At 44.2% G+C, this 115,343-nt stretch carries 110 protein-coding genes, 3 tRNA genes and 1 other annotated feature (2 of these 114 cut by a window edge); of the genes, 54 read left to right on the forward strand and 59 right to left on the reverse strand.

All coding sequences use genetic code 11. The features are described 5' to 3' along the window. Positions 1-426: the start of a malate:quinone oxidoreductase gene (locus B9Y67_RS10215; RefSeq protein ID WP_085506591.1), read on the reverse strand. Its footprint begins 1,083 nt before the window's first position; only the first 426 of its 1,509 coding nucleotides appear in the window; the start codon lies at positions 424-426; its stop codon lies beyond the left edge, outside the window. Positions 427-762: 336 nt separating this feature from the next. On the opposite strand from B9Y67_RS10215, the gene modA reads away from it, so the two are divergent. Genes modA through B9Y67_RS10235 form a run of 4 tightly spaced genes read left to right on the forward strand, consistent with a single transcriptional unit; the run spans position 763 to position 4,223 of the window. After that, positions 763-1,518 carry a molybdate ABC transporter substrate-binding protein gene (modA, locus tag B9Y67_RS10220; RefSeq protein ID WP_217807568.1) on the forward strand — a complete coding sequence of 252 codons (756 nt, stop codon included), beginning with the start codon at positions 763-765 and terminating at the stop codon, positions 1,516-1,518. Then, a complete protein-coding gene (gene modB / locus B9Y67_RS10225) occupies positions 1,519-2,202 on the forward strand; it encodes a molybdate ABC transporter permease subunit (protein ID WP_085506593.1) in 684 nt (227 codons plus the stop codon). It abuts the gene before it with no gap. Beyond that, positions 2,199-3,269, forward strand: coding sequence for a sulfate/molybdate ABC transporter ATP-binding protein (locus B9Y67_RS10230; RefSeq protein ID WP_085506594.1), 1,071 nt, complete (start codon positions 2,199-2,201; stop codon positions 3,267-3,269). The genes modB and B9Y67_RS10230 overlap by 4 nt, the downstream gene beginning before the upstream one ends. A 45-nt stretch (positions 3,270-3,314) precedes the next feature. Next, on the forward strand, positions 3,315-4,223 hold the full coding sequence (locus tag B9Y67_RS10235; RefSeq protein ID WP_085506595.1) for a nuclease-related domain-containing protein: 909 nt from the start codon (positions 3,315-3,317) through the stop codon (positions 4,221-4,223). Positions 4,224-4,497: 274 nt separating this feature from the next. Here the strand turns inward: B9Y67_RS10235 and rlmH are convergent, their stop codons facing one another. The 4 genes from rlmH to ltaE form a co-directional block, all read right to left on the reverse strand. Next, positions 4,498-4,977 (reverse strand): 23S rRNA (pseudouridine(1915)-N(3))-methyltransferase RlmH, encoded by a 480-nt coding sequence (rlmH, locus tag B9Y67_RS10240; protein ID WP_085506596.1) that lies wholly within the window; start codon positions 4,975-4,977, stop codon positions 4,498-4,500. Positions 4,978-5,137: 160 nt separating this feature from the next. After that, the gene (locus tag B9Y67_RS10245; protein WP_441007554.1) at positions 5,138-6,391 is read right to left on the reverse strand and encodes a S8 family serine peptidase; all 1,254 of its coding nucleotides are present in this window, start codon (positions 6,389-6,391) and stop codon (positions 5,138-5,140) included. Between the two features lie 143 nt (positions 6,392-6,534). Further along, on the reverse strand, positions 6,535-7,785 hold the full coding sequence (locus B9Y67_RS10250) for a S8 family peptidase (RefSeq protein WP_085506598.1): 1,251 nt from the start codon (positions 7,783-7,785) through the stop codon (positions 6,535-6,537). A 241-nt stretch (positions 7,786-8,026) separates the two neighbouring features. Further along, positions 8,027-9,049: a low-specificity L-threonine aldolase gene (ltaE, locus tag B9Y67_RS10255; RefSeq protein WP_085506599.1), complete on the reverse strand. Its 1,023-nt coding sequence runs from the start codon at positions 9,047-9,049 to the stop codon at positions 8,027-8,029. Between the two features lie 182 nt (positions 9,050-9,231). On the opposite strand from ltaE, the gene B9Y67_RS10260 reads away from it, so the two are divergent. Beyond that, positions 9,232-10,107 (forward strand): DMT family transporter, encoded by an 876-nt coding sequence (locus B9Y67_RS10260; protein WP_085506600.1) that lies wholly within the window; start codon positions 9,232-9,234, stop codon positions 10,105-10,107. 65 nt (positions 10,108-10,172) lie between these two features. On the opposite strand, the gene B9Y67_RS10265 is transcribed toward B9Y67_RS10260, so the two are convergent. Further along, a complete protein-coding gene (locus B9Y67_RS10265) occupies positions 10,173-11,933 on the reverse strand; it encodes a glycoside hydrolase family 3 protein (RefSeq protein ID WP_176223955.1) in 1,761 nt (586 codons plus the stop codon). Between the two features lie 418 nt (positions 11,934-12,351). Here B9Y67_RS10265 and B9Y67_RS10270 point away from each other — a divergent pair, with 418 nt between their 5' ends. Next, positions 12,352-12,549 carry a cold-shock protein gene (locus B9Y67_RS10270; protein ID WP_062443511.1) on the forward strand — a complete coding sequence of 66 codons (198 nt, stop codon included), beginning with the start codon at positions 12,352-12,354 and terminating at the stop codon, positions 12,547-12,549. A gap of 186 nt (positions 12,550-12,735) precedes the next feature. Further along, positions 12,736-14,154: an alanine/glycine:cation symporter family protein gene (locus B9Y67_RS10275; protein ID WP_254901773.1), complete on the forward strand. Its 1,419-nt coding sequence runs from the start codon at positions 12,736-12,738 to the stop codon at positions 14,152-14,154. Between the two features lie 77 nt (positions 14,155-14,231). Here the strand turns inward: B9Y67_RS10275 and B9Y67_RS10280 are convergent, their stop codons facing one another. The 15 genes from B9Y67_RS10280 to B9Y67_RS10350 all read right to left on the reverse strand — a co-directional run bounded on the left by B9Y67_RS10280 (position 14,232) and on the right by B9Y67_RS10350 (position 31,417). Continuing rightward, positions 14,232-15,068 (reverse strand): MBL fold metallo-hydrolase, encoded by an 837-nt coding sequence (locus B9Y67_RS10280; protein ID WP_085506602.1) that lies wholly within the window; start codon positions 15,066-15,068, stop codon positions 14,232-14,234. A gap of 55 nt (positions 15,069-15,123) precedes the next feature. Further along, positions 15,124-15,435: an MGMT family protein gene (locus B9Y67_RS10285; protein WP_085506603.1), complete on the reverse strand. Its 312-nt coding sequence runs from the start codon at positions 15,433-15,435 to the stop codon at positions 15,124-15,126. 354 nt (positions 15,436-15,789) lie between these two features. Continuing rightward, entirely contained in the window at positions 15,790-17,016 is a 1,227-nt protein-coding gene (locus tag B9Y67_RS10290; protein WP_085506604.1) for a S1C family serine protease, read from the reverse strand. Positions 17,017-17,084: 68 nt separating this feature from the next. After that, on the reverse strand, positions 17,085-17,885 hold the full coding sequence (locus B9Y67_RS10295) for an MBL fold metallo-hydrolase (RefSeq protein ID WP_085506605.1): 801 nt from the start codon (positions 17,883-17,885) through the stop codon (positions 17,085-17,087). 20 nt (positions 17,886-17,905) lie between these two features. Continuing rightward, complete coding sequence (locus B9Y67_RS10300) at positions 17,906-18,811, reverse strand: two-component system regulatory protein YycI (RefSeq protein WP_085506606.1); 906 nt, start codon at positions 18,809-18,811, stop codon at positions 17,906-17,908. A 1-nt stretch (position 18,812) separates the two neighbouring features. Further along, positions 18,813-20,135: a YycH family regulatory protein gene (locus B9Y67_RS10305; protein ID WP_085506607.1), complete on the reverse strand. Its 1,323-nt coding sequence runs from the start codon at positions 20,133-20,135 to the stop codon at positions 18,813-18,815. After that, positions 20,132-21,952, reverse strand: coding sequence for a cell wall metabolism sensor histidine kinase WalK (walK, locus tag B9Y67_RS10310; RefSeq protein WP_085506608.1), 1,821 nt, complete (start codon positions 21,950-21,952; stop codon positions 20,132-20,134). The genes B9Y67_RS10305 and walK overlap by 4 nt, the downstream gene beginning before the upstream one ends. 6 nt (positions 21,953-21,958) lie before the next feature. Continuing rightward, positions 21,959-22,663 carry a response regulator YycF gene (gene yycF, locus B9Y67_RS10315; RefSeq protein WP_062443543.1) on the reverse strand — a complete coding sequence of 235 codons (705 nt, stop codon included), beginning with the start codon at positions 22,661-22,663 and terminating at the stop codon, positions 21,959-21,961. Positions 22,664-22,817: 154 nt separating this feature from the next. Then, entirely contained in the window at positions 22,818-24,263 is a 1,446-nt protein-coding gene (locus B9Y67_RS10320; RefSeq protein ID WP_085506609.1) for a M23 family metallopeptidase, read from the reverse strand. 391 nt (positions 24,264-24,654) lie between these two features. Beyond that, positions 24,655-24,727: transfer RNA gene (locus B9Y67_RS10325), tRNA-Phe, on the reverse strand. Between the two features lie 318 nt (positions 24,728-25,045). Then, the gene (locus B9Y67_RS10330) at positions 25,046-26,338 is read right to left on the reverse strand and encodes an adenylosuccinate synthase (protein WP_085506610.1); all 1,293 of its coding nucleotides are present in this window, start codon (positions 26,336-26,338) and stop codon (positions 25,046-25,048) included. Positions 26,339-26,617: 279 nt separating this feature from the next. Continuing rightward, positions 26,618-27,976, reverse strand: coding sequence for a replicative DNA helicase (gene dnaB / locus B9Y67_RS10335; protein WP_062443552.1), 1,359 nt, complete (start codon positions 27,974-27,976; stop codon positions 26,618-26,620). Between the two features lie 37 nt (positions 27,977-28,013). Further along, positions 28,014-28,460 (reverse strand): 50S ribosomal protein L9, encoded by a 447-nt coding sequence (rplI, locus tag B9Y67_RS10340; RefSeq protein ID WP_085506611.1) that lies wholly within the window; start codon positions 28,458-28,460, stop codon positions 28,014-28,016. After that, positions 28,457-30,433 (reverse strand): DHH family phosphoesterase, encoded by a 1,977-nt coding sequence (locus B9Y67_RS10345; protein ID WP_085506612.1) that lies wholly within the window; start codon positions 30,431-30,433, stop codon positions 28,457-28,459. Before B9Y67_RS10345 ends, rplI begins: the two co-directional genes overlap by 4 nt. A gap of 33 nt (positions 30,434-30,466) precedes the next feature. Further along, the gene (locus tag B9Y67_RS10350; protein WP_085506613.1) at positions 30,467-31,417 is read right to left on the reverse strand and encodes a YybS family protein; all 951 of its coding nucleotides are present in this window, start codon (positions 31,415-31,417) and stop codon (positions 30,467-30,469) included. 199 nt (positions 31,418-31,616) lie between these two features. On the opposite strand from B9Y67_RS10350, the gene B9Y67_RS10355 reads away from it, so the two are divergent. Continuing rightward, positions 31,617-32,432, forward strand: coding sequence for a histidinol-phosphatase HisJ family protein (locus tag B9Y67_RS10355; protein ID WP_085506614.1), 816 nt, complete (start codon positions 31,617-31,619; stop codon positions 32,430-32,432). Between the two features lie 48 nt (positions 32,433-32,480). On the opposite strand, the gene serA is transcribed toward B9Y67_RS10355, so the two are convergent. The 8 genes from serA to B9Y67_RS10395 all read right to left on the reverse strand — a co-directional run bounded on the left by serA (position 32,481) and on the right by B9Y67_RS10395 (position 39,194). Next, on the reverse strand, positions 32,481-34,067 hold the full coding sequence (gene serA / locus B9Y67_RS10360; protein WP_085506615.1) for a phosphoglycerate dehydrogenase: 1,587 nt from the start codon (positions 34,065-34,067) through the stop codon (positions 32,481-32,483). A 477-nt stretch (positions 34,068-34,544) separates the two neighbouring features. Then, positions 34,545-34,772: a 30S ribosomal protein S18 gene (gene rpsR, locus B9Y67_RS10365; protein ID WP_062443568.1), complete on the reverse strand. Its 228-nt coding sequence runs from the start codon at positions 34,770-34,772 to the stop codon at positions 34,545-34,547. Positions 34,773-34,796: 24 nt separating this feature from the next. Then, the gene (ssb, locus tag B9Y67_RS10370) at positions 34,797-35,285 is read right to left on the reverse strand and encodes a single-stranded DNA-binding protein (RefSeq protein WP_062443571.1); all 489 of its coding nucleotides are present in this window, start codon (positions 35,283-35,285) and stop codon (positions 34,797-34,799) included. Between the two features lie 12 nt (positions 35,286-35,297). Further along, a complete protein-coding gene (gene rpsF / locus B9Y67_RS10375) occupies positions 35,298-35,588 on the reverse strand; it encodes a 30S ribosomal protein S6 (RefSeq protein ID WP_085506616.1) in 291 nt (96 codons plus the stop codon). Between the two features lie 147 nt (positions 35,589-35,735). Next, positions 35,736-36,836, reverse strand: a complete 1,101-nt coding sequence (gene ychF / locus B9Y67_RS10380) for a redox-regulated ATPase YchF (protein ID WP_085506617.1) — start codon at positions 36,834-36,836, stop codon at positions 35,736-35,738. A 189-nt stretch (positions 36,837-37,025) separates the two neighbouring features. After that, the gene (locus B9Y67_RS10385; RefSeq protein ID WP_085506618.1) at positions 37,026-37,226 is read right to left on the reverse strand and encodes a DUF951 domain-containing protein; all 201 of its coding nucleotides are present in this window, start codon (positions 37,224-37,226) and stop codon (positions 37,026-37,028) included. Between the two features lie 21 nt (positions 37,227-37,247). Next, entirely contained in the window at positions 37,248-38,084 is an 837-nt protein-coding gene (locus B9Y67_RS10390; RefSeq protein WP_085506760.1) for a mechanosensitive ion channel family protein, read from the reverse strand. Between the two features lie 87 nt (positions 38,085-38,171). Beyond that, complete coding sequence (locus B9Y67_RS10395; RefSeq protein ID WP_062443583.1) at positions 38,172-39,194, reverse strand: YkvI family membrane protein; 1,023 nt, start codon at positions 39,192-39,194, stop codon at positions 38,172-38,174. A gap of 93 nt (positions 39,195-39,287) precedes the next feature. Here B9Y67_RS10395 and yyaC point away from each other — a divergent pair, with 93 nt between their 5' ends. Further along, positions 39,288-39,887 carry a spore protease YyaC gene (gene yyaC / locus B9Y67_RS10400; RefSeq protein WP_085506619.1) on the forward strand — a complete coding sequence of 200 codons (600 nt, stop codon included), beginning with the start codon at positions 39,288-39,290 and terminating at the stop codon, positions 39,885-39,887. 90 nt (positions 39,888-39,977) lie between these two features. Here the strand turns inward: yyaC and B9Y67_RS10405 are convergent, their stop codons facing one another. The 14 genes from B9Y67_RS10405 to rpmH all read right to left on the reverse strand — a co-directional run bounded on the left by B9Y67_RS10405 (position 39,978) and on the right by rpmH (position 52,634). Further along, entirely contained in the window at positions 39,978-40,682 is a 705-nt protein-coding gene (locus B9Y67_RS10405; RefSeq protein WP_085506620.1) for a DUF554 domain-containing protein, read from the reverse strand. A 4-nt stretch (positions 40,683-40,686) separates the two neighbouring features. Beyond that, on the reverse strand, positions 40,687-41,829 hold the full coding sequence (locus tag B9Y67_RS10410) for an aminotransferase class V-fold PLP-dependent enzyme (RefSeq protein WP_085506621.1): 1,143 nt from the start codon (positions 41,827-41,829) through the stop codon (positions 40,687-40,689). Between the two features lie 103 nt (positions 41,830-41,932). After that, positions 41,933-42,784, reverse strand: coding sequence for a ParB/RepB/Spo0J family partition protein (locus B9Y67_RS10415; protein WP_085506622.1), 852 nt, complete (start codon positions 42,782-42,784; stop codon positions 41,933-41,935). Then, positions 42,765-43,538 (reverse strand): ParA family protein, encoded by a 774-nt coding sequence (locus B9Y67_RS10420; protein WP_085506623.1) that lies wholly within the window; start codon positions 43,536-43,538, stop codon positions 42,765-42,767. Before B9Y67_RS10420 ends, B9Y67_RS10415 begins: the two co-directional genes overlap by 20 nt. 233 nt (positions 43,539-43,771) lie before the next feature. Continuing rightward, positions 43,772-44,650 (reverse strand): nucleoid occlusion protein, encoded by an 879-nt coding sequence (gene noc / locus B9Y67_RS10425; RefSeq protein ID WP_085506624.1) that lies wholly within the window; start codon positions 44,648-44,650, stop codon positions 43,772-43,774. Between the two features lie 270 nt (positions 44,651-44,920). After that, positions 44,921-45,610 (reverse strand): LrgB family protein, encoded by a 690-nt coding sequence (locus B9Y67_RS10430; protein WP_085506625.1) that lies wholly within the window; start codon positions 45,608-45,610, stop codon positions 44,921-44,923. After that, complete coding sequence (locus B9Y67_RS10435; protein ID WP_085506626.1) at positions 45,603-45,974, reverse strand: CidA/LrgA family protein; 372 nt, start codon at positions 45,972-45,974, stop codon at positions 45,603-45,605. Before B9Y67_RS10435 ends, B9Y67_RS10430 begins: the two co-directional genes overlap by 8 nt. A 208-nt stretch (positions 45,975-46,182) precedes the next feature. Next, positions 46,183-46,899 carry a 16S rRNA (guanine(527)-N(7))-methyltransferase RsmG gene (gene rsmG, locus B9Y67_RS10440; protein ID WP_085506627.1) on the reverse strand — a complete coding sequence of 239 codons (717 nt, stop codon included), beginning with the start codon at positions 46,897-46,899 and terminating at the stop codon, positions 46,183-46,185. Between the two features lie 19 nt (positions 46,900-46,918). Then, the gene (mnmG, locus tag B9Y67_RS10445) at positions 46,919-48,808 is read right to left on the reverse strand and encodes a tRNA uridine-5-carboxymethylaminomethyl(34) synthesis enzyme MnmG (protein ID WP_085506628.1); all 1,890 of its coding nucleotides are present in this window, start codon (positions 48,806-48,808) and stop codon (positions 46,919-46,921) included. Positions 48,809-48,833: 25 nt separating this feature from the next. Beyond that, the gene (gene mnmE, locus B9Y67_RS10450) at positions 48,834-50,210 is read right to left on the reverse strand and encodes a tRNA uridine-5-carboxymethylaminomethyl(34) synthesis GTPase MnmE (protein ID WP_085506629.1); all 1,377 of its coding nucleotides are present in this window, start codon (positions 50,208-50,210) and stop codon (positions 48,834-48,836) included. A 295-nt stretch (positions 50,211-50,505) separates the two neighbouring features. Further along, positions 50,506-51,246, reverse strand: coding sequence for an RNA-binding cell elongation regulator Jag/EloR (gene jag / locus B9Y67_RS10455; protein WP_085506630.1), 741 nt, complete (start codon positions 51,244-51,246; stop codon positions 50,506-50,508). After that, complete coding sequence (gene spoIIIJ, locus B9Y67_RS10460; RefSeq protein WP_085506631.1) at positions 51,243-52,007, reverse strand: YidC family membrane integrase SpoIIIJ; 765 nt, start codon at positions 52,005-52,007, stop codon at positions 51,243-51,245. Before spoIIIJ ends, jag begins: the two co-directional genes overlap by 4 nt. A 78-nt stretch (positions 52,008-52,085) precedes the next feature. Further along, on the reverse strand, positions 52,086-52,445 hold the full coding sequence (rnpA, locus tag B9Y67_RS10465) for a ribonuclease P protein component (protein WP_085506632.1): 360 nt from the start codon (positions 52,443-52,445) through the stop codon (positions 52,086-52,088). Positions 52,446-52,499: 54 nt separating this feature from the next. Next, on the reverse strand, positions 52,500-52,634 hold the full coding sequence (gene rpmH / locus B9Y67_RS10470; protein ID WP_019377820.1) for a 50S ribosomal protein L34: 135 nt from the start codon (positions 52,632-52,634) through the stop codon (positions 52,500-52,502). Positions 52,635-53,466: 832 nt separating this feature from the next. Here rpmH and dnaA point away from each other — a divergent pair. The 8 genes from dnaA to B9Y67_RS10510 all read left to right on the forward strand — a co-directional run bounded on the left by dnaA (position 53,467) and on the right by B9Y67_RS10510 (position 63,849). Further along, complete coding sequence (dnaA, locus tag B9Y67_RS10475; RefSeq protein WP_085506633.1) at positions 53,467-54,819, forward strand: chromosomal replication initiator protein DnaA; 1,353 nt, start codon at positions 53,467-53,469, stop codon at positions 54,817-54,819. Positions 54,820-54,993: 174 nt separating this feature from the next. Then, positions 54,994-56,136 (forward strand): DNA polymerase III subunit beta, encoded by a 1,143-nt coding sequence (gene dnaN / locus B9Y67_RS10480; protein WP_085506634.1) that lies wholly within the window; start codon positions 54,994-54,996, stop codon positions 56,134-56,136. Between the two features lie 164 nt (positions 56,137-56,300). Then, entirely contained in the window at positions 56,301-56,522 is a 222-nt protein-coding gene (gene yaaA / locus B9Y67_RS10485; protein ID WP_085506635.1) for a S4 domain-containing protein YaaA, read from the forward strand. Positions 56,523-56,548: 26 nt separating this feature from the next. Next, on the forward strand, positions 56,549-57,667 hold the full coding sequence (gene recF / locus B9Y67_RS10490; protein WP_085506636.1) for a DNA replication/repair protein RecF: 1,119 nt from the start codon (positions 56,549-56,551) through the stop codon (positions 57,665-57,667). A gap of 9 nt (positions 57,668-57,676) precedes the next feature. Then, the gene (gene remB / locus B9Y67_RS10495) at positions 57,677-57,967 is read left to right on the forward strand and encodes an extracellular matrix regulator RemB (protein WP_085506637.1); all 291 of its coding nucleotides are present in this window, start codon (positions 57,677-57,679) and stop codon (positions 57,965-57,967) included. Between the two features lie 100 nt (positions 57,968-58,067). Beyond that, complete coding sequence (gene gyrB, locus B9Y67_RS10500; protein ID WP_085506761.1) at positions 58,068-59,978, forward strand: DNA topoisomerase (ATP-hydrolyzing) subunit B; 1,911 nt, start codon at positions 58,068-58,070, stop codon at positions 59,976-59,978. Positions 59,979-60,130: 152 nt separating this feature from the next. After that, positions 60,131-62,662 (forward strand): DNA gyrase subunit A, encoded by a 2,532-nt coding sequence (gene gyrA, locus B9Y67_RS10505; RefSeq protein ID WP_085506638.1) that lies wholly within the window; start codon positions 60,131-60,133, stop codon positions 62,660-62,662. Between the two features lie 95 nt (positions 62,663-62,757). Further along, a complete protein-coding gene (locus tag B9Y67_RS10510) occupies positions 62,758-63,849 on the forward strand; it encodes an HD-GYP domain-containing protein (protein WP_085506639.1) in 1,092 nt (363 codons plus the stop codon). A 46-nt stretch (positions 63,850-63,895) separates the two neighbouring features. Here B9Y67_RS10510 and B9Y67_RS10515 read toward each other — a convergent pair whose 3' ends face one another. Continuing rightward, positions 63,896-64,840, reverse strand: a complete 945-nt coding sequence (locus B9Y67_RS10515) for a YaaC family protein (RefSeq protein WP_085506640.1) — start codon at positions 64,838-64,840, stop codon at positions 63,896-63,898. 151 nt (positions 64,841-64,991) lie between these two features. Between B9Y67_RS10515 and guaB the strand changes: the two genes are divergently transcribed. From guaB to B9Y67_RS10545, 6 genes are all read left to right on the forward strand, one after another. Continuing rightward, a complete protein-coding gene (gene guaB, locus B9Y67_RS10520; RefSeq protein ID WP_085506641.1) occupies positions 64,992-66,461 on the forward strand; it encodes an IMP dehydrogenase in 1,470 nt (489 codons plus the stop codon). A 106-nt stretch (positions 66,462-66,567) separates the two neighbouring features. Beyond that, positions 66,568-67,899, forward strand: coding sequence for a serine hydrolase (locus B9Y67_RS10525; RefSeq protein ID WP_254901774.1), 1,332 nt, complete (start codon positions 66,568-66,570; stop codon positions 67,897-67,899). A gap of 113 nt (positions 67,900-68,012) precedes the next feature. Continuing rightward, the gene (pdxS, locus tag B9Y67_RS10530; RefSeq protein WP_062443660.1) at positions 68,013-68,897 is read left to right on the forward strand and encodes a pyridoxal 5'-phosphate synthase lyase subunit PdxS; all 885 of its coding nucleotides are present in this window, start codon (positions 68,013-68,015) and stop codon (positions 68,895-68,897) included. A 16-nt stretch (positions 68,898-68,913) separates the two neighbouring features. Then, entirely contained in the window at positions 68,914-69,504 is a 591-nt protein-coding gene (gene pdxT, locus B9Y67_RS10535; protein WP_085506642.1) for a pyridoxal 5'-phosphate synthase glutaminase subunit PdxT, read from the forward strand. A gap of 38 nt (positions 69,505-69,542) precedes the next feature. Further along, positions 69,543-69,761 (forward strand) — a binding site (T-box leader). Positions 69,762-69,817: 56 nt separating this feature from the next. After that, complete coding sequence (serS, locus tag B9Y67_RS10540; RefSeq protein ID WP_085506643.1) at positions 69,818-71,092, forward strand: serine--tRNA ligase; 1,275 nt, start codon at positions 69,818-69,820, stop codon at positions 71,090-71,092. A 176-nt stretch (positions 71,093-71,268) separates the two neighbouring features. After that, positions 71,269-71,361: transfer RNA gene (locus B9Y67_RS10545), tRNA-Ser, on the forward strand. Positions 71,362-71,474: 113 nt separating this feature from the next. On the opposite strand, the gene B9Y67_RS10550 is transcribed toward B9Y67_RS10545, so the two are convergent. Together B9Y67_RS10550 and B9Y67_RS10555 are read right to left on the reverse strand one after the other, a co-directional pair. Further along, on the reverse strand, positions 71,475-72,161 hold the full coding sequence (locus tag B9Y67_RS10550; RefSeq protein WP_085506644.1) for a deoxynucleoside kinase: 687 nt from the start codon (positions 72,159-72,161) through the stop codon (positions 71,475-71,477). Continuing rightward, the gene (locus B9Y67_RS10555; RefSeq protein ID WP_085506645.1) at positions 72,158-72,799 is read right to left on the reverse strand and encodes a deoxynucleoside kinase; all 642 of its coding nucleotides are present in this window, start codon (positions 72,797-72,799) and stop codon (positions 72,158-72,160) included. Before B9Y67_RS10555 ends, B9Y67_RS10550 begins: the two co-directional genes overlap by 4 nt. A gap of 176 nt (positions 72,800-72,975) precedes the next feature. On the opposite strand from B9Y67_RS10555, the gene B9Y67_RS10560 reads away from it, so the two are divergent. Then, a tRNA-Arg gene (locus B9Y67_RS10560) sits at positions 72,976-73,048 on the forward strand. Positions 73,049-73,085: 37 nt separating this feature from the next. Here the strand turns inward: B9Y67_RS10560 and B9Y67_RS10565 are convergent. The 3 genes from B9Y67_RS10565 to B9Y67_RS10570 all read right to left on the reverse strand — a co-directional run bounded on the left by B9Y67_RS10565 (position 73,086) and on the right by B9Y67_RS10570 (position 76,238). Further along, a complete protein-coding gene (locus B9Y67_RS10565; RefSeq protein WP_254901763.1) occupies positions 73,086-74,753 on the reverse strand; it encodes an IS1182 family transposase in 1,668 nt (555 codons plus the stop codon). A gap of 310 nt (positions 74,754-75,063) precedes the next feature. Continuing rightward, positions 75,064-75,210, reverse strand: a complete 147-nt coding sequence (locus B9Y67_RS20685) for a hypothetical protein (RefSeq protein ID WP_176223956.1) — start codon at positions 75,208-75,210, stop codon at positions 75,064-75,066. Between the two features lie 59 nt (positions 75,211-75,269). Continuing rightward, the gene (locus tag B9Y67_RS10570) at positions 75,270-76,238 is read right to left on the reverse strand and encodes a bile acid:sodium symporter family protein (protein WP_139823772.1); all 969 of its coding nucleotides are present in this window, start codon (positions 76,236-76,238) and stop codon (positions 75,270-75,272) included. Between the two features lie 241 nt (positions 76,239-76,479). Between B9Y67_RS10570 and B9Y67_RS10575 the strand changes: the two genes are divergently transcribed. Genes B9Y67_RS10575 through B9Y67_RS10585 form a run of 3 tightly spaced genes read left to right on the forward strand, consistent with a single transcriptional unit; the run spans position 76,480 to position 80,323 of the window. Next, on the forward strand, positions 76,480-77,628 hold the full coding sequence (locus B9Y67_RS10575) for a CaiB/BaiF CoA transferase family protein (protein WP_085506646.1): 1,149 nt from the start codon (positions 76,480-76,482) through the stop codon (positions 77,626-77,628). 24 nt (positions 77,629-77,652) lie between these two features. After that, positions 77,653-78,855 (forward strand): acyl-CoA dehydrogenase family protein, encoded by a 1,203-nt coding sequence (locus tag B9Y67_RS10580; RefSeq protein ID WP_085506647.1) that lies wholly within the window; start codon positions 77,653-77,655, stop codon positions 78,853-78,855. 13 nt (positions 78,856-78,868) lie between these two features. Beyond that, the gene (locus tag B9Y67_RS10585) at positions 78,869-80,323 is read left to right on the forward strand and encodes an NAD-dependent succinate-semialdehyde dehydrogenase (protein ID WP_085506648.1); all 1,455 of its coding nucleotides are present in this window, start codon (positions 78,869-78,871) and stop codon (positions 80,321-80,323) included. Between the two features lie 197 nt (positions 80,324-80,520). On the opposite strand, the gene B9Y67_RS10590 is transcribed toward B9Y67_RS10585, so the two are convergent. The 4 genes from B9Y67_RS10590 to B9Y67_RS10605 are packed head-to-tail and all read right to left on the reverse strand — an operon-like array spanning position 80,521 to position 86,103. After that, positions 80,521-81,675, reverse strand: a complete 1,155-nt coding sequence (locus tag B9Y67_RS10590) for a saccharopine dehydrogenase family protein (protein ID WP_085506649.1) — start codon at positions 81,673-81,675, stop codon at positions 80,521-80,523. Between the two features lie 33 nt (positions 81,676-81,708). Beyond that, on the reverse strand, positions 81,709-83,205 hold the full coding sequence (locus tag B9Y67_RS10595; protein ID WP_085506650.1) for an aldehyde dehydrogenase family protein: 1,497 nt from the start codon (positions 83,203-83,205) through the stop codon (positions 81,709-81,711). Positions 83,206-83,238: 33 nt separating this feature from the next. After that, on the reverse strand, positions 83,239-84,903 hold the full coding sequence (locus tag B9Y67_RS10600; protein WP_085506651.1) for a thiamine pyrophosphate-dependent enzyme: 1,665 nt from the start codon (positions 84,901-84,903) through the stop codon (positions 83,239-83,241). Between the two features lie 3 nt (positions 84,904-84,906). Next, positions 84,907-86,103 carry an LL-diaminopimelate aminotransferase gene (locus B9Y67_RS10605; RefSeq protein WP_441007555.1) on the reverse strand — a complete coding sequence of 399 codons (1,197 nt, stop codon included), beginning with the start codon at positions 86,101-86,103 and terminating at the stop codon, positions 84,907-84,909. A gap of 153 nt (positions 86,104-86,256) precedes the next feature. Between B9Y67_RS10605 and B9Y67_RS10610 the strand changes: the two genes are divergently transcribed. After that, a complete protein-coding gene (locus B9Y67_RS10610; RefSeq protein WP_176223957.1) occupies positions 86,257-86,838 on the forward strand; it encodes a cell wall hydrolase in 582 nt (193 codons plus the stop codon). A gap of 114 nt (positions 86,839-86,952) precedes the next feature. Here B9Y67_RS10610 and B9Y67_RS10615 read toward each other — a convergent pair whose 3' ends face one another. After that, positions 86,953-87,213, reverse strand: coding sequence for a 2Fe-2S iron-sulfur cluster-binding protein (locus B9Y67_RS10615; protein ID WP_085506653.1), 261 nt, complete (start codon positions 87,211-87,213; stop codon positions 86,953-86,955). A 183-nt stretch (positions 87,214-87,396) separates the two neighbouring features. Here B9Y67_RS10615 and B9Y67_RS10620 point away from each other — a divergent pair, with 183 nt between their 5' ends. The 10 genes from B9Y67_RS10620 (at position 87,397) to B9Y67_RS10665 (ending at position 93,492) form a co-directional block, all read left to right on the forward strand. Beyond that, the gene (locus B9Y67_RS10620) at positions 87,397-87,603 is read left to right on the forward strand and encodes a DUF1657 domain-containing protein (RefSeq protein WP_085506654.1); all 207 of its coding nucleotides are present in this window, start codon (positions 87,397-87,399) and stop codon (positions 87,601-87,603) included. Positions 87,604-87,675: 72 nt separating this feature from the next. Continuing rightward, positions 87,676-88,122: a YhcN/YlaJ family sporulation lipoprotein gene (locus B9Y67_RS10625; protein WP_085506655.1), complete on the forward strand. Its 447-nt coding sequence runs from the start codon at positions 87,676-87,678 to the stop codon at positions 88,120-88,122. Between the two features lie 13 nt (positions 88,123-88,135). Then, the gene (gene spoVAC, locus B9Y67_RS10630; protein WP_085506656.1) at positions 88,136-88,615 is read left to right on the forward strand and encodes a stage V sporulation protein AC; all 480 of its coding nucleotides are present in this window, start codon (positions 88,136-88,138) and stop codon (positions 88,613-88,615) included. Beyond that, positions 88,615-89,619 carry a stage V sporulation protein AD gene (gene spoVAD, locus B9Y67_RS10635; protein WP_085506657.1) on the forward strand — a complete coding sequence of 335 codons (1,005 nt, stop codon included), beginning with the start codon at positions 88,615-88,617 and terminating at the stop codon, positions 89,617-89,619. Before spoVAC ends, spoVAD begins: the two co-directional genes overlap by 1 nt. Beyond that, positions 89,616-89,966 (forward strand): stage V sporulation protein AE, encoded by a 351-nt coding sequence (gene spoVAE, locus B9Y67_RS10640; RefSeq protein ID WP_085505145.1) that lies wholly within the window; start codon positions 89,616-89,618, stop codon positions 89,964-89,966. Before spoVAD ends, spoVAE begins: the two co-directional genes overlap by 4 nt. Positions 89,967-89,978: 12 nt before the next feature. Beyond that, entirely contained in the window at positions 89,979-90,185 is a 207-nt protein-coding gene (locus tag B9Y67_RS10645) for a DUF1657 domain-containing protein (RefSeq protein WP_085506658.1), read from the forward strand. Positions 90,186-90,203: 18 nt separating this feature from the next. Further along, entirely contained in the window at positions 90,204-91,064 is an 861-nt protein-coding gene (locus B9Y67_RS10650; protein WP_085506659.1) for a DUF421 domain-containing protein, read from the forward strand. 69 nt (positions 91,065-91,133) lie between these two features. Then, on the forward strand, positions 91,134-92,132 hold the full coding sequence (locus B9Y67_RS10655) for a DUF3231 family protein (protein WP_176223958.1): 999 nt from the start codon (positions 91,134-91,136) through the stop codon (positions 92,130-92,132). A gap of 11 nt (positions 92,133-92,143) precedes the next feature. Further along, positions 92,144-92,614: a hypothetical protein gene (locus tag B9Y67_RS10660; protein WP_085506661.1), complete on the forward strand. Its 471-nt coding sequence runs from the start codon at positions 92,144-92,146 to the stop codon at positions 92,612-92,614. A gap of 74 nt (positions 92,615-92,688) precedes the next feature. After that, positions 92,689-93,492 carry a metallophosphoesterase gene (locus tag B9Y67_RS10665; protein WP_085506662.1) on the forward strand — a complete coding sequence of 268 codons (804 nt, stop codon included), beginning with the start codon at positions 92,689-92,691 and terminating at the stop codon, positions 93,490-93,492. A 131-nt stretch (positions 93,493-93,623) separates the two neighbouring features. On the opposite strand, the gene B9Y67_RS10670 is transcribed toward B9Y67_RS10665, so the two are convergent. Beyond that, positions 93,624-94,199: a YkoP family protein gene (locus tag B9Y67_RS10670; RefSeq protein WP_085506663.1), complete on the reverse strand. Its 576-nt coding sequence runs from the start codon at positions 94,197-94,199 to the stop codon at positions 93,624-93,626. A 220-nt stretch (positions 94,200-94,419) separates the two neighbouring features. Between B9Y67_RS10670 and B9Y67_RS10675 the strand changes: the two genes are divergently transcribed. The 8 genes from B9Y67_RS10675 (at position 94,420) to B9Y67_RS10710 (ending at position 100,320) form a co-directional block, all read left to right on the forward strand. Continuing rightward, a complete protein-coding gene (locus tag B9Y67_RS10675) occupies positions 94,420-95,088 on the forward strand; it encodes a hypothetical protein (RefSeq protein WP_085506664.1) in 669 nt (222 codons plus the stop codon). Continuing rightward, positions 95,085-95,822: a cytochrome c biogenesis CcdA family protein gene (locus B9Y67_RS10680; protein WP_085506665.1), complete on the forward strand. Its 738-nt coding sequence runs from the start codon at positions 95,085-95,087 to the stop codon at positions 95,820-95,822. Before B9Y67_RS10675 ends, B9Y67_RS10680 begins: the two co-directional genes overlap by 4 nt. A 27-nt stretch (positions 95,823-95,849) precedes the next feature. After that, entirely contained in the window at positions 95,850-96,458 is a 609-nt protein-coding gene (locus B9Y67_RS10685) for a peroxiredoxin family protein (protein ID WP_085506765.1), read from the forward strand. 28 nt (positions 96,459-96,486) lie between these two features. Further along, positions 96,487-97,173: a response regulator transcription factor gene (locus tag B9Y67_RS10690; RefSeq protein WP_085506666.1), complete on the forward strand. Its 687-nt coding sequence runs from the start codon at positions 96,487-96,489 to the stop codon at positions 97,171-97,173. Beyond that, positions 97,157-98,245: a HAMP domain-containing sensor histidine kinase gene (locus B9Y67_RS10695; protein ID WP_085506667.1), complete on the forward strand. Its 1,089-nt coding sequence runs from the start codon at positions 97,157-97,159 to the stop codon at positions 98,243-98,245. Before B9Y67_RS10690 ends, B9Y67_RS10695 begins: the two co-directional genes overlap by 17 nt. A gap of 111 nt (positions 98,246-98,356) precedes the next feature. Further along, the gene (locus B9Y67_RS10700) at positions 98,357-98,698 is read left to right on the forward strand and encodes a YolD-like family protein (RefSeq protein ID WP_085506668.1); all 342 of its coding nucleotides are present in this window, start codon (positions 98,357-98,359) and stop codon (positions 98,696-98,698) included. Between the two features lie 83 nt (positions 98,699-98,781). Then, complete coding sequence (locus tag B9Y67_RS10705; protein WP_085506669.1) at positions 98,782-99,324, forward strand: hypothetical protein; 543 nt, start codon at positions 98,782-98,784, stop codon at positions 99,322-99,324. A 90-nt stretch (positions 99,325-99,414) separates the two neighbouring features. Beyond that, complete coding sequence (locus tag B9Y67_RS10710) at positions 99,415-100,320, forward strand: DMT family transporter (RefSeq protein WP_176223959.1); 906 nt, start codon at positions 99,415-99,417, stop codon at positions 100,318-100,320. Here B9Y67_RS10710 and B9Y67_RS10715 read toward each other — a convergent pair. Then, the gene (locus B9Y67_RS10715) at positions 100,310-100,501 is read right to left on the reverse strand and encodes a hypothetical protein (RefSeq protein WP_085506671.1); all 192 of its coding nucleotides are present in this window, start codon (positions 100,499-100,501) and stop codon (positions 100,310-100,312) included. The genes B9Y67_RS10710 and B9Y67_RS10715 overlap by 11 nt on opposite strands. Before the next feature lie 143 nt (positions 100,502-100,644). Between B9Y67_RS10715 and aldA the strand changes: the two genes are divergently transcribed. Then, positions 100,645-102,099 carry an aldehyde dehydrogenase gene (aldA, locus tag B9Y67_RS10720; RefSeq protein ID WP_085506672.1) on the forward strand — a complete coding sequence of 485 codons (1,455 nt, stop codon included), beginning with the start codon at positions 100,645-100,647 and terminating at the stop codon, positions 102,097-102,099. A gap of 155 nt (positions 102,100-102,254) precedes the next feature. On the opposite strand, the gene B9Y67_RS10725 is transcribed toward aldA, so the two are convergent. Both B9Y67_RS10725 and queF read right to left on the reverse strand, forming a co-directional pair. After that, entirely contained in the window at positions 102,255-102,887 is a 633-nt protein-coding gene (locus B9Y67_RS10725) for a queuosine precursor transporter (RefSeq protein ID WP_085506673.1), read from the reverse strand. 50 nt (positions 102,888-102,937) lie between these two features. Next, complete coding sequence (gene queF / locus B9Y67_RS10730) at positions 102,938-103,435, reverse strand: preQ(1) synthase (RefSeq protein ID WP_085506674.1); 498 nt, start codon at positions 103,433-103,435, stop codon at positions 102,938-102,940. A 414-nt stretch (positions 103,436-103,849) separates the two neighbouring features. On the opposite strand from queF, the gene acsA reads away from it, so the two are divergent. Next, positions 103,850-105,562: an acetate--CoA ligase gene (gene acsA / locus B9Y67_RS10735; protein WP_085506675.1), complete on the forward strand. Its 1,713-nt coding sequence runs from the start codon at positions 103,850-103,852 to the stop codon at positions 105,560-105,562. Positions 105,563-105,611: 49 nt separating this feature from the next. Here the strand turns inward: acsA and hmpA are convergent, their stop codons facing one another. Continuing rightward, positions 105,612-106,850 (reverse strand): NO-inducible flavohemoprotein, encoded by a 1,239-nt coding sequence (hmpA, locus tag B9Y67_RS10740; RefSeq protein ID WP_085506676.1) that lies wholly within the window; start codon positions 106,848-106,850, stop codon positions 105,612-105,614. 222 nt (positions 106,851-107,072) lie between these two features. Between hmpA and B9Y67_RS10745 the strand changes: the two genes are divergently transcribed. From B9Y67_RS10745 to B9Y67_RS10775, 6 genes are all read left to right on the forward strand, one after another. Next, positions 107,073-107,513 carry an Rrf2 family transcriptional regulator gene (locus B9Y67_RS10745; protein ID WP_085506677.1) on the forward strand — a complete coding sequence of 147 codons (441 nt, stop codon included), beginning with the start codon at positions 107,073-107,075 and terminating at the stop codon, positions 107,511-107,513. A gap of 106 nt (positions 107,514-107,619) precedes the next feature. Then, positions 107,620-108,936 carry a lysine N(6)-hydroxylase/L-ornithine N(5)-oxygenase family protein gene (locus B9Y67_RS10750; protein ID WP_085506678.1) on the forward strand — a complete coding sequence of 439 codons (1,317 nt, stop codon included), beginning with the start codon at positions 107,620-107,622 and terminating at the stop codon, positions 108,934-108,936. A gap of 82 nt (positions 108,937-109,018) precedes the next feature. Further along, positions 109,019-109,537, forward strand: a complete 519-nt coding sequence (locus B9Y67_RS10755) for a type 1 glutamine amidotransferase domain-containing protein (protein ID WP_085506679.1) — start codon at positions 109,019-109,021, stop codon at positions 109,535-109,537. Between the two features lie 748 nt (positions 109,538-110,285). Further along, positions 110,286-111,992 carry a serine hydrolase domain-containing protein gene (locus B9Y67_RS10765; protein ID WP_085506681.1) on the forward strand — a complete coding sequence of 569 codons (1,707 nt, stop codon included), beginning with the start codon at positions 110,286-110,288 and terminating at the stop codon, positions 111,990-111,992. Positions 111,993-112,057: 65 nt separating this feature from the next. Further along, positions 112,058-114,178: a glycoside hydrolase family 3 protein gene (locus tag B9Y67_RS10770; RefSeq protein ID WP_085506682.1), complete on the forward strand. Its 2,121-nt coding sequence runs from the start codon at positions 112,058-112,060 to the stop codon at positions 114,176-114,178. Between the two features lie 27 nt (positions 114,179-114,205). Further along, on the forward strand, positions 114,206-115,343 hold the 5' portion of the coding sequence (locus B9Y67_RS10775; protein ID WP_085506683.1) for an exo-beta-N-acetylmuramidase NamZ family protein. Its footprint extends 140 nt past the window's final position; 1,138 of the gene's 1,278 nt are visible here — the first part of the coding sequence; the start codon lies at positions 114,206-114,208; its stop codon lies off the right edge, out of view.

Consider the following 115,343-nt stretch of genomic DNA (forward strand, 5'->3'; position numbering starts at 1 on the left):
GAACAATGGATTATTGGACATCGTCTGGAAACGCTTTTTCAGAAATTCCACATTTTCTTTCCCTCTGACCAGACTCATGTGCGGCAGCGGTACAATGAAATCGCGTGGATTACGAATCAGATTACTGTTTACCAGGTGAGACCAAAATTGCTTGGAAACCTGGAATTGTTCATTAACTTTGATTGCTTTCTGAATATCAATGGAGCCGTCCGGCTTTTCATGCGTATAATTCAGCTCGCACAGCGCTGCATGCCCGGTACCCGCATTATTCCATACGTTCGAGCTTTCCTCTCCTGCACTTTCGAGCTTTTCAAACACGCGAACCTTCCAATCCGGCACCAATTCATTCAATAGTGACCCTAATGTTGCACTCATGATTCCAGCACCAATTAAGATAACATTTGTTTCCGTATGTTTTTCGCTCATTGTCTTTCAAACTCCCTAAGTTTGCAGAAAAGATGCAGCCAATCCGGCTGATTCCTTCCAGCTGGACAAAGTTTGAGCTGATTCTACATCTTTTCCAAATATTTTTAATCCATTAATAGTGTATCATTATTATCTCACAATTTAAATATTTACCGCTTACATATAGTTATAACTGGAAATAACTTTCCCCTCTTCCATTACATTCATTCTTCCCTATAAAAAAGGGTTATAACATATATCATTGTATATCTTATTACATCGGCTTTATAATGATAATCAGTTATGAAATTTGCTTTGAAATGGGAGTAGACCATGATAAAACGCATCGCTTTTTTTATGATTCCTTTTATATTAATAGTCGCCGGGTGCAGTAATAGTGCTACGGAAGAAAATAAGGACCAGACTGAAATCAAGATTGCTGCCGCATCCGATTTAGTACTGGCATTCAAAGAAGCAGGCGAGCTGTTTGAGGAAGAAAACGGCACCAACGTTACGTTCTCTTTTGGCTCGACGGGGCAGCTGGCAGAGCAGATCAGAAATGGGGCACCTTTTGACGTGTTTGCTGCAGCAGACGTGAAATTTGTGGACGACTTAAATGAAAACGGCCTGATTATTCCTGAGACACAAACAACCTACGCATTCGGAAGGATTGGGATTACTACTTTAACGGATCAGTCTGTATCGGTTCAGACCTTGGATGACCTATTGAAACCAGAAATAAAGAAAGTGGCAATCGCCAATCCCGAGCATGCACCCTATGGCCTTGCAGCCAAGCAGGCTCTTGAAAATACCGGGGTTTGGGAACAAATTGAGGACAAGCTCGTATACGGACGAAACATTTCCGACACGCTTGCTTATGTCGAATCAGGAAATGCAGAAGCAGGAATCAGCGCTCTGTCTCTATACCAGGAAGATAATATGGAATTTAAGATAATCGATGATGAACTGCATGCGCCGCTTGAGCAGTCGGTTGCTGTGCTGGAACAAACGGAAGAAGAAAAAGCGGCAAAACAATTCCTCGATTTTATCAAAGGGCCTAAAGGACAACCAATTATGGAGCGTTACGGTTTTATCGTTCCGGAGGGAAAATAAATGGCAGAAGGCATTAATTTATTTCCATTATTTTTATCATTTCGAGTAGCTCTCACTGCGACACTGCTCGCCTTTATCATCGGTATTCCAATCGCCTATTACCTGAACCGGTCCAACGGCAGAATAGCCGATATCATTGATACTTTCCTTACTTTACCGATTGTCCTGCCACCAACCGTACTCGGTTATTACCTGCTTGTATTATTTGGACGGCAAAGCTCAATCGGGAGAATACTGGAAGAGAAATTCGATATTACCATTGTATTCACGCCAACCGGTGCGGTCATAGCTGCATTGGTTGTTTCGATTCCTTTTTTAATTAAATCAGCGAGATCCGCATTCGCAGGGATCGATCCGGCTCTATTGAACGCGGCAAGAGTTTTAGGAAGAACAGAATTCAATATATTTTTGACCATCATTCTTCCGCTCGCCTGGCGAGGGATTGCTGCCGGCATCACGCTCTCATTCGCACGGGCGCTCGGCGATTTTGGGGCGACGTTGATGGTGGCTGGAAGTATTCCCAACGAAACGATGACCATGCCGATCGCCATCTACGACGCATTACTGGCAGGTAACCGGGATTTGGTGAATATTCTCGTCCTGATTATGACGGTCGTATCGATCGCCGTTCTCTATATTATTAACCGGCTGGAAAAGAAACTGAACAAGGGGCAACCACTATGACTGATTCCACCCTGAAAGTTGCGATTACGAAAAAACTGAACCATTTTCAATTGGATGTAGATTTTGAAGTAAAAAGCGGCGTCACCGGCATTATCGGACCGTCCGGGTGCGGAAAAAGTATGACCTTGCAATGCCTCGCCGGCCTGCAAACGCCAGATAGCGGGGAAATCTGGTTAGATGATCAAGTCCTTTATCATTCCGGTGACCGGATCAATGTGAAACCAAAAGACCGCAAAATCGGTTATGTATTTCAGAATTACGCATTGTTTCCTCATATGACGGTGGAGGAAAATATCACCTATGGGCTGAAGGGAAAATCCCACGAGGAGAAAAAACAAAGAGCGGACGATATGATTGAGAAAGTCCAGCTTGCTGGCCTGGAAGACCACTATCCAGAGCAACTCTCCGGTGGGCAGCAGCAGCGGGTCGCCCTCGCTCGGACGTTGGTGACCGAACCGGAACTTCTTTTATTAGACGAGCCATTTTCTGCTCTGGATTATCATGTCAAGCATATCCTCGAACAGGAACTCATCAGGATTCTGGAGGAATATTACACTGGCACGGTGCTGCTTGTCACCCACAATATGGAAGAAGCCTATCGTCTGTGTGACCACTTGATCCTGTACGATCAAGGTCAAATCGTCCAATCCGGGAAAAAAGAAGACGTATTCCAGCGGCCTGCTACTGTTCGTGCGGCACGAGTCATCGGCTGTCAAAACATTTTTCCCGTCCAATCGGTTACCGAACCGGGCGACCACCTGGTCTGCAAGATAGGTGATCTGAATCTGCAAATCCCGAGCCAGCCAGTGCCGGAAGCTGTCGACCATATGGGCATTTACGCCGAGAATATTCATTTTAAAAAAGCTGGCGACGATACCGCTAACCTGTTTGATTTTACGATTGCCGAAAGTCTAAAAGGCATCCATCGCACAAGAGTCACGATTCACGTGGAAAACGCAGTCTCCCTGACCGCTTCTGTTCCCAATGAAGAAGTAGACAGCTTGTCACAGGAGGGTGTGAAAGTCGAACTTCCGCCCAGTCACTTGTTTCTGTTAGCAAATAGATAGCTTATTTTATAGAATGAAAGTAACGTATAAGAAAGGAAGTGGGATATGTTTTTGAAGAGGCGAGTAGAATCCGATGCATTATTGGCCATGCGTTATTTACACACCCGCATGAAGTTAACAGAAAAAGAGCTGTATTATTATCATAGACTAGAAAAAGGTTATCGAGGAGAGTTGGCGTTTGACTGCCTGACCGAAAACCTTCAAGAAGAAAGGTATATAATTAATGATCTGCTACTGGAAATAAATCAATCTTATTTTCAAATAGATACTATCATCATTTCGCAGGCGACTATCCTTCTTCTCGATATAAAGAATTTCGAAGGCGATTATTACATAGAGTCCGATAAATTCTTTAGCGTGACATCCGGTCGCGAATTGAAAAACCCCGTAGACCAGTTAAAAAGAAGTACCATCCTGTTTCGTCAACTCCTGCAAGACCTCAACCTCGACTACCCTGTTGAAGCTTTTGTAATTTTCCTCAACCCGGAATTCACTCTGTATCAAGCCCCATTAGACCAGCCCATCATTCTTCCCACCCAAGTAAACCGCTTTTTTAAAGAATTAAATCAAATATCATCGCACTTAAATGCCAAGCATGGAAAGCTTGCTCAGAAATTAATTTCATTACACCATACCCAAAACCCATTCACTGTCTTGCCTGACTATAATTATCATACGGTGCAAAAGGGGATATATTGTAGTTCCTGCCACTCATTTGAGGTTTCTACCAGGAATTATGACTTAGTGTGTGAAAAGTGCAGACAGGCTGAACCCCTGGAAGAAGCGGTAATAAGAAGTGTGAAAGAGTTTAAGCTGTTATTTCCTGAACAGAAAATAACCACCCCAAGAGTTTATGAGTGGTGTAAAGTTGATGTATCGCAAAAAACGATCTATCGAATCTTAAAGAAAAACTTCACCATAACTGGAAGTGGAAGAGGCGCGTATTATAAATAACAGATGCGGACAGCTTTGCGGGTTTCCTGGCTCATCCTGTCTACTTCTACCTGCTTTGAGGACAGCTTTTCCCTGTTCTTGCCTCATCCTGTCCGCTTCTACCTGCTTTGAGGACAGCTTTTCCCTGTTCTTGCCTCATCCTGTCCGCTTCTACCTGCTTTGAGGACAACTTTCTCTGTTTCTTGCCTCATCCTGTCCGCATCACCCGGCTTTGAGGACAGCTTTCTCTGTTTCTTGCCTCATCCTGTCCACTTCAACCTTACTTAGGTAACCTTTACTTATGATACGGTTCATTCCGATTGATTTTAAAAGCCCGATAGATCTGCTCGACCAAAATCAAGCGCATCAATTGATGAGGAAACGTCATTTTTGAAAACGACAATCCCAGGTCGCTCCTCCGTAAAACCTCGTCACTCAACCCAAGCGATCCGCCAATCACGAAAGCGACCTTGCTTTTTCCGTAGGTGGCGAGGTCGTCCAATTTCTTAGCAAGTTTCTCCGACGTCAGCATCTGGCCCTCAATCTCCAGGGTAATGACATAACTGTCCGGATTGATCTTAGCCAAAATGCGCTCGCCCTCTTTTTTCTTCACTTCTTTCATATCGGCTTCGCTCAAGTTTTCCGGTGCTTTTTCATCAGCAACCTCAACTATATCAACCGAAGCATAGGGCCCGAGGCGTTTAACGTATTCCTGGATGCCCTGCTTCAAGTATTTTTCTTTTAATTTTCCAACGGTGACAATGGTGATTTTCATAACAATAAATTCCTCCGGACAAAGTTGTTTCTTCTATACTACCATACTCGCCCAAAACAAAAACGGACGCACCAAAGGCGTCCGTTTTTGCTCTCATGTATTGTAGGGGGTCACACAAGAATATCTACAAAGATGCTAGGAGAGCACCTTGTATACAAAATTAGTTGACTGTCGGGAAGCCGAAACCAGACGCGTAATCGTCGCCTGAAGCTGCTCCGATTCCTCCAAGAATGTCATTAGCTGTTGCACGGCTTTGCAGCTCAGCACGCAGGTCAGCATTGCTTAGTCCAGGATTTTCTGCCCAGACTTTTGCTGCCAGACCGGAAACGTGCGGTGTAGCCATGGATGTGCCACTGATCGTGTTGTAGCCGCCATCATACCAGGTGGACTCGATTGCTGCACCTGGTGCGGATACTTCTACATCCAGACGCTGGATTTCATAGTCGCCGTCTGTATCCGGGTTACCGCGGGAAGAGAAATCAGCTACACGGTAAGTGCCGTTCTCTTGTGTATTTTCAAGCGCTGCTACTGCAACTGCTCCTTGCAATCCGCCTGGGAAGCCGATCGTGTTAGCATCTGGACCGGAGTTTCCGGCAGCTGCTACGACCAGTGCACCTTGACTGTTTGCATAGTTGACAGCATCTGTAACCAGGCTGCTTTCAGAACTTGCACCAAGAGACATGGAAATGACAACATTTACACCTTGTGCCTTACCTTCATCTGCCGCATGTTCGATTGCATTTGCGATATCGTCCATGTAGCCAGATCCACGGTCATTCAACACTTTGTAAGCCCAAAGGTCAGCATCTGGAGCTACACCGTAAATTCCTAGGGCATCAGTACCGCCATCCGCAAGAACCGTACCCGCTACGTGTGTACCGTGACCGTTTTTGTCGTTACAAGTCCCGTCGATTAGAGGGGAACGCATTTGGCTGAAATCTTTACATTGTTCAAAGCTGTTAGCCAGGTCTGCGTGCTCAGCCACACCTGTATCAAGGACAGCTACGCGGATATTGTCCCCGCCATCTGTCGTTGCGATGGAATCATCGTTATAGATAGCTTCCATGCCCCAAGGAGTCTGATCGGATGGAAGACCATCACGCTCGCCAGTATCTTTCGGCTTAGCATCCAGGGTAGCCTTTTCTACTTCAGATACTTCATAATTTTTATTGTTCTGTAACGCCTCGAACTGTTTACGATTTACATTGGTTGTGAATCCTTTTTCACCAAAAGCATGACGTACGCCATAATTTTCTTTCGCTTTTTCTTCCGCATTGTCATTGACTGCATTGATCAGAACACGGATCTGTTCCTGTGTCTTCGCTTTATCGTCAGCTGGCTGTGCAAAAGCACTGATTGCGAATAGAGACATCAGCAATAGTGCAGTTGTCACAGAAAAGAATAGTTTCTTCATCATCATCCGCCTTATCTAAGTATTTTGTTAGATTAATAGTTTTACTTTCGGAATATTTTGATAGTTATAATTCTAGCATAGCCGCTTCCTGATTTTATTGAGCAGGAAGGTGCAATTAGCTAGGTAAAATCGTCTATTTTCCATTACTGAGCTAGTGGAAACCCGAATCCGGACGCATAGTCGTCGCCTTCTGCGGCACCTGTACCGCCAAGGATATCATTCGCTGTTGCACGGTTTTGCAATTCTGCACGAAGTTCCGTATTGCTTAAGCCAGAGTTTTCTGCCCAGATTTTTGCAGCTAAACCGGATACGTGCGGAGTCGCCATGGATGTACCGCTGATCGTGTTATAAGCCCCGTCATTCCAGGTGGACGCAATCGCTGCGCCTGGAGCAGAAAGTTCTACATCGCGCTCCTGGATGACATAGTCACCAGCAGTGGCCGGGTTTCCGCGAGAGGAAAAGTCAGCAACACGATAGGTTCCGTTTTCCTGAACATCCTCTAATGCTGCAACTGCAATCGCATTTTCAACAGCTCCCGGGTAGCCGATAGTGTCTTCGCCATCGCCATCGTTGCCGGCAGCCGCTACAACAAGTGCTCCGTTATCATAGGCATAATCGACAGCTTCTGTAATTAGGCCATCTTCACCGCTTGACCCAAGTGACATAGAAATCACTACTTTCACACCTTGTTCCTGGCCCTGGTCAGCTGCATGACGGATCGCATTTGCGATATCATCGGAAAAGCCCATTCCTAAATCACCTAAAACTTTGTAAGCCCACAATTTCGCGTCAGGAGCGACACCATAGATGCCTTCTCCGTCAGCTCCACCATCCGCTAGAACAGTACCAGCGACATGAGTCCCATGCCCATTGATATCATTACAGGAACCATCTACACGGGAAAAGAAGAGCCGGCTGAAATCTTTACATTGTTCCACGTTCCCTTCGAGGTCGACGTGGTCGGTTTTGGACCCAGTATCAAGGACAGCTACTCGAATATCGTCCCCGCCGTCCGTGGCAGTAATAGAATCATCATTGTAAATGGCTTCCATGCCCCAAGGGGTTTGATCAGAAGGGGTAGAGCTACGATCACCCGTAGCTTGCGGCTGGTTCACTAAAGAGACTTTGTCCACTTTAGTAACGTTGAGGTTCTTATTCTTTTGTAATGCTTCATATTGTTGCTCCGTCACATTGGTCGAAAAACCTTGCTTGCCGAAGTCGTGTCTAACATCATACTTTTCCTTATCTTGACTTTTGGCATTCTCATTTGTTGATTCAATCAATACACGCACCCAGTCATTTCCATTTTCTTTTTCCGGAGATGCGAATGCACTGACGGTAAACAGTGTCAACATTAAGATGGTAGTCGTTAATGTAAAAAGTGCCCTTTTCATTAACGCATGCCTCCCTTTCATTTTTTTGCAATAGATCGCTCGTTTTTTTCGACAAACCTCCCCTTATTCAGAAAATTTGGTCTATTGCGTTGAATTTGATTGTAGCACAGGTTTTCAGGCGATTGATTGAGCAAGATGAAGCAAATAACTAGTATTATATAACTATTTTGTGAAAATTTTTCGACATTTTGTGCAAAAAAACTGGCTTCTCCATAGGGAGAAAGCAGCTTCCTGTTACGAATTAATTCACCAGTTGATTAATCTTCGTCAGTACCGTTTCGATATCTTCTTTTGTAATATGATAGTTGGTAACAAAACGGACAGTATGCGGGCCAAATGGTACCGCTAAAATCCCTTCTGTTTTCAATGCATCCAAAAACTGTTCTGCCGTATAGCCCGCCTGCTTTGTATTGACCAGGATGATATTGGTCTCCACTTCATTTTCCACGGTCAAACCATCCATCTCAGCGAGACCAGCAGCAAGCTTCTCCGCATGTTGATGATCTTCAACAAGCCGCTCCGTCATTTCATTCAAAGCGACTAAGCCCGGCGCTGCCACAATTCCGGATTGCCGAAGCCCGCCTCCGAGACGCTTCCGCCACTTTCTCGCCTGCTTAATAAAATCAGCAGAACCAGCAATAATCGAGCCGACAGGCGCTCTAAGCCCTTTCGACAAACAGAACTGCACGGTGTCGGTCAATGCTGCATAGCGGTCAACCGAGATGCCGGTCGCTGCTGCTGCGTTGAACAGCCGCGCCCCATCGAGATGAATCGGAACGTGGTGCTCCCTGGCTATTTGGGCGATTGTTTTCATATTTTCTAAAGGCAGAACTGCACCGCCCGCTTTGTTATGGGTGTTTTCCAGACAAATCAATCCAGTTTCCGGAAAATGAATGTCCTCACCGCGGATCGCGTCAGCCACATCTGCCGGGGACATCGCTCCCCGTTCTCCCTTGATCGTCCGCGGCTGCACTCCTGCCAGGGCAGACATCGCCGCTCCTTCATAAACAAACAGATGGGCATCCTGTTCGAGAATCACTTCATCGCCTGGCTTGCAGTGCGTCAGGATGGCAATCTGATTGCCCTGCGTGCCGCTTGTTACGAACAATGCCGCTTCTTTGCCCAGCATTTCCGCTGCCCGCTCCTCGAGCTTATTTACCGTCGGATCTTCTTCATATACATCATCGCCGACTTCCGCTTCATAAGCCGCCTGCCTCATCGCTTCTGTCGGTTTCGTTACTGTATCACTCCGCAAATCGATCATCGCCATTCCTCCAACTCATTTCTTTTAGTAAAAGTGTACTAGATTACCAGATTCTTTACCAAAACGAAGCACTTTTCTGAATCATTCCTCTGGTAAGCAAGTAACTTTTCCAATGGTTAATTTTGTATTAGGATGGTTAGAGTGTGTAACAACCTTAACTAATTATCGATGGAGGAAACTTTATGAAAGATCGAAATAAAGGAATCCTGTTGCTGCTTATATCTGCGTTCGGATTTTCGGTTATGGCGGCGTTCGTCAAGCTGTCAGGCGATTTGCCGACTGTGCAGAAGACGTGGTTCAGAAACGTCATTTCTGTTATGATTTCATTCGCTTTTGTCATGTATTATAGAGAAAGCTTGTTTGGGAAAAAGGAAAACCAGAAGTACCTGCTCCTGCGGTCTGCGATGGGTACACTCGGCATGGTACTGTTTTTCTATTCCATTGATGAACTCGTGCTATCCGATGCGGACATGCTGAATAAATTAAGTCCGTTCCTCACGATCATTTTCTCTGCCATTTTCCTGAAAGAGCGGGTCCAACTGTTCCAGATGGTGGCAATCATTATTGCATTCGTCGGAACGCTATTTATCATCAAGCCGCAATTTTCAGTTGATATCGTGCCTTATTTAGGCGGGATACTTGGGGCCGTGTTCGCCGCCGGAGCGTATACGATGCTGAGACTTCTCGGTAATAGAGAAAAATTCTATACGGTTGTCTTCTATTTTTCCTTTTTCACCACAATGTCGCTGCTGCCCTTTGTGATCATTTTCTGGGAGCCAATGACGATGCAGCAGTTGATCTACCTGCTGTTAGCAGGCGTTTTTGCGACGATGGGCCAATTCGGTATTACAGTTGCTTATAAGTTCGCACCAGCCAAGGAAATTTCGATATTCTTCTATTCGACCGTAGTCTTTTCCACGCTGATCAGTATCGTCGTCATCAAACAGGTGCCCGACTTCATGAGTATCATAGGATACATCGTTATCTTCGGGGCATTGTTCTATATGTTCATCAAAAACAATCAGCTCGACAAGAAATATCAGGAGAAACAAAGCTAAAACGGCAGTCCTCAGGGAGGACACGCCGTTTTTTGTATTAGATGTACTAAATTCCACTTGTTGAATTATTCATAAGATAAGCCCGATCCCATCGGGTATAAACCTTCTATATTCACCGGCAGCTTACCGCCAGGATTTTCGCCAAAGATAACATCTACAGCACCTGTCCAGGCTGTAGGGTTCGCTGTACCCCAGCGATCCAGTACATAAGAAGCCAGATAGGCATCTACTTCCGGAAATTCTTTTATATCATAAGGGAGACCAAGTGAAACGACGGCCACTGGCTTACCAGTCTCACGCAGCTCTTTTACCAAATTCACTTGCCCTTCTGGCAGGACGCTTGCAGAATAAGTAGGAACGATGATCCGGTCGGCATCCTCTGCCAACTCTACAGCCTGTCCAATTTCTGTCTCACTTGGATCAGCACTGGAGGCACTCCAAGTAGTAACGTCTCCTTCAGACTTCTCCCTGACCTTATCTCCTATTTGATTAATATAGGTAGTTCCGGCAACCAATGTTGTCTCTTGGGATTGATTATCAAAAGGGAGCACGCCGTCATTTTTTAATAACGTCATCGAGTTTATTGCTATGTCAGATGCTGCTTCTTTATGAGCAGGTGTCTGGGTTATTTCCAAAGCTTCTTCAGGATCTACCGTACGTTCTTCAAACAAGTTGTATTTAAACTTCTTAGCCAAAATCCTCTCCAGCGATTCATGCACCCGCTTCTTTGTGATTTCGCCTGTCTGATAAGCTCCATAAAGGGCTTCGAAGGTTTCCAGCTGGTCCTCCTGGTTTCCAGTCGCCATGATGATATCGGCACCGGCATTGATTGCAAGAACAGCAGCGTTTCCTGCTCCCCAATTATCATCAATAGCTTTCATGCTCATCGCGTCTGTTACAATCAACCCGTCAAAGCCCATCTCATCCCTTAAAAGACCTGTTAGGACTTTTTTGGATAGCGTAGCAGGAAGCTCTGGATCGATAGCATCAATAATGACATGGGCGGTCATAATGGAATCCGTCCCAGCATCTATCGCTGCCTGAAAAGGAGGCAAATGGACTTGATCCAAGGTATCACGATCATATGTGACTTGTGCTATCCCATAATGGGAATCGACACTGGTGTCCCCATGTCCCGGGAAATGCTTGGCAGAAGCCATGACCCCTTCTTTCTGATTTCCAATGACTTGCGCAGCGGTCATATCCGCCACCAGGTCTGTGTCTTCTCCAAAGGAACGCACGCCAATTACCGGGTTTTCCGGATTGGTATTTACATCAGCAACGGGGGAATAGTTCCAATTGAACCCCATCGCTCTTGCTTCCTTTCCCGTGATACTGGACACCAGCTCGGCATATTCCAGGCTGTCCGTCGCTCCAATTCCCATTTGTCTTGGAAATGTAGTGGCATCTTGAGGGACGCGTTGAGACGCACCATATTCCAGGTCAGCAGAAATGATCAAAGGAATCGCCTTTTCTGTTTCCGCAGCCCATTCCTGCAACTGATTGTTGTAGGCGGCCTGGTGTTCCGCTGTTCGTTTTCCATACACGATGACGGAACCCGCTTTATACTCCTGAATTGCCTGTTTGGTAAACTCATTTGGCATACCTGATCCGTTGTCGAAGGTAGAAGGCATTACCAGCTGGCCGATTTTCTCCCGATCCGTCATTTGAGCGATCATCCGCTTAATCATTCCTTTTTGTGCCTTTTCTGATTGTGGATCTGGATGTTGGAATTGCTCTTTCTGACTTGTCTTAGCAGTAGCGGCAGGAATCAAAAGTGAAAAAACAAGCATAAAACAACTGAGTGAAGCTAGTATTTTTTTCAATTTGAAGACCTCCATTCTATTAGTAAAGACAATTTTCCAGCGGTAATGCTTTCCTCCTTTATGACTTATTAAGGCTAAGAATACCAACCCCGCAGCATAGACGTCTATACCAGCATGCAAAAAATGTAAATTCATACAATTATCTCATTGCAAATTCCCTAATTATCTTTGGAAAACTATGACTAATGGATGAATCGGGCTTTTTAAAAAACAGCTAAACACCTCGAAAAATGTCGGAATCGCACTAATATAAAAGTTTTTTGGCAGATTGCTTGCTTTTCCTAAGCCCAGGTGCTATGCTTAGAACACTTATTATTGTTCGGATATGAGTGAAAGAAGAAAAATGTTTTCGTCTTGAATGAATATGAAGAGCAAGAAGAGTAATACAAGGTGGCACAGCCACGCAGGAGGAATTACCATGGTAGAAGGTACAGTAAAATGGTTTAACGCAGAAAAAGGTTTCGGTTTCATCGAAGTAGAAGGACAAGACGATGTATTCGTTCACTTCTCTGCTATTCAAGGCGAAGGCTTCAAAACTCTAGAAGAAGGCCAAGCAGTAACTTTCGATATCGAAGAAGGTCAACGTGGACCTCAAGCTGCTAACGTTCAAAAATAATTGACGTTACAAAAAGGACTCCTATATGGGGTCCTTTTTTTGTGCCTTAATCCCTCTCCGTCCCGACCTTCATCCTCTTCCTTCCAGGTCCACACACCTATATTCCTGGTAAATTTGTTACGCTTTACCAATCAAGAAATCGGGTAAGCAAGTATTAATTACCGACAACCTGGAAGGAGTTTACCTATGGAAAGCCTGATGACCTTGATTGAAACAGGGGTAGCCAATATATCCGACTTCCTCTGGACCTACGTATTAGCTATCATTCTCATTATCGGCGGAATATTTTTAACCGTTCAACTCAAGTTTTTTCAATTCCGTTTTTTCGGCCATGTACTCCAGCGTACGGTTGGTCAGATTTTTAAGAAAAATAAACACGAAGGCACCATTACGCCGTTTCAGGCATTTACCTCAGCCCTCGCTTCCACTGCAGGAGCGACCAATATCGTCGGGGTGCCTCTTGCCATTGCCATGGGCGGACCGGGTGCACTATTCTGGATGTGGATGGTCGCTTTGATCGGCATGGCTACCCGCTATTCTGAAATTCTCCTCGGCCTGAAATATCGGGAATTGAATAAAGAAGGCGTCTGGGTCGGCGGACCACAATATTACATCAAGAAGGGACTCGGCTGGAACAAAATCGCGGCCTTATTCGCCTTTTTCCTCATGATCGAAATTATTCCAAGTGTCATGGTCCAATCTAATTCCATCACAACCCAGGTCGAAGGAGCTTTTGGCTGGCCCGCCTGGATCACTGGAATAGCCATCACCATCCTGATTGGTATCATTGTTTTTGGCGGAATCAAACGAATCGGTAAAGTGACCGATAAACTCGTCCCGTTTATGGTGATTTCCTATTTACTTATCTGCTTTATCGTTATTTTTGCAAATATCGAAACGATCCCAAGTGTTTTCGGATTGATTTTCGCCCACGCCTTCACTCCTATTTCCGCCGCCGGTGGTTTTGCCGGGGCTGGAATTGCTCAGGCGCTTCGCTGGGGGATTGCCCGTGGGCTTTACTCCAATGAAGCTGGTCTCGGAACGGGACCCGTGGCCCACGCTGCTGCCCAGACCGACCACCCAAGTAAACAGGCATTGTGGGGCATCTTCAGTGTCTTTGTCGATACCATCGTCATTTGTACCATAACCGGCCTGACCGTACTTACCTCAGGTGCCTGGAAAGAGATTGGTGCTGATAATTCCGCCAACATGGTCAACGTAGCTTTCGCTGATGTATTCGGTGAGCAGTTTGGCGGAACATTTGTCGCTCTTTTCCTATTGTTCTTTGTATTCACGACGGTAAGTGTCGTCATTTTCTTCGGAGAAAAACAGGCGGAGTACTTGTTTGGGCTGAAGTTTTCAAAAGGCATGCGGATCGTTTATGTGATTTCTATCTACCTCGGGGCAATCGGAGGCCTGCAGTTCGTATGGCAGTTCCTTGATTTACTGCTGGCTGCTGTCGTCGTTTTCAACATTATCCCTGTGTTGTTTATGTATAAAGATATCAAGGCGATCACGGAGGATTATATCGAGCGAATCTACCGTGGCAAAGGCGGTAAGCCAACCATAAAATTATTCAGTGATGAAGCCAAGGAGTCAGAATAACTTAAACTACGAATTTAATTTGCGACTTTTTTAAAAATCATTCCAATTATAAAAAAGCCGGGGCGCTATGTCCCGGCTTATTTGTCGTCATTATCCACAAACCTTCCATGGTCAGGGATGGCAATCGTATCAAATTCGCGATTCAGTTTTGCTAAATTCTCGGTCAATTCTTCCCCGGCCATCGGATAACCATGACCAGTGACTGCCAAATTCGGCTTCAAAGCTTCAAGTTTCCGAACCGACTCCCAGGCATTATCCCAGTCTGTTGTCAGGTAACGCGGCGGCCCGCTGATTTCCTGTTCCTGGGTCAGCACTTTAAATAAATATTCCTGTTTCACGGTAATAAAAGCATCTCCGACAATCAACGAACGGTCCGACTCCCGGAAGAAAGAGACATGCCCCTGTGTGTGGCCCGGGGTATGGACCCATTGCCAGCCCGGCATATGCGGCACACCGCCATCGGCAGGAAGTGGATGCACATGTGAGCCAAGGTCGATTCCTTCATTCGGAAACATGCGGGACATTTTAGCTACCATTCCGCCCTCGACACTTGTATCAGGCTCCGGGTAATCCATTTCACCGGTGAGATAAGGCATCTCCAGCTCATGAGCATATACTGGTACATCCCAATGCTCCACCAGCTCTTCTACCGCCCCCACGTGATCAAAGTGACCGTGCGTAAGAATAATTGCTTTCGGCTTGTTGTTTTCCCCATATAATTCCTGGGCCGTCGCTAGTATATCATCTGCCGATTTCGGCATGCCGGCATCGACAAGCACCCAATCGTACGGATGCACGGGGCTTCCCACAAAGCAAACGTTGACCACTTGGATGGGAAGACAATGTATATCCGGCGTTAAAGGCTGTTCAATCCCACTGGAAACCGATGTGACAGGTATCAATCGATCCTTCATTAAAATTACCTCCTTCACTCCTTATTAATTATTGTCTTCCTAAAAATCATTTTTATTAAACTTCTGGATGGTATTGATACCGTTCTAAATCCACCCGGCCCGCTTCTGTTACTGGCACATCTTCACTTTCCAGAGAAAGGCGCTGGACTTCACTCCCGGCTTCATCACTTATGACGATTTTCCCTTGTGCGTTGACAACACGATGCCAGGGCAGTTTGTATTTTTGACTCATGGAGTGAAGAATACGCGCCACTTGTCTCGCTCCGCGCGGGCTCCCTGCCAGCCTCGCGATTTGCCCATAAGTCATAACTTTCCCTGGAGGAATCGTCGAAATAATTTTCACGACATCTTGCGTAAAGGATTCCATGAAATTCTCCTTTTAATAAGTGGATATAGGCAAATGTTTAATACTATCCTACACAAATTCACATAAAAACTCATCCACAAGTGGAAAAAGTTTAATTTTTCTGAGAGTTACTAACAATTATCCACAAACTTATTAACAATCCCTGTGAATTTTAACTTATTCACACAAAACCCCCAATACAAAACAGGTTATGCACAGAACTTATTCACATATTCACAGGTCATACCAGTTATTTAGTATAGGAATTCATGTTCGCTACTATATATATATCATTTATCCTCATGTTACTAACAAGGTGTGGATAATATCATAGAAAAAACTGCCTCTTTGTTAAAAGAGACAGTTTAACTTACTTTAAAAATCTTCTTGTGAGACGAGTGTGACTGTTGTTTCCTGTTGCTCCCCATTCCGGTAGAACGTAACCGTCATTTCATCGCCTACTTTTTTGTCATGGTACAGGTGCTGACGCAACTCGATGATATTCTGGATCGGTTCTCCATCCAGCTCCGTGATAACATCTAATTGCTCCAATCCCGCTTTAGAAGCTGGGGACATTGGTTCTACGGTACGGATATAAACGCCGCTGTCTACATCTTCCGGAAGGTTCAAGGTATCCGAGCGTTCTCCTCTAGGTACATCGGAAATTGAATATGCCTCTACTCCAAGGAATGGACGAGTCACTTGCCCTTCGTTTTCTAATTCATCAATGATCGGTTTCGCTTCATCAATCGGAATGGCAAAACCGATGCCTTCCACAGCAGAACGGGCAATTTTCATGGAATTGATACCAATCAATTGGCCTTCAATATTGATCAGGGCTCCTCCACTATTACCAGGATTGATCGCTGCATCTGTCTGAATGACATCCGCCTGCCAATCCGCTTCCCCGTCGCCATTAAAATCCTGCGGAATCGCGCGCTGCTTGCCACTGATGATCCCCTTTGTGACAGAACCGGAGAATTGCAAACCTAATGGACTTCCAATCGCGATTGCCGGCTCGCCAACCTTGATATTTTCCGACTTGCCGATTGGAATCGCTTTTTCCACTTCCTCAGAAGGCATCTTTAGTACAGCTAAGTCTGTAAATAAATCACTGCCGACGATTTCGGCTGTAATTCTGCTCTCATTAGCAAGGGCGACTTCGACTTTATCGGCTCCCTGGATTACATGGTGGTTTGTGACAACATAGGCTGTGTCACCATCCACTTTATAGATGACTCCGGAACCAGTGCCTGCTTCCCCTTCTTCCTGCTCCTGCCAAAAATTAGATCGTGATTGCAAATTGACTACCCCGACGACAGCTGGCGCGACGTCTTCTACAATCTCTGTGACTTGGGTAGTGACATCTACTTCAACACTCTGCGTGTTGCCTGAAATGTTCTGATCTTCATCGACAATTCGGTTTTCATCTTCTGTGCCTGACAAATCATAAGGAAGCAAATCTGACTGGATCAATGCCGGCATCGCTAATATCATTAAGACAGCGCCCAAGATGATTCCCACGACAGCTGGCATCGCCCAGCTTTTTTTCTTCTTTGGCTGATGACGCGTCTGTGAAGAGTGGTCGTCATAATAACCCATGGCTCACCCATTCCTTTCTATTTGTATTGGAATTCCTTAGTAAAACCTGGCTTGTTTACAGGAACTGCTTATGATCCCACTACATATAAAGGTGACGGCTGATTTGGATCCGTGTCATGAAGTTCGATACGAGAATCCAGTTCAAATCCTCTTTCTGTCAGCAAATTGCTGACAGACATGCGAGCAAGATCTTTCATATTGTTATCTTGACTTAAATGGGCTAAATAAATACGCTTTGTTCGATCCGTTATGATATCGGTCAGTGCAAGTGCACAATCTTCATTGGATACATGACCAGAGTCGCCAAGGATTCTCCGTTTGATATTCCATGGATATCTTCCAATCCGCAGCATATCTACATCATGATTCGCCTCAAAAATATAGGCATCAGAACCTTCAACGATTTTTTTGATACGTTCTGACACATATCCTAAATCGGTCACAAGTGAAACTTTTTTTCCGTTGTGCCGGAACGTATAAAACATCGGATCTGCAGCATCATGGGAAACACCAAACGATTCGACGTCCAGATCCCCAAAGGACTTTACTTCTTCCATTCCAAAATGAAATTTTTGATCAAGCGTCAATTTACCAAGGGATCCTTCCATTGCATGCCACGTTTTTTCATTGGCGTAAATCGGCAAATTATACTTGCGTGCAATGATTCCTAACCCCTTGATATGATCACTATGTTCATGAGTAACCAGAATTTTGGTCAATTCTTTGGGATTGATGCCGACATCCGCCATCGCCTGGTCGATCTTTTTTCCACTCAGACCGGCATCGACTAAAATTTTCTCCTGTTCTGTTTCTATATAAAAAGCGTTTCCTGTACTGCCAGAAGCAAGTACACTAAACTTCAAGGTCATAAATCGACCCTCCAACTATATTATTCATTCGTATCATCACTTTCTATACTTTCACCCGGAGCTGGGTTTTCTTCTTCCTCTTCCGGAGGAATGGAGGCTTCAACCGTTTCCATTGTATCTAAGATAAACTCGTCCTCTTCGATATCCAATACTTTTCCCTCGGTTGCATTGACGAAATATATTTCTTCATTGTTAACAGTGATTTTCCATGTCGGTGCAAACACTTGAATACCGGTCGGATCTTCCTTATTCGTCTTCGTCTTGGAATGATAACCGACAACCATATCCGTAATTTTGTCACCAGATGCTATATCCCCATTATCATACAACTGATAGACAGCTGAAATCGGCTGAACAAGTTCCGTTTTTTCATTTTCCGATTCAATATTACCAAGTCTAGTTTGATAATAACCAGTAATGTTTCCACCTTCAACCAAAAACATTAATAAACCACTTTCGTTGAAATAAATCGTCCTGTTATTATTTTTCTGAAAAAATAGCAGAACATTATGTTCATCATTTTTTCCCCAGTAAGCATATTGGTCGCTATAGATAAGGTAGTCATCCACTTTATCCATGATCTCTTCACTGCTATCATCATCTTCTAGGGGTATAGGGTCATTAAACTGGGCATGCAATAGAGTATTATTATGAACCTTAGGAGTAATGCCTTCTATACTTTCAATGGCAGCCATATCTTCTTCTGAAAATTCAGCCCGGCTTCCGTTAATAAATGCTATATCTTCCTGCTCCTCAGGGATTTCGGAATAATCTATATTCTCTAAAGCAAGCTGTTCTTCCGCTGGCGTGCTTTCTTCGATTTGTTCTAAGTTTTCATCTTGTTTTCCTAAAAATTGCTGCAGTAAAAACAGGTCGAGAATTAGAAAGCTCAGGATAAACAGTGTTTTGATTTGCCCCCATTGCATTCTAATTCCCTCCTTTCAAAACTGAAAAGTTCTCATCACGATCCACATTATACCAATTGCCATTATATTTAATAAACCAGCTCGGCATCATCGTATAGACATCATCATATTCATTGTCAGAAGGAACCATACTATAGCCAATTCGGATATCTTCAATCATGCGTTCGTTAAACTGTTTAGAACTCTTCAACTCAGCGAGAATATTTTCTCCCGAAGCCAACGTAACATTACCGCCTTCTTCCTGGTTTGTATCATAGGTAACAGCAATATGGATCAACGGTCTTTGGTAGATATATAATTCTTCCTGGCGATATTTGACCATGATCTCAGACAAATTACTTTTATCAAGGATCGGGTAACCATTGTAATTCATTTGATAGGATACCTGCTGGTCGGATATGTCACTTAAGTGATAGTCACCTGTCCAGCCTTCATGGGCGTTAATAAAGGACAGGCTTTCGCTTATAACCTCATCTGTGTCCAAAGGCAGGCCTTCTTTGGTCAATGCTTTTTCCAATTTCACACTCTTTTCATCCGGGGCTATTCGCAGCTCACTATCAAAGTCTGAAAAGATTTCTGTTCCATCACTTTTGATACTGCTTTTTACCCGCGATACGTCATCGAACAGAGTGTTCAATAAAGGTTCTGTACCGACGGGACTGACTGAAATATCATGGCGTGCCAGCACGACTTCATTTTTTGGTATAAATAGACGGGTTTCTTCTGTCTGATAAGACAGCATTTCAACTTTATTTTCAAGAGATTGATGTTCCTGGGCCATTGTCTGATAGGCGTCTGTCGACTGTACTTGCGCCCGGACTGTATCTCCACCATCAGCTGAAATAAACAAAACCTCGGTGATCGCTTCATTGCTTTCATCTAAGATAAATAATATATGCTTAAAGTTACCGTCCGGTATACTAAGCTTTTCGTCGTCACTGACTTTAAACAAATTCGGTATCATCTTTGTAGGGATTTCCGTAGGTAAAACAAATTCTGTCATATCATGGTTATCCGGAAAACCGGTCTCACTTGTTTCAAAATTATACAGATTGAAATTTTGGATGAGTCTGTACAATTGTTGTTTATTTGCAGGACTTTCATAGCTGTAGTCCCCGGAAAGGGTATGAAATATTATATTTTTTGGAACAATTACCTCACTGGTTGTCAGTGTCTGTCCATTCTCAATCTTTGTATTCTCGATAATCGGATCATCATCCTGAGTTTCATGATTCGGCTGATAGTTCCATAAAGCGACAGTTAAAAACAAACTGAACATAATCAGTATAAACAAAATGATCGTCTTCAAGGTTTCAAAATTCATGCATTACCCCTCCGCTTCTTTTTTACAAGCGGCAATGTAAAGTGGATGGTCGTACCTTTATTTTCTTTGCTTTCCGCCCAGATCTGACCATGATGCGCTTCAATCATTTCCCGGGCAATAGCAAGTCCAAGACCGGTTCCTCCCAGTTTACGGGTACGGGCTTTATCGACACGATAGAATCTGTCAAAGATTTTATCGACCTTTTCAGCCGGAATGCCCATCCCTTCATCCGATACACTGACTTGAATTTTATTATGAGCTGTTTTGGTGTAAAAACGAATGGTTCCGCCTTCCGGTGAATACTTAATGGCGTTCGAGATAATATTATCCATTACCTGGGTTATTTTATCTTTGTCCATCCATACATAGACTTTTTCGTTCGGAAGGTTTCTTTCAAATTTAATTCCTTCCGGTTCATTCATTTCAAAGCGATCGATAATATGATGGTAGAAACCGTTAAATTCGACACGATCCTTGATTAATTCATGGCCTTGGTTGTCCATTTTCGACAATTGAAGCAGATCATTGACAAGGCGGATCATACGCTCAGTTTCATTTTGAGTGACGTCGAGAAACCTGGGTGCAATCTCTTTATCCTGCCATGCACCGTCGGTCAGTGCCTCCAAGTAACTTCTCATCGTAGTCAACGGAGTGCGCAATTCATGAGACACATTGGAAACGAATTCGCGGCGTTCCCGTTCTACTTTTTCCTGCTCGGTTACATCACTGATAACGGTAATAAACCCATTCATATTCTGACGTTCATCGAGCACATAAGAAAAATTGGCTTTCAGGACCATGTATTGCTCGTCCGTGCTCATGTCTATCAGCATCGAGCCAGCATCCTGCACTTCCGATATATCTGTAATCTGATCATTGATATCCAATACATCAATCAGGGACTGCCCCTGGACATCTTCAAAGCTTCGACCGATCAACTGGGAAGCTGGTTTATTCATCAGCGTGATCGCTCCCAGCCTGTCTGTGGCGATGACACCATCCGACATATTAGCCAATACGGAACTAAGCTTCCTCCGTTCCCCCTCTGTGGTGGCTTGAGCAAGCTGAATTTTGTCATTCAAATCATTAAATGTGATAGCTAATTGACCGATCTCATCCGATCCATAGACATTTACTTTCTGAGAGAAATCACCGGCCGCCATTTTCTTAGCCTGTTTTCTCATTTCCGTAATCGGTTTGGTGATCGTCCTGGCTACTAATATTCCCAATAAAGCAGTGATGGTAAGAGAAATTAAAGTTCCGTTGGCAAAAATGCCATTGATCTCACGCATTTGTTTGTATATTTCATTCATTTCAGCTTCGAGATATATAGCACCGACCGTTTCCCCATCTACCATAATAGGAAACGTTCGGACAAGTATCCGGTCATTTTCTTCACTAACTACAATTTTTTCTCTGGACTCCCCTAACAGCAACGTGCTCTGGATATTAGAATCCCGTGTTTTCTTGCCGATATTATCCTGCTGTCCATATCCATAAGTGGCCAAAATCCTGCTGTTATTGTCCACCACGTACAATTCGGAAATATCACTTACTTCGAAATCACCGATAATGGACTGCACATCTGTTTCCAGGGTGTCATCTTCCTCGGTCCGCTCTTCATCAAAAGACTGGGTCAGGCTGTAAGTCAGCCATTGGATCCGGTCGTTAATCGAACTTTTAAAGTTGTCTTCTAAGTTCTGCTCCAGGTTTTGGGCAAAATATGCTCCAATTACCTGAATCCCTAAGAGCAGAAGCAGAATGTAAACGAGTATGATCTTCAGGCGGACCGATTGGAAAAAGCCAACTTTATTCATAAAAAACTACTCCTGCTCTGGATTACGTAAATAATACCCTACGCCACGCCGTGTAACGATCCATGTCGGATTACTTGGGCTCTCCTCGATTTTTTCCCGCAGCCTTCTCACGGTAACGTCAACCGTACGTACATCCCCATAATAATCATAACCCCATACAGTCTCCAGCAAATGTTCCCGCGTCATTACCTGCCCAATATGTTTTGCCAGATAGTGAAGCAATTCAAATTCACGGTGGGTCAACTCAATATAGTCCCCATCACGTGTAACCGTATAAGCATCCGGGTGGATGACCAGACGGCCGATTTTAATATCCTTCGACTGGGTTGCCGGGTCTTCCGGTTCCTGGAATCGGCGGCGCAAGTTCGCTTTCACCCTGGCAATCAGTTCCCGATTATTAAATGGCTTCGTCACATAATCATCCGCTCCAAGCTCAAGTCCCAGCACCTTATCAATTTCTGAGTCTTTTGCTGTCAGCATGATAATCGGCATATTATGTTTTTTACGGACTTCCCGGCAGACTTCGTTTCCGTCTTTATTCGGAAGCATAATATCAAGCAGAATCAAATCCGGATTCTCTGCATCTGCGAGTTCGATCGCTTCATCGCCATCATGGGCACAGACTACCGTATACCCTTCTTTTTCCAAGTTGAATTTCAAGATATCTGCAATTGGTTTTTCATCATCTACTACTAATATTTTTTGACTCATTGAATTCACATCCCTTTTCCATCCAAGTTTAGTTGATGCGTCTAGTTTATTTTACCTCATTTTCATGCAATTGTCTTTTTAAGGCAAACACTTACTCATACAATAACATAGCCGCGCTGCAAATACTTGCGCGCGGCTATGATTTCCTCTTGGTTTATTTAGATACATATTTCAAAGGGTCTACCGGTGAGCCATTTTTATGCACTTCAAAGTGAAGGTGCTCACCCGTGGAATTCCCGGTATTTCCCATTACGCCTATTTTGTCACCGGCAGCTACCTTGTCACCGACACTTACGCTGATGGAACTTAAGTGAGAGTATGTCGTCTTATACCCATTTTTATGATCGATTTCGACTTTATTCCCATACCCTCCACTATTGAACTGGGCATAGGTGACTTCGCCGCCATCAGCAGCTTTGATTGTCTTGTCGCTGACTCCGGCGATATCAATGCCGTTATGGGCTTTTCCCCAGCGTTGTCCCATCTTACTGGTGATGGTTCCCCCTACTGCCGGCCAGGTAAACTTGCCGTCTCCTGTAGCAGGTTTCTCTTTTGTACCTTTGAGGATGATCTCTTTCTTCGGTTCTTCTACTGTTTTTTCATCCAGTTTCTCTGTTTCGGTTGTTTCTCCATTCACCTTCGTAACGGCATAATGGATTTCTTTCGTACCATCAGAGCCCTTCTGCTCTACTTTTGTTTCGCCTTTATAAAGCTCATCTGTATTCTTAGTTTCTGTCTCATATGCGATTTTCGCTTCCTTGATTTCTTCTTCTTTCACGATAACGTCCACATAAGACTCCATTTCAGTTACGGTAACTTTGTCATCTTCTTTAAGATCATCGTTGTTTTCAATCTCATCGTTAAGCTTGAAAAATTCATCTTCCGTCATATCATATTTTTCAATGATTTCACTGATGGTTTCTCCGTCCTTCACCGTGTGGTCTTTTTCAACTTCTTTTCCAGACTTCAGTAGATCCACCGCTTCTTCTACCGTGGAAACTTCTTCAGGATCTATTGTATTCTTGTTAAAAGACACATCTTCTGATAACGATACATCTACTACAGCTGGACCATCGGATTGTTTTTCAATAATTTCTTCTTTTTCCATGTTTAACTCTGCTTTATCCAGGGAAGATTCATCTGTGTATTCCAATTTCAACTGATGGACGACATCTTCCGCAGCTTCCTTGTCGGGTAGGTTAGCGACTGTTTCACCGTCTATTTCTACCGTGTACACTTCTGCTTGTACATCAAGTTCATTCTCAATTTCGTCTGTCACTTGATCATTATCATTGGACGGTTCAAATAACTTTTCTTCCACAAAATTAATTTCATCCGATGTGGTAAGATTCATATTTTCATATTTTTCTTGCGCTTCATCGATACGATCATCGATGACTTGTTCAACCATTTCCTTATCATCAACAGCACCTATGTAGTCTTCTCCTACATACACATGATAAACAGTGGAGAGTTCACCTTCCGCCTGGACCGCAGGATGGACTAAAACCACCGTACTGAACAGGAAGGTAAGCATTAATTTTTTCCAAAAACCCGTATTTCCTGACGACTGTTTCCCTCTGAAAAGTGTTTCCCTCACTACGAAAATCCTCCCAAGTCATCTTTATCTCTATCTCTAATTTGCTTAATAATTTTGTCACTTCATCAATCTATCATAAGGTAGAAGGTTGTCGAAACAGGAAACCCGCATTTGTAATACACTTATAATATCCATGGCAGATACCGGTAACATTAGCAAAATACGCTTTATTTGACAGTTTTTTTAAATACAGTGATATCAAGGGTTGAGGAGCAATTGTCCGAATATTTTTCAATATCATTACAACTTTATTTCAACACGTTAGAACTACTTGGCTTGTCGGTAATTTTGCGATATCCTTAGTATTTCTTATACTTTAATCCTTTTTAATCAATTTCAATTTTTAAAGCGCAAAAAAGAGGCCTGAACGTTTCAGACCTCTTCTTCGCAGTGGCTTGGGACGGAATCGAACCGCCGACACACGGATTTTCAGTCCGTTGCTCTACCGACTGAGCTACCAAGCCATAATAGTAATTAGATTATTAGTTTCTCTTTGATCACATATCTGTGTTCTTCGTACAACTCGTTTGGATGGGGTTCTGGTCACGCTTATGGCGATGTTACGGCTTCATACCAAGCAGTAATATGCAGTAGTGACTTATGAGTGACAAAACTCGCTTGCTTTCGACAACGTGGTTAATCGTATCATAATAATAGATAAAGTGGCAATAGTTTTTTTAGAAATTTGTTAAAAGAAAAAGAAGTGCTATAACCATAAAAAGAGAGAGTCGGGAAATCGAATGAAGTGACTTCCTGACTCTCTTCTCTATTTCCTAACACGATCAATCTGCGCTGTATACGCTGCGAACGACATTGGTCTGGGAACGATCTGGGCCTACGGAGAAAATCGACAATGGGATCCCGGTAAGCTGCGAGATACGTTCCACATAATGGCGGGCATTTGCCGGAAGCTCATGGAGACTTTTCACGCCTGTAATGTCCTCTGTCCATCCTGGCATTTCTTCATATACGGGTTCACATTCTGCAAGCACCTTCAAACTTGCCGGGAACTCTTCTATGATTTCGCCCTTGTATCGGTAAGCAGTACAAATTTTCAATGTCTCTATTCCAGTCAATACATCAATCGAATTCAAGGACAAATCGGTTAGTCCACTGACACGGCGGGCATGACGTACGACCACACTGTCAAACCAGCCGACACGGCGTGGACGACCGGTTGTTGTACCGTATTCACGGCCGACTTCCCGGATTTGTTCACCGATTTCATCGTCAAGCTCAGTCGGGAATGGACCATCACCGACACGAGTAGTATAGGCCTTAGATACGCCGACCACATGCTTGATTTTTGTAGGTCCAACGCCAGAACCAATTGTAACTCCGCCCGCAATCGGGTTGGATGAAGTAACAAATGGATAGGTACCCTGATCGATATCGAGCATGACTCCCTGTGCCCCTTCAAAAAGGACACGACGTCCCTCATCAAGATTGTCATTCAAGACAACAGATGTATCGCACACATATTTCTTGATTTGCTGACCATATTCGTAGTATTCCTCTAAGATATCTTCCACGTGCATCGCTTCTGTATCGTATAGTTTCTCAAAATGGCGATTTTTCTCTTCCAGGTTAAGCGCAAGCTTTTCATGAAAAGCATCCTTGTCCATCAAATCGGCGATACGGATACCGACACGTGCTGCTTTATCCATGTAGGCAGGGCCGATACCTTTTTTAGTTGTACCAATCTTGTTGGCGCCTTTTTCTTCTTCCTGCAATTCGTCAAGCTTTAAATGGTACGGTAGAATAACATGGGCACGGTTGCTGATACGCAGATTGGCTGTCGATACACCTTTATCATGTAAATATTCCAGTTCTTCTATGAGTGCCTTTGGATCGATTACCATTCCATTGCCAAGCACACATATTTTATCATCAAAGAATATCCCGGATGGGATCAAGTGTAACTTATAAGTGACACCATCAAATTTTATTGTATGTCCTGCATTGTTTCCGCCTTGATAACGGGCTACAACTTCGGCATTTTGGGATAGAAAGTCCGTGATTTTACCTTTTCCTTCATCTCCCCACTGGGTTCCTACTACAACTACTGAAGACATAAGGCACCTCCGCCATTGATTATAGTTCATGTGATAATTTTTTTAGACACTCGTAAGTGTACCAATAGAAAAAGCATCCGTCAATCCAATAACCGAACATTAAAATTGCATCGGATATATTCGTTCGTGATTTTCCCATTGATAAACCAGGCATTCGACACTAGTCCGACCACTGGATATTCTTACCTCTATTTTATTAGTCGTATCGTCTGTTTTCTTGACGAAAAAATTCTGGGCAATATGTAAAAAAGGTAAGCACTGGTTGTGCTCACCTTTTCATCAGGCTGGTGGTATATCGCTTTCCTGGTAACGGTGATCGAGGTCGACGAACTTGTTGTATTGTTTTACAAAGGCAAGTTCGACCGTTCCGACCGGGCCGTTACGCTGCTTGGCAAGGATGATTTCGATATTATTATTCTCGGATTCTTGTTCATAGTAATCTTCCCGATACAGGAAGCCGACGATATCGGCATCCTGCTCGATACTTCCAGATTCCCGGAGGTCAGACATCATCGGACGCTTGTCCTGACGGGATTCCACACCCCGGGATAGCTGGGATAATGCGATCAATGGTACATTCAATTCCCGGGCTAACCCTTTTAAGGAACGGGAGATCTCGGAAACTTCCTGCTGCCTGTTTTCTTTGGAGTTGGCACTTCCCTGAATCAGCTGCAGGTAGTCGATCAGTATCATACCGAGCCCATTCTCCTGCTTTAAACGACGGCATTTGGAACGAATATCACTGACACGGATTCCGGGTGTATCGTCAATATAGATACCAGCGTTAGAGAGACTTCCCATCGCCATCGTCAGCTTCCCCCAGTCTTCCGCTTCAAGACTGCCTGTGCGGAGCCTCTGGGCGTCGATATTGCCTTCCGCGCATAGCATACGGGAGACAAGCTGATCAGCCCCCATCTCTAGGCTGAAAATAGCTACATTTTCATCGGTGTTAATCGCGACATTCTGAGCAATATTCAATGCGAATGCAGTCTTACCCATCGAAGGACGGGCGGCGACAATGATTAAATCATTACGCTGGAAGCCAGAGGTGATTTTATCCAAATCACGATATCCTGTCGGAATACCGGTAACACCTTCTGAATTGTTGTGAAGCTGTTCAATATTGTCATAAACGTCAATCAAAACGTCTTTAATGTTCTTGAAGGCTCCGGAGTTTTTCCGCTGGGAAACATCCAGGATATTCTTCTCGGCATCATTCAGGACGCTATCGACATCTTCTTCGTCAGAATAACCGGTAGTAACGATATCGGTGGCTGTCTTGATCAGCCGCCTTAAGATAGCTTTTTCATCGACAATACGGGCATAGTATTCGATATTAGCAGCTGTCGGAACGGAATTGGCCAGGTCACTTAGATAAGAGACGCCTCCGACTTCCTCCAGTACCTTCGCATTGGATAATGCCGTAGTTACAGTAACAAGGTCAATCGGTTCTCCTCGGTCCGATAGTGTTAACATCACTTCAAAAACACGCTGATGGCTGGCCCGGTAAAAGTCATCAGGCAATAGTTTCTCTGCTGCGGTCGACATAGCTTCAGGCTCTAAAAAGATCGCACCGAGAACCGCCTGCTCGGCTTCAATATTATGAGGCGGGGTGCGATCATTCCAAAATTCACTCACTTGCTGTTCCTCCCCTTTAGAAGAAAAAAGGATGGCATTATTGCTCTTCCACATGCACCTTGATCGTTCCTGTTACTTCCGGATGAAGTTTTACAGGTACGTTCGTGTAGCCGAGGGTGCGAATTGGATTATCAAGCTCAATCTTACGTTTATCAATTTTGATTTTGTGGGTTTTTTTCAGTTCATCGGCAATTTGCTTGCTTGTGATTGAACCAAATAGACGGCCGCCATCACCGGATTTCGCTGTCAGTTTCACTTCAAGTCCGGCCAGTGTTTCTTTCAGCTTTTCAGCTTCTTCTAATTCTTGCTGTTCTAGTTGTTTTTCTTTATTTTTCTTAGCTTTGAGTTCTTTCATGTTACCTGGTGTCGCTTCTTTAGCCAGGTTATTTTTCAGCAGATAGTTACGCGCGTAACCATCGGATACATTTTTAACTTCGCCTTTTTTCCCTTTACCTTTGACATCTTCTAAGAAAATGACCTTCATTCTGATGTTCCTCCTTCAAAGTATTCATCAATAATATCTTGTAACAATGCCTTTGCATCGTTTATGGTTGTATCTTCTAATTGGGTGGCGGCGTTCGTCAAATGCCCACCCCCGTTCATACGTTCCATGACCACCTGAACATTGACATCCCCAAGTGAACGCGCACTGATTCCGATGCGTCCATCTTTTCGTTCAGATATTACGAAGGAAGCTACCACTCCACTCATCGTGAGTAGCGTGTCAGCGGCCTGGGCGATCAGTACAGGTCCGTAGGTCTCCCCTTCATTTCCTGTGGCTATAGCAACGCCATCCCGATAAATCTCGGCACGTTCAATCAATTGACTGCGCCGTACATAAACGTTCAAATCCTCTTTCATGAACTTTTGAACAAGGATGGTATCCGCCCCTTTGGAACGTAAATAAGAAGCAGCATCGAACGTTCTGGATCCTGTACGCAGGGTAAAGCTTTTCGTATCGACAATGATACCAGAAAGAAGTGCTGTCGCTTCCAGCATCGAAAGCTTCAGCTTCTTCGGCTGGTATTCTAATAATTCCGTGACCAATTCTGCCGTGGATGATGCATAAGGTTCCATATAGACTAGTGTCGGATCGGATATAAACTCTTCAGCACGACGGTGGTGATCGATCACTACGACGTGCTCTGTCTTGCTTAACAGCTTTTCTTCCACCACCATGGAGGGCTTATGCGTATCAACAACGACCAGCAGCGTTTCGGTATTGACCATATCCAAAGCATCTTCCCGTGAAATGAAATGAGACCATAGTTCGTCGTCTTCTCTCACTTCATCGATCATTTTATCAACGCCTGTATCGATTTCATCTTCATCCATGACGATAAAACCTTCTTTTTCATTAGCCTGGGCGATTTTCAGAATACCAATAGCGGCTCCGACAGCATCCATATCCGGAGCTTTATGACCCATAATTAAAACACGGTCGCTTTCCTTAACCAACTCTTTCAACGCATGAGAAATGACTCTTGCACGTACACGTGTGCGTTTTTCCATTGGATTCGTTTTTCCGCCATAGAAGCGGACTTTCCCGGTATCATCTTTAATGGCAACCTGATCGCCGCCCCTGCCGAGTGCAAGGTCAAGACTGGACTGTGCCAGCTCCCCAAGTTCCGGAAGGCTGACAGGTCCCACACCGATGCCATAACTCAACGTTAATGGGACGTTCTGGTTGGATATCAGCTCACGGACTTCATCTAATATTTCAAATTTCGATTTCTCTAACTGATTGAGGATTTCCTGATTCATGACGGCCAGGAAGCGTTCCTGCGAAGTTCTTTTCAAATAAATCCCATATTCGTTTGACCATTTATTCAAAATGGACGTCACTTGGGAGTTGAGATGACTCTTGGCTGTATCATCCATGCCCTGGGTGATTTCCTCATAGTTATCCAGGAAAATAATCGACAGTACCGTCTGTTCATTGTGATATAAATGCTGGATTTCTGACTGTTTGGTCCGGTCAAACAGGTATAAAAGCCGTTCGTCTTTTTTGATGAAAGTCTGGAACTCGTAATCACCAATTTGGATCCAGGCTTCATTTTTATCCTCTTTGATACAAGTAACCAACTCCTCGGATAAATCCTGCAATGATTGACCCACCAATGTTTCTTCATCCCCGGAAAAATCATTCATATAGGGATTTGTCCACTCGACGCGGTAGTCTTCACTAAACAGCACAATCCCGATCGGCATCTCTAATAACGCTTCCTCTCCGACTTTTTTGACCCGATAGGAAAGCGTAGTAATATATTCCTCGGTTTCGTGAAGCATCGTCTGTTCGGCACGCACTGTATAATAGATAGATGCCGTAAGCAGTAATGTCATCAACAGACCGAGCGTCCATTCGTAATACCAAATGAAAGCAAGCAGGACGATGGACAACAAATAAATGATCCAAAAGTGTCTGCTTATCTTTGGTTTTTTAGCAAATTTCGTCATGAATGTCAGCTCCTACAATCAATATCCACGCATTCATTTTTTGTTTTCTTTGAGACGGCTCCGTAACGAAAATCCTAAATCAATTATACCTAAGATTCTTACAAGATAAAGCAGAACTGTCGGTAAAAGGATCGTTAAAATGATAGACAATACAGGGACTGCTTTTGACAGCTTTTTCACATGGGTATAGTAAAAGATAAACGCAAATCCCTGAAGCGCAATCAGTAAACCGGTCACAATGAAAACGTTAATAGCAGCAAGGTAAATCGTGCTGTTTGGATCGGTATTGATCCAGGTAAAGATCATACCAAAAAAGTAATACCATAAAATGGACGTTGGCAGCTTAAAATCTCTGAATTTAGCGAACTTCAAATCAGCCCTGTCCAGCCTGTTGATGATTTTGTAGCTGAGCAGCTGACTTATGAAAGCCATCACAAGCCCCATGATAGCAAACAGACTCGGAATGATATCCGGGAATTGCTTGAATTGTTCCTGCAGCGCCTGAATTTGTTCCTCTGTAGCTTCATTGTCGCCAGTGATGGTCTCCATCATTCCCTCAGTCATGGCAAATGATTCATCCATCATCGTATTGATTTCATCAATCCAATTGACTCCGAATAATAACTGGGTTACCAAAAACACAGCAACGAGACCTAACAGAAAGCCGACCGAACCGATTGCCAGGGTTTCATAGGAAGTACGCCGTTTATACAGGGATATCCCGATAAACAGCCCCCCGACCCCCGCCAGCAAGGTTAGCGGCAAAGAATAAATCGTCGCAGTCAGCAACGAAAGTATAATAGCAGCGAGCAGCATGAAGATACCTGGTTTGCCGCCGTGCCGATAACTATATAGAATAAAAGGAACGGGCAGTGTAAAAAATACCACGATTCCAAGAAACGGGACAAAAACGTTTATCAATAACAATATCAGATAAACACCTGTCATTAAAGCCCCGTCTGTAATTTGTTTCGACCCCATCATTTCCCCTGACACTCCATTCTTTCTCTATAACAGATATATGCTTCGATTAATGCCTGTGTACCTCCTACCATTCTAACATGTTTCTTCTTGTTACAATAAGCAATTACATATATTGACTGCACGGATTCTCCGAATGGCTTTGCCGGGATGTTAATAGTTTGATAAGATAAGTCCAATACCAAATCCGAGGAGGCAAATGATGCGGACCGATTATCATGTACATATGCACGAAACAGGCGAATTTTCCACCGATTATTTAAAAGAGTACCTGACTAAGGCAAAAAAAGAGGGAATCGAAGAGCTGGGGATCTCAGAACATGCCTATTTCTTCAAGGAAACGAAGGACATCATTTCCAATCCATGGATCGATAACCGCCGCGGTCTTGATTTCAAAGATTATCAGGCTTTATTCGATGAAGCAGAAAAAGAAGGCTTACCTGTAAAAATGGGGATAGAAATGGATTATACGCCAGGGAAAGAAGCAGAGATGAAAGCCTTTATCGATGCACACCCGTTCGATTACGTCATTGGTTCTGTCCACTGGATCGGTGATTGGGGAATTGATCTGGCAACATTTCGTGATGAATATGAAAAACGAGATATCAAAGAAGCTTACCGGCAATATTTTGACCAGGTCGTTACCCTGGCCGAATCGAAACTGTTTGATTTTGTCGGCCATATCGACTTAATCAAAATCTTTTCTTATTGGCCGGATGATAAAGAATTTCTACATGAGCAATATGACCGTGCTGTAAAAGCACTTGCAGATTCCGGCACTTGTATTGAAATCAGCACTGCCGGTTTAAGAAAGCCGGTAGGAGAGATCTACCCGGACCCGGTGCTCTTGAAAAAGTGCTATGAAGCAGGCGTAGGAATCGTATTGTGTTCTGACGCCCATAAGCCCGACCATATCGGATATGCCTATGATCAGTCAGTGGAACTTGCGCGCTCCGTCGGTTATGATAAGGTGCACGTATTTTCCCACCGCTCTTCGAAAACTGTTCCATTAGATTAAAAAACAATCCCCACAGCTCGAGCATATTGCTCAGCTGTGGGGATATTTTTATAACTGTAAACTATGAACCTGACGGACTTCTTCCATCTGACTGATCTTTTCCGTGCAAGCTTCTTCTAATGGTTTATCGACCGTCAATACCATTACCGCATGTCCACCAAGGTCTGTACGTCCCACCTGCATAGTGGCGATGTTGATTTGATCTTCCGCTAGTAAGTTACCTACTTTCCCGATTGCCCCTGGCTTATCGTGGTGACGGATGACAACCAGGTTACCAGCTGGCAGGACATCGACAGAGTATTGGTCGAGCTTGACGATTCGTGGCCCAAGCCCGTTCAGCAATGTTCCGGATACCGAGCGTGTCTCCTCATTCGTTTGGATTTCTACTGTAATAAGATTCGTGAAACCTCGGGAATGGGTTGTTTTTTGTTCGTTAATGATGATTCCACGTTCATCAGCAGCCATAAAAGCATTAACTTCATTGATTCGAGAACCTAAATGCAGACGCAGGATTCCTTTGATAGTGTTACGGGTCAACGGGTTGGTTTCATGATCGACCAACTCACCTGCATAATAAATATTGACCTTTTCTAAAACTCCTTTGGTTAAACGAGAAATAAATTGGCCAAGTTTTTCTGATAGTGTGAAGTAAGGAGAAAGCTGCTCCATCACTTCTTCAGAAACAGACGCGATATTCACCGGATTACGAGCATTACCCTCACGAAGGATATGAACGATATCTTTACTGACATCAACTGCAACATTTTCCTGGGCCTCAATTGTGCTGGCACCTAAATGGGGAGTAGCAATGACTTCATCCAATTCCAGCAGTCTATGACCAATTGCAGGTTCTTCTTCAAATACGTCCAAAGCAGCACCGGCAATCTGTTTTTCAACAATTGCATCATAGAGAGCATCTTCATCAATAATTCCACCCCGGGAACAGTTGATAATTCTTGCTGAAGGCTTCATCAGCTGGAAGGCTTCCCGATTAATCATATGTCTTGTTTCTTCCATCAAAGGTGTATGGAGCGTGATAAAGTCAGCTTTTTTCAGCACATCTTCTACGCTGCCGTAATCGACACCCATTTTTTCAGCTTTCTCTTTTGTGAGAAATGGATCATAGGCAATGACATTCATCCGCTGGCCTTTCGCACGACGTGCTACTTCTGCTCCAATCCGGCCAAGACCGATAATACCAAGAGTCTTATCTTTCAATTCAACACCAATCATCGCTTTTCGTTCCCATTTATCTTTACGTAACAGGTTATAAGCCTGAGGGATATTCCGTGCCAATGACATGAGCATTGCCATCGTATGCTCTGCAGCAGAAATGGTATTGCCATCTGGGGCATTGACGACGATAACTCCATGTTCGGTCGCTGCATCCAAATCGATATTATCGACCCCGACGCCTGCACGTCCGATCACTTTCAAATTTGGTGCTGCTTCGACAATTTCCCGGGAAATACGCGTTTGACTGCGGACAATCAATGCCTCCACAGTACTCACTTTTTCCAGCAATTCCTCATGTTCCATACCAGGTGTGTTGATGACCTCAATATCTTCTGCATTTTTCAAGGGGGTGAGGCCCTCTTCGCTAAGGGGGTCACAAATCAAGACACGAAAACTCATTACCCTGTCTCCTTTCTACTCTATACCGGATTTCCTTCAGTAATTTCCATCACTAAAGTGAATAATATTTTCTATCCTAACAAACCCTCCCTATTTGTCAATCTATTCAAACAATTCCTCCTGCTTTCTAAGCGCTTTCATCGTTTCTGTTGCAACCTTTTACTTTTTTTAAGAGGCTTATTCAACAATAGGGCCGAATTGTGGAAGACTCAGTTTCAAAATAGTGAGGGTTCTTTACTATAATAGCGTCAGGGGTGGCTGGGAAACTACTCGCTTTCCTGTGGGGAAGCTCACCGTACGCCCATGGAAAGCGAGTGATTTACCGGACCTCCCTGCCGTTACTACCGTAACGGAAACAATTTATCTCGAAACTGAGCCTTCAAGAAAAGGGAGCTTATATGTAAAAATCAATAATGAGATTGAAATAAAAAACCTCTGACGGAAGGGTGGATCCTTCGGTCAGAGGTTTTGTCAGGCTTACTCGGTTACATATGGCAATAGAGCCATTGTACGAGCACGCTTGATTGCTTTAGTCAATTTACGTTGATACTTAGCAGAAGTTCCAGTTACACGGCGAGGAAGAATTTTTCCACGCTCGGAAACGAAACGTCTTAGCAAGTCAACATCTTTATAGTCGATGTGTGTAATTCCGTTCGCTGTGAAGAAACACACTTTTCTGCGCTTTGCGCGACCGCGACGTGCCATGTGATATTCCCTCCTTACTTGATTTTAGAATGGTAGATCATCGTCTGATATATCTATTGGTTCCCCACTGTCTGCAAATGGGTCTTCATTTCGATTATTGTTATTGTTATTTTGGTTTGCACCAAAATCGTTTTGACGAGGATTCTGATTTTGCTGGAATCCACCTGAACCTTGTCCTCCCCCTTGGGAAGAACCTTTGCTTTCCAGGAACTGCACACTGTCTGCCACAACTTCTGTAACAAATACGCGCTTTCCTTCCTGGTTGTCAAAACTCCGGGATTGCAATCTTCCATCGACACCTACGAGGCTTCCTTTGTTCATGAAGTTCGCGAGGTTCTCGGCAGCGCGTCTCCAAACGACACAGTTGATGAAGTCAGCGTCCCGATCACCCTGCTGATTGGAAAAAGGACGATTGACCGCGATGGTGAAGTTGGCAACTGCCACCCCGTTTGGTGTATAGCGTAGGTCCGGATCCCTCGTTAATCTGCCGACTAATACGACACGATTTAACATCAGAATCACTCCTTATTGGTCATCTTCGCGTACAGCAATATGACGGATAATATCATCAGAGAACTTCGCCTGGCGATCGAACTCATTGATAGCGTCACGATCACCTTTGAAGTTGATCGTTACATAGATACCGTCACGGTAGTCGTTGATTTCATAAGCAAGACGACGCTTGCCTAGCTCTTCAACTTTTTCAACCTCCGCACCATTATCAGTAAGGATGCCGTTAAAACGCTCAACTAGTGAACTTTTAGCTTCCTCCTCGATGTTTGGGCGGATGATGTACATGATTTCATAATTTCTCATCCGTTTTCACCTCCTTGTGGACTTAGCGGCTCCTTTTCTATAAAAAGGAGCAAGGAGTAATTTATCGTTAATTACTCACAATGTTGTATTATACCAAACGATTATACAAAAAACAACAGTATTTAACGTGGGAAACGGAATCTACGCTTATACATTAAAACGGAAGTGGATGACATCGCCATCTTTCACGAGATAATCTTTTCCTTCGAGACGGACTTTTCCTTTGTCACGGGCAGCACCCATGGATCCTGCTTCAACCAGATCATCATACGATACGGTCTCTGCACGGATGAATCCCCGCTCAAAATCAGTATGAATGATTCCGGCAGCCTGCGGGGCTTTCATTCCTAATGTAAATGTCCACGCCCGTACCTCCTGCTCGCCAGCTGTGAAATAAGTTGCCAGGCCAAGCAGGTTGTAGGTGGCTTTGATCAACTGGTCCAAACCGGACTCAGCAATTCCTAGATCATCGAGGAATTCCTGTTTTTCTTCGCCATCAAGTTCAGCAATCTCGGATTCTATTTTGGCACACACCACAATGACTTCGGCATTTTCATTAGCGGCATATTCGCGGATTTTTTCTACTTGAGGGTTGTCCGCATCGGTACCGATTTCGTCTTCACTGACATTGGCGACATAAAGAATAGGCTTTATCGTCAGCAAATGAAGGCCCTTCACGATTTTTAGCTGCTCATCTGTAAACTCGACAGCACGTGCCGGCTGCTCTTCTTCAAAAGCATCTTTCAATTTTGATAGCACATCATATTCTGCTACCGCTTCTTTATCTTTTTGGCGAGCCATCTTGGCAACACGGTCCATGCGCTTTGTAACGGTTTCTAAATCTGCGAGGATCAGTTCCAGGTTGATTGTTTCAATATCACTGATCGGGTCGACCTGACCGGATACGTGGGTGATATTTTCATCTTGGAATGCTCGGACGACATGACAGATAGCGTCTACCTGGCGGATATGAGAAAGAAATTGGTTCCCCAGTCCTTCCCCCTTACTCGCCCCTTTGACAATACCTGCGATATCAGTGAATTCAAAAGCAGTCGGTATGGTTTTTTTCGGTTTGACAAGCTCTGTCAGTTTATCAAGACGAGCGTCAGGGACCTCCACGATACCGACATTCGGATCTATAGTACAAAACGGGTAGTTGGCAGACTCTGCGCCTGCTTGTGTAATTGCGTTAAACAAAGTCGATTTGCCTACGTTGGGCAAGCCGACGATTCCAGCTGTTAATGCCATAAAAGACTTTCACTCCTTAAGGATTTACATACATGTACGTTAGTCATACCAATTATAAGTTACTGATTCACTAAAACACAAGTGCCAGAAAAATAGAAAACAAGGGCATCCGGAGCCCCTGTTTTTGAAAAGTCATACGTAGAAAATGTAATTTTTCACGGCGATTCTAACGGCTTTTAATATTTTTGATCATTCGGTTTCCGCACGTTCCAATACACGCTTCAGCTTCGATTCAAAGCGTCGGCGAGGAATTAACACACTATGGTCACAGCCCATGCACTTAATGCGAATGTCCGCCCCCATACGGATGATTTTCCAGCGGTTCTCCCCGCATGGATGAGGTTTTTTCATTTCTACTACGTCATTCAATTGGAAATCTTTCTTAGCCATGAGCTTTCTTCCTCCATTCCATTAAACATTCTTCTGTGATTCTTGTTCATGCCTAGAATACATGACAAGTCGAGGGAAAGGAATCTCGATTCCTTTTTCATCCAGTCGGTTTTTAACTTCTTTTCTAATTGCACGACCAATCGCCCAATGTTCCATTGGATAGGTTTCAGCAATTATCCGTATCTGCACATCTGAGGCAGCTAAATTATGAACACCTAACAATTCTGGTACCGAAACCAACATCTCATATTTTTCCGGTAACTCTTCTAAAAGCTCAGCAATCACTTTTTCTGCTTGATCGATATCTTCCTCATAAGCAATGCTTACATCCACCACAGCAATACTATTATGGATGGAATAGTTAGTTACTTGTGTAATTGCTCCATTAGGAATGATATGAAGCTCACCTGTCCAGCTTTTTATCTTGGAAGTACGCAGCCCAATCTCTTCGACAAAGCCCTCAATACCGGAAATTCTAACGAAATCACCGACAGAAAATTGATCTTCAAAAATGATGAAGAAGCCGGTGATGATATCCCGTACCAGGTTTTGTGCACCGAAACCGATGGCAAGACCGGCAACCCCGGCACCTGCAAGTAATGCACCGATATTGAATCCGAATGTTTCCAGAATCATCATCAGGGCGTATAAATAAACAATATAGGTCAATGTATTTTCAACGAGTTTGACGAGGGTCGCTTCCCGCCTGCGCGGAATGCTGAAGGGCCCTCTTCTTTTTTCACTGAAATATTTAAGGACGACTTTTTTGGCAACTTTTATAATAGTTAAGGACACGACTACAATCATAATAATCCGCAGCAAACCTTTTGCCATTGCTATCCAGACATCTGGCTGCATGATATAGTCCTGTAGTGCATTCCATTGCTCAGTAAAGAATTCCACAACGACCCTCCTGCCTAGAGATACTTTTGTTATTTTACATAATCATGTATCCATTTTATAGCGATTCACGATTGGATACAACAAAAGTGATGACAGGACATATAAATTCAGAATTCCATACAAGGGATACAGATATTCTATCAAGGTTGAAAAGCCGAAAGAGGTGAATGGGAGCATGAATGCGACTGCCATCATCGCAAGCATCCATAACGGCACGTCCAATAGGCGCCGAAATCGTGTAATTAAACCGAAGACTCCCGAGGCAGCAGTTGTAAAAATAGCAATCCATAATAAAGCAGACATAAATAACAGCATTTCAAACGGATAGCCTTTTAAAATGGCAAACAACGGAATTTCGTATAGCAGGATTTCTTCCGATATTTGAATGAGACTATTATTATAAAGATAAGAAATCGAACCAAGTACAACACCGCTTCCGATACTGGCCACCCATATTTCATTTTTTTGTTCCATCTGATTGCCGATCGCTCCAAGTACAGCTATAAGCGGCAGAATATTCAATGCTGTGAACGGAAAGGCCGCCATCCAGTTACTCGTTTCATGAAGATGAGAGAACAAAGTCAATTCCTGGTCAAGCGTAAACAATAAGAGTACAAGAAACAACCCGATAATCAGTAGCGGGAGGATGATACTATTAATGGATACAATACCTTTGACATCCCAAATAAATATTAAAATAAGCGGAATGACGATGGCGAGTACCCCGAAACGGTAGGAATAGTGGAAGGCCTGCCAGGTAGCTCCACTTCCTGCCAGCATAACGACCGTCGTAGTAAATAAATAGAAAACGATCATCCAGTCATAGATTCCTGTCAGATGCTTGCCGACGATCACCCGGAGCACGGGTAAATAATGACTCGATTTCTTCTCATAACTGATGGATAAAATGACATAGCAGCAAATCGTAAATAAAACCGTGAACAGAATGATAGCCAGTCCACTTTCATGCCCGAAAAACTGCCACAGTTCCCGCCCCGAAGCATACCCTGCACCTATCATTGTTCCGATGATTAAGAACATCCACTTGCCGCCTGATTTCAACATAAAGTCGCTCCTCCACTTTTTCGTTTTTTGTGTATGTATAGAAAAGTTAAAAACTTTATATACTAATACCAATATGTATTTGGAGGAGAAGCTATGAATCTTCGGGACAGGTTTTTACATAAAGAAACGCGCTATCTCTACTCGGATCCTTTCGTTGTGCCGGAAATGAGTGAACGCCTCCTGGATTTGCTCCCCCAGGACAGGGAAATCGTCGTCGTATGTATCGGAACGGACCGTTCCACGGGCGATTCATTTGGTCCGGTTGCCGGTTCGATGATCAGGGATAATAACCCTAAACATTTTTCTGTCTATGGAACATTACCTGAACCTGTGCATGCGTTGAATTTAAAAGATACGCTTGATGCTATCCGTGCCAAATATACCAGGCCATTCATCATTGCTGTCGATGCCTGCCTCGGAAAAACTTCTTCCATTGGAATTCTTTCTGTCTCGAAAGGATCGCTGGCTCCAGGAGCTGCCATGAAAAAAGATCTTCCAAAAGTGGGGGATGTCTCCATCAGTGGGATTGTAAATGTCGGTGGCTTCATGGAATACTTCGTCCTGCAAAACACCAGACTTCATACCGTCATTGAAATGGCATCACAGGTCTCCCAGGTCTTCCACCGTGTCGATTTAGAATTACAGCTGCGCTCCTCTAAAAACTCTGTTTTTCGTAATACATCCACCAACTAAACGGCAAAAGCATTCGGATTATAAAAACCGGGTGCTTCTTTCCTATATTCGTATTACGCTTTCCAATACCTTTTTCAGGAAAAGAAAAATTTAAAAGAGTTTAGAAATATACAGGATGAAGCCGACGGTAAGTAAGGCCGGGAGCAGGTTTGCCACACGTATTTTCGTCAAATTCAATAGATTTAAACCGATAGCCACAATCATCAGCCCTCCGGTCGCGGTCATTTCAACAATGAACGCATCCAGCATGCTTTGCGGGATCCAGTGCGTAATCTGAGTAGCGGATAGGGCGATTCCACCCTGGTATAATAGGACAGGGATAACGGAAAATACCACTCCAAATCCGAGTGTGGTCGTCAAGACTAAGGCAACGAAGCCATCAATAATCGCTTTTGTGATCAATACTTCATGATCCCCCCTGAGTCCGCCGTCCAACGCGCCGATTACCGACATCGCACCGATCACGAAAATTAAGGAAGCTGTGATGAATCCCTGGGCTACCGTAGATTTTGAGTCTGGTTTAGCGACCTTGCTTTCGATCCACTTGCCGACATTTTCTAACTTTGTTTCCAGGTGTGTGCCTTCGCCGATGATTGCTCCTGTCAGCAGGCTTAATAGCACCACCACTATATTCTCCGTCTGGAAACCCATTTGCAGGCCTATCAGAATGACGGCCAGCCCAATTCCATGCATGATTGTTTCTTTATATCGCTCCGGGATTTTCGTGAAAAATAATCCAAGTACTGTACCCGCTATGATACAAACGCCATTTATTATTGTACCGTATAAAACCATATTGCTACATCTCCATATATCCGTTTCTTATTTCATCAATTGCCTGGATAAACCGATCAATTTCTTCTTCTGTGTTATAAGGGCCGATGCTTGCCCGGACAGCTCCCTGGTCGGAAGTGGCATAAAAATCGTGGGAAGTCGGACTGCAGTGCAACCCTGCACGTACGGCAATCTGATAGTGGGAATCTAGAATCATAGCAATTTCCTGGGAAAATATATCCCCGATATTGAAGGCTACCACCGGCATGCGCTTAACGTCAGGTCCTGGTCCATAGACGATGACATCCTCTATTGCCGCCAACCCTTCCATCAGCCTTATAGTCAAGTATGTTTCACGTGAAACACGGTTAATCTCATCCAGTTCCTGTAATGCCGCCTTCCATCCGGCGATTCCAGGTGTATTCAATGTTCCACTCTCATATTTTTCCGGCCAGCGATCCGGCTGGGTAGGGAGATTGGAAAAGCTTCCTGTTCCCCCATAGACCAGCGGTTCTAATTTTATTTCACCTTCGACAAGCAAAGCCCCAGTCCCCTGGGGACCAAGCAGCCGCTTATGGCCAGGGAACGCCAACATGTCGATACCAAGCTCTTTCATATGTATCGGAAAATGTCCCGCCGTCTGGGAAGCATCCACCAGCACTTTGCTATCTGTCTCGTTTATGATTTCCATCATCGACTTTAAGGGTGCAATTTCGCCTGTGATATTGGACGCATGGGAAATGACGACCAACTTCGTTTCCGGACGGATAACAGTCTTCAAATCCTCAGCCAATTCTTCTCCATTCCCTTGAAGGTAGGTAACTTCAATCTTCTTCTTCTCTTTCAAATACTCTAACGGACGGCGGACAGAATTATGTTCAAACCGCGTCGTGATGACGTGATCTCCTTTAGAAAATGGAAAGCCCGCTATCGCCTGGTTCAAAGCCCCTGTCGCATTGGAGAAAAATAACACTTTTTTCGGATTGCTTGCCCCGAATCGCTCGGCCAGCAGTTTCCGTGTGGTTTGGATGACTTTGGCAGCACGGTCCGCTAACGCATGGTTACCGCGCCCCGGATTCGCACCATAGTCGTTTACAGCTTCCACCATTGCCTCCGCTACGTTTGTGGGCTTTGGGAAGGAAGACGCTGCCTGATCCAGATAAATCATTTGTCTACCTCCTGTTTGTAAAACTAGCTTGTTGCTAAGTCTTTATATTCTTTAACTGCTAAAAAGACCTGGTTTCGTGAGGCGTCCACCAGGTCTTCCCCCTTTATTCTGTTTCCAGCATCCCCAATATCCTGTTCAAATCATCATCAGAGAAAAATTCTATTTCAATTTTACCTTTTCGTTTCCCTCGATGAATCGTCACGCCTGTTCCAAAATGATTTCTTAAAGCTTCTTCCTGTTCTTGCAGGAAGACATCTTTCTTTTGGTTACTGCGATTTACTTCTTTCTTCTTTTGTGTTTGGTCATTCAATTGGGTGATCAGCAGTTCTACTTGTCTGACGTTCATGTATTCCTTCTGAATCTTCTCTGCAACGGGAAGCAATTTATCTTTATCCTTCAAACCTAGTAAGGCTCTGCCATGCCCCATCGACAATTTTCCTTCATTGATCCAGTTGATAATCGGCTCCGGCAATGTCAAAAGCCTCACCAAATTGGCAATATGGGAGCGGCTTTTACCCAGCCGTTTGGCCAGGGTTTCCTGAGTAATCCCCAGTTCATGAATCAGTTGCTTATAAGCCTGTGCTTCTTCAACCGGTGATAAATCTTCTCGTTGTAGATTCTCCAATAATGCCAGCTCCATCATCTGTTCATCTGTTAACTCTCTCACTACAGCAGGTACCGCTTCCAATCCAGCTGCATCCGCAGCCCGATACCGCCTTTCACCTACAACGATTTCATAGCCTTTGATGCTCTTACGAACAATTAAAGGCTGGAGGATCCCATGTGCTTCGATTGATTCCTTCAGTTCCTGAATTGCTTTAGGATGAAAGGATTTACGAGGCTGATACGGATTGGGGCGGCACTGTTTTACTGGTATCTGTTTGACGCTTTCCTCTTTCGTGTTTTCAAAATCAGTAAAAATGGCGTTGAGACCCTTACCTAACCCTTTCGCCATTAGCAATCACTTCCTTTGCCAATTCTAAATATACTTCAGCACCGCGTGATTTCGGATCATAAAGAATGATAGGCTGGCCATGGCTTGGCGCTTCACTTAAACGTACGTTTCTAGGAATGACCGAACGATACACCTTTTCCTGGAAGTACTTTTTGACTTCTTCGATCACCTGAATGCCAAGATTAGTGCGCGCATCAAGCATGGTCAGTAAAACTCCATCAATCATCAAGTCTTTATTCAAGTGCTTTTGAACTAATCGGATCGTATTCAATAATTGGCTCAGTCCTTCCAACGCGTAATATTCGCATTGGACCGGGATGATGACAGCATCCGAGGCAGTCAATGAATTTATCGTCAACAGCCCCAGGGAAGGAGGGCAGTCGATTATGATGTAATCATAATCCTCTTTCACTTCCTCTAATGCCTGCTTCAGCCTTACCTCCCGCGATATAGTCGGCACCAGTTCAATTTCTGCACCGGCCAGCTGGATGGTCGCAGGAATGATATCAAGGTTTTCGACTAATGTAGAAGTGCGAATTTGTTTAGCTCCTTGATCTTCAATCAATATATTATAAATGCACTGGTCGACATCCCCTTTATTGACCCCTACACCGCTTGTCGCGTTGCCTTGGGGATCGATATCGACGAGCAGTACCTTATGGTTCAAATATGCCAGGCATGCACTAAGATTGACTGCTGTAGTAGTCTTGCCTACCCCGCCCTTTTGATTGGCGATGGCGATTGTTCTCCCCATGATGTCACCTACCTATTTCTCCATAAAATATATCAAACAGTCGAGGCTCGATTCCAACATCGCGCCCGTTTGTGAGCGTTCATAAAGTGTACACTACTATTCTATCACTTTTTTCTATATTCTGACTTTTATTTTTAAAAAAGGCGGGAAGCGATCATTTTCCTTACTGTTTCAAATGGCGCCAGGGGCCTATTAAAAATTCCCACCTTCTTACGAAGATGGGAATGAAGGAGTTATTTTTGATTTTTCTTAGGTATTTTTATGGTGATCTGGTAATAATCATCGTGATCCTGCTCATCTGTTTCGAGATTGATACCGGTATCATTCACCATATTGAGGGATTGCCGAATCGTGTTCATGGCAATACGAATGTCTTTGTTGACACCTTTCATCCGTGGCTTTTTCTTTGGCTTTTTATCTTCTGTTTCTTTTTTGATCCGTTCTTCTGTCTGTTTGACATTGAGCTGCTTTTCGATGATTTCATGAAGTATCTTTTCCTGAAGCTCAGGATCTTTCACTGCAATCAATGCGCGGGCATGCCGTTCTGTAATTTCTTTATCCATGATTGCCTGCTGTACAGCCTCCGGGAGCTTAAGCAGACGCATTTTATTAGCAATCGTCGATTGGCTTTTTCCAAGGCGCTGTGCCAGGGCCTCTTGTGTCAGCTCATGGATTTCAATCAGACGAGCATAGGCAGCCGCTTCTTCAATGACGGATAACTCTTCCCGCTGAAGATTTTCTATCAAAGCCACAGATGCCGTTTCTGCATCATTCATTTCTCTAAGAATAGCCGGTACTTCTTCCCAGCCAAGAGACTGCACGGCTCTCCAACGTCTTTCCCCGGCAATCAATTCGTAATCTTCTTCGTCAAGACGACGAACGACAATCGGCTGGATCATGCCATGTGTATGGATGGTCTGTGCCAGTTCCGCTATTTTTTCCGCATTAAAAACAGCCCGTGGCTGATAGCGGTTCGGCTGGACACGGTTGACGGGAATATGGATAACTTCATCCTTATTGTAATCTTTTTCGTCTAAAGCCTCTGCTTCGGATTCCTCGTCAGAATCCGGTTTGTCTCCCAGGCCAAATAAGCGACTGAAAGGATGTAACATGTTCAGACACCACCTTTTTTTGCGAGAAGCACACTCTATATTTGGTTCGTTCCACGTGAAACAATGACTGAGTATAGAAAAAAGCGCTGCAGAATCGGAAGACTGCTGCGCACGAGTATGCCTTGTACTTTCTTTCCCTATTTTATCATAAATATCTATTTAAAAGTATCACCGCGAATGATAATTTACAAATTTTATAGTTTGATAGAAATCAATCTAAACATAAAAAGCTTGCGTTCTACTTGTTCTTCCATTTCCCTCCACTGCTTATCAAAGCAGCAATACGGTAAGGCCCGGGGCGATAATAGAAACGAACACAGCGCTCAGCACCATGGCAATAGTACTGATAGAACCTTCCAAGTCGTCGCGTTCCATGGATGTCGCCGTACCGATGGCATGGGAAGCGCTGCCCATACCCACTCCTCGCCCAATATAATGGTTAAGACGGAAATAGCGCCAAACGAACGGATGGATCAATACGCCTCCGATGCCTGCAATCATGACAAATACTGCGGCCAAAGGCATGGCTCCGCCGCTCGTGTCTGCGATGGCCATGGCGACTGGAGTGGTAACGGATTTTGGAACGATCGAGTTGATAATAAGTTCACTGAACCCCGCCCACTTGCTGAGGAAGAGTCCAGAAGTGATTCCTACGACAGCACCGATGAACGTTCCAGTCACTACCGGAAGCAGCATTTTTTTTAACATATCCCGGTACTGATAGAGCGGGTATGCTAACCCCACTACCGCAGGACCGAGCAGGTGGTCGATCCACTGCCCGCCAATCATGTAGGTTTCATAGGGTATTTGAAAGATGAGCAGAACCACGATCGTCACTACCGTCGACAAAATGATCGGTGCGGTGTAGATATGACGACACTTTTTATAAAAGGTGACGGATCCCCAATAGATGAGTATTGTCGAAACGATGACGGTGAGACCAATAATAAAATCATTCATAGAACCTCTCCATTCTCCGGGTCATTTTTTGAGCGACCGCTCCAGAAAGCCCCATAACGAGCGCCGTGCTGAACATGCCGATGCCAATCAAAAGTATGCCTTTCCCTTTGAAGATGTATGCATAGCTGATGATGCCGACAGTTGCCGGAATGAAGAAGAATGGAAGATGGGTGATCATGAACCCAGCCCCTTTTTGTACCCATTGTTCCGATACTAATTTTAAGGAAAGGAGTGCGAACAGGAGGACGAGCCCTATGACACTGCCCGGGATAAACAGGTGTAGCACCTTCTGGATTGCTGTCCCCACCCAGTAAAGGAAATATAGACCGATGAGTTGTACGATGATAGTAACTGCTTTATTCATGATAAACCCTTCTTTTTTATATTTATTCGCTCAGTATATCATCAGGTGGATGTATCCACTATTCCAGACGCTTTTCTTGATATATCTTCCGGTTAAACCTTTTATATAAATCAACAATTACGTTTAATAGAAAAAACCGCACCTTAATAGGTACGGTAGCCATAAACCCTATTTGATTTGGAAAAGCAGGTTCTTCTGCTTAAACCTGTTATTGAATCGGCGTTTTGTTAGGCACGCCAGCTTTTCTAGGATATTTTCTAGGAGTTTTACGACGTTTTTCTATTAAAGCAATATTCCGCTCACTATTTTCTTCCGGAAGTTCAAAGGTATGAACCTCGGCTACTTCGCCACCGACAGTCCGGATTGCAAGTTGAGCATCTTCGAGTTCCTCTGACAAATTCGGACCTTTCATCGCCATGAACAGTCCGCCTTTTTGGGTCAGGGGCAGGCATAATTCACTCAATACGGACATTCTTGCAACGGCGCGGGCCATGACCAGATCGTAACTTTCCCGAAATTTACTGTTCTTCCCGAAATTTTCAGCCCGATCATGATAAAAAGCGACATCACTTAATTCTAATTCATGGGCTAAGTGATTCAAAAAGGTGATTCGTTTCTGTAAGGAATCTACAATCGTCACTTTCAATTGCGGAAAAACGATTTTCAGAGGAAGGCTGGGGAAACCGGCCCCAGCTCCCACATCACAAATGTTCAACGGCTTCGTGAAGTCATGATAAAAGGCGGCAGTGATGGAATCATAAAAATGTTTCAAGTAGACGCCTTCTTCATCGGTAATCGCCGTCAGGTTCATTTTTTCATTCCATTCGACGAGAATTTCAAAATACTTACGGAATTGCTCCTGCTGCCGTTCCGATAGTTCAATTCCTTGTTCCTTCAGCTTGCTTAGAAAGGTATGCTTATCCATTGGTCCATCCTTTCTTCATTTATTCATTGGATACGCGTGCTATTTTTCCTTGTTCGATATAGACGAGCAAAATCGAAACATCGGATGGGTTGACACCGGAAATCCGGGAAGCTTGTCCGACGGAAAGTGGACGAACCTCTTTCAACTTTTCACGTGCTTCGGTCGCCAGGCCATTAATGGCATCGTAATCAATGTTATCTGGTATTTTCTTATCATCCATTTTCTTCATGCGTTCGATTTGCTGCAATGCTTTCGCTATATAGCCAGAATACTTCGTCTGTATTTCGACCTGCTCCTTAACATCAGCAGGCAATTCTTTATCTGGAGTTGTCAATGTTTCAATCATCTCATAGTTCATTTCCGGACGGCGCAGCAGATCAGAAGCACGGACCGCTTCTTTTAACGGTGTCCCTCCAGCTTGTTCAATAATTCGCTGAACTTGCTCATCGGGTTTGATGATGACACCGTCTAAACGTTTGCGCTCTTCCTGGATCAGTCGCTTCTTTTTCTGGAACTTCGCATAACGTTCTTCCGTAATCATACCCAGTTCATAACCAGTATCGGTTAGACGAAGATCCGCGTTATCATGGCGAAGCATGAGACGGAATTCGGCACGGGAAGTTAATAGCCGGTATGGTTCGTTGGTTCCTTTTGTTACCAAATCATCTATCAGGACTCCAATATATGCCTGGGAACGGTCAAGAATCAATGGATCAATATCCAGCGCTTTCGCTGCTGCATTGATACCTGCCATAATTCCCTGTCCGGCAGCTTCTTCATACCCGGAAGTACCATTGATCTGACCAGCCGTGAACAAACCTTTGATTTTTTTCGTCTCAAGGGTCGGCCATAGCTGTGTCGGTACGACAGAATCATATTCAATCGCATATCCTGCACGCATGATTTCCGCTTTTTCAAGACCTGGCACCGTTTCAATCATTTTCTTCTGGATAAACTCCGGAAGTGAAGTCGATAACCCCTGGACATACACCTCTTCGGTATTCCTTCCCTCAGGCTCAAGGAAAATCTGATGACGCGGTTTGTCATGGAAACGGACGACTTTGTCTTCAATGGAAGGACAATAACGCGGCCCTGTCCCTTTGATCATCCCGGAATACATCGGGGAAAGAGTAAGGTTTTCATCAATGATCTGATGGGTGTATTCATTGGTATACGTGAGCCAGCATGGAATTTGATCCATGATGTATTCGGTCGTTTCATAAGAAAAGGCCCGTGGTTCTTCATCGCCAGGCTGGATTTCCGTCTTGGAATAATCAATCGTATGGCTATTGACACGCATAGGCGTCCCTGTTTTGAAACGAACCATTTCAATTCCCAGCTCTTCCAGATGTTCTGATAGAGAAACAGTTGGGCGCTGGTTATTCGGACCACTTTCGTATTCCAAGTCTCCAATGATTACTTTCCCGCGCATAAATGTTCCAGTCGTGACAACGACTGTATCTGCAGAATAAGCTGCTTTCGTTTCTGTAACGACACCCTTGATTTCTCCATCCTCGACTACGAGACGCTCTACCATCCCCTGGCGCAACGTCAGGTTTTCCTGATTCTCTAAAATTTGTTTCATTTCCTGTATATATAATGGTTTGTCCGCTTGTGCACGCAAAGCACGGACAGCGGGACCTTTTCTTGTGTTCAGCATCCGCATTTGAATATGCGTTTTATCGATTACTTTACCCATAACACCGCCGAGCGCGTCAATTTCGCGGACGACGACACCTTTAGCCGGTCCGCCAATCGACGGGTTACACGGCATAAAAGCAACCAAATCCAGGTTCAAGGTAAGCATCAGCGTCTTTGCTCCTCGTTTTGCAGAAGCTAGTGCCGCTTCACACCCGGCATGACCTGCACCAATAACGATCACATCATAATGTCCAGCATCGTAAGTCATTGGTTGTTGTCTCTCCTTTAAATAATTATTTTCCTAAACAGAATTGGGAAAACAGCTGATCGATCAAGCTTTCATGGACCGTATCCCCAACGATTTCTCCGAGAATTTCCCACGTCCGCGTCACATCTATTTGTACGACATCAATCGGCATACCCATTTCCATGCCATTCAACGCATCTTCAAGCGCCTGTCTCGCCTGTTTCAAGAGTTGCACATGGCGGACATTCGACACGTATGTCATATCTCCTGTATCCAATTCACCTTCAAAGAACACTTGTGAAATCGCCTGTTCCAATTCATCGATCCCTTTTTCATGCAGGAGAGCGGTCGTGATGACCGGATGCTCCTGTGCCAGCTGCTTGACTTTGTCCATGTCCAGACGCTGTTCGAGATCGGTTTTATTAACGATGACGATCACATCTAAATCCCTGACCGCTTCAAAAAGTTTCTCATCTTCTTCTGTCAGTTCATCCCCATAGTTTAACACAAGCAGGATCAGATCCGCTTCTTTCAAAACCTGTCGGGACTTTTCGACACCAATCCGTTCGACAATATCTTCGGTCTCACGGATACCAGCCGTATCAACAAGCCTTAGCGGGACACCACGGACATTGACATATTCCTCAATCACATCCCGAGTCGTCCCTGGTATCTCTGTGACAATCGCTTTATTTTCATGGACGAGTGCATTCATCAACGATGATTTACCGACATTCGGCCGGCCGATGATTGCTGTCGCCAGTCCTTCGCGAAGAATTTTCCCCTGCTGGGCGGTCTGAAGCAGCTTTTTCACTTCTAAGAGGACCTCTTGCGTTTTTTCTTCCATGAGGTTATGTGACATCTCTTCGACATCATCATATTCCGGATAATCAATATTCACTTCCACATGGGCAAGTGTTTCTAATAATTGCTGGCGCAGACTTTGGATCAGCTTCGACAACCGGCCGTCCATCTGCTTCAAGGCGACATTCATTGCCCGGTCTGTTTTGGCACGGATCAGATCCATAACCGCTTCTGCCTGTGAAAGGTCAATACGACCATTTAAAAATGCACGCTTTGTGAATTCCCCTGGCTCGGCAAGACGCGCTCCTTTGGCTAGTACAATTTCAAGAACACGATTAACAGAAACCAGTCCGCCGTGACAGTTAATTTCTACGACATCTTCTCTTGTAAAAGTCTTCGGCGCCCGCATGATCGAAACCATTACCTCTTCAGCGACCTCACCGGTTTCCGGATCGATGATTTTCCCGTAGTGCATCGTATGGGATTCAGCCTTGGTCAAATCCTTCCCCTGAAATAAATCATTAGAAATTGACAGGGCATCAGGTCCACTCAACCGGACGATGGCAATCGCTCCTTCACCCATCGGCGTCGAAATCGCCGTAATCGTATCTGTTTCCAATCCGCCCACCTCCTTCTTTCTTTGTTAACATCTATATTAAAAGCTGTATAAATCAGTTATCCACAGAACATAAAATTTCTATTGTCACTAACTTATTAGATTACCATATCTCCCTATGTTTTGAAAAGATATCAACAACTCTAGAAGAAAAGAAACACTAATCCGATTATCCACATGTGCATAACTATAGTTTCGGTAACACCTCTATTACTTATACTGACCGCAATGGAAAACCAGACTGCTTTTCCAAAACAAAAAAATATCCGCCAGCAAGGCTGACGGAAAACTTTTATCTTTATTTTGAAGGTCGGATCACGACATACCGCTTCGGTTCATTCCCGGCAGAATAAGTTTCAACTTTTCTATTATTCTGCAGGGCCGTATGGATGATTTTCCGTTCATAAGACGGCATCGGTTCGAGCTTGACATCCTGATTGGAGTTCAACGCTTTTTCGGACAATCTGCTCGCTAGTGTTTCGAGCGTAGCTTTCCGGCGATCCCGATAGCCTTCTGCATCAAGTACTGCTGTATAGTACTGATCCATATAACGATTGATCGTCAAATGCAGTAAGTACTGCAGCGCGTTCAATGTCTGACCGCGCTTGCCGATCAATAAAGCAATCTTATCGCCAATCAGCTCAAAATGAACTTCACGGCCATTAACGGTAGTTTTCACTTCCACGGGAGCACCCATATCTGAAGCAATCGCTTTGATATATCGTTCTGCTTCTTCAATCGGGTCATGGGCAGGCAGTTCAGGTTCAGATGTTTCTCGTTCTGCTTGTCCATTAATGTTTATTTCTGGTGCTGTTTTCTGTTCTTTTTGTTCTATATTTACTTCTGGTTCAGGAGTCTCTTCTTTTGCCTCCACCTTCGATACTTTTACAATCGACGGTTTGCTGCCAAAACCAAGAAATCCCTTCTTACCTTCATCAATAATTTCGACTTCGACAAGGTCCCTTGATGTTTGTAACTGCTCTAACGCTGATTGGACCGCTTCCTCAACAGTTTGTCCAGTAGCAGTTATTTGCTTCACTTAGTTTTTCCTCCCGTTTCTTGTTCTTTCATCATCGGTTTACGGATGAAAAGCGTCTGTGCGATCATAAACAAGTTACCGACTACCCAGTACAGGGCCAGTGCTGATGGGAAAAAGAATGCAAATGTACCAATCATGATCGGCATCAGGTAAAGCATCATCGTCATTTGTGGATTTTGCATGGCAGTTGAACCAGCCATCATCAGCTTTTGCTGAAGGAAGGTGGTTCCCGCTGTTACGAGCGCCAAAATATAACTTGGTTCGCCAAGCTGCATCCACAAAAAGCTATGGGTCGCTACCTCAGATGTACGCATGATTGCGTGGTAAAAACCGATCAAAATCGGCATTTGGACAATCAACGGCAAACACCCGGCTAATGGATTAACACCATGTTTTTGGAACAGCTGCATTGTTTCCTGCTGCAGTTTTTGTTGTGTCTGTGCATCTTTTGAGCTGTATTTCTCACGCAGCTCCTGTAATTCCGGCTGAATATCCTGCATCGCTTTTGAACTCTTCAATTGCTTGACGTTAAGCGGTAGCAAAACCAGACGGATAATAATGGTGATGATGATGATCGACAGACCATAACTCTCACCAGTAATATCGGCAAAAAACTCAATCGATTGTGATAGCGGCCAAACTACATATTCATTCCAGAAACCTTCACTCTCAGCAGTGATGTCCTGATTAACCTCAGTACACCCAGAGAGGATGGTAAGTATTCCAGTCATGGCTAACAGCCACAAGACCTTTTTACGCAACGTCCCTTCCTCCTTACTCCCTGACTCATTTACTTTTCTATTTAACATTTTAGCATTTTCATATCAGACAATTCTATATTATATCTTAGACTTCTTTTCTTTCGATAATAACCTCGATTTCGACAAAACATGGGTAAGACTCTTTTTCACCTGGTGAAAATCCATATCTTTCGTCGGTTTACGGGCGATGATAACCAAATCATATCTGGGATCAATCGTATCTTCAAGCTCATGGAAAGCTTGTCTTAAGTATCGCTTGATCTGGTTCCTGACAACCGCAACGCCAATACGTTTGCTCACAGACAAGCCGATCCGGAAGTGTTCCTGTTTTTCTTTTTTCAAGTAATAGAGAACCAATTGCCGATTGGCAAACGATTTTCCATTTTTGAAAACCTGCTGGAATTCTTCATTTTTTTTGATTCGGTATTCTTTCTTCATGAGCTTATTCCTCCATAATAACGAGAAAAAAGACCACTGACTTCATTCAGTGGCCTATGCAGATAGAACTTTTCTTCCTTTACGACGACGACGAGCTAGAACTTTACGTCCGTTTTTCGTGCTCATGCGCGTGCGGAAACCATGTACCTTTTTACGCTTACGGTTATTTGGTTGAAATGTACGTTTCATTATATAGACACCTCCTGGTGAAAATTAAAAATTAAAATTTCGAAATGCTAAAAGGCAGTCTAAACAATTATAAATAAACCATAACAAAAATGTCAACTCTATATTTATTTTCTTTCCGAGATTAAATGGATCGAACCTTCCTCCGCTGCTAAAATCTATTCTCAGCATTCAGCGTCCAGGCGTTATATAACAGGCTGTATCATAACAACTCGCGAACTCTATTTTACAAGGTATTTCAAATGCTATACAATCTACTTTTGTAATTAATCCACAAGCAATGTTAATATAATTTTCGACGCATTCTGACTATCCACAGCAAATATTGACAAGCTAATCACAAAATATAGTGTTGTGGATATTTTCTGTCTACAAGCTGTTGTGATTGTGGATAAACATTCAAAAACCGTTGCAACACAAGGATTTATCTGGTATCATATTTGTGTTTTAACCTTGGGAAAAAGTTCTCCGGATTAAATGTTCTCCACAGACTGTGGATAAACTGTGGATAGCTGTACACATGCTTGTTTTTAAAGTTATTCACAGACTTGTGGAAAATGAAAATAAGCTGTCGGAAATTGGAGTGTGAACTGTTTTTTTCATCCACACCAACTAAATATAATTTTCCTGAATAGGATTGTACAAACATTATACACCACTGCCTTTCGAGCTCTTTCTTTCGTTCGAAAAAGAGAACGGAAGGTTTTTTGCACTTTTTAGAACGTCCATCTTAGTTATTGGAAATGTATAAGAAAAGCGAGCTTTCATAGGGCATCTGACGAAAAGCTGAGTTTTTCAAATTTCATGTGTTACTGGAGGAAAGGGGTGAGACGATTTGGAAAATATTCATGAACTCTGGGACAGCACCTTAGAGAAAATGAAAGAGAAAATCAGCAAGCCAAGCTTTGAGACCTGGTTAAAGGCTACAAAAGCAGATTCATTACAGGAAAACACCTTAACCATAGTAGCTCCCAATGAATTTGCACGCGACTGGCTTGAGAACCAATATTCCAAATTGATCAGTGAAACAGTTTTTGAAGTTACCGGGGCGGAATTGAATACGAGATTCATCATTCCTGAGAATAAAGAACAGTCGATAGAGGATGTTAAACTGGCTGCAAAAAAAATACCGGACGTGAAACAAAACGGGGAAGAATCTCCGCAAAGTATGCTCAATTCTAAATATACGTTCGATACCTTTGTAATCGGATCTGGCAATCGTTTTGCACACGCGGCGTCGTTGGCAGTGGCGGAAGCACCGGCCAAAGCCTATAACCCATTGTTTATTTATGGAGGAGTAGGTCTCGGAAAGACTCACTTGATGCACGCAATCGGTCATTATGTATTGGATCATAATCCAAACGCAAAAGTAGTCTATCTATCTTCTGAAAAGTTCACCAACGAATTCATTAATTCGATTCGTGATAATAAAGCCGTCAATTTTCGAAATAAATATCGAAGTGTCGACGTGCTTTTAATCGATGATATTCAATTCCTGGCAGGGAAAGAACAAACCCAGGAGGAATTTTTCCATACATTCAATACCTTACATGAAGAGAGTAAACAGATTGTCATTAGCAGTGACCGTCCTCCAAAGGAGATCCCGACTCTGGAAGACAGACTTCGGTCCCGATTCGAATGGGGCCTGATTACGGATATTACTCCACCGGATTTGGAAACACGGATCGCTATTCTCCGCAAAAAAGCTAAAGCAGAAGGGCTCGATATTCCGAATGAAGTAATGCTTTATATCGCCAATCAAATTGATACCAATATTCGCGAACTTGAAGGTGCTCTTATACGTGTTGTTGCTTATTCTTCCTTAATTAATCGCGATATCAATGCCTCATTGGCAGCAGAAGCATTGAAAGATATTATTCCGAGCTCCCAGCCGAAAGTGATTACCATTGAAGCTATTCAGGAAATGGTAGGAGAAAAATACAATGTCCGTTTAGAAGATTTTGCTGCAAAGAAACGTACCAAACAAGTAGCTTTTCCTCGTCAGATTGCTATGTTCTTATCCCGCGAACTTACGGATTTTTCTTTACCAAAGATTGGAGAGGAATTTGGGGGAAGAGACCATACCACAGTCATCCATGCGCACGAAAAAATTTCAAAGATGCTGGCTGAAGATCAGAATTTGCAGCGTGAACTCGATGAATTGAAAGAACGACTGAAAACTCACTGACGTTAATATGTGTATAACTTGTTCAAGGTCATCAACAGTCTATCCACATGTGGGTAGACTTAATGCCCTTAAGTTTTACCCGGGTTATCCACATATACACAGCGCCTATTACTACTGCTACGATTTTTTTATTAAAAATAAATATATATAATGACTCATTAGGAGGATTTTTTAATGAAATTCATCATCCAACGCGAACAATTGATGGAAAGCGTTCAAAATGTCATGAAGGCAATTTCTTCCCGGACAACGATCCCGATTCTTACAGGAATGAAATTAGAAGCAAGTGAACAAGGTGTAAAGCTGACTGGCAGTGATTCTGATATTTCGATTGAATCATTTATTCCTGCTGAAGAAGACGGAATTGTCTATGTAGAACAAATTGAACCAGGAAGCATCGTATTACAGGCCAAATACTTTCCGGATATTGTTAGAAAGCTTCCCCAAAACACAGTGGAAATCGAAACTGATGATCATCGAAATGTAACAATCCGGTCTGGAAGTGCTGAATTTCACTTGAATGGTCAGGATGCCGAAGAATATCCACAGCTACCGCAACTGCATACAGAGGACAGCTTCGAACTACCGATCGATCTATTGAAAAATTTGATTCGTCAGACTGTATTTGCTGTCTCCACTTCTGAAACACGTCCCATACTCACTGGTGTCAATGTCAAAATAGAAGATGGAATATTACATTTTACAGCTACAGACAGCCATCGGCTGGCTTCAAGAAAACTTCCGCTCGAAAATCAGGAAACGGAAATTTCCTTCAACAATGTCGTTATTCCTGGGAAAAGTTTGACAGAGTTGAATAAGATTCTGGCGGATTCTGATCAGACGATTGAAATCAGTGTGACAGATAACCAAATCCTGTTTCGTACGAAGCATCTTTATTTCTTATCCCGCTTGCTGGATGGAAATTATCCAGAGACATCCCGTCTGATTCCAGATGAAAGTAAGACCGTAGTGACGATTGATGCCAAAGAATTGCTGCAGTCGATTGACCGTGCTTCATTATTGGCAAGAGAAAATCGGAACAATGTCGTAAGACTAATTACCAAAGGCGGAGAACAAATCGAAATCAACGGTAACTCACCGGAAGTGGGGAATGTTGTCGAAGAAGTTGCTGCCGAATCAATTGAAGGAGAAGAATTGAAGATTTCTTTCAGTGCTAAATATATGATGGATGCTTTGAAAGCAGTCGGAAGTGACCAGGTAAAAGTGGAATTTACTGGTGCGATGCGCCCATTCCTGATCCGGGCTATCGACAACGACCAAGTACTACAGCTGATCCTGCCTGTCCGTACTTATTAATTTATCTAAAAAGAGCCGACGTCCCACCAACGTCCGGCTCTTTTTAGATGCGGATAACATTGAAATAGGACAGCACGTTTTTATAAGCAGGGTCATCCTTTTCTTTACTGCTTTTTTTTAGTAAAATAGAAAGATAGGCAAACTACTTGGTTAGGGTGAGAATAATGGACGATAAAATAGAAATTTCCACTGATTATATCCAGCTGGGACAATTTCTCAAATTGGCAGATATTGTCGAATCTGGCGGGATGGTCAAAGTCTTTCTTTCGGAATATGAGGTATATGTCAACAATGAACTAGAAAATCGCCGCGGCAAAAAATTATACGCAGGTGACGTGGTGGAAATTCCCGGAGTGGGGAGCTTCGAAGTCGTACGTGAAAGTTGAAGCGGTCCGGTTGAAAGGAAATTCAGATGTATATTAAAGATATCAAGCTGAGATCATTCCGTAACTATGATCGTCTCCAACTGGAATTCGACGATAAGGTCAACGTCATTATCGGAGAGAATGCCCAGGGTAAAACGAATCTTATGGAAGCCATCTACCTGCTAGCATTTACCAAGTCCCATCGTACGCCAAGAGATAAGGAACTTATCCAATGGGACGAAGAGTATGCTAAAATAGAAGGTAGTATATATAAACGTAACCGCCGATTTCCATTAGAAATCATCCTTTCGAAAAAAGGGAAAAAAGCAAAGCTGAATCATTTGGAACAGAAACGCCTCAGCGACTATATCGGGGCGTTGAATGTCGTTATGTTTGCACCTGAGGACCTGAACCTTGTCAAAGGGAGTCCTCAGGTGCGTCGTAGGTTTATTGACATGGAAATAGGCCAGATCCAGCCTGCTTACATTTACCATTTAGGTCAGTATCAGAAGGTGTTAAAGCAGCGCAATCACCTGTTAAAAGACTTGCAGCGTCATCGCCAGACAGACAAAACGATGCTGTATGTCCTGACTGATCAGTTGATTGAGCATGCAAGCACCTTGCTCGAACGGCGTTTCAGATTTTTGAAACTGCTTAGAAACTGGGCTGGTCCGATCCATGAAAGCATCAGCAGACAGCTGGAACAGCTGGAAGTTCTTTATGATGCCAGTGTAGAAGTATCAGAAGCTATGGATTTGGAAACAATTAGTGATAGATATCAAGAAAAGTTTTCCAAAATTGAAGATAAGGAAATAGACCGCGGGACTACGCTGGCCGGCCCTCATCGTGATGACCTTATTTTTCATGTGAATGGAAAAGACGTACAAACCTTTGGTTCTCAGGGACAGCAGCGGACGACTGCTTTATCTTTGAAACTGGCAGAAATCGAACTGATTCATAGTGAAGTAGGAGAATATCCGATTTTGCTTCTCGATGATGTCCTTAGTGAACTGGACGACTTGCGGCAGTCCCATTTGCTCCATACGATTCAAGGGAAGGTCCAGACATTTGTATCGACGACCAGTATCGATGGGATAGAGCATCACGTCTTGAAAGAGGCAGAAATTTTTCGTGTCAAAAACGGTACAATCGAAATCCAGAAATGAGGTGGAACGTTGTTCATTCATATCGGTGACGATCAAGTAATTCGTTCGAAAGATGTGGTGGCAATCATTGATCACAACTTGATTTCTTCCTCATCCATCATTGAAGAAATGATTTACAACCAGAGGAAAGAAAAAAATGTCGAAGAAATGCAGACACAGGAAGCCAAGGCGATCGTTATAACCGAGGACCGGATCTATTTCAGCCCCTTGTCTGTTATGACATTGAAAAAACGTGCCAATATGATGGCCACTTTAAATAAATTAGAAGATTTCTCTGAAATCATCGAAGAAGAAGTATAGTAAGATGATTGAAGGCGCAGCATTTAGAGAAATATTTTTCCAGGATGGGAACGAAAACTTCTGGAGGGAATGTAGGTGAAAAACCGTGAGTGAAGAAGCAATGAAAAATCGCGAATCTTATGATGAGAATCAGATACAGGTATTAGAAGGTTTAGAAGCAGTCCGTAAACGTCCGGGGATGTATATCGGTTCAACTAATGAAAAAGGACTTCATCACCTGGTATGGGAAATCGTCGATAACAGTATCGATGAAGCAATGGCCGGTTATTGTGATAAAATTCAGGTCATCATCGAAGAAGACAACAGCATTACGGTTACAGACAATGGACGTGGAATTCCAGTCGGTATGCACGAGAAAGCGGGACGTCCGGCCGTAGAAGTAATCATGACGGTCCTTCATGCGGGTGGTAAGTTCGGGGGCGGTGGATATAAAGTATCCGGAGGGCTGCATGGTGTAGGCGCCTCTGTCGTCAACGCCCTTTCCACTTACTTAGAAGTGTTTGTCCATCGGGAAGGCAAGGTTCACTACCAAAAGTTTGAGCGTGGAGTTCCAGTTGGAGACTTGAAAGTGATCGACGACACAGAGATCACAGGGACACGAATCCATTTCAAGCCGGATCCGGAAATCTTCTCAGAAACGGAAGAGTACAATTATGATACGCTCGCTTATCGTATACGTGAGCTTGCCTACCTGAATAAAGGATTGACCATTTCTATCCAGGACAAGCGTGTCGAAGAACCAGAAGAAAAAGAGTTTCATTATGAGGGCGGAATCGTCTCTTATGTTGAGCATATGAACCGGACGCGCGAAGTCATTCATGAGCCGTTCTATGCAGAAGCAGAGCAGGACGAAATAGCAGTGGAAATAGCAATTCAATACAATGATGGCTTTGCCAGCAATATTTACTCTTTTACAAATAACATTCATACCTATGAGGGCGGGACACACGAATCCGGGTTTAAGACGGGATTGACGCGTGTCATCAATGATTATGCCCGCAAAAACAATATGTTCAAAGAGAATGATCCAAACCTGACTGGAGAAGATGTGCGGGAAGGGTTGACGGCGATCGTTTCCATCAAGCATCCCGATCCACAGTTTGAAGGCCAGACAAAGACGAAACTTGGAAACAGTGAAGCTCGTACGGTGACCGATCACTTATTCTCTGAAACTTTTTCTAAGTTCCTTTATGAGAACCCGGCGATGGCTAAAGTGATCGTAGAAAAAGGTCTGATGGCTTCACGGGCCCGTATGGCAGCTAAGAAAGCCAGAGAACTGACACGCCGTAAAAATGCTTTGGAAGTTTCCAACCTTCCAGGTAAGCTGGCAGACTGTTCTTCCCGTGATCCTAATATCAGTGAACTATATATTGTGGAGGGTGACTCTGCCGGCGGTTCAGCAAAACAAGGGCGAGACCGTCACTTCCAGGCGATTTTGCCATTACGAGGAAAAATCATCAATGTCGAAAAAGCACGTCTGGATAAAATCCTTTCCAATAATGAAATAAGAACGATCATTACGGCACTTGGAACAGGAATCGGGGAAGAATTCGACCTTGCCAAAGCCCGTTATCATAAAGTCGTCATCATGACGGATGCCGATGTCGACGGTGCTCATATCCGTACGCTGTTGTTGACGTTCTTCTATCGCTATATGCGTCCATTGATTGAGAGCGGTTATGTGTATATCGCGATGCCGCCGCTATACAAGGTTACCCAGGGCAAGGCTGTCCATTATACGTATTCGGACAAGCAGCTCGAAGCATTGCTTGCGGAATTGTCAAATTCACCAAAGCCTGGCTATCAGCGCTATAAGGGACTCGGTGAAATGAACCCGGAGCAGCTTTGGGAAACAACGATGGACCCGGAAACCCGTACGTTGAAGCAAGTTAACATGGAGGATGCCATCGAAGCGGATGAAACCTTTGACATCCTGATGGGGGATAAAGTAGAGCCCCGTCGTAACTTTATCCAGGATAATGCCCAGTATGTTAAAAATCTTGATATTTAAAATTGGATCTGTAACTTAACCCGTTAATTTTCTATAAATCATTCACAAGGAACATTCCCTTGTCAGATAACAAATCTGATAGATAGTAATGCAATGAAGGCTGCAGCAATTGCTGTAGTCTTCCTTCCTCATATGTGATAGGAGGTAATTTCATGGTGGATCAACCAAATCGTCCACGTGTCCAAGAAGTTAATATCAGCCAGGAGATGCGGACTTCATTCCTGGACTATGCCATGAGTGTCATCGTAGCCAGGGCATTGCCTGATGTCCGGGACGGTCTGAAGCCTGTCCATCGGAGAATATTATATGCGATGAACGACCTTGGTATGCATTCCGATAAAGCTTATAAAAAATCCGCCCGTATCGTCGGTGAGGTTATCGGTAAGTACCACCCTCACGGTGACTCGGCTGTTTACGATACCATGGTTCGGATGGCGCAGGATTTCAACTACCGCTATATGCTTGTCGACGGCCATGGGAACTTTGGTTCTGTCGATGGTGATGCGGCGGCTGCAATGCGTTATACGGAAGCCCGTATGTCAAAAATATCAATGGAAATTCTAAGAGATATCAATAAAGATACCATTGATTATACGGATAACTATGATGGGGCTGAAAAAGAACCAGTCGTCCTTCCCGCACGTTTCCCTAACCTGCTGGTAAACGGAACCTCTGGGATTGCAGTCGGTATGGCAACCAATGTCCCGCCTCATCAGCTTGGGGAAGTCATTAATGGCGTTCTTGCCTTAAGTAAGGATCCGGATATCACCGTTCAGGAACTGATGGAAAATTACATTTATGGTCCCGATTTCCCGACTGGAGGCCAAATTCTAGGACTAAGCGGTATCCGTAAAGCCTATGAAACTGGGAAAGGATCCATTACGATCCGCGCCAACGTGGAAATCGAAGAGCAGGCAAACGGGAAATCCCGTATGATTGTGACGGAACTTCCTTATCAAGTAAACAAAGCCCGTCTCGTAGAAAAGATTGCCGAGCTTGCCAGAGACAAGAAAGTAGAAGGAATCACCGATCTTCGTGACGAATCCGATCGAAACGGCATGCGTGTTGTCATCGAGCTGCGAAAAGATGTCAATCCGAATGTGATGCTTAATAATCTATATAAACAAACAGCTTTACAGACTTCTTTCGGTATCAATATGCTGGCCTTAGTTGATGGTCATCCAAAAGTATTGAACTTGAAACAAGTTCTGGAACATTATCTGGAGCATCAAAAAGTGGTCATCAGACGCCGTACGGCCTATGAACTAAGAAAAGCAGAAGCACGGGCTCATATTTTGGAAGGTTTACGCGTGGCCCTTGACCACCTTGATGAGGTTATCACGTTGATTCGTGAATCGAAGACAACAGAGATAGCCCGAGAAGGCCTGATGACCCGGTTTGAATTGTCAGAGAAGCAGGCTCAGGCTATCCTGGATATGCGCCTCCAGCGTTTGACTGGTTTAGAGCGCGAAAAAATCGAAGATGAATACCAGGAGCTTGTGAAGTTGATAGCCGAGCTTCGTGCGATCCTGGCCGACGAGGAGAAGGTATTGGAGATCATTCGCGAAGAATTGACTGAAGTGAAAGAACGCTTCAATGATTCACGCCGGACAGAAATCGTTATAGGCGGAACCGACTTCATTGAAGATGAAGACTTGATTCCAGAAGAAACGATCATCGTGACATTGACTCACCAGGGGTACATCAAACGCCTCCCAGCTTCTACGTATCGTACCCAGCGCAGGGGCGGACGAGGCGTGCAGGGTATGGGCACACACGAAGATGATTTTGTCGAACATCTGCTGTCCACATCCACCCATAACACCTTACTGTTCTTCTCGAACAAAGGGAAGGTCTATAAAGCAAAAGGCTATGAAGTGCCTGAATTTGGCCGGACCGCCAAAGGAATTCCGATCATCAATATGCTCGAAATCGAACGGGACGAATGGATTAATGCGGTCATTGCAGTTGAGGAATTTGTCGATGACTGGTATTTCTTCTTTACGACACGTAAAGGGATTTCCAAACGGACATCCATTTCCCAATTCGCCAACATCCGTAAAGGCGGCCTGATTGCCCTTAACCTCCGGGAAGAAGATGAATTGATTTCTGTTCGTCTTACCAATGGTAAGAAAGATATTATGATTGGTACACGCGATGGCATGCTGATCCGCTTTGAAGAAGATCAGGTGCGTACCATGGGACGCACAGCTGCGGGAGTTAAAGGTATTTCGTTACGCGATGGTGATGAAGTCGTGTCAATGGAAATCCTGGAAAATGACCTGCAAGTATTGACCGTCACCGACAAAGGTTTCGGAAAACGCACGCCTGCTGACGATTACCGGATCACTAACCGGGGCGGTAAAGGAATTTTGACATGCAACCTGACAGAACGTAATGGCAAAGTAGTTGCCGTCAAAGCGGTCACAGGCGAAGAAGATGTCATGATTATTACTGCAACCGGAGTATTGATCCGCATGCCGATGGAGGGAATTTCCGAAACCGGCCGTAATACCCAGGGAGTACGCTTGATCCGTCTGCAGGAAGACGAATCAGTTGCTACCGTGGCTGTGCTTGAACCGGAAGAAGAGGAAGAAGCACAGGAGGAAGCGCAGGAAACTGCAGAAACAGTGCTGGAAAACGAAGAACCAACTGAAGAAAGCCCATCCGACAACGAAGAATAATGATTAACTTCATAAAGTGTAGATAAAGCCGTCCGATAATGTATATAGGACGGCTTTATTTTTTTATACATAGTATGGAAGGGAGGTATCAGAGCGTGCAGGTTCATCCGTCACAATTAGTCCACGGCTGCATCATTACAAAAGATGTCTTCGGAAAAACAAATCGACCATTGATCTCTAAAAATACCGTGGTCAAAGCTATACATAAACAGGTGCTGGATCGCTTTCTCATCAAAGAAGTGGAAGTAGCTCCAAAACTGTTTTCAGGCGAAGTATTCCAGCCGGAACCTTTAGATGAAACCGAAAAAGGCCATCCATCCCTCGATGAATCTTCGCTTCCGGTAACGTTTAAGGAACAGTACCTTCAAGCAGTCCAAATATATAAGGGCTGGTTTGCTGAATGGCAGGCAGGGGCGTCTCTCGATATTGGAGCGATCCGAAAATTATTTGTGCCATTACTTAAGCAACTAATACATCAATCAAGAAAAGATATTCTCCTGCTTCCTCACTATTCTTCGAAACAGGATTACTTCTACCATCATGCAGTATCGACTGCTTTCATCGCTGCATTCTTAGGAGAGAGAATGGGGATGAACCAGGGAGAATGGCTCCAATTAGGATTAGCAGGATTATTAAGTGATGCTGGCATGGCTAAACTTAATGAATCTACTCAGATGAAGGACACGGTATTAACACAGGTAGAATACCAGGAAATAAAAAAGCATCCGATTTATTCCTATCGAATGGTTGAGAATATCTCCGCTTTAAGTAAGGCTGCTAAATTAGGAGTTCTGCAGCACCATGAAAGGTTGGATGGAAGCGGTTATCCGCTCGGTACCCATAAAAAGAAAACCCATTTGTTTGCCAGAATTATCGCTGTGAGTGATATGTATCATGCGATGACCACTGACCGTTTATATCAGAGCAAGCAATCACCTTTTTTAGTGATGGAACTGATGATGAAAGAACAGTTTGGGCGCTTTGATCATACTGTTGTTCAGGCGTTTGTCAAAAGCATGACCAATTATACCACCGGAACGAAAGTGAAGCTTTCTGACGGACAAATAGGCGAAATTGTCTTTACCGAAGCGTCCCGGCCAACCAGGCCGATGGTCAGGCTCGACAGCGGAGAAATTATAAATCTAACAGAAATGGAGGATCTCTATATCCGCGAAATCTTAACTTAAGGCTGACATGGGGCATAGTTTAACCCGGACTATATAGTAGTCCGGGTTATTTTTGTGCTATTAACCATTGTTGGACCATTTTTTCTGTTTCCTCACTGGTAAGGGCAATGAAGTGGGTAAGTAATGCATAATCACTGGTGTCGCGGATGTGATGCAAGTCCATCCACCATTCCACTTCGTAGCGACAAATCATACTGAGATTATAGAGCAACATATAGTGAATCATCATTTCAGGCAGGTGATCAGCTGTGTCTCTGGCATATGGCGTATAAAAAGCCTGCTTTGTACTGGAAAAATAGAAGGGATGAGACAAATAAGGCTGAAAGGGTTCCTTTAACTCTATCTGCAGCACATCGTTATCTTTTTTCCATCTTGTTACCTGATAATTAGCAAACCTCTGTTTAACCTTTCGCTCGGTTAATTGATGATCAAAAATACGGGATAAAGGGATCTCAAAGCTTTTTTCATTCAACTCAGCAACCTTGAATAGCGGTTCTTTGCCCTTCCACTGGTAAATTTCCTGCATATCCGGAAGCAGTTGCATCAAATCTTCCATAGTTGCCTTGTCACTCCGAAACGGGGAAGAGTCAAAAAGACGTTCACAGGCGTAGGCAAATAACCCTTGAGGCTGAATTTTCACTTCATCCTGCGAGAAGGAATAGTTCTGCTTTTTTCTTTTCCTTGTACTTAGTCCATGAGCAAGTACTTTGGACGAGGAGGGATATTCAGGGTCCTTAACAAGAAGGCAGGCTTTCAATAAATGACCAAGACCATAAAAATACAGGACAGGCTGAACCGTTACAGGGGATGATTTACCGGTCATAATAAACTTTCTGCCATGTTCCAGAAAATAACAAAACCGTTCGCTATTCCGATAGGCTTTTGATTTGGCTTCTGAAATCGCTTGTTTCTCATAACAATCCATCAGGTAATTCCGGGTATTCGGCACTGACTGTAAAAAGGTTAAAAAAGACTGATTATTCTGAAGCAAACTGTATTCCTCCTCTCCATGAATTTACTGTTGAAAAAGCTGTTTTGTTGGCGTATTGTAAATAACAATAAGAGTTACGAAACCACCACTATACCACTAGTTTAACCCATTTTTACCCAAACTATTTTCAATGAAAAGGAGAGGATCGAGCGTGCGTGAGGATAAGTTTGCCAAAGAAGGTTTGACGTTTGATGATGTGTTGTTAGTACCAGCTAAATCAGAGGTATTGCCAAGAGACGTATCGGTTGCAACAGAATTGTCACCAACATTGAAGTTGAATGTGCCAGTTTTAAGTGCAGGAATGGATACAGTCACCGAAGCAAAGATGGCAATAGCGATGGCCCGTCACGGTGGACTTGGAGTCATTCATAAGAATATGTCGATTGAGGCACAGGCTGAGCGTGTCGATCGTGTAAAACGCTCCGAAAGCGGCGTTATTACAGATCCTTTTTATTTAACCCCGGGACACCAGGTGTTTGATGCGGAGCATTTGATGGGGAAATACCGGATTTCCGGTGTACCGATTGTCGATAATGAAGAGAACCAGCGTCTGGTGGGGATTATTACCAATCGTGATCTCCGCTTTATTGACGATTATTCGATTGCTATTTCGGAAGTGATGACGCGCGATGACCTCGTGACAGCACCCGTAGGGACTAATTTGGAAGAAGCGGAACGCATCTTGCAGCAATACAAAATTGAAAAATTGCCCCTGGTTGATAGCAATAATGTCCTCAAAGGCTTGATTACCATCAAAGATATCGAAAAAGTCATCGAGTTCCCGCATGCTGCTAAGGATGAGCAGGGACGACTGCTTGTTGCTGCTGCAGTTGGGGTGACGGCAGATGCGATGACCCGCGTGGACAAGCTGGTGGACGCTGGCGTGGATGCCCTCGTAGTAGATACGGCGCATGGTCATTCTCGTGGTGTATTGGATCAAGTAGAGCGGATCAGGTCCAAATACCCGGATGTTAATATCATCGCTGGGAATGTCGCTACACCAGAAGCAACCAGGGAATTGGCGGAAGCAGGAGCAAATGTAATCAAAGTAGGTATTGGTCCTGGCTCGATTTGTACGACACGAGTCGTTGCAGGAGTTGGAGTTCCGCAGATTACGGCTGTGTATGATTGTGCCGTAGAAGCGGAAAAACACGGAGTATCCGTAATCGCTGATGGAGGAATTAAGTATTCCGGCGATATCGTCAAAGCTTTAGCTGCTGGTGCTCATGCAGTAATGATCGGAAGCATGTTTGCAGGGGTAGCGGAAAGCCCTGGAGAAACGGAAATTTTCCAGGGACGCCAGTTCAAAGTCTATCGTGGCATGGGGAGTGTCGGTGCTATGGAAGCAGGGTCGAAAGACCGTTACTTCCAGGATTCCGAAGAAAAGAAAAAGCTTGTACCAGAAGGAATCGAGGGACGCGTTCCATATAAAGGCCCATTGGCAGACACGCTGCACCAGTTAGTCGGCGGCATGCGTTCAGGTATGGGATATTGTGGAACAGCTGACCTGCCGACACTTCGTAAAGAAGGAAAGTTCATCCGGATTACTGGAGCAGGACTTCGGGAGAGTCATCCCCATGACGTACAGATTACAAAAGAATCTCCAAACTACTCCATTTAACCTAGATATAATTTCGTAGACAGGGACTATTCCCTGTCTATTTTTTTGTGTAAGCCTGTGATAAAATAACAAAGATGCATAATTTATACCGTGGAGGTCGAGTAAGTTGAAACAAACGTTTAAAACATCATGGCTGGTAGTGATGGCGGTAATGATCACCCTGGTCGGGTTCATCCAACCGAATACTACATACGCACAGATTGATATTAAAGCAGAATCTGCTATTTTAGTAGATGCAAACAGTGGACAAGTCCTGTTTGATAAACAATCAGATGTGGCTTTGCCACCTGCCAGTATGACAAAGATGATGACAGAGTACCTGGTGCTTGAAGCGATAGAGAATGGCGAGATAAGCTGGGATACGACTACCCAGATCAGTGATTACCCATATAGCATATCTGCCGACGATACCTTTTCCGGGGTCGGTTTGAAGCAGAATAAAGATTATACGGTCCGTGAATTATATGAAGCGATGGCAATCAACTCAGATAACGCTACCACCATTGCCCTCACGGAACTGATTGCAGGATCAGAAGGCGAATTCGTCAAAATGATGAATGAAAAAGCAGAGGAAATGGGTTTAAAAGAATACCAGTTTGTCAATTCTACCGGACTGCCAAATAGTAGTTTAGGAGATAACTACCCGGAAGGGACACAACCGGATGATGACAACTTACTTTCTGCTCGGGCATCTGCTTTATTAGCTTATCATTTAGTGAATGACTATCCAGAAGCTTTGGAAATTTCCAGTATTACAGAAACAGAATTCGATGATCAGACCATTCGTAACTGGAACTGGATGCTTCCGGACATGCCTGGTTACCTGGCTCAATACGGTTATGAAGGCATGGACGGGATGAAAACAGGATATACCGACCTCGCAGGATACTGTTTTACAGGGACTGCAGAACGGGATGAAAACCGTTTGATTTCTGTAGTGATGAAGACCGATAGCGAAGAAGCCCGATTTGAAGAAACCCGTCGTTTAATGGAGTATGGTTTCCAGCAGTTCGAAAGGCAGGAGTTGTATCCAGCCGGTCATCAAAAAGATGGTGAATCCGAACTTCCTGTCGCAAAAGGAAAAGAAAAGCAGGTAGGAATTGAAACCGGGGAAGCCGTGCAAGCTATGATTAAAAACGGCGAAGAAGATAAGTATGAACTGAACTTTATTGTAAACGAAAATAAATTGAATGATGAAGACAAACTCACAGCGCCGATTGAAAAGGGAGAACAAATTGGGACAGTGGAACTTGTCTACAATGGTGAGAACTCCCATGGCAATATTCTGGACGGCCAGCAGGATGATAAGAGCATCCCGTTGGTGGCCACAGAGGCCGTCGAGAAAGCAAACTGGTTCATGCTGACGCTTGGAGCAATCGGAGACTTTTTCAGTGATATCTTCACCAGTGCTGTCGATACCGTAAAAGGATGGTTTTAATCCAGATAAAACCGGTAGGCAATTTAGTATAGAGTGCGTTATAATAATTAAATAGTGCGTGAATTTGAACTCTTTTGAAGTTAACTATATAAAGAAATGGGAGGAAATGGAGTATGTCTAAAGTAGGTACTGATTTAGTAAAACGTGGAATGGCAGAAATGCAAAAAGGTGGCGTCATCATGGATGTCGTCAACGCAGAACAGGCGAAAATCGCAGAAGAAGCAGGTGCGGTTGCCGTAATGGCACTGGAGCGTGTCCCTTCTGATATTCGTGCAGCAGGTGGAGTTGCCCGTATGGCTGATCCAACTGTTACAGAAGAAGTATTGAATGCTGTATCCATTCCAGTAATGGCAAAAGCACGTATCGGCCATATTGTAGAAGCTCGTGTTCTAGAAGCAATGGGCGTGGATTATATCGATGAAAGTGAAGTATTGACTCCGGCAGACGATATTTATCATATCAACAAAAGAGATTTCACGGTTCCTTTCGTATGTGGATGCCGTGACCTTGGAGAAGCGACCCGCCGTATTGGAGAAGGTGCTTCCATGCTTCGTACGAAAGGTGAACCAGGTACAGGGAATATCGTAGAAGCTGTCAATCATATTCGTAAAGTACAATCTCAAATCCGTCACCTTCAATCATTAGCTGAAGATGAAGTGATGGTATTTGCAAAAGAAAACGGTGCGCCATTCGAAACCCTTATGCAGATCCGTGAAGAAGGACGTCTTCCAGTCGTAAACTTTGCTGCCGGTGGAGTAGCGACACCTTCTGACGCAGCCTTGATGATGCAATTGGGAGCAGACGGTGTATTCGTCGGATCTGGTATCTTCAAGTCTGATAACCCGGAAAAATTTGCCCGTGCGATTGTTGAAGCTACCACTCATTATGATGATTACAAGCTGATTGGTGAACTTTCCAAAGGTCTTGGTACAGCAATGACTGGTATTGAAATGTCCACATTGACTGCAGCAGACCGTATGGCTGACCGCAGCGAATAAAAAGGAGACATGCATCATGACTAAAATCGGTGTATTGGGACTTCAAGGAGCGTTCCGTGAACACATTCGCTCTGTCGAAGCTTCTGGTGCTGAAGGCATCATCGTCAAGCGCGTAGAACAACTGGACGATTTAGACGGTTTAATTATCCCAGGCGGTGAAAGTACAACAATGCGCCGTCTGATCGATAAATATAATTTCCTTGAGCCATTACGTGAATTCGGCAAACAAGGAAAGCCTATTTTCGGCACATGTGCAGGCATGATTCTGCTTGCTTCTGAAATTGCAGGAACAGACAATGTCCATTTAGGACTGATGGATATCAAAGTCGAGCGCAATGCGTTTGGACGTCAGCGTGAAAGCTTTGAAACCGATTTGGATATCAAAGGAGTAGCGGAAGGATACAATGCTGTATTTATTCGTGCCCCTTATATTTTAGAAGTGGGACCGGAAGTGGATGTACTGGCTACCCACCAGGATAAAATCGTATTAGCACAGCAAGGTCATTTACTGGCTTGCGCTTTCCATCCGGAATTGACCGATGACCATCGATTGACGGCACATTTTGTCGAGATGGTAGAAGAATCAAGAAAATCACTTGCATCCTAAGTGAAAATTCGCTATTCTTTATAAACAACAATTCTATTTCCAATGCGATGACAGGAACTAGTAGCAGGTTCCCTTTTCTAAAGAGAGTCAGTGGCCGGTGAGAACTGATGAAAAGGGCTTGTGAATCCATCCATGAGCAGATTTGCTGAACTATCAGTAGGCAAATCCGGTGATTCGCCGTTATTGAAGATGAGCCGGGAGACATGTTTGTCTCCAATCAGGGTGGTATCGCGGGAATACAAGCTCTCGTCCCTATTTTTATAGGGATGAGAGCTTTTTTAATAGCTAAAATAATCATAAGGAGGAAACAACCATGCTGGACATGAAATACTTACGCAACAATTTTGATGAAGTAAAGAGCAAATTACAGAACCGCGGAGAAGACTTGTCCGATCTCGATAAATTCGGTGATCTGGACAGCCGCAGACGTGAATTGATTGCAGAAACAGAAGAATTAAAAGCAAAGCGCAATGAAGTATCAAAAGAAATATCTGTACTGAAGCGGGAAAAGAAAGATGCCGATCATATGATCAAGGAAATGCGTGAGGTAGGAGAACGTGTCAAGGAACTGGACAACGAACTGAAAGAAGTCGAAGAGCAGTTGGAGACAATGCTATTGTCTATTCCTAATATCCCGCATGAAAGTGTACCAGTTGGGGAAGATGAAGACGACAATATGGAAGCACGTCAATGGGGTGACCTTCCAGACTTCGGTTTTGAAGCTAAGCCGCACTGGGATCTGGCAACAGAACTTGATATCCTTGACTTTGAACGTGCTTCCAAGGTGACAGGAAGCCGGTTCGTATTCTATAAAGGACTTGGAGCCAGACTTGAACGAGCCCTGCTTAATTTCATGATGGACCTGCATGCAGACGAACATGGCTATCAGGAGATGCTGCCCCCATACATGGTCAACCGTACAGCGATGACAGGTACCGGTCAGCTGCCGAAATTCGAAGAAGACGCGTTCCGCATTGCTGACTGGGATTACTTCCTCGTGCCGACGGCAGAAGTGCCTGTTACGAACTATCACCGGGAAGAAATTCTGGATGCTGCAGACCTGCCAAAGAAATACGTGGCATTCAGTGCCTCTTTCCGTTCTGAAGCCGGTTCTGCCGGACGCGACACCCGTGGCTTGATCCGTCAGCACCAGTTTAATAAAGTGGAGCTTGTCCAGTTCTGCAAACCGGAAGAGTCTTATGACGTACTGGAAGAATTGACAGCCAATGCAGAAAAAGTACTACAGTTGCTGAAACTCCCTTATCGTGTTATGAGCATGTGTACCGGTGATCTTGGCTTCACTGCAGCTAAGAAGTATGATATCGAAGTATGGCTGCCAAGCTACAATACGTACCGTGAAATCAGCTCCTGCTCTAACTTTGAAGACTTCCAGGCTCGTCGTGCCGGTATCCGGTTCCGCCGTGAAGAAAAAGGCAAGCCGGAATACGTCCATACCTTAAATGGCTCTGGGTTGGCAATTGGACGTACCGTCTCTGCTATTTTAGAAAATTACCAGCAGGAAAACGGCTCCGTAATCGTACCAGAAGTCCTGCGTCCATATATGGGCGGTAAAGAAGTAATAAAATAAAAGTTATACGAACGAGCCTGAAACTAATTCAGGCTCTTTTTTTATACCGGCTGAAAGCGAGTTGTTTCCAGGCCTGCTTATGTTCTACAAATTAATTATCACAAAATTTAATCTTTTGGTTTTTGCGTTGACAGTAAGACAAGGGGCATGATATATTTTTATTTGTTGGACAAGACGGAGGAGTACCCAAGTCCGGCTGAAGGGAGCGGTCTTGAAAACCGCCAGGGGGTTTACGCCCCGCGGGGGTTCGAATCCCTCCTCCTCCGCCATATATACAAACAAAGCGCATAAAATTTGGAGATTATATGAAAAGTCGCTGCCTTAGGGTAGCGGCTTTTTTCTTTTTTCCACAAAAAAAGAAAGCCCTCACGGGGGCTTTTCTTTATTTAGTCAGTAAGCGGCTGGAGCGCCATTTCCGCGACTGATTAATGAAGTGGCCGATCTTTTCTAAGACGGGCTCGATGCTGTTTTCATCATTGATAACATCGTAGTCAGCGATATTCAAACGCAGAATCGGGCAGGAATTGAAGTTATCAATCCAATTTTCATAACGCTGGAACATCTCCTCCCAGTAAGAAACCGGAGTTTGCTGCTCCATCGGACGTCCACGATTCTGAATACGCTCTAAAATATCTTCAAACGATCCTTCTAAATAAATCAAAAGGTCAGGATGAGGGAAATATGGCGTCATCACCATGGCATCAAAAAGGTTCGTATACGTGTCATAGTCTGTTTCAGACATGGTCCCTTTTTCATAATGCATACGGGCAAAGATACCTGTATCTTCATAGATCGAGCGATCCTGGATGAATCCTCCGCCATATTCAAAGATTTTCTTCTGTTCCTTGAAGCGTTCAGCAAGGAAGTAGATTTGCAGGTGAAAGCTCCACCTTTCGAAATCATAATAAAATTTATCCAAATAAGGGTTGGTTTCGACTTTTTCTAATGAGGTACGAAAATTCAAAGCGTCAGCCAGTGCGTTGGTCATGGTAGATTTACCGACACCGACCGTGCCTGCAATCGTTATGACACTATCGTGCGGGATGCCGTAGCGTTCTCTAGCGTTCATGTGATAACTTCTCCTTTGTATAGATGGTGTTCAACCTGACCAAGAATATAGCGAAGATCATCCTGGTGTTTGACGAAATCGAGCTTATCCCCATCAATTCGAATGACTGGAATCTCTGGATGGGTCATTTCAAAGTGATTCATAAACTCTTCATAATCACGAGAAAGCTGCTCCAGATAGGAAGGCTGGATATTCGCTTCGACACCACGATTGCGCATACGAATACGCTCCAGTAGGGTGTCGAGACTTGCATCAAGATAAACCATCATGTTTGGACGCGGCATATCGTTCGTCAATATATCATAAATTTGTGTGTATTTCTCAAATTTTTGTTCCGGCAATGTACGACGTGCAAAAATCATATTCTTCGTTATATGATAATCAGCCACTACAGGCTTGTTCTGGCGTAAGTATTTCGTTTCTATATCTTCCAGTTGCTTGAACCGGTTGCATAGAAAGAACATTTCCGTCTGGAAGCTCCATTCTTCGATATCATCATAAAACTTTCCCAGAAAAGGATTCTCCTCGACGATTTCCTGCAATAGATGGAAATCAAAATGGGAGGCGATCTTTTTCGACAGGGAGGTTTTTCCGACACCGATCGGCCCTTCCACAGCAACAAAAGGCAGTTGTCCCATCTCTTCTCCTCCTTACCCAACAATCAAGAGACATAATTCGATACGTTCAGACAGACAGCTTATATTTTACCACAGAAATGGCAGGAATGGACAGGTAATGACAGAATTTGCGGTCATGAAATCTTTTCAAATCACAATATCTTTTGTATAATATACTTTGTGCCTGCTAACTTCGTGCCCCCGTAGCTCAGGGGATAGAGCATCGGTTTCCTAAACCGTGTGCCGCAGGTTCGAATCCTGCCGGGGGCGTACAACATAGAAAAGGGGCTGTCCCAAAAGTCCTCTTTTAAATGAAAAAAACCACGAAGAAATTGATTTTTCTTCGTGGTTTTTTCATTGTGAGCTTATTTCCTCCCCGAAACAGCCGGATCAACTCCGCCTGTTTCAGGAAGTTGTGGGCAATGGCGACCAGCCCAAACTCTATATTTACTTTATCGAGACCCCGGAGAAAAAATCTCCGGAACGACCGATTGCCTTTGATATGACCGAACACACTTTCCACCTCCACTTTTCGTCTGGCGTAGATTTGTGCTCCTTCGTCACACCAAAGGCTTTCCCTTGCTTCCCTCTTCAGTTGTTCATATGCCGGGTTATAGTAAACACGCCGGTTTCCTTTTGCTTTCGTGCATTTTTCTTTTATAGGGCACCCGGTACACGCTTCGCATTCATAGACCTTGAAGGCTCGCGTGTATCCGTACCGATCGGTACGGTGAGAATGGAATTGAAAAGGGACCTTTCGTCCATTCGGACAAATGTAATAATCCCCTTCTTCCTTGTACTCCCAGTTCATAACCTGGCTTGGGTCTTTCTTGAACGAACGAGACTGCTCTTTTCGCATCGTGTTATAGGGAATGAGTGTATCAAACCCTTCCTTCTTTGCGTATTTGTAATTGGTTTCTCCACCATAACCTCCATCAGCGACAATTGTATTGGGGAAAGGAAGCTCTGTAGCCTGCAGCTTTTGAATATGCGGTTCAAAACAACGGGTGTCCGTAGGACGCTGATGGATCGAGTAGCCAATAATGAATTGGTTTTCTGTTCCTGCCTGCACATTATAACCAGGTTTCAGTTGCCCGTTCTTCATATGATCTTCTTTCATTCGCATAAAGGTGGCATCGGTATCTGTCTTGGAAAAACTATTTCGATCACCGAAGGTGGCCAACTGGGTTTCATACTTTTTCAAACGAGGAAGGTAGTCCTGACTCAACGTTTTATAGATACGTCGTTTGGCACGGAATACTTCCTTTTTTTCTTTCTTCTTTTCCTTATCATTTTCTTCTTCGACGGCTTTTTCTGCCTGTTCTACCTGAGCTTCTACCTGCTCGACAACTTTTTCGAGTTGCTCCGAAGTTACTCGCTTGGCAGGAGACCCCTCATCATTGAGTATTTTTTCATCCATCTCAATGGCATCTTCAATATCCGCGAACGTTTGATTTAATTTTTCCTGTAGTTTTTCTTCGTAACGTTGGGCGGATTTTTTCCACACAAACGTGTATTTATTGGCATTCGCCTCAATTTTGGTTCCATCAAGGAAGTAGTTGTCCATGGATACGTACTCTTGGTCGATTAGAAGTTTAATCAACTCCGTGAATAAAGGTTCAATGATGGCTTTCATCCGTTCGGAGCGGAATCGGTTGATGGTTCGGAAATCTGGTGTCTGTTGGCCGGCCAGCCACATCATCGGCAGATGTTCCCGAAGAGCTTTGGCGATATCACGGCAGGAGTAGATTTTTTGCGTGTAGGCGTATAAGATAACTTTTGTCATCATTTTGGGATGATAGGAGCTCCGGCCGCCGCCTTGATATTGGGAAAAGAAGATGTCATCGTTCACCTGTTCCACCATGGCGTGAATGACCCGGACCACATGGTCCTCAGGAATTAAATCACTGAAGTCCATTGGTAGAACCAATTGCCCCATGTTATAATCAATGAAAGTAGCTGAAGAGTTACTCATAAAAAAATCGCCTCGCTTTTCGTTTTTTGTTGGTTTGATCGCTTACATTATAACGAATGAGGCGATTTTTTTGTATGTAAAAAAGAAGATTTTTGCATTGTTGATGGGCAATTTAGGCAGGGGAACGATGAGACTCCTGCGGGAGAAGCAAGGCTGACGAGGCCCCGCAGGGCGTAGCCCGAGGAGACTTGTCGTCTTCCCCGCGGAAAGGGAATCGTTTCCCAGCCCCACTTTTCCGATATCAACAATAAACGAAAAAAGCTGCCCCAATTAGTCTGTTACAGACTTATGGGACAGCCCCTTTTTTCATTTACCGGTGTGTGTAAGCGATCAGAATGACCGGTTCGCTGGAATAGGCTTTTAGCTTTTCTTCCAAGTCCTTAACTTCTTTAAGCATTTGGTCATTCAGGGTCGCTGTATTATATTCTTCCATCCCACGCAGTTGTTCTTCTAGCATCATACAACCTCTTTCCTTAATGAAGTTGCACTTAGGTTATGCAATACAATAGAAAGTAATCAGCTCACGCTGAATTTCTTCTTCGATACTTCCTGTGGCTCCCGCTCTTTCTGCTTGCGGTAAATCGTCGCAATAATCGGACCGGAAATATTGTGCCACACACTGAAAATCGCACTTGGTACGGCTGCCAATGGACTAAAATGAGCGGCAGCAAGTGTGGCCCCAAGTCCGGAGTTTTGCATGCCGACTTCAATAGAAACCGCCCGTTGTTTGGACGCATCCATCCCCATCATTCTACCAAGTCCTAGACCGATCAAGTAGCCAAGTACATTATGCAGTACTACGATGGCGAAGATAATCGCTCCAGTCGTGGCGATCTGCTGTTGATTCACTCCTACTACAGCCGTAACAATCGCAACAATGGCGATAACCGAGACTAATGGAAAAGCCTTTACTCCTGCTTCTACTTTACTCCCAAGCAACGCTTTTACGATAAAACCAAGCAATATTGGAATAAGGACGATATTGACGATCGATAAGAATAACGCACCTGGAGAAATAGGCAGCCATCTGCTTGCGAACAGTAAGACTAATAAAGGTGTCAGTACCGGTGCAAGCAAGGTAGACACAGCAGTTATCGCAACAGAAAGTGCCGTATCGCCTTTTGATAAATATGTCATGACATTCGATGACGTTCCACCTGGACAACATCCTACCAGTATAACTCCTGCCGCCACTTGAGGCGATACAGGAAGCGATACGGCAAGAATGAATGCCAATACAGGCATAATCAGAAATTGCGCTCCAACACCGATAGCAACGTCTTTTGGTCTACGAAATACTTCCTGGAAATCCTTTGCTGATAATGTCAGCCCCATGCCGAACATGATGATTCCTAATAATGGAGTAATGTAGGGAGCGATCCAGGTAAATGCCGGTGGATATAAGAAAGCAACGACGGCAAACAGGACGACCCACACCGCGAATGTACTCCCCATGAAACTGCTGATTTTCTCTAGTATCTTCAACGAAACTCACTTCCTTTTGATAAATTAATGATTGATTATACATTATAATCTGAAAAATCTAAACCTTTTTTTGATAAATTATTTAAAGCATTAATGCTTTTATTTATAAAAGCGATAGAAGTAAGGAATTCCTGCTTTATGGACATGTTCTTTCACATAAAATCATAACTATGAAATAAGCAAATAAAACAACAAGACGCCATAGGATAAAGCTTTGAAAGAAATGAGGTGATGGAGCGTTATGAAGGGTGCATTATCTGACATCAAAGTGCTTGATCTATCACGGGTTCTTGCAGGTCCATATTGCACAATGATACTTGGAGACTTGGGGGCAGAGGTTGTAAAAGTCGAAGCTCCCGGCGGCAGTGATGAAACAAGGAAATGGGGACCGCCTTTTCAGAAGGGTGTCAGTGCCTATTATTTATGTGCCAATCGAAATAAGAAAAGCATTACAGCTGATTTGAAAAGTGAAAAAGGAAAAAAGAAAATCATGGACTTAGTCCGTGATTTTGATGTGGTCATCCATAATTTCAAAGCGGGGACGATGGAACGAATGGGACTGGGTTATGACGATTTGAAACGGATGAATCCCGGGCTTGTTTATTGCAGCATTACTGGATTTGGAGAGACAGGCCCTTATAAAGATTTACCTGGATATGATTTTATTATTCAGGCCATGAGTGGGTTGATGAGTATCACGGGCGATGAGCAATCCGGCCCACAGAAAGTCGGTATAGCCATTACTGATGTGCTGACAGGACTGTACGCTTGTATCGGCATCCAGGCTGCATTACTGGAAAGAATAGCTTCCGGAAATGGTCAAAAAGTCGATCTCGCTCTCTATGATACAGCGGTTAGCTCCCTCGTCAATATCGCCAGCAATTTCCTCATGTCAGGGAAAGTGCCCAAGCGACTAGGGAACCATCATGCCAATATTGTCCCATATCAGACCTTTCCGGCGGCAGATGGAGAAATGATAGTAGCGGTGGGAAATGATCGTCAGTTCCAGCGTTTATGCAAGCTATTAGGAATGGCTGAAGTGGCAGAGGACCATCGTTTTTCTACTAACCCGGCCCGCGTGGAAAACAGAAAAGAGCTGACAGCTATTTTACAAACAGTATTCCAGAAACAGCCGGCAACCTATTGGAAAGTCCATTTAGATAAAGCGAAAATACCATGCGGTCCGATCCAGGATTTGAAGGTATTAACGAAGGATCCTCAGCTGGCGGCAAGAGAAATGTTTTTCTCTATGGCTCATCCTAGAGCTGGCGAAATTAAGATGGTAGGGAGCCCGTTGAAGTTGTCGAGAACCCCGGTTTCCTACCGGTATCATCCACCGGAAGCCGGGGAGCATCAACAGGAATTTTTTAACGAGGAGAAAAAGGAGTAAAAATAGTGAATGGAGGATACATGTATGAATTTTGACTTTACCGAAGAACAGCAATTATTACGTAAGATGACACGTCAGTTCGTGGATAAGGAAATCGTTCCGAATATGCGCACGTGGGATGAACAAGGCAGTTTTGATCCTGCTGTTCTAACCAAATTGGCGGACTTAGGACTGATGGGTGTCTGCATTCCGGAAGTATATGGCGGTAGTGGAATGGATTATAATTCCCTCGCTATTGTTTGTGAAGAACTGGAAAGGGGAGATACAGCCTTCCGTACGGCCGTATCGGTCCATATCGGGTTGAACAGTCTTACTTTGCTGCAATGGGGAAATGAAGGACAAAAACAAAGGTATCTGATTCCTCAGGCTAAAGGTGAGAAGATAGGAGCGTTTGGCCTGACAGAACCAGGGGCAGGGTCGGATGTAGCGGCGATACAGACAACAGCTGCCAATAAGGGCGATCATTATGTATTAAATGGGCAGAAAACATGGATATCGCTATGCGATACAGCTGATCATTTTATCGTTTTTGCTTATACCGATAAAAGTAAAAAACACCATGGGATATCAGCCTTTATTGTGGAACGCAGCACAGCTGGTTTTTCCTCAAAAGCTACCAAAGGAAAGCTTGGAATCCGCGCGGGTAATACCGGTGAATTATTTTTTGAAGACGTAAAAGTACCGGCAGAAAATCTACTCGGAAAAGAAGGAGACGGTTTCAAAATAGCCATGTCCGCTCTTGATAATGGCCGTTTTACGGTCGCAGCAGGAGCATGCGGTCTGATAATGGTCTGCCTGGAAGCGAGTATCGATTACTGTCATGAACGCAAAACATTTGGTCATGAAATAGGAAAACATCAATTAGTACAGCAAATGATTGCCAATATGGAGGCGGGACTCCAGATGAGCCGGTTACTCGTTTATCGTGCCGGAGAGTTGAAAAACAAAGGAAAACGAAACACGAGGGAAACTTCGTTAGCAAAATGGCAGGCTTGCGACTTTGCTAATAAAGCAGCTGATGATGCGGTTCAGGTACACGGTGCTTATGGGTATTCTAATGAATATCCTGTTGAACGACATTTACGCAATTCGAAAGCGCCTGTCATCTATGAAGGAACACGGGAAATCCATACGATCATGCAAGCGCAATATGTTCTTGGTTACCGGAAAGATAAGCCGTTGGATCATATGCTGCCAGCCTGGCCATATGAACCAGATGAGCAATAGGGGGGAGTTCTGATTGATCACTTTTGAAGCTTATGTGCCAAGTATTTATATTAACGGCAGGTGGAACAGTGCATCTTCACGAAAAAAAACACCGGTACGTAATCCAGCGACGTGGGATATCCTTACCCATGTGTCTTATGGTGATGATATCGATACAACAAATGCCATTGAAGCTGCCAGTAAAGCACAAAAACAATGGGCATCTTTGTCACCAAGGAAGCGTTCCTCTATCCTTTATAAAGCGAATCAGCTTATGAAAGAAGAGGAAGACCGTTTAGCAGCGATTCTTACAATGGAGCAGGGGAAGCCACTGCGCGAAGCAAAAGGAGAAATCAAATCGGCAGCCAGTTTCTTATTATGGTATGCCGAAGAAGCGAATCGCCTGTACGGGGAATGGATCCCGTCATCGATTGAATCAAAACGGCTTTCTGTCATTCCACAGCCTGTCGGGGTAGTGGGAGCAATCACCCCTTGGAATTTCCCGGCTTCGATGATTACCAGGAAAGTCGCTCCTGCGTTAGCGGCAGGCTGTGCTGTCGTTTTGAAACCAGCTTCTGAAACACCATTAACAGCAATTGAAATTGTAAAAATCCTTGAAAAAGCAGGGGTGCCAGACGGGGTGGTGAACCTCGTAACTGGCAATTCTGCCAAAATAGGAAATGCGTTACTCCATCATGAAGATGTCCGGCTGATTACTTTCACTGGTTCAACGGAAGTAGGCAAGCATTTAATGCGAGAAAGTGCCGATCAAGTAAAAAAACTTTCCCTTGAACTTGGGGGGCATGCCCCTATTATCGTTTTTGCCGATGCCGATTTGGATCAGGCGGCGGAAATGACATTGGCAAGTAAGTTCCGTAACAGCGGTCAGACATGTATCTGTGCAAACCGCGTGTATGTGGAAGCTGACATTTGGAATGAGTTCAAACAAGTATTAGTAGAAAAAGTAGAAGCAATGCGCCTCGGTGATGGACTTGCAGAGGAGGTGGACATGGGTCCATTGATTAACGAAGGGGCAACCGATAAAGTGCATGAGCAGGTGATGGATGCCCTCGCAAAAGGCGCTGAAATCGCATGTGGCGGTAATCTATGGGAAGGCACAGGCAAAGGACATTATTACTTGCCGACCGTCCTATCTGGCGTCAAAAACGACATGCTGGTCATGAACGAGGAGACGTTCGGTCCCATTCTTCCGCTCCAGTCCTTCACAAGTGAAGAAGATGCAATCAACGCAGCCAACGACAGCGAATATGGATTGGCCGCATACTTTTTCACGAAGAATCTTGACCGATCCGTCCGGGTCGCAGAAAAGCTGGACTACGGTATCATCGGCATCAATGATGTCTTTCCTGCTGTAGCAGAAGCACCATTCGGCGGCATCAAGCAATCGGGTTTCGGAAAAGAAGGCGGACACCATGGCATCCATGAATATGTGGAATTAAAATATATATCGATGGGAATTAAGAACTAGAGGCACCCTCTGGGAAGTTCATTTCGACTTCTCAGGTTTTTTTTATTCTCTTAAATCAGCTAAAATGTCTCATTTCCTAGAAATTTGTCTCACATAAGTTCGTCGTTTAGAAGTTTAAGCTACAGGTGTCGTAAAAAAACAGCCCGAATACCGATATTTGGTATTCGGGCTGTTTTATCTATGTGTTCTTTCTATATTTACTTCCATTGTTTTGTTTCTTTAATGTTCACACCACGCTTTGCCATCTCTTCAATATAATTATTTCCCGGGACGATTTGTTCCGGAGGATAGACACCACGCTTCTCAATCGTGCCATTTCCGAGCATTTGAGCGACTACAGATATAGTATTGGCCGTAGCTCTCGCCATTGCTGTTACGTTATTTTTCCGATCTTTAAAGGTAGCCATTTCGTAAGTGTAAGTAGTGGCATGCCCGTCTTTTTCTCCCGATACTAACACCCTTAGAAGGACAGCATCATCCTTCTCCTTTAAATCAACTATCGGATCCAACACTTTCAGGAATACTTCCCGAGGGCTTACTTTTGCTCCTTTAACTTCAACAAAATAATCATTTCTTGTCAGGTTCAAATCGACAAGGAGCTTGAATTTTTCAGCGTGGCCAGGGTAGCGGATCGTCTTATATTCTAGCGTATCTAAGTAAGGGTAGGAGTAGGATAAGGTGGATGTACCCCCGGCAGTATGGAAAGCTTCTAATGGACCGAACTTTTCAAAGTTTATGCGTTCAATTTCTGATAAAGAAGGGATCTCCTGTTTCATTCCATTTCGAATAATCAGAGCGGGATCGGTATAGTGATCGAAAACACCTTCCATGGAAAAGACATGATTATATTCAAAAGGAGGTTCCGGCTGGACAGGGATGCCGCCAACATATAGTTTAATAGATTTCGCTTGATCAAGCTTGCTGACGCCATATCCCGACAAAATATTTATCATACCAGGAGCAACCCCTAAGTCCGGGATTAATGTGACACCGGCGGCCTTTGCTTCTTCCTTGAGCTTTAAGACTTTGTCCGTCATATGGCCGATATGGCCTCCTAAATCGACAGAATGGACACCGGCTTCGATTGCTTTTTTGGCGACAATTTCATTGAATGAGTAAAACAGCGCGTTGATCACTACGTCATAATTTTTGATAAAGTCCCCTAATTCCGTTTCATTGGTGGCATCGAGCTGAGCAGCACCAAGGATGGGACTGTTCAGCTGCCGGCACACGTCTTTCGCTTTCTGATAATCAACATCCGCCAGTGCGACATGTTTCACGCTCGGACTTTGCACCAAGTCGCGGGCGGCTTCCTTTCCCATAAGCCCGGAACCTAATACGGCTACCTTCATATAAAAACCTCCTTCACTTACTTGAAAAATACTCTATTGTTCGGTGTCGATTTGTGCCCGTTGCAATTTACCGCTGAAATCGACATAGACGCTCTTCCATTCGGTAAATACGTCTAATGCAGCGAGTCCAGAATCACGGTGTCCGTTTCCTGTCCCTTTTGTACCCCCGAATGGCAGATGGATTTCAGCGCCGATCGTTCCGGCATTGACATAAACGATTCCTGTATCCAGATCGCGCTGGGCAGCGAATACCTTGTTCACATTTTGGGTGAAGATGGAGCTCGATAACCCGTAGCTTACTTCATTATTGATCTCGACCGCTTCTTCGAGACTTTCTACTTCAATTAAAGAAACGACAGGGCCGAAAATTTCTTCCTTCGCAATCCGCATCGTGCGATCCACATCGGTAAATAGCGTAGGGGCGTAGTAATAACCAGCATCTTCTTTATCCTCATGAAGCGTATAGCCTCCAGCTAGAAGTACAGCGCCTTCTTGTCTTCCGATTTGTACGTAGCGGTCGATTTTTTCTAGCGCGCCAGCATTAATGATTGGGCCGACCTTCACCGTCTCATCGAGTCCGTTACCAACCGTCAGCTTCTCCATTTCTGTCATCAGACGCTCCGTTAATTCTTCCTTCACATCTTTGTGGACGATGACCCGGCTGCAGGCGGTACAACGCTGGCCGCTTGTTCCGAACGCGCTCCAGAGAATTCCTTCGACAGCTAATGATAGATCGGCATCATCCATGACAATGACGGCATTCTTACCGCCCATTTCCAGGGATACTTTTTTTAGCTTCATCCCACACTTACTCGCGATATTCTTCCCAGTCTCGTTCGAACCGGTAAAAGAAATGACCCGGATGGTGTCATCAGCTACCATCGCTTCCCCGACATCACTGCCAGAGCCGAACACGACATTCAATACGCCATTTGGCAATCCGGCTTCTTCAAAAATTTTCGCCAGCTCATAGGCCATAATCGGTGTCTCGGTTGCCGGCTTCCAGATGACGGCATTGCCAGCAACGATAGCCGGGAAGGACTTCCAGGTTGCAATAGCAATCGGGAAATTCCACGGCGTAATGATACCGACAACTCCCACGGGAGCACGGACACTCATAGCAAATTTATTCTTCAATTCTGATGGGGTAGTTTGTCCAAACAGTCGGCGACCTTCGCCAGCCATATAAAAAGCCATATCGATGCCTTCCTGGACTTCTCCTCGTGCTTCTTCCAGTACTTTTCCGTTTTCCATCGTCAACAGTCTGGACAGGTGTTCTTTTCTTTCTTTCATCATGCTGCCGACCCGGTATAGCAATTCTGCCCGCTGTGGAGCCGGAACAAGTGCCCATTCTTTCTGCGCCTTTTTAGCAGATTTGACAGCGGCTTGTACATCATTTTCCGTTGATAAAGGTACTTTTGTGATTGTCTGTCCAGTTGCCGGATTTACAACAGCTGTATAGTTGTTACGATCCGGCAGCACCCATTGTCCATCAATGTAATTGACCAGTTTCTTCTCGATATTGACCATAAGAAACCCTCCCAATAAAAATAAATATGACGTTTACTTTTTTCTTAAATCTTCGATTGTCCGCTTCGCTGAAATTTGATTCTGATCCATCGGCACTTCAATGACAGTCGGCCGATCATTATTAACCGCCTTACTTAAGACATATTTAAAATCCTCCAGACTATTCACGAAAAAACCGTCGGCTTCCACACTTTTGGCTATTTTGGAAAAATGAACGGTACCTAAATCGGTCCCCGATACGCGATGAGGAAAGTGAATCTCCTGATGCATGCGGATGGTTCCGTACATCTGGTTGTTAAAAACGATACTGATTACAGGAATCTGGTAACGGACCGCTGTTTCTATTTCCTGCATCGTCATCATGAAGCCGCCATCCCCTGATAAGGAAACGACTGTTTTATCCGGGGAGGCGAGTTTGGCACCTAACGCTGCCGGCATCCCGTATCCCATTGCACCCGATGTCGGGCCTACATAGGTCTTTTTCTGTTTGAACTGGTAAAAGCTATGGAGCCAGCCGGCAAAATTGCCAGCATCATTGGTAATAATCGCATCTCCCGGCAGCATTTCCTGCAGACAAGTAATCACCTGGTTATTGGTGATTGTTTCGCTATCATCTGGTGCTAGGCAGGAGGCGGCTTCGTAACAACTTCTTCTTTCCTGCACCCACGGTTTCCAAATTGGAGAAGCGATTTTCGTTGCAGCATTCATAAGCTGCAGTGCTGATTTCATATCAGCTACAATCCCCAGGTCAGGAGCGAAGGATTTTCCCAGCACCGATGGCGTGATATCGATATGAATCAACGTTTGTTCCGGTGAGATAACCGAATAATCCTGTGTCGTCACTTCAGAAAGACGTGTACCTAGCGCCAACAGTACGTCTGCCTGCCGTACGGTATCCAGTACTCCTGGATTGGTTCCCAGCCCAAGATGTCCCACGTATAAAGGATGGTCGTTTGGAAAAACATCCTGTCTCCGGAACGCAGACAAAACCGGCAGGCTGTTTGCTTCCGCAAAAGCGAGCAGCTTGTCTTCTGCATCCGCATGTTTTATACCTCCGCCGGCAATGATCACTGGTTTTTTCGCTTGTTGCAGGTAGCTGTTCACTATTTCAATCTCTTCTAAAGAAGGGGAAGGTCTCGGTTTGCTAACCGGAGCAGCGAATGTCATGTTTTCTTTAAAACGAAGAACATCTTCCGGAAGTGAAACGATGACAGGACCAGGGCGACCAGTCTGGGCAATCCGAAAAGCTCGCTGTACCAGCTCAGGAATTCGCCCGGCATGGGTGATTTCCACAGCCCATTTAGAAATAGGCTGGAAAAACTGGACTAAATCCACTTCCTGAAACCCTTCCCGGCCTAAAAAATGGCTGTCTACTTGTCCTAAAAACACCACCATCGGGGTCGAATCCTGGTAGGCGGTATGGACACCTATCGACAAATTGGCAGCCCCGACGCCTCGAGTCGCCATCACGACCCCAGGTTTGCCGGATGCTTTGGCATATCCTTCTGCCATGAAGGAGGCTCCTCCCTCATGACGGGCAGAAATCAATTGGATGCCCGGTTCCCCGTAGAGTTCATCTAACACAGGTAAATAGCTTTCTCCGGGAACACAGAAAACTTTTTCGATGCCTTCATTTTTTAAACACGTGACAACCCCTTTGGCGCCACTCATTCTGGAGGCTTGGTTTGGTGGTTTCATACATCAACGCTCCTTGCTATTCAATGCTTTTATCCGCTCAGCTGCTTCCCGTAGTCGTTCTTCACCGACCGATAGGGAAATTCGGAAGTACTTATCACCGGACGGGCCAAAAGCAATTCCAGGAGTTATAATCACTCCTGCTTCTTCCAGCATGCGCTCGGCAAAAGAAGAAGAGGTAAATCCTTTTGGTACCGGCGCCCAGATGAAGAAGGTTCCTCGTGGCTTAGTCACCTTGATACCAAGCTCCTGTAACGCATCCAGCATGATGGCCATCCGTTTTTCATAAACAGCAACGTTTTCTTTTACCGCAGAAAAGTCGCTCATTAAAGCAGCCGCCCCCGCCTTTTGAATCGGGAGAAACTGGGATGTATCTGTGTTGCTTTTTACGATCGACAGGGCTTTGATCAACTCTCTGTTGCCTGCGACATAGCCGATCCGCCAGCCAGTCATGTTGAAACTTTTCGATAAGGAACCAAATTCCACTGCAATGTCTTTCGCACCGTTACTCTCCAGTACACTTGGTGCCTGATAGCCGTTATAGGTTAGTGCACTGTAGGCGGCGTCATGAAGAAGAGCAACATCATGCTGTTTAGCAAAGACCACCGCCTCGTCAAAGACGGAACGATCGACGGTAGCGGCTGTCGGATTGCCCGGGTAGTTCAAAAACATCAGCGAAGCGTTCTTCCAATCGGCTTTTGACACGTGATCAAACATTGGCCGGTAGTGGTTATCTGCATCCAGCGGCAGATAAGTGGTTGTCCCACCGGCTAAATGGACAGCAGAACGATAAACCGGATAACCAGGATCAGGAACCAAAGCGGTTTCACCTGGGTTCAGGACGGCAGTGGCCATGTGGGCAAGTCCTTCTTTTGAACCGATGAGCGCAAGGATTTCTGTATCAGGATCCAGTTCTACCTGATAGGTTCTTTTATAAAAGCCGGCGACCGCCTGACGGAATTCCTGGCAGCCGTTGTAGGAGGAGTAGACATGGTTGGCGGGTTTCTGGGCTTCTTTAGCCAGCTGGTCAATAATGAACGCAGGCGTAGGCAAATCTGGCGCTCCAATGCCTAAGTCAATTACATCAACTCCCTGGCTTTCTAATGCTTTTTTCTTCTGCTGAAAGATCGAGAATAAATATGGGGGTAAACTGGTGACACGATTAGAAATTGGCGGCAAATCATCCTCCCCTTTGACAATCAAATATAGTTCATTATATGAGGGGAGATGTCCGGTTTATGTTTGAAACTGCCAGATAGTGTATGAATGGAAAAAGTGGCAATATTTTTATAATGAAGGAAGGTGGAGGGCGTGTTAGATTGTAATGGATAGAAATCGAAGGAGGTTTTTTTAACCATGACTATCAAAAAAATAATTGTGACATCCCTTACAGCCATCATGGCCTTAGCAGCGACGATTCCAGCAAATGCTGCAAGTGGACAAGGATATACAGTCAAAGAAGGGGACTCTTTGTATAAAATTGGAACAAAGTACGGAGCATCTGTTGTTGATATCAAACAAGCGAATGGTAAAACCGATAACAATATCAACCCTGGGGAACAGTTGACGATCCCTGTAACTGTTTCAGAAGCGGAGAAAGATGTACTTGCAAGACTGGTAGAGGCAGAAGCGAAAGGTGAATCTTATGACGGGAAAGTGGCTGTAGCTGCTGTTGTGTTGAACCGAGTGGACAGCAGTCTCTTCCCTGACAGTATCAACGATGTCATTTACGACGGTTATCAGTTCTCGCCTGTGCTGAATGGAACTATCAACCAGCCGGCGAGTGAAGAGTCCAAAAAAGCGGTCAATGAAGCGATTGCGCATCATGGCCTAGGCTATGGTTCCCTGTATTTCTTCAACCCGGATAAGGCGAACAATGAATACTTGAACCAAAGAGAAGTAACAAATGTAATCGGCAACCATGTATTTGCCAGATAAATAATATTAAAAAAGCTGAGACACAGGAATTTGAACCTGTGCCTCAGCTTTTTTTACTTCATAATTCTATTTTCATATAAAAAATATTGAATTTCGGTCTACTTATCACAGAAATTATTTAACGGGTACGGTTTGACAGGCAAGACGATAACCGTTTTCTAACTCTGATTCGATCTGCTGATATTCTTTGGGCGTCGGTTTATTTACGGATTCTGTTCCAGTTACAAGCTCCACTTTACAGCGCGTGCAGTTGCCTTTCTGGCATTTGTAATCCAACGGCACTTCCTGTTCAAATGCTGTAGCAAGCAGTGATTTCCCTTTTACCGGTTCAATATCATAAGTTTCTCCATTTTGTTTTACCCGAATCGTATTCATGATGAAAAACTCCCCTTTAAGTAGTGTTTATTATAAAGTTCTCTATAGCCTATTGTATGGTTTCCTCCTGTTTCCTACAAGCAGCCTTTTTTTCTCCTTCATAATAAAGCAAAAATAGGTAAACATAATTTCAAGAATGGTGCAAAAAATAACGGTTGTAAAAAAAAGTAAGGAGAGATGAATATGACTGTCATTAGCGATGTGAAACAAACAGTCGCCGGATTAAAGAGCGCACAGGCAAACTTTGAAACCTTTGCCCTTGGCACAGAAAATCAACAAGCCAAGCAACTGTATCAGCAGGCTGCCCAGCAGACACAGGCAATTATCGACAGTGTCGAGCCACGTGTTACTGAAATCGAGCAAGAAGAACCTCAATATAAACAGCAATAGGCAAGGACAGATAAGGTTAGCGAACTGCTAACCTTATTCTGCCATGGACCGCTGTAAGGTGGTGGAGAGAATATGAAAAAAATAATGACCGGAATACTTATGTTGGCATACCTGTTGGGATGTCAGGCTGGAGGCAATGAGGAAACACAAGAAATGAATGAGCCTATGCAAATGGCAAGTAACAATAAGTTGAATCAGGCTGTCTCTGAACAGGCTGATCGATCTCTACGAAACAAAAATAATTTAACTGATGTCCAAGTCGTCAATGATGACAAACAGTTGCTGATTGCTGCACAAATTCCCCATAATGAGCGACTCCATATGAAAAGAATAGAGAAGGATTTGACGAAGCAGGCGGAGGAGAAGTTTCCGAAGTATCAAGTTACGCTCTCCCTTGATAAGAAAATCCACCTGGAAGTGATGAAACTGAAGAAAAAGATGGCAGAAGGAACCATCGATCGTAAAAAGCTATCGAAAGAGCTGGACCGACTGATCAAACTTTCCAAAGAAAAAACATAAAGTAGGTGGCTTCATGGCTAATAATAAGAAAAAAAATCTGACTCCAGTTCAACAGGAATATCAACAATTTCAATCCGAACGCGAAGTGAAGAGACCGGTAGTTAAAAACTGTATCAAGGCCTTTTTCGTTGGTGGGTTAATCTGTTTAATCGGGCAGTTCATCCAGACTTTTTTTATCTACAACTTTGACTTCACCGAGCAGACTGCCGGAAACCCTACCGTTGCCGTCATGATATTCATCGCCATGCTGTTAACAGGGTTTGGTGTCTATGACCGCCTCGCTCAATTTGCCGGTGCAGGCTCTGCCGTTCCAGTTACAGGCTTTGGTAATGCGGTCATTTCTGCTGCGATTGAACATAGAAGTGAAGGGCTTATTTTAGGTGTAGGTGGCAATATGTTTAAGTTAGCAGGTTCGGTCATTATGTCAGGTGTATTCGCTGCGTTCATAGTTGCTCTCATTAAGACTTTATTGATTCAATGGGGTGCTTTGTGATGCGGACGTGGGAATTTGAACAGCGGCCGGTCATCGTATCAACCGGTACGGTCGGCGGTCCATTTGAAGCGAATGGTCAGCTGGCCGATGATTTTGATACTTTGCATGGTGACCTGTGGCTGAATGAAGATACCTATGAAAAAGCGCACAAAGTGCTATTTGAGGAAGCATCGCTTAGAGCGCTAGAAAAGGCTGGTCTCGCTAAAGAAAAAGTTGACTTTTTTATAGGCGGTGATTTGATCAATCAGATCACGCCGACAAGCTTCACAGCAAAAACAATCGGTGCGGGCTATTTTGGTTTGTTCGGCGCCTGTTCCACTTCGATGGAAGGGCTGGCACTAAGCGCTTTTATCATCAATAACGGGGGCGCGAAATGCATAGTGACAGGCTCAGCCAGCCATAATGCCGCTGTGGAAAAACAATTTCGTTATCCGACAGAGTACGGGGCACAAAAACCGCCGACTTCCCAGTGGACGGTAACAGGTGCAGGCGCGTCAGTAGTAATGGCTCAGGGAGAAGGTCCCGTTGTCACTTCGGCCACCATTGGAAAGGTCGTCGATATGGGCCTTACGGATCCGATGAATATGGGAGGAGCGATGGCACCTGCCGCTGTCGATACAATTGAAACCCATTTTCGCGACCGGAATATTGATGCTTCCCATTACGACTTGATTGCTACGGGCGACCTCGGGCACATTGGCCGGGAAGTGGCCTTCGACTTGTTGAAAAAACATGGAACAGATATTTCTGAAGAAAAATTCCAGGATTGCGGGCTGATGATTTACAGGGAGAACCAGCCGGTACTGGCAGGGGCAAGCGGTGCAGGATGTTCAGCAGTCGTCACCTACGGTCATTTATTGAACCGGATGAAAAAAGGGGAATTGAGGCGGATATTAGTAGTAGCAACCGGTGCCTTATTATCTCCCTTGACTTTTCAACAAGGGGAAACCATTCCATGTATCGCCCATGCAGTTTCGATTGAATATGGGGGTGGGAGCTTATGATTTTTTTCTGGGCGTTTGTAGTTGGAGGAATCATTTGTGTGATCGGTCAAATCATGTTTGATGTCTTCAAATTGACTCCTGCCCACACCTTAAGTGCGTTAGTAGTGGCAGGAGCTGTTTTGGATGGATTTGGATTGTACGAACCATTAATCGATTTTGCAGGGGCCGGGGCGACCATCCCAATCACAAGCTTTGGAAACGCCCTTGTCCACGGAGCGATGGAAGAAGCACAAAAACACGGACTTGTCGGGGTAGTGACCGGAATGTTTGAAGTAACGAGTGCAGGTATTTCAGCTGCCATCATTTTCGGGACGCTTGCTGCCCTCATTTTCAAGCCAAAAGGATAAGGAGAAGCAGATATGACAGTTGGTGCGGATATCAAACAATGTCTTGCCACAATCAAAAGTATCGAAGCGGGTTTATCTTCGCTGGCCATCAACACGAACGCGGAAGATGAACAGCGACTCTTTCATGAACAAATGATGGTCATCGAAGAAATCAAACAAGATTTGATGAAGCGGATTGGAGAAGTTGAACGAGAAGAAGAGCAGTATAAGGGTTTTTAACCCAAGGAGTGATGTAAAGTGCCAGGATGGTTGGAAGTGGTAGTAAGGGGTGTATTATTTCTCTTTGTTCTTTTTCTGACAACAAAGATACTAGGAAAGAAACAGTTATCAGAGCTTTCATTTTTTGAATACGTTTCAGGCATCACCATCGGTAGTATTGCGGCGGAAGTCATGATGGGACTGGAAAATAATATTTGGCATGGGATCATCGGTGTCGCTATTTTCGCGGTGCTTCCTTTCTTTGTGGAAATCCTGTCGCTCCACAGTAAAACAGTCCGTGATGTGGTGGAAGGAAAAGGAACCGTATTGATTAAAGATGGCAAAATTCTCGAAGATAATTTAAAAAAAGAGAAGTACACCACGGATGAACTTTTACAGCTGTTAAGGGGGAGAGACGTATTTAAAGTGGATGAAGTAGAATATGCGGTTCTCGAAGCAGATGGTAAATTAAGCGTTCTGTTGAAGAAAGACAATCGTCCCCTGACAAGAAAGGACTTAGATTTGCCCAGTATCAATGAAAAGGAGCCCCACACGATCGTTATGGACGGGGAGATTTTTGATGAAAAATTGGCTTCTGCCGGGAAGAACCGGGCATGGTTGAAAGGTGAGTTAGATAAGCAGAACGTCACAATCGAGAATGTCTTTCTTGGTCAGGTGGACTCCTCCGGCCAGCTGACCATTGATTTATACGATGACAAAATCGAGGTACCCACGCCTCAGGATAAGCCGCTCCTCCTGGCTAATATGAAAAAATGCCAGGCGGACCTGGAACTGTTTGCGCTGGCTACCGACTCAGAGAAAGCAAAGCGTCTATATGCAGCCAATGCCAAGAAGCTGCAGGAGTCGATGGATGTACTGTCCCCGCATTTGAAAGGATAAGGAATGCGACATAAACTGCAGCAGTCAGGAAAAGCTAAGCAAAACAGTAGTGAAGGAGATGTTTTTTCAATGGCAGTCGTAAAGCTTACCGCCAGCGAAATTGGAATGTTGTGGACACAATATGTCCAAAACACGATGACCATCCAATTTTTGAAATATTTTAGTAAAACGGTTGAAGACGATGAAATTAAATCAGTCGTCCAATTTGCGGAAGAGTTTTCATCTACCGTTATTGAGGATATGCAGGGTATTTTTCAAGAAGAAGAGCTTCTGGTGCCGGATGGTTTCAACGAAAAAGATGTCAATATGGAAGCTCCCAAATTATTTACTGATGCTTTCATACTGATGTTCCTGAGTAATATGGGAAAAGCAGGTGTCCTGGCCTATGGAGCTTCTTTAAGTGCATCGTCCCGTGAAGACGTCCGTCAATTGTTTTCCAGGTGCGTTACTGAAACGACAGAACTGTTCAATCGGGCGGTAGATGTTGGTCTGGAAAAAGGGCTCCATGTGCGGCCTCCACAAGTCGATGTTCCGAGAGAAATCGAGTATGTCGAAGGTAAAAAGTATTTGAGTCCATTTAACAAGCGTTCACTTAATACCATTGAAATCAGTCATTTGTTCGAAAATATAAAAACCAACATGCTTGGGGAAGCGATATGTGCTGCCTTTGCCCAGACGACAACCTCGAATGAAATCGTAGCCTATATGAAAAAAGGGGAGGATATATCTTCTAAGCATATCCAGACTTTTTCTCATATATTAGACGGGTCGGAAATTCACCCGCCGATGGCATCCAACGGTTTGATCACCAATTCTACTACCCAGACCTTTTCTGATCGCCTGATCGTTTTTTTGATGAGCGTGCTCAGTACAACTGGACAGGGGAATTACTCAGCAGCTTCGACGGCAAGCATGCGTTATGACTTAGTTCTCAACTATCAGCGGCTCTCGGTGGAAGTGGCTCTATATGCAAAAGACGGTTTAGACTTAATGATCAAACATGGATGGTTAGAAGAGCCTCCCCAAGCTCCCGATCGAAATGAACTTGTCGAGCACTCTTCCAGTTGACGGGGTCTGCTATGAGACATTCGCCACTGGAAGTCTTGCTATGGAGTATCGCCTTTCCGGGATTTGGGCAATTGCTGAACCGTCAGCTTATTAAAGGTATATTTTTTATTGTCTTAGAAGTATTTGTCAATTTGTATAGTAAGTTCAACACAGCCATCATCTACAGTTTCCTTGGTGAAATTGATAAAGCTATTGAAGTAACAAACTTTCAATGGCTGATGTTTTATCCTTGTCTTTATATGTTCACCATCTGGGACGCTTATAAAGATGCCCATGCTGCCGAACCTCCGAAGCTTGCTTTCTTACCATTTGTTTTTTCAGCCTATTTTGTAACGGTAGGGCTGGTCTATTCAACAAAGTTGAAGCTGTTCGGCGTTTTATTCGGCCCTGTCTGGCTGCCGATACTGTTTGTCATTCCGGGTCTCGTCATAGGTTTTTTATTACGAGCGTTACTGCTTCGTGTGACCGCCAAAAGCGGCTAGGTGGTAACCTATCCATCAATTGCTAGTCCTCCATCATCTTATTCCTTGTATAATAGGAAGGGGAGGTGGAGGCCATGATTTGGATTATATCTTTGCTGCCGCTGCTTCTGGTTGGCGGCTATATGGCATATAAAAATACACAAGAAGTACAAATCAATAAAGTGGATGTGAAATCAGATAACACAGCCGCTCCTCTTCATATTTTGCATTTATCCGATCTTCATTTAGAAAATATCTCCATAAGCCCAGCTCAGCTCTATGAAAAACTGAAACAGGAACCATATGATATGATCGCATTGACCGGGGATTTTCTTGACCGGAAATGGACGATTCCGAAGCTTGTTCCTTATTTGGAAGTGCTTAACGATTTGAAGCCAAAATACGGCATTTACGTCGTGTTCGGTAACCACGATTACGTCCTGCGTCCCCACAACTTCAAGCGATTGAAGAAGACCTTGGAAAATCACCAGTGTAAGGTATTGCAGAATGCCAATGATCAATTAATCATAAACGGCCGCTCTATCAATGTTATCGGTATTGATAATTATAGTACCGGCCACAGCGATATTGAGGCTGCCTATCAAGGAATTCATCAGGGCTATAACCTTGTGTTGACTCATGACCCGAACGTTGTACTGGAGATGGATGACTATCACTTTGATTATTTATTGTCCGGTCATTTCCATGGCGGACAAATTTTGTATCCTAAAGCCTATCATCTTGTGAAAATGGGAAAGCTTCCACGGATGAATATGATTAAAGGCCTTCACAATCATAAAGGAAAGTCTTTTTATATCAGTGAAGGACTGGGACAGACCGGCCTGAATATTCGCATAGGAAGCCGACCTGAAGTCACCATGCACCAAATAGCAGAATAACAATAACTAAAAAAGCTAAGGCATTGTCGCTGCATTGCCTTAGCTTTTTTCATTGGCTGAAATACTTTTTGTGTTGCTGCGGACCTTCACTTTTAATATTTTGTTCAAACGGGGCAATTGTTATAGGAAAGCTAATTTGTGTCTATTTTGTTAAGATACTTGTTTTGCAACTGGTCTTTTGAGATAAAAATATAGTTAGGCTGGTGGTTTTTCAGGTATCCTAAAGAAGGAGGACGCATACACAAGGTACTGATAGCTATGAAGGATAAAAATTTCATACAGCGGTATACTGGGTTGGTAATAGGAGCCGTTTCAAACCCCAGCCGGCGACAGCCCTTGTGCAGAGCCGTAATTCCCATGATTCCGGTAACCTCATGCCTATGGGTATGTTGGTTCAGATAACTGGCAAGGTCGGGCATCGAATCCCGGACAGTCTTATAAATATGACGCGCTTTGTTAACATCATGGTTTATGGAGCGCATTTCATTGATAAGCAGGATATTATGCAAATGTATTTTCAGTACCTTATCATGTTTTTGAATACGGGTACCATCATCGAGCGTTATTCCGCTGCCTTTATAGGCTGTAATCCGGACACGGAACACATTGTTGATTTTTTTATTATTCCCCGGTATATAGGTCAGCCGGGAGACTCGGTAGTAGAGAGGATCAAATAAAGTCCAGAGACTCACTAAATATTGTCTCATGGCAAACACCTCCTAAGGTTAATCGCATCCCTTAGTGTTTGGTGTTTCTTTGGTTTTATAGATGGGAAAAATCGGTTTATAATCAAGTCTTGTGCCATTCGCAGCCAGGTTTTTCTACTGGTTCATAATCCGTTAACAATCGAGTTTTATACTTGTCGATAAGCTAAGTTTTTCAAATAATGGATTTTGCCATGATACTTCACAATAAAGGAAGAATGTTATGCCATCAGCATGGGTGTTAGGACCGCTAATTATAAAAAGTTCATGGATCATCACGATCATCAGTATAATAGCAGGAGGCTTGTTTTACCGCTCCTATTCCCGCTTCAGTCAGGATAAGAAGAAGCGGATGGAAGAGAGTTTGTTTTCCCTGTTGCTGACATTTATTTTTACGTATTTCTTTGGGAAAATCGTATTTCATTTCTCGTTATTTCTCCAGGATCCTCCGGCTATCCTGGCATACCCGAGTGGGAAAAATGAGTTTTACTTAGCTGCAGTGCTTACCTTCGCCCATGCCTTGTTCTTATTGCGAAAAAAACAAATGGATGGGCGCGAGCTGTTATTTAGCGGAATGATGGTATTTTTGCCGGCACTGTTGTTGAAAAGTTTCCTTGACGCTATGCTGCTTCAAAATGGGATGGAGCTTCCTATAATCGTTAAACTTTTCGTATTAAGTGTTTTTGTACTGCTGTTTGCTTTTCAGACAGTCGGCAAAAGCCATGTCATTTATTTATGGCTGGCCTGGCTGCTCAGCGAATGGCTGCTTTCATTTATTGCACCATTCCTGATGTTGTTCGGGGTAATGGTCGCTACGTGGTTTATATTTGCGTTAATGGCTGCAGGACTAATTCTTGAAATTTTGACTAGACGGAAGGTGGTCATTACATGACTTCAGATGTTACAATTTGGCTCGCTCTCGGTGCAGGGGCGATATCTTTCTTATCCCCATGTACTCTGCCGCTGCTTCCTGCTTATTTGTCCTACATAACAGGAATGAGTGTGAAAGAAATACAAAACAAGAAAGATGCTAAAGTACGGACTAATATTTTGTTGCATTCAATATTCTTCCTTATTGGTGTGTCATCGATCTTTATTGCTTTAGGAATTGGAGCCTCTTATTTAGGAAGCTATATTCAGGGGCTATTGTCCGGCCAGTCCGGTGTTTTGATTCAGCGGATAGCCGGTGTATTCATCATTTTAATGGGCTTGTTTGTCGGTGGCTGGATCAGTTTCAAATGGCTGATGAAAGACAAACGACTTCGTCATTCACAGAAGCCGGCTGGTCTGTTAGGAACGACCTTTGTCGGAATGGGATTTGCCGCAGGATGGACCCCATGTATCGGTCCGATCTTCGCTTCGATTCTTGTACTGGCAGCAACAGACCCGGGGCAGGGGTTACTATACACAATTGCCTACGTACTTGGTTTCGCTATGCCCTTCCTCTTGTTCTCCTTCTTCCTGGGATCGGCTAGATGGGTTGTCCGCTATAGTGAAAAAATCATGAAGGTCGGCGGTGGGCTGATGATTGTCATGGGGGTATTACTTTATACCGGACAATTAGCACGGCTTTCGAATATTTTGCTTCGGTTAGTACAGGATACGTGGTTAGGGAACTTAGGATAATTTTATTGAGGGAGGACGATGTCAGGCATGAAAAAAGGGATTTTAATCGGAATCGTGATAGCTATGCTGGGCTGGGCGGTCTATGATATGCTAGGTGACAAAGGTGACTCAGGAACTTCTGGAGAAAAAGAGCCTCAGATGAGGGTCGCAGGAGATGGAGAAGGTCCAGAAGGGGACGAAGCTTCCGAAAATGAAGACGTTGCCGGGGGCGAGGTCGGTTTACAAAAAGGTCAGAAAGCACCTGATTTTGAACTCCAGACGATGGACGGTGAAACGGTCAAACTTTCCGATTACCGCGGTCAGAAAGTAATGATCAATTTCTGGGCTACCTGGTGTCCGCCGTGCCGGGCGGAGATGCCGGACATGCAGAAGTTCTATGAGAACGAAGATGTCGAAATTTTGGCCGTGAACCTTACGCAAACGGAAAGCGACGCTAGTGACGTCACAAAATTTGTCGATGACTTCGGGCTGACCTTCCCGATTCTCATGGATGAGAATATTACGGTTGCCAACCAATATGAAATTAAACCGATTCCAACTTCCTATTTCGTCGATTCGGAAGGTTACATTCAATATGTAGCTTTGGGAGCGATGAATTACGACTTGATGATTCAACAGTACGAACAGATGGATTGATGCCTATCATAAACGAATGGTGGTTGACATGAACGAGAAAATTTTAGTGGTAGAAGACGATCCGATGATCATGAACCTGGTTACCATTTACTTAGAGAAAGCCGGTTATGATGTAGTAACGGCAGAGGACGGGGAAAAGGCGAAAGACATGTACTTCACCCACGCCCCCTGCCTGATTATATTAGACTTGATGCTTCCCAAGGTTAGCGGGGAAGCATTTTGTCGTTGGGTAAGAAAGCAGGATGCAAGAGAAGTTTCCATCATCATATTATCGGCAAAAGCGCGCACAGAAGACAGGATTGCCGGGCTTAAAATGGGGGCGGATGACTATCTGACCAAGCCATTCAGTCCTGAAGAGCTGGTTGCCCATGTAGAAGCAGTATTGCGCCGCACTGGTCAGCACTGCCAGAAAATCACCTATGACGGGTTGAGCATTATGCCGCGGAAAGGGGAAGTTACCCTGAATGGCGAACAGCTGAACCTGACAAATTATGAATTCAACCTGTTATATGTGTTCATGGAAAATCCTAATATCGTTCTTTCCCGTGAACACCTGCTCAATCATCTGAACCCCTATGATGAAAATGAAAGCTTTGAACGGACGATTGATGTGCATGTTAAAAAGCTTCGGAAGAAAATCGAGGACGATCCCACGAAACCAAAACGGCTGATCACTGTAAGAGGAATGGGGTATAAATTTGTGGCAGAAAATTAAATCCTGGCGGGAAAAGATGGCCACCCAATTGCTATGGCGACTGACCATCACCAATATCATCATCATTGCCTTATTTATTTTATTAAGCGGTGTTGCTGTCTACCAGACTGCCTGCTTTCTGGTGGGAAGGATTACGGATGTCGGTATGGCTCGCCAGTTAAGTTTCAATTCCACGCTGTTTCAATATTTATGGATTTTTAGTCTGATTGCTATTGTCAGTGGGAGTGTCGTTCATTACTTTATGATGAAGCAAATGATGCAGCCGATCACCGAACTTACTGAGTCGATGAAACGGTTGAAACAGGGGAGCTATCCAGCTGTACTGGAGACGAAAAACAAAGATGAAATCGGACAGCTAGTCGAACATTTTAATGAAATGAATCTGCTGCTTCGTGAAAATGAACAAAAGCGTAATAAGATGTTGACGGATATGGCTCATGAATTACGTACTCCGCTAGCGAATATCAACGGCTACCTGGAAGGGTTGAGCAAAGGCGTCATTGAAGGGTCGCCGGAACTTTATCATTCCCTGCATCAGGAGGCGAAGCGGATTACCGCCATGATGCAACAGCTGCACGAAGTGAAAGAATGGGACAGTCTCGGCGGACAGTCCTACCCGGAAAGAGAAATGGTGGAAATCAGCGATTTAGCTGCTAATTGTGTCCAGTTATTTCAATGGGAGCTGGACAATCAAAAGGTTAAAGTAGTTACCGAAGTGGAGGAAAGCCGGTTATTCGTTCACCGGGAAGGCATCCAGCAGGTACTCACCAACCTTTTTCAGAATGCCATCCAGTACTACGAGGGCGAAGAGCCGATCACAATTACAGGTAAACAGACGGAAACAGCCTATCAGCTCTCTGTTGCAGGGCCTGGCTCTTACATTTCAGAAACGGAAAAAACAAAGATCTTTGAACGCTTCTACCGTATCGATCCGTCGAGAAGCAGGGAAACAGGCGGAAGTGGACTGGGACTTGCGATCAGCAAAGAAATTATCGAGCAGCATAATGGAAGTGTCCAGTTAGATACAGATGGTTATCATCATACCTTTACCTTCACACTCCCGCTTCCATGACGAATTCAAGGATAAAACGTCAATTTTTGGCAGTCTGTGAAATTAGCTTTACCCTGCTGTTAGAATTATATATAATAAGAACAAACGTTCGGAATGACGGGAGGGTGCATGATGGATAAGCATAATAAAGACCGAGGAACCATTAAGTGGACATCGTTGATGCTGCCGGAGCATGTCCAATTAGTGAAAGAGCTTTGGAAAGAAGATGAACGTGTGGAAAAAGGCATCATTGATGAACAAAAAGCTGTAGAAATCGATTTTTTACTGCAGCGGGCCCTGAATGACAATTTGACCGTGGAGATCATTTTTCATAATGGGTTTGAACATGAACGGCGCTATGGGAAAATCAATTCGATCTGTTCCATGAGAAAAGAGCTTCATGGTACAGAGGAAGCCACGAAGCATACGTTTACACTGCCTTTAAATGACATCGTCGATATTACCATCCTGTAAACACCTGAATGAAAAGGAAAATAATTGAAATATCCAACAACTTATATTAAGCTGGTTGTAACAGTGTATTAAAGGGGATTGTAATGGGGAAATTATTCAGTTTTAAAGGCTTAATGACAATTTTAATTGTTTTGGTAGTTGGTTCGCTCGGGTTTTTTGGCGTACTTATATTTACGGATATCAACGAAAATAAATCAGAAAATACAGTTGCTTCAGAATCCAGTATTGAAGAGGAAAACCCATCTGAGTCAGGCGGAGAGGCAGAGGCTAAGCCGGCAAATAAAGAAGGTTTTGAGGATGCGGGGGATTTAATAGCTGTCGCTCACCGTTATTATAATGACACAACCGGCTATGGAAAGCTGGAAGATGGCGTCAAATGGAGTGAGCAGCGGGAGAAGGCAGAGCAGTACTTAACTTACATTGAGGACAACACATTTGAAGATCCGCCTACCTTACAGACCGATATGGATGCAGTTGCTCAGTATTTGAAACAAATAGTAGACGGATCCAAAGAATTAGATAACGTAAGGCAGGCCCATCGTTATTTTCATAACCTCGATATTGCCATTAATAATTACACGAATTATACAGATGTCTGGGACGTGACAGAAACGCCTGTCAACTGATTCAGGAAAAGACTCTTACCTTCAGGGTAAGGGTCTTTTGGTATCTGGATGGACTTTGTAATTTCTTCAAATGGAAGGGGGGGTGGAACCATGTGGAAAGCATATGCATTGGTTATGCTCGCTATTATATTGTTTTCGGGAAATTTTATCGCTGGCAAGGTGGCTACAGCAGCAATCGCCCCATTTACGCTGGCCTGGCTGCGGACATTAATCGCCTTCTTACTGTTATTGACGTTTGCGAGACAGGAATTCAAGTATGCCCGTCCGGTGATGATGAAAAATTGGAAAGCTTTATATGGAATGGCGATGACGGGGGTGGTGTTATTTCCGGCCCTTGTGTACACTTCCTTGAATTATACGACTACCATTAATGCATCTATTGTAGAGGCTTTGACGCCTTCCGTTGCGATGGTGCTCGGCTTTTTATTCTTAAGGGAACGTTTTACTCCCTCTCAATTAACAGGGGTGCTTATTTCTTTTCTCGGTGTCCTTTACATCATCACACAAGGATCATGGGAAGTATTGACAGGCTTAGGATTTAACATTGGAGATTTGATTATGCTGAGCGCGGTCGTAAGCTGGGCTTTTTATTCTTTACTGGTCAATAAGCATGGACCGAAGTTTCCGATGTATGGAAGTCTGCTGTTCATGTTGGGAATGGGTAATGTCACCCTGCTGATAATGGCAGCGATCATCGAATGGCTGCCCCGGGGATTTGAAATTGACTGGTCTTCACAAGTGATTTGGAGTGTGCTTTACACTGGTATCTTCCCGGCTGTTATCGCTCTGATTGCCTGGAACCAGGCCGTGTCGATGATCGGTCCTTCAAAGGCTGCGGTGTTTTTGAATTTGATACCTGTAATCACAGCGGTTATGGCGTTCATTTTTTTAGGAGAAGCAATAACCAGTGCACAGTTAGTAGGGGGGATGTTTGTGTTAGGCGGTGTCTATATGACGACACGAAGACAAAAAAAGAGAGAGGCGGCTAATCCTTAGCATCCTCTCCGTGCGTTTCTGTCCATGCCACCCTTCCGGCCAGCAAAAAAATCAGGCTGGAAGCCAGGAATACGAAGCTGATTATCGTATCGTGAAGGATGAACAACATGATGGCTCCGGTTAGTGCGTTCATGATTCCGACGGTGACAAACATCCAGGCAATCAAGTTCTTTTGTTCCATGGCAAGTCACCCCATTCCTATGGTTACTTAGAGTATAGCGCAAACGAAAGGGCAATACATGGGTCGATGCGCGTGTTTAGGACAGGACTTTGGGTGGAAGATAATTTACAGGAACTCACATTCCGATTTAGAGGAGGATTATCTTGCAAACCCATAAACTATACATTGATGGTCAATATATAGAATCTACTGGAAATGAATGGCTCGATATCATTAATCCGGCAACAGAAGAGGTGATTTCACAGACACCCCGAGGCACAGAGGAAGATATCGATCGTGCTGTCAAAGCGGCTTTCAACGCCCAGAAAGATTGGGAACTGAAACCAAACATTGAACGTGGAAAAATCGTCCGCGAAATTGGTGACCGCATCGAAGCAAAACGTGAGCGGTTCATTGAATTGCTGCAGGAAGAACAGGGGAAAGACTATGAGCTTGCCAGCGGAGAAATTGATCTCGCGATTGATTATTTCCGTTACATGTCCGAATGGGCACGGCGAATCGAAGGAGAAATCGTCCCAAGTGACCGCCCGAATGAGCACATTCACATTTACAAAAAACCAATCGGCGTCATCGGCGGTATTGTGCCTTGGAACTTCCCGATGTTCATTTTGGCGCGTAAGGTAGCGACAGCACTCGTTACTGGCTGTACGATAGTATTGAAACCGAGTCAGCAGACACCGAACACCGCGATGGAATTTACAAAAATCATTGATGACATGAGTGAAATTCCAAATGGCGTCTATAACCTTGTCACTGGCACAGGATCTGAAATCGGAAATGCCCTTGCTTCTCATGAAAAAGTCCATATGGTGACGATGACCGGAAGCATCCCGGCAGGTACAAAGGTAATGGAAGCAGCTGCGCAGAATATTACGAAAGTGAATCTCGAATTAGGCGGGAAGGCACCTGCAATTGTCACAGAAAACGCTGATCTTGACCTTGCTGCTGAAAATATAAAAATGTCACGTCTTGCTAATAATGGACAAGCATGTACCAATGCAGAACGGGTATATGTCCATGAAAGCGTGGCAGAGGAGTTTTTAGAGATACTGAAAGAAAAAATCGAAGATGTCACGATTGGTGATCCACTGGAGAATAAAGAAGCGGATGTTGGTCCATTAGTAAGTGAAGACCGCAGGGAGACCGTTGAAGAGATGGTTACGAATGCTGTCGATGCCGGAGCGGAAGTAGTGACTGGCGGCGAGCGTCCGCAGGAATTTGATAAAGGGTTCTTCTATAAACCGACCATTTTGAAAAATGTGAAGCAGAATATGGAAATCATCCAGGAAGAGATTTTTGGTCCTGTCATCCCGGTGACTACCTTCTCCAATTTGGATGAAGCAATTGAAATGGGTAACGATACCGTTTATGGCCTGTCTTCTTCCGTATATACGGAAGATTATCATGAAGCGATGCGAGTCGTGAATGAGTTGAAATTCGGTGAAACGTTCATCAACCGTGAAAACTTCGAAGCTGTCCAGGGCTACCATGCCGGGATGAGACAATCGGGACTTGGCGGCGCTGATGGCAAGCACGGCGTTGAAGACTTCCTCGTCACCCAAACCGTCTATATGCAGTATAAAGACGATAAACAATAAAGCATATGCAGGATTGTATTAAAAATATTTTTTTCGATCATTTCATTTAGAATCAATAATGATGTGTTTCGTGCGAAGATACTGATCTAAGTTAAAATATAATTTACGAGCAAATACAAAAATCCCAGCAGTTTCGATAACTGCTGGGATTTGTTTTATTTCATAGATTCTGCTAAATGAAAGCTTTGTTTATCTTTTTTTGCTGTTTTTACTAACAAGTAAGCGATTGGAGTATCGACGGCTGCGACGAGGAACTTGAATACATACTGCGTAGCGATCATTCCAAGTAAAGCCGCAGTTGGCATCGTACCGGCAAATGCAATGGTAATGAAGACGACGGTATCAATCAATTGGCTCGACATCGTCGACAAATTGTTCCGAAGCCATAGCTTCTGCTCACCATGCTTCTTCTTTAAGCGATGGAAGATGAAGACATCGAAATTTTGACTGGCAACATAAGACACCAGGCTTGCCAGCATCACCCGGAAGCTGCCACCGAGAATCGTTTCGAATTCCGCCTGCGATTGGAAAAAGGGAGCAGCAGGAAGTTGAATTGCCACAAAAATGAAAATAAGTGCAATTACCTGCGTGAAAAAGCCGGCCTGGACTGTTTTCTTTGCTGCTTCTTTGCCATACACTTCACCAATGACATCAGTGATCAAATAAGTGACGACGTAAACAATGACAGCAGCAGGTAGGACGTAGCCGCCGATAGAGAACAGCTTGACTCCTAAGATATTAGCTAAAATCAATAAACCAACAAATAAAGCATTCAAATAAATGAACATATATCATCTCTCCTTATAAAAGGGAGCATGCTTGTGAACGTCGCCCTCGATTAACGGTTGTCGATTTTTTCAGGATATAGATCATGGTTGAAAAGCCTTTGTTCTGCCATCTGCTCGAACTTAGTTCCAGGCTTACCGTAGTTACAATACGGATCGATGGAAATGCCGCCTCTTGGTGTGAATTTACCCCACACTTCGATATAGCGTGGATTCATCAGTTCAATCAGGTCGTTCATAATGATATTGACACTATCTTCATGAAAACCTCCATGATTTCGGAAACTGAACAAGTACAGTTTCAGTGACTTGCTTTCGACCATCTTTTCCTCTGGAATATAACTGATATAAATCGTTGCAAAGTCAGGCTGACCTGTCTTGGGACAGAGCGTTGTGAACTCAGGGCAATTAAATTTAACAAAATAATCCCGGCTCGGATGCTGGTTATCGAATGTCTCCAGTACATCGGGGTCGTAATCAAAGGAATAGTTCGTCCCTTGACTGCCTAATAAGGATAAATCTTTTAAATCTTCATCTTTTCGTCCAGCCATGTAGATTTCCTCCTCTATATGTTTATATAGGTAAACTTTCCGAAAGTACAAAAAAGACCACACCCTAAGGGATATGGTCTGTATCATCATATATCCTTAGTTTTTTATCGAGGGTGTCGCTAAGAACCTCTCCCGTAAATAATTGGTACGGATTTTATCCAATTGTAACCTTACTCATTATAGAGGTGTTCCCGATGCTTGTCAATTAAAAGTAAAGGGAAGTAATGCTTTTTCACCAATCTGACAAAACTTACCCCTTATCACTTTAAAACTTCAGCGAAGTATTCTAAAATAAAAGGTAATTCACGAATTTTTAGAAAAATCCAAATTAGGAGTCCTTGCCAAACATAAGTGTCGCAGGTGTTTTTTTACTTAAGTAAGAAATCGTTTACAAATTTTAAATGAGGTGATTCTATGGACATGCAACCAATTCCAGCACGTGAAGGCAATCACAACATGAAAGACTACAACGAAGCATACGAACAATTCCAATGGGATAGTGTGAAGAGTCAATTCTCTTGGAGTGAAACAGGAAAAGTAAACATCGCTTATGAGGCAATCGACCGCCATGCAGACAACCCTGATAAGAAAGATCAGACAGCATTGATCTATTCGGCTCCTAATCGTGAAGAGAAATTGACATTTGAAGATTTGAAATTCAAAAGTAACCAATTCGCGAATGTATTGAAAAAATATAACGTCAATAAAGGTGACCGTGTCTTCTTATTCATGCACAGAAGTCCGGAATTCTACGCAGCATTTCTAGGAATCTTGAAAACCGGTGCCATTGCCGGACCACTATTTGAGGCATTTATGGAACAGGCTGTACGCGACCGTCTGGAAGACAGTGAGGCAAGCATGCTTGTCACAACTCCAGAGCTGTTGGACCGGGTACCTGTCGATGAGCTTCCAAACTTGAAACAGATTGTCATTGTCGGCGATGTACCTGAAAATGGCGACTACATTGATTATCATAAAGAAATGGATCAGGCATCCCAGGATTTCGACATTGAATGGGTAGATTTAGAGGATGGCATGCTGCTTCACTATACCTCCGGTTCTACCGGCAAGCCAAAAGGTGTTTATCATGTACACAACGCCATGCTGCAACACTATCAAACTGGTAAATGGGTACTGGATCTGAAAGAAGGTGACACTTACTGGTGTACGGCCGACCCGGGCTGGGTAACTGGTACAAGCTATGGTATTTTTGCCCCTTGGCTTAACGGTGTGACCAATGTGATCCGCGGCGGACGTTTCAGCCCGGATGACTGGTATGGCACCCTGGATAAATATAACGTTACGGTCTGGTATTCCGCACCGACAGCTTTCCGTAAGCTTGTCAGCGCCGGAGAAGAGGTGGCGAACAAGCACGATTTATCTTCGCTGCGTCACGTATTAAGTGTCGGGGAACCGCTTAATCCAGAAGTAATTACCTGGGGACTGAAGGCGCTCAACCTTCGAATCCATGACACATGGTGGATGACGGAAACCGGAGGCATGATGATTTGTAACTATCCGGCTATGGATATGCGTCCAGGTTCCATGGGTAAACCTTTCCCTGGTACGGAAGCGGCAATCGTCGATAATGATGGGAATGAGCTTCCGCCAAACCGGATGGGTAACCTTGCCCTGAAAAAAGGATGGCCGTCCATGATGCGCGCTGTTTGGAAGAATCCAGGCAAGTATGAAAGCTACTTCCTTGGTGACTGGTATGTATCCGGGGACAGCGCCTATATGGATGAAGATGGCTACTTCTGGTTCCAGGGTCGTCTGGATGACGTGATCAACACGTCAGGTGAACGCGTCGGCCCATTTGAAGTAGAAAGTAAATTGATTGAGCACGAAGCAGTTGCTGAAGCCGGTGTTATCGGTAAACCGGACCCTGAACGCGGCGAAATCATCAAAGCGTTCATCACCTTGAACGAGGGTTATGAAGAGTCTGATGAATTGCTCGAAGATATCCGTCAGTTCGTCAAAAAAGGATTGAGTGCGCATGCGGCGCCTCGTGAAATCGAAATCAAGGATACGATTCCGAAGACACGAAGTGGTAAAATCATGCGTCGTCTCCTTAAATCCTGGGAGCTTGGTCTTCCAACTGGAGACACCTCTACACTAGAAGAATAAGCAATCAAAAAAGATGCCTGCAATGTTACTGCAGGCATCTTTTTAATACTTATTTTTCTAAATCACCCTGGGGGCCGAAGAATTCGTAATTAATCTGTTCCATTGGAACGTTCCATTCTTTCAAAGCACCATAAATAGCTTTCATGAATCCTTCTGGTCCACAGAAATAGAAATCAGAATCCTGCGGAACAATGGATTGAAGCCATGCAAGGTCGACATACCCTTCTTTAGCATGGATTTTTTCTTTCATATCCTCTTCTGTTGGTGTGTCATAGACGATATAAGTCTTAATGTTTGGATATTCTTCTCCAGCCATCTTCATATCATGCTTCAAGGCATGGACGCTGCCATTACGAGCGGCATGAATGAAATGAACTTCCCGATCGATTTGTTGTTTGATAATAGTCTGCAGCATGCTCATCATTGGTGTAAGCCCAACGCCGCCACTGATCAGTACCAGCGGTTTTTTGGATGCTGTATCAAGGAAGAAATCACCGGCAGGGGCACTGACAGGGATAACGTCTCCTTCATTCACATGTTTGTGCAGGAAGTTAGATACTTTACCCTCTGGAAATTGTTCTGTCCCTTCCTCTCGCTTGACACTGATTCGGTAATAGCCTTTTCCAGGAGCGTCAGAAAGACTGTATTGGCGTAATTGATCAAACTCTTCATTCGGCATTTGTGCTTTAATGGTCAAATATTGGCCGGGTTTATAGCCTGGTAAAACTCCTTCGTCAACTGGTTTTAAGTAGAAGGACGTAATGACATCACTTTCTTTTACCTTATCAATGACCTCAAAATCGCGGTAGCCGACCCAGCCGCCAGTCTCTTCGGCAGTTTCTTGATACATGTTCGCTTCCACTTGAATGAAAGCCTCTGCAATGACTCCATAAGCCTTTTCCCATGCATTAATGATATCATCGGTAGCCGCATCACCGAGTACGTCTTTAATAGCAAGCAGCAAATACTTTCCTACAATCGGGTACTGTTCGGGTACGATATTCATACTGCGGTGTTTATGGGCGATCTTTTCGACTGCAGGCATGATAGCGCTTAAATCATCGATGTATTGAGCAGCGGCATAGACAGCATTCGCAAGGGCGCGTGGCTGCTTTCCTTCTTTTTGGTGTGTCATATTGAAAACATTTTTAAGCTCCGGGTGGGCTTCAAACATCATTTGATAGAATCTGGTTGTAATTTGTTCTCCGTGTTCCGCAAGTACAGGCACAGTGGCTTTAACCGTAGCGATTGTCTGCTCATCAAGTTTAGGAAGTGTTTCTGTAGACATAATGAAAAAACTCCTTTTAAAAAGTTAGTGTGATTTAAAGATGTATTTTTCGTGTATCTTTATTGTTAAACATTATAAACACTAAAGCAATATTAAAAATGCATGTTTTTGTGACAATTTGGTTAACTGTTTCACATGAAACAATTGAAGTTTACAAATAAGACAATCGTTATCTACCTGTGATACGATTATAAAAAGTAAATTATTTAAGGAGTATGCTACATGCGTCTGAAAAAATATACGGATTATGCGCTTCGTGTGCTTATATATACCGCTTCAAAACCAGAAGGGGAGCTTGCGAGCATCAAAGAAATCTCGAAAGTCTTCGATATTTCGGAAAACCATTTGAGCAAGATTGTCCATCAGTTGAACAAGCTGGACATGCTCACGACCATCAGAGGCCGGTCGGGTGGGATCAGGCTCGCTAAACCACCGGAAGAGATCAATGTCGGGGATGTGGTGAGAAAGATGGAAGATGATTTTATCCTGCTGGAATGCTTTGACCGTGGTTCTGATCATTGTGTGATTACACCAGCCTGTAAACTGAAGCATGTACTAAACGATGCGCTTGAGGCATTCCTGAATATTTTGGACGAATATACACTTCAGGATTTATTGAGCAATAAAAGCAGGCTCCGACAACTGATGGATATTACCGATTAAATAGGCCGCCTCTCTTAGGCGGTTTTCTTTTATTCCAAAGCCTTTTGATTATGAAACTAGCTGCAGACCATACTATAAACAAGGTATGAAATAGGAGGACGGATTCATGGAAAAAATATATGATGTCATTGGGATCGGGATTGGACCTTATAACCTCGGATTAGCTGCATTAATGGAAAAAACAGAGCTGGAAGGACTGTTTTTTGATAAAACGGCTGAATTTGACTGGCATCCAGGAATGATGATTGAAAAAATGAATTTGCAGGTTCCTTTTCTGGCCGATGTCGTAACATTGGCGGATCCGACAAGCACGTATACATATTTAAATTATTTGCATGAACAAAATCGGATGTTCCAATTTTTCTTTTTCAGCGAATTCAAAGTCCCGCGCCAGGAATATAATGATTACTTGAAATGGGTAGTTGAAAAACTGGATGGTCTTATGTTCGGGTATGAGGTAGTAGATGTCATCGACCATAACCAGGGTGAAGATGCTCATTATGAAGTCATTACAAAGTCAGTCAAAAACAGCGAAGAGAAAAGCTTTCGCGCCAGGCATATCGTCATGGGTACAGGAAGCAACCCGCTAATTCTGGATGAAATGAAAGGATACCCGGAAGAAGACATCCTTCACACTAGTGATTACCTGTATCAAAAAGGAGAATTACTTTCTTCTGACCATGTTACCATCGTCGGTTCCGGTCAAAGTGCTGCAGAAGTCCTTTTGGACCTGTTGCAGGAACAAGAATACCGTGACAATATGCATTTAACGCTATTCACACGATCATCCGGCCTATTCCAACTCGAAAGTGCCAAACTTGGACAGGAATTTTTCGCGCCGGATTATATTGATTATTTCCATGGTCTTTCCTACGAAAAAAGAAAAGACTCGCTTGATTTGTTAGGCAACCTACGGAAAGGTATTGATCCCGACACGCTAGAAGAGCTCTATAAAACGCTTTATCACAAGTCGACTGGTGATAAGAAAGCAAGTGTAACCATCCAGCCAATGACAGAAGTAAAGGATATTGAAAGAAATGGAGATTCTTACTTGCTTAAATGTCATCAATGGCAGGTGGACGAGGAGTTTGATTATCCTACGGAGAAAGTGGTATTGGCGACCGGGTACGCCCCCCATATTCCAGACTGGTTCCTGAATCGCTTTCAAGAAAAAATCGAATGGGAAGATGAGAAGCGCTACCGTGTAACCCGCGATGCCCGCCTTGTATTCCATGAGAATAGGAATCATCATTTCTTTGTCGCGACGAATCTGGCCCATTCTCATGGTGCCGGTGCTACCAACCTTGGGCTAGCCGTCCGGCGCAATGTTCAAATTATAAACAGGATTGCCGGAGAAGAACTCTATCAAGATAAAAGAAATACGATCTTTCAGCAATTCCAAATGGAAGATAAAGACAAATAAGTTTAATTCAGTTATGCACGGGTAAATCAAATATGTGACTTCATTAGAAATCGAAAAATATAAATGAAGGAGGATTTTTGTTATGAGTAAAAAAATAGCATGCTTAATGACGGATATGTTTGAAGATGTGGAATATACCGATCCTGCCAAGCAGTTTAAAGAAGCAGGACATGAAGTAGTGACGATTGAAAAGGAATCAGGGAAAGAGGTAACTGGTAAACAAGGGGAAGAAACGGTTAAAATCGACAAAGGAATCGATGAAGTTAAACCGGAAGATTTTGATGCCTTGTTCTTGCCAGGTGGATTTTCACCAGACCAGCTTCGCGGCGATGAACGATTCGTAGAATTTGCGAAGCATTTCATGGATGAAAAGAAACCAGTATTCGCTATCTGTCACGGTCCGCAACTCTTGATAACAGCTAAAACGCTGGAAGGCCGTAAAGCGACAGGATTCAAGTCGATCGCTGTTGATATGGAATATGCCGGTGTCGACTATAAGGACGAAGAAGTGGTCGTCTGTCAGGACCAGCTGGTGACAAGCCGTAATCCGGATGACCTGCCAGCCTTCAACCGTGAATCCTTGAAGCTTCTCGATAAATAAATTTCACTGATTTCCAAACACCTGTGAGGCCATTTAAGGTCTCGCAGGTGTTTTTTTGTTGTTTTTAACTCAGTGTTGAGATGATTTTTATTTCCGTTATGGTTGAGAGGCTTTGGAGGTCCGGGAAATCACTCGCTTTCCATGGGCGTACGGTGAGCTTCCTCGGGCTAAAGCCCTGCGGGATCTCACCATGCACTATCCTCCCATCGGAGTCTCGCAATTTCCCGAACCTCCTTGCGTTTATGCGAGAAACGGAAACATTGAAATATAGTCCTTCTACAACAGAGAGAGCTACTTATAAAAGCCTTGTAACCTGTGATTGTAGAAAACAGTCTCATTTATAAAAGGGGTTCGTTGCTCTCCATCATAGAATGGGGTGGCTGGGAAACTGCGAGACTCCCGTGGGAGAAGGATCTAGGCGAGATCCCACAGGGCGATAGCCCGAGGAAGCTCGCCAGTTCCCCCACAGGAAAGCGAGTAGTTTCCCAGCCACCCCTGACTCTTTTATGGAAAAGAACCCTTGATATCTCAAAATCAAGTCTTCGACTTTTTGGGATTATTATTGAATAAGCAAGCTATGATTAAAAGATAAACCAATCCTATCGTGACATAAGAACTATTTTTTCTGAAATTTATGACTTATGTGGTATAGACAACTATATAAATGATTAGATACGCTACATGTAAGAAAGTGTAAGCCTTTTCATTCGCTTATGTTCGACAACAATATGCACAAAGGAGGAAGGTAATGAATAAGAAAACATGGAAGCTGGCATTGGTGGCTGGGATCGGTTTTTCTCTTTTAGGGAGCAATGGGACTTTGATTCATGCGGATAATTCTCTCCCGCCCAAACCGACACTGGAGCAAAAAGAAAAGAAGGACTCCCACAAGAATGTCCATCCTGCTTTTTCATGGGGTGACGCGGGGCCTGTCTCACCCGTTTTACATCCAGGATCTGTTAGAGGGGCAGGGATGGTGGAAGCACCCCTGTCAGATATTGACGATTTGATGCAAAGTAAAATTGAAGAAGGAGTCATGCCTGGTGCTGTGACATTCGTTGCGCGGAAAGGACACATTGTACAGCATGAAGCGTATGGCCATGCCGCGTTATACACGGACGACCAGGGGACAGAAATGGACAACCCGGCAGCTATGGAGAAAGATACGATTTTTGATATGGCGTCGATCAGCAAAGTGTTCACTACAACAGCAGCTATGCAGCTATATGAAGAAGGGTTATTCGACTTGGACGACCCTGTAGCGGACCACATTCCTGAGTTTGCAGCCAATGGGAAAGAGCAAGTGACGATTCGGCAGCTGATGACCCATACCTCCGGATTTACAGCATGGGTACCGCTATATACTCAGGAAGGAAATAGGGAAGATCGCCTTCAATACGTTTTAGAACACCCGTTGGCCAATGAACCAGGCACAAGCTATACATACAGTGACCTGAATATGATCACGTTGAGTGTATTGATTGAACGACTGTCCGGTCAACGCCTTGATGAATATGTAAAAGCAAATATTACAGAGCCCCTTGGCATGAAAGATACGATGTACAATCCCCCTGCATCTTTGAAAGAAAGGATAGCGGCGACAGAATATCAGCCGTGGACAGATCGGGGAATTGTGTGGGGCGAGGTACATGATGAGAATGCCTGGTCGCTGGATGGGGTAGCTGGCCATGCCGGAGTCTTTTCCACTGCGGAGGATTTAGCAGTTTTCGCTCATATGTATTTGAATGAGGGCAGCTATGGAGGAACAGAAATTCTGAAACCAGAGACAGTTAAGCTCCTCGCTGAAAATCAAATCCCGCAATTCCCTGGTGATGACCATGGCCTTGGCTGGGAACTGCAGCAGGGCTGGTATATGGATGCGTTATCCGGAAGCATGACTCTTGGCCATACCGGTTACACAGGCACTTCTATCGCTGTCAGTCAAAGTAACGATACAATTGCCATACTGCTTACCAACCGGGTTCATCCTACCAGAGAAACTGTTTCAACCAATGTGGCCCGTCGCCCATTTGCAAGATTAGTTGCAGACGCTATTCCGGTAGAAATGCCGAAAAAAGAAACATCCTGGTTTGCCGGCTATGGCGATCAGCTCAACCGGACATTGAAAGGAGAAATAAATCTGGATGAGCCGGCTGTCTTGAGTTTTGATACATGGCACCGGATTGAAGCGGGCTATGATAAAGGTTTCATTGAAATAACGAGAGACGGAGAAAGCTGGGAACAGGTGGGAGATGCACTGACCGGGAATAAAGACTGGCACACACGTGAGGTGACATTGCCAGCTGATACACAGCAGGTAAGATTCCGGTACCAGACTGATAGCTATACTAATGGCAGGGGATGGTACATTAACAATGCTGCGATCACATTGGAAGATGGCAGTGTCATAAATCCAGACCTATCAGGCGAAGGTTGGGAATTACGTAACTACTAAGCTGTGCAACATCCTGATAATCCTGTCGTGACAAGAAAGACTATTCAACATAAGGAGGATGTAACATGAGGCGTATCCGTACAAAATGGGTGTTTTCGTTACTGGCCTTTATGCTGGTATTTTCGCACCTGCTCTTAGGAATTCCTGCTCAAGGTGTGGAAGCGGCAGAGCGTGAAGGTGTTAAGGATCTCGTGCTTCTGGAAAACGTACCACAAGCAGGTGAAGAAATAGATGGACAGGAGTTGTATTTAACCGCACTTCACTTATACGAAGAAGGACATTTCATGGCAGTTTCGGAAGGTCTCACTTGGTCGTCAACAAATAAAAATGTAGCGACAGTGGACCAGCATGGTAATGTCACACTTACCGGACAGAACGGGAGAACTTTTATTGAGGTAAGTGACGGCACCTATGCAGACCGGATCGCGGTTGATTACAAGCCGGATGCTGATGCGTCCGGTACAAAAGGAAAACCTGCATCTACTGTGAAACTGGTCAAGGAAGAAGGCGAACGCTACGATATCATCGCTCAAGCCATTGAACAGATGAGTCTGGAAGAAAAAGTAGGACAAATGCTGATGCCGGATTTTCGTAATTGGAATGGAGAAAATGTAACGGAAATGCTTCCGGAAATCGAGCAGCTTGTCAAAGATTATCACCTTGGCGGTGTCATCTTGTTCCGTGAAAATGTTGTCACTACGGAACAGACGGCTGAACTTGTTTCTGCCTATCAGGAAGCTGCTGAAAAATACGGATTGCTTTTGACGATTGACCAGGAAGGCGGGATTGTTACCAGACTCCAGTCTGGAACGGATATGCCTGGAAATATGGCGCTTGGAGCCGCAGGATCTTCTGAAATATCAAGAAATGTCGGACAAGCGATAGGGGAAGAGCTGGCTTCCCTTGGTATTAATATGAATCTCGCTCCTGTGCTGGATGTCAATAACAACCCGGACAATCCGGTGATTGGGGTTCGCTCTTTCGGCGAAGATCCGGAATTAGTCGCAGAAATGGGGCTTGCCTATACGGAAGGTCTTCAAAGTACAGGAGTTGCTGCTACTGCGAAACACTTCCCGGGACATGGGGACACGGCGGTGGATTCTCATTTAGGGCTGCCAGAGGTACCTCATGATAAAGAGCGACTCAAAGAAGTGGAACTGTATCCATTTCAGCAGGCAATGGAAGCTGGAATTGATGCAATCATGACCGCTCATGTCACTTTCCCGAAAATCGATGATACAAAAGTGATCTCTCAAAAGACAGGGGAAGAAATTGCCCTTCCTGCCACACTTTCACCGAAAGTGCTGACCGGCTTGATGCGTGAAGAGATGGGCTATGAAGGAGTGATCATTACAGATGCGTTGAATATGAAAGCAATCGCAGATCATTTTGGTCCTGTCGACGCGGTTATTCGAGCAGTTAAAGCAGGCACAGATATCGTCTTAATGCCGGTAGGGTTGGAAGAAGTGGCTAGCGGATTGCTGGAAGCAGTAGAGACTGGAGAAATTGATGAATCACATATCGAAAAATCTGTTGAGCGAATTTTGACCTTGAAGATCAACCGTGGGATTTTCAAGGAAGAAACTCCTGAGCCGGTCGATGAAAAAATTGAAACGGCACTAGAGGTTGTGGGTTCGGAAGACCATAAGCAAGTGGAACAGGAAGCTGCCGACCGCTCTATCACATTAGTGAAAAATGACGATGTGCTGCCATTGCAGCCAGCTGCTGATGAACAGATTGTTGTAGTGGGCAACAGTTACATTAATGATCTGGGAGATGCAGTGAAGGAGCATCATGAAAACACAACGGTCATTAGAACCTCAAGCGCTGAGCTAAGTGAAGAGCAAATGGAAATCGTGCAGGAGGCGGACCAGGTGATCTTTGGGAGCTACACGTACAGTGTATCTACCCGTTCTGATTCCCATCCTCAGATGCAACTCGTGAATTCAATTATGGAGACGACGGATGCTCCTGTCATTGGTGTAGGCATTCGTAATCCATATGACATCATGGCTTACCCGACAGTAGATGCTTACCTCGCACAGTATGGTTTTAGAACCGCAAGTTTTGAAGCGACTGCCGCAACAATTTTTGGGGAGAATGACCCAACAGGAAAACTTCCAATCACCATTCCAGGGGAAAATGGTACACCGCTATTTGAATTCGGGCATGGCTTGAATTATTAGAACTGAAAAATTAAGGGAGGGGACATTATGAAAAAATGGATGATTTCAATTGTAACAACATTTCTCATCCTGTCTACACTGACGATTGCTATGGCTGATAACAATGGAAAAGGAAAAGGGAACGGCTACGGCAATGAAAAGAATAATCAGTTCGAACTGGGTGTAGAAGTATTGTTGAATGAGCAGAAGGATTTGATTGAAGGAAAAAAGGTGGGGTTGATCACAAATCCTACGGGAGTCGATCAGGAATTGAACAGCATTGTAGATTTGCTGCATAATGATGAAGATGTAAACTTAACAGCATTATATGGTCCGGAGCACGGCGTTCGGGGAAGCGCCCAGGCTGGAGAATATGTAGAATACTATATAGATGAAAAAACAGGACTTCCTGTTTATAGTCTGTATGGCCAGACCAGAAAACCGACACCGGATATGCTGGAAGATATCGATGTTCTTTTATTTGACATACAGGATGTAGGTACCCGTTTCTACACGTACATTTATACAATGGCTTACGCGATGGAAGCGGCTCAGGAAAATGACATTCCATTCATCGTTTTGGATCGTCCAAACCCGATCAGTGGAAGCAAAGTCGAAGGTCCTGTCCTTGATATGGAGTATAAATCGTTCGTCGGCAACTATCCGATTCCACTTCGTCACGGTATGACGGTCGGGGAGCTGGCCAAGTACTTCAATGAAGAGCATGAAATTGGTGCAGACTTAACGGTAGTCGAAATGGATGGATGGAAACGTCACATGTATTACGATAAAACACCGCTTGAATTCGTAGCTCCTTCACCGAACATGCCGACCCTTGATACTGCGCTTGTGTACCCAGGTGCAGCCTGGATTGAGGGAACGAATGTATCAGAAGGGCGAGGGACGACCCAGCCATTCGAATTAATCGGTGCACCTTTCATCGACAGCACAGACTTGGCGGCAGCAATGAATGAGCTGGAACTTCCGGGAGTGACCTTCCGCGCCGCATCATTCACGCCAACATTTTCTAAGCATGCTGGCAACCTTTCTCATGGGGTACAGATTCATGTCACCAACAAGAAGATCTTCCAGCCGGTGGAAACAGGCCTTGCGCTTGTAAAAACCATTCACGATATGTATCCGGAAGACTTTGAATTCCGTGCGGAAAACAGTTCCGGTATCTCTT

The sequence above is a fragment of the Thalassobacillus devorans genome (assembly GCF_900176565.1).
Lineage (GTDB): Bacteria > Bacillota > Bacilli > Bacillales > Halobacillaceae > Thalassobacillus > Thalassobacillus devorans_A.

What these genes read in the sequence shown, in the direction of transcription:
- modA (WP_217807568.1), top strand. Translation starts at nt 763, where the DNA reads ATGATTCCTTTTATATTAATAGTCGCCGGGTGCAGTAATAGTGCTACG.
- modB (WP_085506593.1), top strand. Translation starts at nt 1,519, where the DNA reads ATGGCAGAAGGCATTAATTTATTTCCATTATTTTTATCATTTCGAGTA.
- B9Y67_RS10230 (WP_085506594.1), top strand. Translation starts at nt 2,199, where the DNA reads ATGACTGATTCCACCCTGAAAGTTGCGATTACGAAAAAACTGAACCAT.
- B9Y67_RS10235 (WP_085506595.1), top strand. Translation starts at nt 3,315, where the DNA reads ATGTTTTTGAAGAGGCGAGTAGAATCCGATGCATTATTGGCCATGCGT.
- rlmH (WP_085506596.1), bottom strand. Translation starts at nt 4,977, where the DNA reads ATGAAAATCACCATTGTCACCGTTGGAAAATTAAAAGAAAAATACTTG.
- B9Y67_RS10245 (WP_441007554.1), bottom strand. Translation starts at nt 6,391, where the DNA reads ATGAAGAAACTATTCTTTTCTGTGACAACTGCACTATTGCTGATGTCT.
- B9Y67_RS10250 (WP_085506598.1), bottom strand. Translation starts at nt 7,785, where the DNA reads ATGAAAAGGGCACTTTTTACATTAACGACTACCATCTTAATGTTGACA.
- ltaE (WP_085506599.1), bottom strand. Translation starts at nt 9,049, where the DNA reads ATGATCGATTTGCGGAGTGATACAGTAACGAAACCGACAGAAGCGATG.
- B9Y67_RS10260 (WP_085506600.1), top strand. Translation starts at nt 9,232, where the DNA reads ATGAAAGATCGAAATAAAGGAATCCTGTTGCTGCTTATATCTGCGTTC.
- B9Y67_RS10270 (WP_062443511.1), top strand. Translation starts at nt 12,352, where the DNA reads ATGGTAGAAGGTACAGTAAAATGGTTTAACGCAGAAAAAGGTTTCGGT.
- B9Y67_RS10275 (WP_254901773.1), top strand. Translation starts at nt 12,736, where the DNA reads ATGGAAAGCCTGATGACCTTGATTGAAACAGGGGTAGCCAATATATCC.
- B9Y67_RS10280 (WP_085506602.1), bottom strand. Translation starts at nt 15,068, where the DNA reads ATGAAGGATCGATTGATACCTGTCACATCGGTTTCCAGTGGGATTGAA.
- B9Y67_RS10285 (WP_085506603.1), bottom strand. Translation starts at nt 15,435, where the DNA reads ATGGAATCCTTTACGCAAGATGTCGTGAAAATTATTTCGACGATTCCT.
- B9Y67_RS10290 (WP_085506604.1), bottom strand. Translation starts at nt 17,016, where the DNA reads ATGGGTTATTATGACGACCACTCTTCACAGACGCGTCATCAGCCAAAG.
- B9Y67_RS10295 (WP_085506605.1), bottom strand. Translation starts at nt 17,885, where the DNA reads ATGACCTTGAAGTTTAGTGTACTTGCTTCTGGCAGTACAGGAAACGCT.
- B9Y67_RS10300 (WP_085506606.1), bottom strand. Translation starts at nt 18,811, where the DNA reads ATGCAATGGGGGCAAATCAAAACACTGTTTATCCTGAGCTTTCTAATT.
- B9Y67_RS10305 (WP_085506607.1), bottom strand. Translation starts at nt 20,135, where the DNA reads ATGAATTTTGAAACCTTGAAGACGATCATTTTGTTTATACTGATTATG.
- walK (WP_085506608.1), bottom strand. Translation starts at nt 21,952, where the DNA reads ATGAATAAAGTTGGCTTTTTCCAATCGGTCCGCCTGAAGATCATACTC.
- yycF (WP_062443543.1), bottom strand. Translation starts at nt 22,663, where the DNA reads ATGAGTCAAAAAATATTAGTAGTAGATGATGAAAAACCAATTGCAGAT.
- B9Y67_RS10330 (WP_085506610.1), bottom strand. Translation starts at nt 26,338, where the DNA reads ATGTCTTCAGTAGTTGTAGTAGGAACCCAGTGGGGAGATGAAGGAAAA.
- rplI (WP_085506611.1), bottom strand. Translation starts at nt 28,460, where the DNA reads ATGAAGGTCATTTTCTTAGAAGATGTCAAAGGTAAAGGGAAAAAAGGC.
- B9Y67_RS10345 (WP_085506612.1), bottom strand. Translation starts at nt 30,433, where the DNA reads ATGACGAAATTTGCTAAAAAACCAAAGATAAGCAGACACTTTTGGATC.
- B9Y67_RS10350 (WP_085506613.1), bottom strand. Translation starts at nt 31,417, where the DNA reads ATGATGGGGTCGAAACAAATTACAGACGGGGCTTTAATGACAGGTGTT.
- B9Y67_RS10355 (WP_085506614.1), top strand. Translation starts at nt 31,617, where the DNA reads ATGCGGACCGATTATCATGTACATATGCACGAAACAGGCGAATTTTCC.
- serA (WP_085506615.1), bottom strand. Translation starts at nt 34,067, where the DNA reads ATGAGTTTTCGTGTCTTGATTTGTGACCCCCTTAGCGAAGAGGGCCTC.
- rpsR (WP_062443568.1), bottom strand. Translation starts at nt 34,772, where the DNA reads ATGGCACGTCGCGGTCGCGCAAAGCGCAGAAAAGTGTGTTTCTTCACA.
- ssb (WP_062443571.1), bottom strand. Translation starts at nt 35,285, where the DNA reads ATGTTAAATCGTGTCGTATTAGTCGGCAGATTAACGAGGGATCCGGAC.
- rpsF (WP_085506616.1), bottom strand. Translation starts at nt 35,588, where the DNA reads ATGAGAAATTATGAAATCATGTACATCATCCGCCCAAACATCGAGGAG.
- ychF (WP_085506617.1), bottom strand. Translation starts at nt 36,836, where the DNA reads ATGGCATTAACAGCTGGAATCGTCGGCTTGCCCAACGTAGGCAAATCG.
- B9Y67_RS10385 (WP_085506618.1), bottom strand. Translation starts at nt 37,226, where the DNA reads ATGGCTAAGAAAGATTTCCAATTGAATGACGTAGTAGAAATGAAAAAA.
- B9Y67_RS10390 (WP_085506760.1), bottom strand. Translation starts at nt 38,084, where the DNA reads ATGCAGCCAGATGTCTGGATAGCAATGGCAAAAGGTTTGCTGCGGATT.
- B9Y67_RS10395 (WP_062443583.1), bottom strand. Translation starts at nt 39,194, where the DNA reads ATGTTGAAATCAGGCGGCAAGTGGATGTTCTTAATCATCGGAACAATG.
- yyaC (WP_085506619.1), top strand. Translation starts at nt 39,288, where the DNA reads ATGAATCTTCGGGACAGGTTTTTACATAAAGAAACGCGCTATCTCTAC.
- B9Y67_RS10405 (WP_085506620.1), bottom strand. Translation starts at nt 40,682, where the DNA reads ATGGTTTTATACGGTACAATAATAAATGGCGTTTGTATCATAGCGGGT.
- B9Y67_RS10410 (WP_085506621.1), bottom strand. Translation starts at nt 41,829, where the DNA reads ATGATTTATCTGGATCAGGCAGCGTCTTCCTTCCCAAAGCCCACAAAC.
- B9Y67_RS10415 (WP_085506622.1), bottom strand. Translation starts at nt 42,784, where the DNA reads ATGGCGAAAGGGTTAGGTAAGGGTCTCAACGCCATTTTTACTGATTTT.
- B9Y67_RS10420 (WP_085506623.1), bottom strand. Translation starts at nt 43,538, where the DNA reads ATGGGGAGAACAATCGCCATCGCCAATCAAAAGGGCGGGGTAGGCAAG.
- noc (WP_085506624.1), bottom strand. Translation starts at nt 44,650, where the DNA reads ATGTTACATCCTTTCAGTCGCTTATTTGGCCTGGGAGACAAACCGGAT.
- B9Y67_RS10430 (WP_085506625.1), bottom strand. Translation starts at nt 45,610, where the DNA reads ATGAATGATTTTATTATTGGTCTCACCGTCATCGTTTCGACAATACTC.
- B9Y67_RS10435 (WP_085506626.1), bottom strand. Translation starts at nt 45,974, where the DNA reads ATGAATAAAGCAGTTACTATCATCGTACAACTCATCGGTCTATATTTC.
- rsmG (WP_085506627.1), bottom strand. Translation starts at nt 46,899, where the DNA reads ATGGATAAGCATACCTTTCTAAGCAAGCTGAAGGAACAAGGAATTGAA.
- mnmG (WP_085506628.1), bottom strand. Translation starts at nt 48,808, where the DNA reads ATGACTTACGATGCTGGACATTATGATGTGATCGTTATTGGTGCAGGT.
- rnpA (WP_085506632.1), bottom strand. Translation starts at nt 52,445, where the DNA reads ATGAAGAAAGAATACCGAATCAAAAAAAATGAAGAATTCCAGCAGGTT.
- rpmH (WP_019377820.1), bottom strand. Translation starts at nt 52,634, where the DNA reads ATGAAACGTACATTTCAACCAAATAACCGTAAGCGTAAAAAGGTACAT.
- dnaN (WP_085506634.1), top strand. Translation starts at nt 54,994, where the DNA reads ATGAAATTCATCATCCAACGCGAACAATTGATGGAAAGCGTTCAAAAT.
- yaaA (WP_085506635.1), top strand. Translation starts at nt 56,301, where the DNA reads ATGGACGATAAAATAGAAATTTCCACTGATTATATCCAGCTGGGACAA.
- recF (WP_085506636.1), top strand. Translation starts at nt 56,549, where the DNA reads ATGTATATTAAAGATATCAAGCTGAGATCATTCCGTAACTATGATCGT.
- gyrB (WP_085506761.1), top strand. Translation starts at nt 58,068, where the DNA reads ATGAAAAATCGCGAATCTTATGATGAGAATCAGATACAGGTATTAGAA.
- gyrA (WP_085506638.1), top strand. Translation starts at nt 60,131, where the DNA reads ATGGTGGATCAACCAAATCGTCCACGTGTCCAAGAAGTTAATATCAGC.
- pdxS (WP_062443660.1), top strand. Translation starts at nt 68,013, where the DNA reads ATGTCTAAAGTAGGTACTGATTTAGTAAAACGTGGAATGGCAGAAATG.
- pdxT (WP_085506642.1), top strand. Translation starts at nt 68,914, where the DNA reads ATGACTAAAATCGGTGTATTGGGACTTCAAGGAGCGTTCCGTGAACAC.
- serS (WP_085506643.1), top strand. Translation starts at nt 69,818, where the DNA reads ATGCTGGACATGAAATACTTACGCAACAATTTTGATGAAGTAAAGAGC.
- B9Y67_RS10550 (WP_085506644.1), bottom strand. Translation starts at nt 72,161, where the DNA reads ATGAACGCTAGAGAACGCTACGGCATCCCGCACGATAGTGTCATAACG.
- B9Y67_RS10555 (WP_085506645.1), bottom strand. Translation starts at nt 72,799, where the DNA reads ATGGGACAACTGCCTTTTGTTGCTGTGGAAGGGCCGATCGGTGTCGGA.
- B9Y67_RS10565 (WP_254901763.1), bottom strand. Translation starts at nt 74,753, where the DNA reads ATGAGTAACTCTTCAGCTACTTTCATTGATTATAACATGGGGCAATTG.
- B9Y67_RS20685 (WP_176223956.1), bottom strand. Translation starts at nt 75,210, where the DNA reads ATGCTAGAAGAACAACTGCGTGGGATGGAAGAATATAATACAGCGACC.
- B9Y67_RS10575 (WP_085506646.1), top strand. Translation starts at nt 76,480, where the DNA reads ATGAAGGGTGCATTATCTGACATCAAAGTGCTTGATCTATCACGGGTT.
- B9Y67_RS10580 (WP_085506647.1), top strand. Translation starts at nt 77,653, where the DNA reads ATGAATTTTGACTTTACCGAAGAACAGCAATTATTACGTAAGATGACA.
- B9Y67_RS10590 (WP_085506649.1), bottom strand. Translation starts at nt 81,675, where the DNA reads ATGAAGGTAGCCGTATTAGGTTCCGGGCTTATGGGAAAGGAAGCCGCC.
- B9Y67_RS10595 (WP_085506650.1), bottom strand. Translation starts at nt 83,205, where the DNA reads ATGGTCAATATCGAGAAGAAACTGGTCAATTACATTGATGGACAATGG.
- B9Y67_RS10600 (WP_085506651.1), bottom strand. Translation starts at nt 84,903, where the DNA reads ATGAAACCACCAAACCAAGCCTCCAGAATGAGTGGCGCCAAAGGGGTT.
- B9Y67_RS10610 (WP_176223957.1), top strand. Translation starts at nt 86,257, where the DNA reads ATGACTATCAAAAAAATAATTGTGACATCCCTTACAGCCATCATGGCC.
- B9Y67_RS10615 (WP_085506653.1), bottom strand. Translation starts at nt 87,213, where the DNA reads ATGAATACGATTCGGGTAAAACAAAATGGAGAAACTTATGATATTGAA.
- B9Y67_RS10620 (WP_085506654.1), top strand. Translation starts at nt 87,397, where the DNA reads ATGACTGTCATTAGCGATGTGAAACAAACAGTCGCCGGATTAAAGAGC.
- B9Y67_RS10625 (WP_085506655.1), top strand. Translation starts at nt 87,676, where the DNA reads ATGAAAAAAATAATGACCGGAATACTTATGTTGGCATACCTGTTGGGA.
- spoVAC (WP_085506656.1), top strand. Translation starts at nt 88,136, where the DNA reads ATGGCTAATAATAAGAAAAAAAATCTGACTCCAGTTCAACAGGAATAT.
- spoVAD (WP_085506657.1), top strand. Translation starts at nt 88,615, where the DNA reads ATGCGGACGTGGGAATTTGAACAGCGGCCGGTCATCGTATCAACCGGT.
- spoVAE (WP_085505145.1), top strand. Translation starts at nt 89,616, where the DNA reads ATGATTTTTTTCTGGGCGTTTGTAGTTGGAGGAATCATTTGTGTGATC.
- B9Y67_RS10645 (WP_085506658.1), top strand. Translation starts at nt 89,979, where the DNA reads ATGACAGTTGGTGCGGATATCAAACAATGTCTTGCCACAATCAAAAGT.
- B9Y67_RS10655 (WP_176223958.1), top strand. Translation starts at nt 91,134, where the DNA reads ATGGCAGTCGTAAAGCTTACCGCCAGCGAAATTGGAATGTTGTGGACA.
- B9Y67_RS10660 (WP_085506661.1), top strand. Translation starts at nt 92,144, where the DNA reads ATGAGACATTCGCCACTGGAAGTCTTGCTATGGAGTATCGCCTTTCCG.
- B9Y67_RS10665 (WP_085506662.1), top strand. Translation starts at nt 92,689, where the DNA reads ATGATTTGGATTATATCTTTGCTGCCGCTGCTTCTGGTTGGCGGCTAT.
- B9Y67_RS10670 (WP_085506663.1), bottom strand. Translation starts at nt 94,199, where the DNA reads ATGAGACAATATTTAGTGAGTCTCTGGACTTTATTTGATCCTCTCTAC.
- B9Y67_RS10675 (WP_085506664.1), top strand. Translation starts at nt 94,420, where the DNA reads ATGCCATCAGCATGGGTGTTAGGACCGCTAATTATAAAAAGTTCATGG.
- B9Y67_RS10680 (WP_085506665.1), top strand. Translation starts at nt 95,085, where the DNA reads ATGACTTCAGATGTTACAATTTGGCTCGCTCTCGGTGCAGGGGCGATA.
- B9Y67_RS10685 (WP_085506765.1), top strand. Translation starts at nt 95,850, where the DNA reads ATGAAAAAAGGGATTTTAATCGGAATCGTGATAGCTATGCTGGGCTGG.
- B9Y67_RS10690 (WP_085506666.1), top strand. Translation starts at nt 96,487, where the DNA reads ATGAACGAGAAAATTTTAGTGGTAGAAGACGATCCGATGATCATGAAC.
- B9Y67_RS10700 (WP_085506668.1), top strand. Translation starts at nt 98,357, where the DNA reads ATGGATAAGCATAATAAAGACCGAGGAACCATTAAGTGGACATCGTTG.
- B9Y67_RS10705 (WP_085506669.1), top strand. Translation starts at nt 98,782, where the DNA reads ATGGGGAAATTATTCAGTTTTAAAGGCTTAATGACAATTTTAATTGTT.
- B9Y67_RS10710 (WP_176223959.1), top strand. Translation starts at nt 99,415, where the DNA reads ATGTGGAAAGCATATGCATTGGTTATGCTCGCTATTATATTGTTTTCG.
- B9Y67_RS10715 (WP_085506671.1), bottom strand. Translation starts at nt 100,501, where the DNA reads ATGGAACAAAAGAACTTGATTGCCTGGATGTTTGTCACCGTCGGAATC.
- B9Y67_RS10725 (WP_085506673.1), bottom strand. Translation starts at nt 102,887, where the DNA reads ATGTTCATTTATTTGAATGCTTTATTTGTTGGTTTATTGATTTTAGCT.
- queF (WP_085506674.1), bottom strand. Translation starts at nt 103,435, where the DNA reads ATGGCTGGACGAAAAGATGAAGATTTAAAAGATTTATCCTTATTAGGC.
- acsA (WP_085506675.1), top strand. Translation starts at nt 103,850, where the DNA reads ATGGACATGCAACCAATTCCAGCACGTGAAGGCAATCACAACATGAAA.
- hmpA (WP_085506676.1), bottom strand. Translation starts at nt 106,850, where the DNA reads ATGTCTACAGAAACACTTCCTAAACTTGATGAGCAGACAATCGCTACG.
- B9Y67_RS10745 (WP_085506677.1), top strand. Translation starts at nt 107,073, where the DNA reads ATGCGTCTGAAAAAATATACGGATTATGCGCTTCGTGTGCTTATATAT.
- B9Y67_RS10750 (WP_085506678.1), top strand. Translation starts at nt 107,620, where the DNA reads ATGGAAAAAATATATGATGTCATTGGGATCGGGATTGGACCTTATAAC.
- B9Y67_RS10755 (WP_085506679.1), top strand. Translation starts at nt 109,019, where the DNA reads ATGAGTAAAAAAATAGCATGCTTAATGACGGATATGTTTGAAGATGTG.
- B9Y67_RS10765 (WP_085506681.1), top strand. Translation starts at nt 110,286, where the DNA reads ATGAATAAGAAAACATGGAAGCTGGCATTGGTGGCTGGGATCGGTTTT.
- B9Y67_RS10770 (WP_085506682.1), top strand. Translation starts at nt 112,058, where the DNA reads ATGAGGCGTATCCGTACAAAATGGGTGTTTTCGTTACTGGCCTTTATG.